Genomic DNA, 115,343 nt, shown 5'->3' with positions numbered 1-115,343 from the left:
CTTCAACGTCCCCAACGCCCATCTGACCGTCCCCGGCCTGCCCTTCGGCGGCATCGGCGAAAGCGGCTTCGGCCGCTACCACGGCGAACACTCCATCGACACCTTCAGCCACACCAAGGCCGTCCTCAGCAAACCACTCTTCCCCGACCTGCTCCGGCTCGCCTACCCACCCTTCACCACCTGGAAAGAACGACTACTGCGCCTGCTGCTGTGACACTCGCAAGACCCGCTGCACCAAGACGACGGCCGCTTCGGGAGCATCGCCCGAGTGGCATCACCGTTCCTACGGGAAAGCCAGCCAGCGGCTGACCGCGCTCTACGATGGGAACCGGTGGTTGAACGACCGTGCGGTCGCCAGGAGCGCGAGGACGAGCGCGGCGGGTATCGCGTAGGCGAGTCGGAAGTGGCCGGTGGACCCGTGGATTCTGCTGGCGGCCCCGCCGGCGAGCACACCCGTGTAGTTGAAGACGTTTATACGGGCGAGGACCGCTTCGGCCGCCCCCGGTCGCAGGCGTCCGGCGCAGGCAAGGCACAGGGGGACGAGTGCGCAGACCCCGAGCCCGGTGCCCGCGGCGGCCCGGAGGGCGCGTTTCCGGGGCGCCGACCCAAGGAGCGGCCGCATATTGTCGAGTGACCTGATCACGAGACTTAGTCGTCTAAGATGGAGTCATGGCTCACGTATCCGCGGCGGAGCGCCGCCCCCAGCTGATCAAGGCCGCCATCGACCTGATGACCAGGGAAGGCGTCGCCGCCGGCAGCACCCGCGCCATCGCCGCCGAGCTGGGGGTGGCACAGGCGACCGTGCACTACACCTTCGGCACGAAAGAAGACCTCTACCGGGCCGTCATGGAGCAGGTCACCGACAACCTGGTCGCCCAGGTGGAGCGGGCCGCACCCACGGACGCGAGCTTCGAGGAAACCATCGTCACCCTCGCCGAAGCGTTCTGGCGCACGGTGATCGAACAGCCCGAGGCCCATCAACTGCTGACCGAACTCAGCATGCTCGCCCTGCGCACACCGCACCTGAAGGAGGCACTGCACAGCCACTACAGCCAGGTCCTGGCGGTGACGGCAAAGCTGATCAGCGAAGCGGCCGAGCGCACCGGCCACCAGCTGGCCCAGCCCGCCGAGACGATCGCGAGGTTCTTCCTCGCGGGCTTCGACGGACTGACGATGCAGCACCTCTCCCTGCCCGACGAAGAGGCCGAACGAGTCTGCCTCGGGGCCTTGATCTCGGCCCTCCTGGCCATGGCCTGAGGTGACCCCCCGGCCGCCCCGGCCAGGCAGACGGAGTCCTTGGTGTCACTTTCCGCGCGTCGCGGCGCCAGTCCCCGTGAGGACTCCGTGTGGCTGCTCAGCTTGATCTGTAGCTTCCGGCGTCGAACGACTTCTCGAATTGGGGGCAAGTCCCGGTCACCGCCGTGCAGGCAGAGCCTCCCCAACCGAAGGCGCGCATGATCGCGGGTCAGGAGCAGTCACCGCGTTCGGCCGGGGGTGCCGGGTGCTGCTTTCCCGGCCGGTCTGCACCTCGCGAGATCCTCGTGGTCGAGGACGATCGTGTCCTCGGCCTGCCGGGCTCCCACCGCTCGGCCTCCGGACGCCGCTGCGAGGGCAACTGGCGTACTGGGAACCAGCCACCTCGCTGAGCTGGGGGCTGAGTTCAGAACCCGGCGCACCCGCAGACGCTTTGATCACCTCGTGCAGCGTCGCCACGACGGTACACAGCCCTCATCACCGTGGCGTACCCGGTGCGGCGCATTTGGTGCTGGCTACGGCCGTGATGCCGCTCGATCTGGAGCCCCGGGTGGCTTTGTTCACGAGCATCGACAGAAGTTGTTCACCGTCTCGGGAGACACCCGGATCGGCCCTGGGGCGATGTTCATAGGAACGGGAGGCACCGGATAGTCCGGCCTCCTTGAGCGACCGTGATTCACCCATCGCTCCCGGGTTACGGCCCTTCCGCCAGCCTCTGGACTGTCCGCCAGCGCGGGGCCTCGTCATCAGGGACGTCCGGGGAAACGAAGTGAAACGGCACGCCAAGGTGGCTGGCCAGCGCCCGGCCTGCCTTGGCGGCGGCAACGCCAGGCGGAGAGCCGTCAGGCTGGTGGTGGACGGTCGCCAGGTGGCTCTCCCCCTCTGGGGCGTCCAGGACCGCGACCAGGAGCACGAACCAGTCGTGCACGGTATCGCCGTCCCAGAACGCCTCCACCGCCGCCACACGGCCCGGTAGAGCTGCGGCGCGTACTGCGAGTGAGGGGAGGTCGAGCGGATCGGGCGGCGTGCGCTGCACTCGGTCGCCGAGGGCCTCGTATCGCGCGTGAACCACCCGCTCGACCTCGTGCAGACCCACCCCCAACGGACGCAGTGCTTCCCAGACCGTCCTGACCGCCGACAGCCGACGATCACGCAGCACGTCGGCGTCGACCTCCCGGCAGGTCCGTTCCTCCAGGTAGGCCCACCAGCCGCTCACTGGGCCACCAGCCGGGATTTCAGGACGCGCGTCATAGGCCCGAACGTACGTCAGGGCGCGGAGCCCGACCCAGCCGCCCCTTGGTGGTGCTGTCCAATCTCGGTTCTGGCACAGATCTTGGGGAGTGGTCGCGGAGGGGTACAGCGATGTTCGATTGCGAGGCTCGACCTCGCGCGAGACCGCGCACATCCCGTCGCCGCAGCGACCCGCGGGTTGGGGAACGAACGAGGACGGCGAGGACGCGTCCATCGATCCTGGCGGGCCGGTGCTGCACCGCCCGCTGGCGGATGCGTGGGCGGTGTGATTCGCGGACGCCACACCGCCTGGAAATCCGCTCGGCAGCAACAGTGATGGAGCCCTTTGAATTCGGCCACCCCTGATCGGCTTCGCCTCAGAGTTGCTCTGCTTGATTCCCCGGCTGCCCTCTCTCAGCCCCTGTGCATGCGTTCGGTCTGCTCGCTGCCGACTGCGGTGATGCGCTGCAGATACCGCTCGATCACCGTGAGTTCCTCGTCGGTGAAATCGTCGAGAGCCTGGGCGAAGGCCCGACCGGGTGCCTCCCAGGCGGCTTCGACCTCCGGGCTACGAGGGGCCGTGAGGGATACGAGCATCTTGCGCCGGTCGCCGGGGTCGGGCTGCCGCTCGACGAGCCCGGCCCGTTCCAGCCGGTCCACGAGGCGGCTGGCCGACCCTGAGGTCAGCCCTGTCAGCTCTGCGATTTCGCCGGTAGTCCGCGGCCGGGACTCCAGCCCGAGCAGGCTCACACACTGCAGATCGGTTGGGTGCAGGCCTAGCCGTTCGGCCATTGCCTGGTTGAACAGGGTGTAGGCAGCGTGGTGCCGCCGGGCGGCCACATTGACGGCGGCCACTATCTCCGCGCGGGTGTGGTTTGACATGAGCTTATCCTCTAGGGCCAAATGTATGCGTCACACAGATTATGCGTGACGCAGGGACCTTCTGTCACGACACACGGGAGACCGTCATGGCCTACCAGGCCTCGGAATACTTACGTGCCCTCTACGACCGCTGGAGCGCGATGTGGCGCGGTGACTTCAGCCACGCCGAGGACATCCTCGACCCCGGCTTCGTCGTCCATCAGGCACGCCCCGACGGCACCGACTCCGAGGCGATCACCGGCCCAGCGCGGCTGTTGCCCGAGATCGAGCAGACCATGGCCGCGTTCGGCGACATCGCCATCACCGTCGACCTCGGCCCCATCGTCGACGGCGACCTGATCGCCGCACGCTGGACCATGCACGCCACTTACACCGGCGGCATCCCCCACGCCACCGCCCCCGCCGGCACGAAGATCGCTTTCAGCGGCCACGACATCCTGCGCGTGGACAACGGCAAGTTCGTCGAGTACTGGACCTGCACCGACATCCTGGATGGGCTCGGCCAGCTCGGAGCCGTCTCCGGCCCAAACGGCCCCGCCCAGCACTGAGGCCACCGTAAACCGACAGACTTCAACTGACCCGGTCGAGAACGTCAGGCCGCCTCGCGCCGGCTTTACAGAGCCGAGGCCTCCTGCCACCGGAGCCGGTCGAGCATGCACGCACCGCGCCGGATGCAGGCGGGGCACTGCCCTCGTAGCGGCTGCCGCCCGAGCCGGAACTCCAGGACTTTGATCCGCGGTCTGCCCCCAGGGGTGTCCGGCCAACCAGGGTGCGCGCAGCCATCGCGGGAGCGACGCCGAAGGCGCCCCCTGACGTGCCTACGCGTTCAGACACGCCATGGGCGGGTGGCCTCGGTTCATCGAGGGCGTACCGCTCGCCGAAGTTCCCCAGCCCATTGAGGAGTTGATCAAACGAGGCCAGGAGTACCCATGGTCATTTTCATGGATCCCCATCAACAGCAGCACAAGGCACAGTGGCCCCATGAATGAACGAGGGCTGGACCGCAACGGGAACGATCGCACGCGAAGGCGCACTGGACCGAGTGCCGGCAGCGTTCGTTCCCGTTGTCGATGCCGCCCGCGCTCATATCACCGAGAAGTTCGGCAGAACGCGCCTGCACAGCGCCTTCCTCTACGGCAGCATCCCCCGTGGCACTGCCACCCCCGGAGTCTCCGACCTCGACCTCCAGCTCGCCCTCCACGACGAGCCCACCGAAAGCGACCGCGCCGACGCCGAAGCAATTGAGGCCGTACTCGACCGCGCATTCCCGCAGATCGATGGCGTCGGAATCGTCGCTCTACCGTGTGCCGTCGACGAGGCCGGGTGTTCCGGGGCAACGGCCGCCGGGTGGTGACGCGCGGTGTTCCTCCTGACTCCCCTGCAGCAGAGCTGAGAACCGTGAGCGGCCCGCCGTACCAGTGTTCCTGGTGCGGCGGGCCGTTCCCTGTTCGGGTGGCCGGCCCTGGGTCGGCCTCACACGGGGAGAACCCGGAAGGGGTTCAGACCCCGGGAGTGGGGGTCATCCGGTGGTGAGGGTGGTCCACTTCTGGTTGGAGCCGCCGTGGCAGTCCCACAGGTGGAGCTGTGTGCCGTCGGCGGTGGAGGCACCCGGAATGTCCAGGCAGCGGCCGGAGACGGGGTTGCGGTAGCCGCCGTTGAAGGGCTGCCAGATCTGGTTGGCGCCGCCGTGGCAGGACCAGAGCTGCACCTTGGTGCCGTTGGCCGTGCCCGCCCCGGCGACGTCGAGGCACTTGCCCATGGAGCGCAGGGTGCCGTCGGTGTAGGCGGACCAGAACTGGTTGGCGCCGTCGCTGCATCCCCACGTCTGGACGGCGGTTCCGTCAGCGGTGCCGGCGCCGTTGACGTCCATGCACTTGCCGGGGATGCCGGACTGCACGCGTGCGGGGGCGGGGGCGGGGTTCCTCAGCCACCCGGCGCTGTCCGCGGACCGGATCCCGCGGTGGAAGGCGTCGGCCATCTTCTGAAAGCCGGAGTCGTTGGGGTGCAGCGCGTCGACCAGGTCGGCCGTGGTCAGGCTGCTCATGTCCACGTAGGCGACGCGCTTGCCCGCGGACTGTGCGTCCCGCACGATCTGGGGGATCGCCTGGTTGTAGGCGGCCCGGTACTGCTCCTCGGAGCCGCTGGTGGACACGACCAGGGAGGCCACGAGGACGGTCGCGTCGGGGGCGGCGGCGGTGATCTGGTCGACCAGCGACCTCAGCCGGGCGGTGGCGGTGGAGACCTGGTAGCTCTCGTTGAGGTCGTTGGTGCCGATATGCAGCGTCACGACGTTGGGCCGGTAGCGGGTCAGCGAGGCGTCGGTGAGGGCGGCGACCTGGTGGATCTTGTACCCGGGGTGGCCTTGGTTGTCGTTGTCGGACATCGAGCCGCTCCGTTCCGTGCCCACGAAGTCCAGCGGATGCCCGTCCGTCGCGAGCCTGTTCCACAACGGCCCGCGGTAGCCGTCGCCGGTGCTGCTGCCCACGCCCCAGGTGATCGAGTCACCCAACGGCATGACCCGCAAAGGGGTGTCGGAGGCGGCGGAGGCAGGGGCCACACCCGCCGCCGTCACCCCGAGCACGGCGGCGACAAGCGTGACCAGCGGGAAAATCCAGGGCTTTCTCATACAGGCGTCCTCTTCTGCGAGTGATGGTGAATTAGCGGGTGGGGGATAGCCGTTGGTGCCAGCCACTCGGCACCCGTGTTGCTGCCGATCTGGGCCGGACAACTCCGCCCTCACTGAGCGTCCCGGCGGCTCACACCGCGAGGATCTGCCAGTCCTGGTTGGAGCCGCCGGTGGAGGGCCACTGGGTGACCTTGACACCGGGCCGTTCGCTCATGGTCCGGGGTGGGCTCGCGTAGTCGCGGCAGGAAGGCGGCCCGGAAGGGAGGAACCCCGGCCGACGTGCGGCTGGGGTTCCTCATGCGGTGGATCGGTCAGGGGTGGGTTCGCCCATGTCGTGGACAGCTCGTCCACGCGTCGGCGGGCCGCCACCCCGCGTCGCGATCACCGTGGAGCGGGCGGGGTCAGCGCTGCAGGGTGAGCAGGCCGGGCCGGTACGGCAGGGACAGGTAGTCGGTGCCAGGCGGGGTGTTGGGGTCCCGCCCCTGGTAGAGGAACTGCAGGTTGCAGGGGTCGATGGTCATGGTCTGGTCGGAGTTGACGCGGATCATGTCACCGTGGCTGATGTCGTTGGTCCAGGTCTGGTTGGTGTTGGCCTTGCCCGCGAAGGGGTTGCTCTCGGTGCCGGCCTGCTCGGTCCACTTGTCCTTCAGGCTGGGGGCGGTGAAGGAGCGGAAGTAGCGCCCGTTGGCCCCCCGCGCCTCGACGATCATGAGGTACTGGTTCTGGCCCTGGACCTTGTAGACCTCCGGGGCCTCGAACAGGCGCTCCTCGGTGTCGCTCATGACCGTCTCGTACGACGAGCCGAAGCTGCTGGGGAAGTTCGCGAGCGGCATGGTCGACTTGAAGATGCCGCCCTTGTCATTGGCGAAGAACAGGTACATGTTCTGGTCGTCGGCGATCAGGGTCGGGTCGATCGGGCCGCCGACGGGGAGGCTGCCGGTGAACAGCGGCTGCGGCGCGGACCAGCTGTTGGGGTTGGTGGGGTCGCTGGACGTGCGGTAGGTGAAGGGCCAGGCGGTGTCCCACCCGTTCGAGGCCATCACCCAGATGTTCTTGGTCGAGAGGTAGAACAGTTCGGGCGCGATCACTGACCCGCTCACCTTGCTCTGGGTGGCTGTCCCCATGTCCGACCAGTTCGTGAAGGGACTGAACATCGTCGCGCCCCACGCCTTGCCGTCGGAGGTGGTGGCGTAGACCAGGTTCTGGCCGTTGATCTTCGCGGTGGTGAAGTCCTTCACCGCGAGCGCGCCGTTCTGCGGTTGCGCCAGCGGGGCGGTCGAGGACCACCGGTACGTCGACGGAAGTGCGCACGTGGTGGGCGTCCCGGACAGGCCGGTCCACTTCTGGTTGTTGCCGCCGTTGCAGTTCCACAGCTGCACCGCCGTGCCGTTGGCCGTGGCGCCGCCGCTGACGTCCAGGCACAGCCCCGACTCCACGGCGACGATCGTGCCGTCGGCGTTCGCCCGCCACTGCTGGTTCGTGCCGCCGTTGCAGGACCAGATCACCGGCCGGGTACCGGCCGTGGTGGCGTGGTTCGGAACGTCCAGGCACTTGTTGCCGTACACGGTCAGCTGGTTGTTGTCCGTCAGCGTCCACCGCTGGTTGGTACCGCCGTTGCAGTCCCAGATCTGCACATTCGTGCCGTCGGTCTGGCTCGCGCCCGACACATCGAGGCACCGGTTGGAAGCGACGCCGCGCACGGCGCTGGTGGTGGCCGCCTCAGCCGGGCCGGCGAGGAGCGTCGCCGCCAAGGCGGCCAGGGCGGCAACGGTAGCCGCGAGCACCGCAGACGGGTGTTTGCGGCTGAAACTACGTCTGTGCATGCGAACCTCGTCATCCTTTGAACTGGCGGTACCGGTTCGCCCGTCAGAGGCTGTCCGGAATCCAGCGGGGTGCGGCCCTGGTGCGTTCGACATACCGAACTAGGGTCGAAGTGTCGATCGACTGGATCTTAAGGTTCCGGCGGACCGCGTCAATATTTTTGGCATGATTCGCGAGCCAAAATCGCAGATTGAACCAGGCGGCTTCGGATTCCGTGGATATACGGGTCTCTTGTCGCGAGGGGGAGGTAGCAGTACCTGCGGGCGCGGGCTGATGATCATTACGAAGCCCGACGGCGGGTTCGCCGACCGATCAGGCGCGCGTGTGCCTCGCTGCGCCGCTACCGGCCTCAGCCACACTTCAAGGTTTATGTCAGAGCAGCACGACGAATACCGTCGACTGCTTCATGATCACTTCCACCCAGGACCACGACCCTCGTATCACCTTCCTGCGCGAACGCAGAGTGCCGAACGTGGGCTGCTGCATGGCTACTGACTGTTGTTCGGCTACGGCTTGCGTGCATCCCGAGCTTTGGGCTGGCTGGCTGCCGCCATGCTGATCACCATCGTGCTGCTGATGGGCTGCGGGCTCCCCCAGGACGCCCCGAACCAGGAAGCGACCGGCATCGTGCCACCCGGTGGGGGCAAGGTCAGCTTTGAGATCGACAAGAACGACCCACAGAACCCCACCGGTACCAGGTTCACTGGGAAGCGCTTCGAAAAGGGCCCTGAACATCACCTTCAACTCGGTGGTGTTCCGCTCCAGCGGGCAGGACCTGACCACCACCGGCACCTACATCGAGATGGCGTCCCGCCTGACCGAGCCCATCCTTCTGGACCTGGCGGTCTTGGCCGCCCGTAAACGCGTCAAACGCTGACCCAGCCCGCCCACGACCAATGGTGAGCAGAACGCCCGCCGTTAACGCCGTTAATACCCTCGAGCGTGAGCCTGCGTCAGTCTCTAGCGCGGTGTCAACCGTTAACGGCGTAATACCCAGGAGACCGAGGAGGGGGCCCGTAGCGAGGCCGGGCAGCCTCGTCGGCGTTGTCACGTTGTCGGGTGGGGGTGTCTGACGGTGTGCCGGGGCGTGGTGGAGTCGGGTTCGGGCTGTGTGCTCACGGCGCGGTGGGTAGGCCGGCGACGCCGGTGATCTGCTCCCAGATCGCGAAGCGGACGGTCATCTCGACTCGATAGTCGGATGCGGGGATCAGATGGCGGCCGGGTCGGAAGTGGGGCGTGATGCCGCTGAATGCGGACAGGAACCGCTGGGCTCCGCTCACGGAGCGGCAGCCTTTCATCGCCCGTTCGCGCTGCCTGGCCGGCTGGTGGCTATTCTCCGCCCGGTTGTTCAGGTACTTCGACTGCCGGTGCTCGGCGCAGGGCATGACCTCGCGGTGGGCCGCGCCGTAGGATCCGCGAGCCCGACACGGAACTTCCCCTGCCAGGACACGAATTCGCCCGACGCATCAGCAAGATGCTCGCCGCGGCCGACCGGCCCCACTCTGGGACAGCCGCCCCAGCCACCCCGCCCCCGGTCCCTTCCTCTCCCGGGAAACCGGCTCAGTCGACCGCGAGCCGATGCAGACGATCACCGAGCAGATGGGCACCGCTAAACGCTGAGGACGTGCGGTCGGCGCGTCCGGGGGTGCGCTGCGGTTCCCTCGTGAGGCCGACAGACACCGGCGTACGTCACGCCAGAAACGCAACTCCTGCGCAACCGGGCGGCTATGGCGCCCGTGTAAACCAATGGCCACTCCAAGCGGCACGACATTCCGGCTGAAAACGGGAGAAAAATATGCATAAAGCTGTAATCGGGTTGTTCGTGGCACTGGCAGCTGTGCTCGCGGTAGCACCGCTCACCAGCGCCGACCAGACCGAGACCGTCCGTCGCCTGCTGCGGCCACATACCGAAGTAATGGGCGCTGGCCACTAGCGTGATCCTGCAGAGGGCCCACAGCTCGCTGGCGGCCCTCCTTTCGTCCGCAGCGGTCACCAGCCGCAGCTGACCACCCATCGTCTGGGCGCGCCTACGCTGGCGCGCTCGTCACCTGGGCGAAGAAGCACCTGACCTGACCATCAAGACCGTCTCTCGGCCGAAGGACACTTCCGGGTTCGTCGTGCTGCCTCGCCGCTCGGTCGTCGAACGGTCCCTGGCCTGGATGATGAACGCCCGTCGTCACGCGCGCGACTACGAGCGGCTCGTCCAGCACTCAGAGACCGTGATCACCTGAGCTGCGATCACCCTGATGACCAGGCACATCACCCGGCAGAAGCTCCCGAACGCGACTGATCGTCGCGGCACTGACGGTCAGGAACGCAGGAAGCCCCGTCGGGGCAGGGTGACCAAATGGGGCCCCTGCCCCGACGGGGCTCGGTCGGCCGGACGGCAGGTTACCGGCGCCCGGTAGGTGCCGGTGCCGTGTTCGTGCTTTGCGGCTCAGCCGAAGTTCACGTCGCTGCACCACATGTAGGCCTGGTCGAGGTGCGAGGCCTGCCAGATCACGAACAGGATGTGGTGTCCGGTGTAGCCGGAGGTCTGGACAGGGAACGTGATGTTCTGCGCCGGGGCGAAGCGGCCGGTCTGCGTGATGAAGTCGAGGTTGCTCCAGCCCAGGGTCTGGGTCTTGGGGTTGAAGCCCTGCTTGCTCACGTAGACCCTGAAATAGTCGGCACCGTGGGACGCCTGGTCGTACAGGTGGACCGAGAAGTTGTTGCCGATGGTGGTGGTCTTCCACGGTCCGGGCTTGTTCAGGCTGGCGTTCCTCGAGAGGTTGTTGCTGCAGAGCGTCCCGTCGGGGGTCCGTGCCTGGAACTGACCACCGAGGCCGTCGCGGAGCGCGCTCATCCAGTTCCACATGGTGTCGGGGTTGGCCTGGAAGGCCTGCCAACACATGGGGTCTTGGGTCTGCATGGCCGGGTTCGTGTGGTTGCTGCCCCACGTCTTCCAGCATTGGTACGCGCGGGTGGCGGGGCCGACGACGGTGCCGTGAGCCTGGGCGGGGGCCGACCAGGTGAGTGCGCCGACAACCATGGCGAACAGCATGACGAACGCCTGGAGAGGCCGGCGGAGGGACGCCCGCGAACGCCCGGTTAACGGACTCTTTTTGCGCATGTGGGGGGACTCCTTCCAGTTGCAAGGCTGTCATGGGAGCGCTCCCAACGGTAGGTATTCCGAGTGAGATGTCAATGAAGCAGACGGAGTTCATTACAGGGATGGACGGCCAGCGGGGAATCTGCCGTGAGCCGGGAGTCGGAACCGTTCTTGGGACCGGAAAGCGAGGTTGCGGCCTGGGCCGGTGGTGCCTGGCCGACGATGCCACCCTCTCCTGGCGCCAGCCGATATCAGGGGATCAAACACTCATTCCGGGATAAAACATCGGGAGAAAACGACTTCTTAACGTCCCAAGGCTGTCCGCCGAGAGGTCCGTCGAAGTCCAGGCCGGAACTCCAGGGGATGAGCTGGTGGGGGAACCATTCGTCTGCTGAGGCCAGATGCCGGTCGAAGCAGCGCTCGGCGTACGGTGCGAGTTAGGTCAAGACGGCACGGTCGGGCAGGCCCCGACGGTTCCGTCGCCCCAGGCTCCCGCCAGGTCGGCTGGGCCTGGTACGACGCGAGCCACAACGATCTCCTACGCGAACCGGGCAGTATTGTCGGCAACGTCGTGCGCCGATCGCTCACCTCCGCCGACATACCGGAGGCCACCTTCCGCGAACTCGCGGACAAAGCCGAGGACCTGTGGCCCTCGCCCTGGCGCGAGGCCATCCTCGATGGCATCGAGCGCCGTGCCGTCATCGGCACCCCCATCGCCGAGTACGTCCCCGACAAACTCGTCAACGGGCGTCTTGCCCTCGTGGGAGATGCCGCGCATGTGCCGACCCCGATGACCGGCTCGGGCTTCAGCGCATCGCTCCACGACGCCGAGGCCGTCGCCGAAGCCGTTTGCTGTGGGCGTGCGTGGATCGACGGTGGCACAGGCCCTCGAAGGGTACGAAACGAAGCGGCTCGGCAACGTCCGTGGCATGGTCCAGTCGGGACAGCAGTTCAGCCGCTCCTTCACCGGTCGAGCCGCCTGAGTTCATCCCGGGCGCGGACGTACCGCCCGGCACGACCCGCGCGCTTTCTGTGCATCCAGGTCAGTGATAGACCAGCCACATCAGGTCCGCAGGGCGTGGTCTACGGACCAGCTCTCTGCCCGTCTGATTGGCCGCTTATCGGCCGAGTTCGAGACCTGACTGAAGGCCGTCGGCGTCGGCAGCGTCGACATGGCCGACAACCTCCGCCGGATCGACACCAACGGCGACGGCAAGATGAGGCTAGTGCCCCGTGGCCGACGGCCCATGTGCCACGTGCCGTGCCCGAGTGGGGGCGGCCTGCTTGACGAGGCGACATGGAGATCGGCCCGCTTCGAACCGCCCGCTCGCCGGTACCGATCGAGGGCACGCTCGCTACGCAGGCCCGCACGTTGCGAGTTACCTACCTCATGGGCCTGTTCCGATACAGATCGGTCTGCTCAGATGCAGATCACGATCTTTCCTCGGGTGCGTCCGCGCTCGGCGTGCGCGTGGGCGTCGGCGATCCGCTCCAGGGGGTAGGCCTGTTCGATACGGGGTGTGTAGCGGCCTTGCCCGCCCAGTTCCGCCGCCGCGGACAGGCGAGTGGAATCGTTCTCCGCGTTGACCACATGCGTGCCCAGGCGCTGTCCGCCCGCGTGGTCGGCGACCGTCGCGACGCGCTTCGGGTCGCCCGCGATCGCGACGAGGTCGTCCAGGGAGCCGGAGGCCGCGGTGTCGAGCACGATGTCGACGCCGTGCGGAGCGAGGGTGGTGAGGCGCTGTGCAAGGCCGGGGCCGTAGGTGGTGGGAACGGCGCCGAGGCAGCCGCGCCGACGTCCAGGCCTACACCAAGCGCAGCGACGATTCTGGCGGCAACGGCTACATCGACTTCCACGGCTGACACCGCCCCGCCCAGCCCCAGGCCCGGCCCCGCTGCACAGCCCGCCTCAGCCCATGGCTGGGGGGCTGAGGCGAAGATGCCAGGAACCGCGATCCCAGAGCAACGTGCGTAGCGCACCACCGCCCGGCCCGTCGGCGAACACACCGAATGCCGCCCAGGTTCCAGTTCCCGCTCCCACGCATCGGGTCTTGAGCAATCGCTGCACCCGCCCGTCAACCGCCGTGACTTCGGCCGCTGCCCGCCAAGCGCCTCTTCGCCCCGCTCCACCCTCACGCAGACGTGTCGGCGGTCCTGGAGCGGTCGGAGACAGCGCTGGCCGACTGGCGGCCGGCGGCACCCGCGGCGCGCTGTGCGAGCGACGGGTGGTGGCTGGTGCTGGTGAGCGGCTGCCCGCTGTCCCGTCAGCGGGAGGGTGCAGCTCCACCGTGACCTGCGGGTCGAGGTGGCCCGGGAGGGCCTGGTGGTGGACGTCCGCGAGAACCGCGGCGGCCACACCTCGCAGCTCGTGGTGGAGAACCTGGCCCGCCGGATCTTCGGCTGGGACCTGCCGCGCGGCATGCGCCCGGGTCAGCTATCCGCAGGACGCGCCGCGCGGACCGGTCGTCGCCGTCGCCAACGAGTTCTCCGGCTCTGACGGCGACATCGTCAACGCGGTAATCAATGCGCTCGGGATCGGCCCGTGGCCGGCACCCGAACCTGGGGCGGAGTCAGCGGTATCGACAGCCGCTACCGCCTGGTCGACGGTACGCTCATCCCCCAACCCAAGTACGCCTTTTGGCCGGAGGTTTACGGGTGGGACGGGGACAACCGCGGCGTGGACCCGGACGTGGAGGTCATGCAGCGGCCGCAGGACTGGGCCGTCGGCCGGAACGTGCAGCTTGACGAGGCGGTGCGGCTGGCGCTGGAGGCGCTGGCGGACCACCCGGCGAAGGTGCCGCCTCCGCTGCCGTGACCGGCGGCGGCGCCCGTCCACAACACCCGGCCGCGGAACCGACCGGCGGCCGGGCCGGGAACATCGGGGGGGAACGATGAACGCAAGGCACCTGGTCGTGGTGATTCCCGGGATCGGGGGCAGCGTCTTGGAGCGCACCCGGCCCGCCGGCAGGGCGGCGAGGGCCTGGGACGCCGGCCCGAAGGGCATCGCGGGACTCCTGGTGCGTCCCGGCCGGCTCAGCCTCGACGAGGAGTCGGAGCTGCGGCCGGTCGGGCTGATCACCTCCAAGCACCTGCTTCCCGGGTGGACGGTCGTGCACGGCTACGAAGGGCTCGTCCAGGGGGTCGGCGCCGGCTTCCCGGGCGCCCGGATCGACTTCGGGCACCCCGAACGACCGGATCCGCGCGCCGACGTGCTGCTCTTCCCGTACGACTTCCGGCGCAGCATCGCCGAGGCGGCGGACCGGCTGGCCGCGCAGATCCATCTCCGGCTGGCGGGCCTGAGCGCGGCGGAACGGCGCGGCCGGGTGGTCATGGTGGCGCACTCGATGGGCGGCCTGGTGGCCCGGTATTGGCTGGGCGTCCTCGGGGGTTGGCGGGAGTGCCGTGCGCTCATCACGCTGGGTACGCCGCACCGCGGCGCGCCTAAGGCCCTCGACTGGCTCGTCAACGGCGTCCGGGTCGGGGGCGTGCCGTTACCGAGGGCGTCCCAGGTCATCCGCGGCTGGCCGTCGGTGGCCGAACTCCTCCCCCGCTACCCGATGATCCTCGACACCAGCGGCCCGGCCGGGCCACGGCGAGACGTGCCCGACGCAGCGGAGCGGGACAACAGCGGTCGGCGGATCCTGTACCCGCACCAGCTCCCCGTCGACTGGCTGCGCCCGCACGCCCGGCGCGCGTTCGACTTGCACCGTCAGATCGAGACGGCATGGGCGGAAATACCGCGGTCGGGGACGGAGATGCGCCCCCGGTTCTCCTGGTCCCACCCCACCCTGACCGCCGGGCACTGGGACGGCACCCGGTTGCGGGTCACCCGGGAGCAGCCCGACTGGCTCACCCTCGACGGCTGGGAGGACGACCTCGGGGACGGCACCGTCCCCGCAGCCAGCGCGGTGCCGATCGAGGACAGTGACCGGGACACCTCGGGCATGCGGACCCGCGAACGGCACGGTCCGCTCGCCGCTGCGGACTGGAGCGGCCCGCTCATCGGCGGCTACCTGCGACGGGACGGACTGGCCCGGCTGCGGGGCGGCGGCGAGCGGCCGGTTTCGCTGGGACTGGAACTGGCGGAGGCGTATCTCCCCGACGCGCCGATCCCGGTGCGCGCCACGATGCTCGGCCTGTCCGGTGAAGCGGCCTCACAGGCCCCCGCAGACCCGCTGTGGGTGGTGGCGCGGCCCGACGGCGACCCGGACGCGGAGCCGGTGGCGGTGCCGCTGGAGTGGGACGCCCGCACCCGGGACTTCCACGGCGAACTCCCGGCCGCCGCGCCGGGTCTGCACACCGTGACGGTCACCGCGCAGGACGTGCCCGGCGGAGGAGATCTGTCGGTCGGCGAGACGCTCGCCGTGATCGACGGGGACGAGGCATGAACCGCTGGCCGCGCTGGTCCCTGGAGGGCGAGCCCGTCGCGCTAGCCAAGTACGTGACCCCGGACGCGGTGGCCGCGCTGGTGCGGCTGCCGGGAGCATCCTCGGCGGGCAGGACCGACCGGCTGCGCGAGGTCTACCGCGCCCTGGCCGCCGTGGAGATCGGCTACGCCTTCGAGTCGCCGTCCGACGAACGCGGCCGCCAGGTGATCCTCACCCCCCGGGAGGTGCTCTGGTCCCCGCGCCACGGCACCTGCCTCGACTTGGCCGTCGTCCTGTCCGCCGCCTGCATGACGGCGGGGCTCCACCCGGTGGTGCTGCTGCTCCGGCCGGCGGACGGCGACTTCGAGGCCTCCTCGACCGGTCATGCCCTGGTCGCCGTGCGGATGACCGACAAGGCGCCCGCCGGCACCCCGGCCGGCCCGGTGTGGCCGCAGCCCCCGGCCGGTTTCGCACAGGCCGTGCAGCGGACCGTTCCGGGGCCGCCCGGCGCCTACGTCGTCATCGACCCGGTGGGTGTGGCCAAAGCGCTGCGGTCCACGCCCACCGAGGGGCTCGGGGTCGGTTTCGAGGAGGCCGCCGTCCGCGGGGCGCGGTACGTGTCCAGCAGGAACTGGGCCTGGCACACGGCGATCGACGTCGGTTCGGTGTGGCGGGAACGCGACCAGTACCCGCTCCTGGAGTCGTCGGACGCCGTGCTGCACAGGCCCCCGACCACCGCCGCGGGCTCCCCGTCCGTCCGGGCGCGCGCCGGGACGCGGGCCCTGGCCGGTCCCGACAAGGCCCTGGACGACATCGCCGCCGCGCTCGCGGAGGCGGTGCGCGGCCAGTGGGAGAGCGAGCAGCTCCGGCACCGGTCCCACGATCCGTTCCCCCTGCCGGTGCACTGGGGCAACGCGCCCGCGGACCTGATGGACCAGGGCAGCAACATCCAGAACCTGCGTCAGTCGGAGCACACTCCGATGGACCTCGGGGGCGACCTGCGGGTGATCGCCGACATCTATGACCAGGTGCCGTCCGGCCGGCTCGTCGTGCTGGGGCAGGCGGGCGCCGGGAAGACGGTCCTCGCGACCGAGTTCGTGCTGACCCTGCTCGACCCGGGACGCTGGCGGCGGAGGAGGCCCGTCCCCGTCCTGCTCTCCCTGCTGTCCTGGGACCCGTCCTCAGGGGTGTCCTTCCACCGGTGGTTCGGTGAGCAGCTCCTGAGCACCTACCCGGGCCTCCAGCACGCCGAGAAACAGAGCTCCGGCACGGTCTCCCGGCTGCTGACTACCCGTCGTGTGCTGCCGGTGCTGGACGACTTCGACGGGCTGGCTCCGGGGCTGCGTCCAGAAGCCGTCCGGAAGATCAACGCGTCCCTCAAGCAGAGCGAGGGGTACCTCCTGCTGAGCCGGCCGGACGAGTACCGTGCCGCGGTGGCCGAGTCCCGCGCGCTGAAGAAGGCGTTCGTCGTGTGCCTGGAAGACCTGACGGTGCAGGACTACGCCGACTACCTGCCGCTGTCCGCGGTCCCGGAGGCCGGCGGAACCCGCACGGCCTGGGACCCGGTGGTGGACCGGCTCGGGCGGGACACCGCCGCTCCGGAGACGGAGGTACTGCGCGAGGCCTTCACCACACCGCTGGCGGTCGCCCTGGCCCGGCGTATCTACAGCGACGGCGACGCGGGCTCGGCGAAGGACCCTGCGGAACTGCTGGAACCGGACCGTTTCGCCACCCGCGAGAGTGTGGAGGAGTACCTGCTGGGGGAGCTCATCGAGGCCGCGTACGCGCCCGAACCGGACGACTTCCCGCGGCCCGCGCCGTGGTCCCGGCGGTCCCCGCGGGGCCGCCACTCGGCCGATCAGGCCAGGAAGTGGCTGGGCTACCTGGCGCGCGACATGGAGGCACGCTCCACGCGCAGCATCGCGTGGTGGGAGCAGAACCTGGCACTGCCGCCCCTGTTCTTCGTGACGGCCGGGGCGCTGTTGGCCGCCCTGTCACTGGGCGGCAGCGCCCTGCTGGCCCCGCTGTTCGGCATCCACCCGGACTACCCCGTTCTCGCCCTGCTTCCGCTGCCCGCCGTGCTGTACGTGCTGCACTACCCGGTCGCGCGCCGGACGTCCACGATGTTCCTTCGGACGGTGACGGTGCAGCGCACGACCGCCGCGCGTCGGCTGTTGCTCCGCCGTGCGCTGTTCAGCGGGAGCATGCTGGCCCTGATCACGCCGGTCTGCTACTTCCTGCTGTTCCAGAATGCCGGGAGCGCCCGGATCGGCTGGCCGACGGCTTGCGTCCTGGGCTTCGGCACGGGCGTCTGGTCGTTCGGGAAGACGTGGGTCGACTACGGCATGGAGCCGGTGGACATCGCGCGGGCACCGAACCCGATACACCTGCTGGAGAACGCCCGCTGGGGTCTGCTGCGCACCTTGAACACCACGTGGCTGGCCCTGCTCGTGTGCGTCGGCGTCCTCTTCGCCGGTTGGCGGCCACCCGATGTGGCGGTGCCGCGCGCGGTCCTGCTGCTGATGGTCCTCTGGTTCGCGTTCATTACCGTCGCCGTCGCGTTCCTGTCCGGCCCCTGGGGGTACTTCACGCAGACCCGGGTATGGCTGGCCGTCTCCGGACGTCTCCCATTGCGCCTGATGGCATTCCTCGACGACGCGCACCGCCGCGGGATCCTGCGGCAGAACGGCGCCGTGTACGAGTTCCGCCACGTGCTGCTGCAGCGGCATCTGGCCAAGCGGCCGGCGCGTTCCGCCCCGGCGGACCGTCCGTCCGGCGAGCAGCGCAAGTCGGCGCCCTGACCACTCGGCCGGTGCCGCACCGGGACGAAAGGCGAGCGGCAGCAAACGCTGGCTCCTCCTGGGGGCGGAGTCCGGTGACACAGCGCCGGCAATGCCCAGTTCCAACAGCACCGGCCCGGGCGCATACCTGCGGGCGTCCGTGACCAGGTGGCTGACCACCAGCTGGGTCAGTGCGCTAACTGGGTGCTGACGGAGAAAGCGGCGACGCAGTCGCCACACTGGGTGCTCGTCCCGGGGCGCCCGCTGCACGGAAAGGCCGGCCGCGGGCGTCTGCGCGCCTTTCGCCTTGGGCGACTCAACGGCAGCCGGACACCGGCTGGCCCGCGTCTCGTGTGGTGCGTTCCACGGAGGTGGTGGCCCACCGGGCGGTGAGCGCCGTGTGGAAGGCGAATGCGGTCTCGTCGTCGGCGGCGGCGATGTCGACCACGACCAGGCCGGGCTCGGGCACGTGCACTTCGTTGATCCCACTGGGGGGATTCCTCATGCGCATCCGTCGCATCCTCACCGCTTCCGCGACCACAGCGGCCGTCGCCGCGCTCGGCCTGGCCGCTGCCGTTCCGGCGCAGGCCGCCGAGTACTCCTCGGCCCTGAAGATCGAGGGCGTGCAGTACGACGCTCCGGGCCGGGACTCCAACAGGTGATCGGGCGGCAACACCAAGAACGAGTACCTGACAATCAAGAACTACTCGAAGACTGTCCTGGATCGGCTCCTGGGGCAGCATCGACCGGGGTGGAAGTTCCCGGATCTCCTTGCAATTGCACGTAGAAGAGACGTCGATAGAGTGGCCGCAAATGAACGGATGACGACCGAAGGTGGATCCGAGATGCGTTCGCCCACCCGTTCTGTGACCGTTCGCCGAACGGTTCCGCCCGACGTCTCCAGGCCCTCACCTTGCACCGCGGCGAGCAGAACACCGCATCCGAGCGGCGGTCGATGCCGACCACCCAGCGGGCCCTGCACTCTGGGCATTCCACCTCGCCCGTACCGTTCCGGACAGCCGCCAGGCGGACCTGCCAGGTTCCATGGCGAAACTCCTGCCTGACGGGGCTCTACGACATCAGGTGGGTGGCGGAGCGGGCCCGCTCCCACATGCCGGGAATCTGCTCGGTCGGGCGCTGCTGTTCGCCGTGCAGAGCGTTGAGTACGACCAGGCACCCGGTCAGGGCCGGCACCGCCCACTGGGCGGTGGCCAGCTGTCGCCGCGCCTTGTCGAGGTCGATCGGGTGCTTCTCCGCCTTCTCGGCGTCATCGGGGTCGGTGGAGGAGGCCAGCTCGACCTTCTTGCCTAGGACGCGGGCGTAGGCGGTGGCGGCCAGAGCCGCAGCGGTGATGACGGTCTTGGCCGCGGTAGAGGCGCCCACGCCCTGCTGCGCGGCGACACGGTGCGCGTTCACGGCGAGCAGCCCGCCACCACCGAACAGGTGCGCTCCGATCGCGGCGGCGTTGACCGGCGCCCACTTCGCCCAGCCCGACGAAGAGATCCGGTCACGGCTCGTCTCCGTGCCGCCTTCGCCCTGAGCCGCCCCGTTGAGGCCGACCGCCCCCATCAGAGAGCCTCCGAACCAGGCAGCCAGACCAAGATCATGAAGGCTGCGGATGGCGGTGTTGCGTTCAGACATGGCCGAGCTCCTTGAGGATCTGTCGGAAGGGCCTGGCCGACGTGGACGGCGAAGCCCACCCCAGCTTCGCCGGACTGCGTTTGCCCTGCCATCACGGCAGGCCAGACGAGTGACAGAGGCAGGGTCCGTCTTCAAACGGATCTTGCCCAGAGCTGGAACGACGCGAGAGAGACCGCTGCCTCGTATGAGGTGGCGGTCTTGTCATATCTGGTCGCGATGCCACGGAAACCCTTGAGCCGGTTGAAGCAGCGCTCGACGATGTTGCGGCGGCGGTAGGCCTCCCGGTCGAATCGGGGTGGTCTGCCGCCTCGACGGCCCCGGTTCAGCCGGTGGCGCTGCTGGTCGGCCTTCTCCGGGATGGTGTGCACGATGCCGCGTTTGCGCGGGTAGGCGCGGAGGCCGCGGGAGCTGTAGGCCTTGTCGGTGATGACCTGGTCGGGTCTGCAGCGAGGCCGGCCAGGACCGGTACGTGGGACGTGGATGCGTTCAAGGAGGGGGCGTGCACAGATGCTGTCGTGGCGTTGGCCTGGGGTCAGCAGGATCGCGAGGGGGCGGCCTCTGCCGTCGCAGGCGAGGTGGATTTTGGTGGTCAGTCCGCCCCGGGATCGGCCGAGGGCGTGATCGTCCGGTTCGTCCGGCCGGTGCCGCCCCCTTTTCGGCCGGTGGCGGCGGCGTGCTGGTGGGCGCGGACGATGGTGGAGTCGATCTGGACCGTCGATGTCCCCGGCCGCGTCCGCCCGGGTCTGGGCCTCTTGCAATACCCGGGTGAACACCCCGTCGAGCGCGTAGCGGCGGAAACGGGTGTAGACCGTCTGCCACGGCCCGTAGCGTTCGGGCAGGTCACGCCAGGAGATCCCGGTCCGGATCTTGTAGACCATTCCGTTGATCACCCGGCGGTCCTCCACCCGCGGCCGGCCTGTCGCAGCCCGCGGTATCAGCGGAGCGAGCAACTCCCGCTCCTGGTGGGTGAGTTCATGACGTCGTACCACCCGACCATGATCCACCATCTAGCGATCTTTGAGGACGGACCCTAGATCGTCCTCTGGTGAGCCCGGCCGCTGGACTGCTCGTACATTGGGGTGTAGGAGTCGCGCTCGCAGGCCTGGGGAGCGCTCGACGACAGCGGACCGCGATGACAGCGGACATCGACTTCACGGCGTTTTTCGACGCCACACCAAGCCCGTACCTGGTGCTGGACGCGGACCTGGTGATCCGCTACGTCAACGCGGCATACCTAACGGCCACCGGGCGGGCCAGGAAAGACCTGGTCGGGAGGCACTTCTTCGACGCCCTGCCCGAGAATCCCGGCGCCCCCGACGACGCACATAGGAGCCCGAAGGCGTCGCTGCTCCGGGTCCTGGATACCGGGGAAGCGGACACCCTGGTACTGCAGGGTTATGACATCTCCGCCCCCGATCAGCCGGGTGCGTTCGAGGAGCGGTGGTGGTCCGAAATCCACACTCCGCTTCCTGGGCCGGACGGCGCGGTGAAGTGGATCGTCCAGCGGGCCGAGGATGTCACCGCCTTCGTCCAGGCGCGCCGAGCGCGCGAGCTGGCCAGATCGCCACCATGACCACCAAGGTCGCACTCGTCACCGGAGCTTCGTCGGGGATCGGCGAGGCCACCGCACTCAAGCTGCGCGAGGCCGGCTACACCGTCTACGGCGCGGCGCGGCGTGTGCAGCGCATGCAACACCTGACCAAGCAAGGGATCCAGCTGCTGGCCATGGACGTCACCGACGACACCTCCATGCGGGACGGCGTCGAGAAGATCATCGCCGACAACGGCCGACTCGACGTCCTCGTCAACAACGCCGGCTACGGTTCCTACGGCGCCGTCGAGGACGTACCCCTGCAGGAGGCCAGGGAACAGTTCGAGGTCAACGTGTTCGGCGCGGCGCGCCTGACCCAGCTGGTCCTGCCGCACATGCGGGCGCAGCGCTCGGGAACCATCGTCAACATCACCTCGATGGGCGGCCGCATGTACACCCCGCTGGGAGGCTGGTACCACGCCACGAAGTTCGCGCTGGAAGCGCTCAGCGACTGCCTGCGCATGGAGGTCAAGCCCTTCGGGATCGACGTCGTGGTGATCGAACCGGGCGGGGTCAAGTCCGAGTGGGGCGGCATCGCCGCGCAGAAGGTCCGCGCCGTCTCCGGCACCGGCCCGTACGCCCCGCAGGGCAACGCCGTGGCCGAATCGCTCAGTTCGGAGGCCAGTCAACGCCGCATGTCGTCGCCGGACTTGATCGCCAAGACCATCGTCAAGTCCGTCCAGGCACGCCGGCCCAAGACGCGGTACGCCGTCGGCTTCGGTGCCAAGCCCATGATCCTCCTGCACAACATGCTGCCCAACCGCACCTTCGACGCGTTCATGCGCCGCGCCACCGGCGTGCCCGCGAACTACGTGCCCGCGAACAACTGACATGACGGTCGTGAAGACCGCGCTGGTCACCGGCGCGCCGTAGGGGGCAGAGGAACCTGCGGACGGGCAGGCAGAGGACGGCCCGTCTGCCACCACTGGGCACATCAGCGGGAAACCGCAGGTAGGAGCTGTGAATCCGCCGCGACCAGCTTCCACAGTCAGGGCAATCGGACCCGGGCACCGTGCTCTGGGCCTCGATGCGTACCGCTTCGTCGGTCACGTCGACTGACAGCACAACCACGTCCGAGATCGACGGGAACAGTAACTCCTCCGGCCGGAGCACTACTTCTTCCACGGGCCGAACTGTCAGCCACACTGCCCTGGGGACGAATCATTTTCAGGCAGCTTCCCGAGGTCCCGCCCGCCCGACAAACGTCACTCCGCGTGGTGATTCACGGAAGTGAGCCAGAACCCGTTCTCGTGAACAGAGCCAGGTAGGTCCACGACGGTGTCGTCCTCACCCGCTTCGGGGTGAGGACGGCGATTTGAGGCAGGTACGGGCAGGCAGCGCGTGTTACGCGTCCTGCCCTTGGCTCGCCAGCAGCGGTTCCTGACGGATTCCGCCCGGGGTCAGGTTCCATGCCTCGACGGTGAAGTCGCTGCGGCCGGTGCCTGCCGTGCGGGCCTGCAGCCGCCACGGTCCGTCGGCGAGTGGATAGAACCTGAGGGTGAGGACCTGGCCGTCGCCGAGATGGACCTCGGCGATCGAACGGTCCACGATCACGCGTAGCTCCACGGGGGTGCCGGCCGTCGCGGCTGGGCACGGGACGGCGTACGAGCCTCCTCGTGCCCTCGCGTCCAGTGACGCGTGGCTGCGGTCCACGGTGAGCCGGCCGGTGGTGGGATCGAGGCTGATGTCGAGGTACTCGGTGTCGTCCGCGGCGGTGACCAGGCGCAGACCGCTGGTGCCGGTGGTGTCCGGGGTCAGGACGGCGGTGAGGTCGAAGGTGCGGCTGATATGGCCGAGTTCGGCCGTCCCGGACTGTGTGAGGTGCCCGGTGCGGTGCAGTACGCGTTCGCCGCGCAGCGCGAGCAGTTCGCGAGCGGGGCGTTGGACGACCGTTCCGTCGGCGGTGAGGGTCACCTCGCGAGGGAGGGTGAGGGTGCCTGCCCAGCCTGCTTCATGCGCCCAGGCGTCGTCGCGGGCCTCCCACGCCCAGCCCCACAGCAGCCAGCGGTCTTCCCCGGGTGCCTTCAGCAGGGCGGGGGCGTAGAAGTCGGGGCCGTGATCGAGCGGCACCGGGGCTGCGGTCGCCGTGAAGCGTCCGTCCTGTTCGCGGCCGGTGTGGACGGTCGTGTGGCTGGGGCCGCCCTGCGGGGTCCAGTCGCTGATGATCAGGATGCCGCGTTCGCCGAAGGCCGCGTACTGGGGGCACTCCCATCCGACCGGGTCGGAGCCGGCCGCGGCGTCGCTGGCGTGGAAGGGGCCGCGGTACTCCCAGTGCTCCAGGTCGTCGGACTCGTACAGCTGCGCCGCGGCGCGGTTGTCGGCGAGGGCCGAGCCGACCAGCATCCGCCAGCGGCCATCCTGCTGCCAGACGTAGGGGTCCCGGTACATAGTGGTGTCTGCGGGCGGCTCGGGGATGAGCAGCTCCGGGCGCTTGACCCAGGTGATTCCGCCGTCGTACGACTCGGCGGTGGTCACCGGCTGCCACCAGCGATCGGTGCGGTGGGCCGAGTAGAAGGCCACGATGCGGCCGTCGTCGGAGACGGCGTTCCCGGAGAAGCAGCCGTCGGCGTCGTAGCCGCCGGGAGTGGGGGTGAGAGCCACTGGGAGGGGTTCCCAGGTGATCAGGTCGGGGCTGCGGTAGTGGCCCCAGTGCATGTTCGAATGCCGCGGGCCGTACGGGTTGTACTGGAAGAAGACGTGGTAGTGGCCGTCGTGGAAGACCAGCCCGTTGGGGTCGTTGATCCAGTTGCGCGGGGGGCGCAGATGCACGGCCGGAAGGTGGGGGTCGGCGGGCGGCGTGGACACACGGGGCCTTTCTCGGGGTGCGCGAAGCACAGGGAAGAAGAGGGGTGGAGAAACGGGGTGTGTTGCGTGGACGCGTGGGGTCAGCCCTTCACGCCCGTCGACGCGATGCTGTTCACGAACGACCTCTGGAACGCCACGAACAGGGCGAGGATGGGCACGGTGATCATGGAGGAGTACGCCATGATCTCGCCCCAGCTCACTTTGAGCTGGAAGAAGTAGGAGATGCCCACCATCACCGGCCGCAGTTCCTCGCTCTGCACGACCATGAGCGGCCAGAGGTAGGAGTTCCAGGCGGGGAGGAAGGTGAGAATGGCGACGGTGGCGATGGCCGGGCCGGACAGCGGCATGACGATCCGGCGGTAGATGGTGAGCCAGCCCGCGCCGTCCACGATCGCCGCCTCGTCGATCTCCTTGGGGATGCTCTGGAAGTACTGGTGGAAGAAGAAGACCGAGAAGGCGTTGGCGACGAACGGCAGGATCTGCACCTGGTAGGTGTCCATCCAGCCGGTGGTGAACTCCAGGTGGAATCCGTTGACGCGGAGCAGCGGCAGTTGGTTGATCCACCACACCAACGGGACGGCGAAGGTCTCGAACGGCACGATGAGGGTCGCGATGACGGCGGTCAGCAGGGCCTTGCGGCCGGGCATCCGCATCCGGGACAGGGCGAAGGCGGCCATGCTGTTGACGAGGATGCCGAGCACCACGGTGACGGACGAGATCAGCACGGAGTTCAGCAGGAACTGCGCCGCCGGAACCCGCTCGAACACGCCGGTGTAGTTGTCGAGTGACAGGGCGCCGACCGGCAGGAAGGCGCGCAGGGAACCCATGTCGCCGAAGATCTGGTCGTCCGGCTTGAACGACGAGACCACCATGAAGAGCAGGGGAAGCACGAAGACCAGGGCCAGAACGACGCGGCCGGCGTGACCGCCGAGGTGCTTGAGGAAGGAGGGCATGATCAGTCCTTCTCCCGGGTGAGGAAACGCTGGACGAGGGACACGGTCAGTACGAGCACGAAGAAAACCAGCGAGATGGCAGCCGCGTACGCGGTCTGCTGCTGCTCGTAGCCGGTGCGCACTGCCTGGTAGACGACGGTGGTGGTGGAGTCGAGGGGGCCGCCCTTGGTCATCACGTTGATCTGGGTGAAGAGGCCGAACGCCTGGATGGTGATGGTGACCAGCACGAACGTGCGGGTGGCGCGCAGGCCGGGCCAGGTGACATGGCGGAAGCGGTGCCAGCGGGTGGCGCCGTCGAGGTCGGCGGCCTCGTACAGCTCGGCGGGGATGGTCTGCAGCCCGGCCAGCCAGATGACCATGTGGAAGCCGACGCCCTGCCACGCCGACATCAGGATGACGGCGGGCATGGCGGTGGTCGGGTCGCCGAGCCAGTCCCGGCCCTCGACATGACCGAGGGTGAGCGCCGAGATGACGTGGTTCACCAGACCGTCCCCCCGGTAGAGGAAGGTCCACAGCAGAGACACGACCACCATCGAGGTGACGACCGGCAGGAAGTAGACGGTTCGGAAGAAGTTGACGCCCCGCACCTTCGCGTTCACCAGCAGCGCCAGCACCAGGGCGAGCCCGGCCTGGAGCGGGACGATGACGGCGGTGAAGTACGCCGTGTTGCGCAGAGACTTGAAGAAGACCGGGTCGTCGAGGAGCCGGGTGAAGTTGTCGAGGCCGACGAAGCGGGCCGGGGTGGGCGAAATGAGCCGCGCGTCGGTGAAGGCTAGGGCGAAGGTGAGGGCGAGCGGTACGACGACGAAGACGATCAGCAGCACCACGGCCGGGGTGGCCATGCCGAGGGCGGTGAGGCTCTCACGGCGACGGGCGTTGGTCGTTCGGGTTCGCCGGACCGGACGCAGCCGGGCGAGGGCTGCGATCATGGTGGTCACGGTAGCTCCAGGGGGTACCGGTCCGGTTCGGGCGCGCGGGGAAGGCGCGGTCAGGGCCGAACCGGACCGGAGCGGTCAGCCGGCGTAGTCGTTGTTCGACTTCAGGTCGCTGTCGATGTCTTTCACGGCCTGGCCGAGAGCGTCCTTGGGGTCGGCGCCAGCCAGGATGTCCTGGGTCGCCTTCTCGAACTCGGTGGCGATGTACGGGTACGCCGGGGTGACCGGGCGCACCACTGCGAACTTCCGTGCGAACTGGACGAACACGTTGAACTCCCCGCCCGGCTGGTAGCCGTCGACCTGCTTCACGGCGGCTTCGGTGGCCGGGATGGTGCCGGTGACCTTGGCGTAGTCGACGAAGTACTTGGTCTGGCGGGAGAACTTCAGCCATGCCTCGGCGCCGGCCTTGTTGGAGCAGGTGGAGCTCATGCCCCACTGCCAGGAGGCCCCGCCGATCTTGGGTCCGTCGCCGAAGTCGACGGGCGGGATGATCGCCAGGTCGTCGCCGAGCTTCTCGGCGTTCTTGGCGGCGTTCCAGCTGCCGTCCCAGTGGAGGGCGCTCTTGCCGGCCAGGAAGTCCTTGTTCGGGTCGGCCCCGGACTTCTTCGACAGGTAGCCCTTGCTCACTAGCGAGCGGAACCAGGTGGCCCAGTCCACGGCGTTCTTGCCGTCGAGGGTGCCCGAGGCGGTTTTGTAGCCGTCGCGGTCGATCAGGTCGCCGCCGAAGCTTTGAAGCTGCGGTGAGTACGCGTAGGGGTACCACTCGCCGATCTGGCCGGTGCCCATCTCCAGCGGGTACTCGAACTTGCCGCTCTTCTTCAGCTTGGCGAGCGCGGAGTCGAACTCCTCCTTCGTCCAGGGCTTGTCGATGGTCGGGATGCGGATGTCGTACTTGTTCAGCACCGACTTGCGGGCGAAGAAGGTGAGGGAGACGTCGTAGTGGCCGAACGCGTAGACCTTGTCCTTATAGCGGCCGACGGTGCTGGGCAGCTGGTCGTCCAGCGGGACCTCACTGCCGGAGACGTCGATCGGGGAGAGATAGCCGCCCCAGGCCCAGTTCGGCACGTTCGGGCCGTCCACGTCGAGCAGGCAGGGCAGCTTGCGGGCGGATGCGGCGCCCACAACGGACTTGTTGTAGTCGCCCTGCGGGAACGCCTGCAGCTTGACCCTGTACTTGCTCTGGGAGCCGTTGAAGTCCTTGATGATCTTGTTGACGAGGTCGAGTTCGGCCGAGTTGCCGGCGTTGTGCGTCCACAGGGTCAGCGTGTCGCCGTCCGCTCCGGACGTGTTGCTGCCACCGCTCCCGGTCGCGCATCCGGTGACCAGCGCGGTCGCCGCCGTGACGGCTACACTCGCGACTGCGAGGCGCCTGGTTCTGAACACCACGAGGGTTCCTCCATCTCACTGAGGCGGGTCTTGCCGGACCCGTCTGGGCGACCGGTTGCGACGGTCGCTGTTCTTGGTGGTCGTCACGCCACCCGCGAGTCTTATCTGCGGGCGGCGTGACGGCTGTTTTCGGGTGCCCGGCCTCAGCCCTTGGCAGGAGCGCCGATGGAGGCACGTTCCCGCAGTGGCATGGGCACACGGTGTACGGCGGCTTCGAGCGGTCCTTCGCCGAGGATCAGCTCCACGGCGAGGCGGCCGAGTTGGTAGTGCGGCAGTTTCAGGGTGGTGAGTGCCGGGCGCAGTACGGAGGCGATGTCCTGGTCGTCGAAGGAGACCACCGACACGTCGCCGGGCACCGACAGACCTGCCTCGCCGAGCGCCTGGTAGGCGCCGAAGGACACCCGATCGGCCAGGCACACCAACGCCCGGAGGCGGTGGCCCGCAGCCAGCAGGGCGGATACCTCCCGGTAGCCGTCCGGCGTGTCCCAGTCGCACTCGATGACACCGTCCAGGCGGGCCCCGCCCTCCCGCAGGATCTCCTCAAGGCCGCGCATGCGCTCGTTGCCGGCGATGATCCCCTCGGGTGTGGCCGGCACGGCCTGATGCCCGCCGATGGCCCAGATGCCCTCGGTGTGGCCGGCCGCGAGCAGGGCGCGGGCCGCGTCCCGGCCGGCCTCGAGCTCGTCCGGGACGACGGACGGTGCGTCGAAGCCGGGGGCGAGGCAGTTCAGCAGGACCACCCGGTGCCCGAACAGTTCTTTGGGTGGTGTCACGTACCGGGTGAACATCGACGCGTAGATCACCGCGTCCACCTGGCGATCCAGCAGCGCGTGGACCAGCGAGGACTCGGCGTCGCGGTCGCCGCCCGCCTCCGTGATGAACAGCAGGTTGTCCCGTTCCCGGGCAGCCTCCATCGCGCCGCGGATCACGTCGCCCGCGAACGGTGTCGTGGTGATCCGGTCCGACACGAACCCGATGGTCTGCGTCGACTTCGTCCGCAGGCTGCGCGCGGTGACGTTCGGGCGGTAACCCAGCTCCTTCGCGGCGTCCAGCACCTTCTGGCGGGAAGCGTCGGAGATACGCATGTCGGTGCGACCGGACAGGGCGAACGACGCGGTCGTCGGCGAGACGCCCGCATGGCGGGCGACATCGGCCATGGTCACACGACGTTCAGACACGCTGCTCAGCTCCGTTGTTAAATCGGATTAGCAAGTTGCGAAGAGATTGATGCGCCCGTGGCCGGATGTCAACACCGCAGACATCTCGAATGAGAAACCGGGGAAGTATATGGCGATTTATCCGCCTCTCTTGCGTCCCCCAGGTAAAACGGTATGCATTAGCTCTTGCGTTAGCAGGGGCGGGGCGCGAACGATGCCGAGCCATCTCGCTTAAACCGATTTGGCAGAGCGTCAGACCTGCCGCGCACCACCCAGGAGCCCGCCCATGAGGAGAAGAACAGCCCTCACCGTCGTGTCCGCCGCCATCGGCGGGGCCGTCGTACCGCTCTCGTTCGCTTCCGCTTCCGCCGCTGCGGAGAGTCGACGCGGCCCCCAAAGTCCGACCGCCCGTTGGGACTTCGACGAGCGCGGCGGCACGGTCGCCCGGGAGACGGTATCGGGCTCCGCCGACCCCATCGACTACGTCTTCGCAGACGCCCGCTACAAGCCGGACACCGACCCCGTCCGGCGGCGCGGAGTGCGCGGCCGGGCGCTGTACTTCGACGGCTACTCCACCGTCGTCACCGCCAAGGGTCCAGGCAGGCTGGACCCCGCCCAGGGCCTGACCGTCGACGCGTGGATCGCCCCCTATGCCTACGAGCACGGCATCGACGGCAAACCCCAGGCCCTGGTCAACCAGCACAACCCGGAGGCGAAGACCGGCTTCCTGCTCGGCCTGCGCCGCTTCGGCCGGATCGTCTTTCAACTCGGCTTCGGCACCGACCTGATCGAGGTCAAGGGAGATGCGGACAAGCCGGCCACCAAGGGCCGATGGACCCACGTCGCGGCCAGCTACGATCCGGCCGCACACCAGCTGCGCCTCTACCGCGACGGCCGCCTCATCGGCACCGCCACCACTCCCGACAAGGCCCCCCGACTGGCCCCTGAAGAGCAGCTGTTGATCGGTCGGCACAACCGGCCCACGCTGCTGAACGGCGAGTTCCACGCCAACATGTACATGGGCCTGATGGACAGCCTCGTCATCCGCCCCGGCACGCTGGACGACACCACCGCGCAGCGAGAGCACGCCGATAAGGTCGCCGCGCTGCCGGGTGGCCGCGTGCCCCGCCCGGACCTGACGTTGAACCGGTCCCGCTTCGACGGCGACCGGCACCGCCCCCAGTTCCACATGCTGCCGCCCTGGCACTGGATGAACGAGCCGCACGCACCCGTGTACTTCAAGGGCAAGTACCACATCTTCTACCAGCACGATCCGCTCGGCCCGTTCTGGGGCCAGATCCACTGGGGACACGCCGTCAGCACCGACATGGTGCACTGGCGGGACATGCCCATAGCCCTCGCCCCGGCAGGGGACTCTGTCGGGCCGGACGGGATCTGGTCGGGCTCGGCGTACGTCGACGGCGACCGGGGGCCGGTGCTCTTCTTCACCGGCGGCGACGACCGGCTGCCCTACCGTCAGCGCACCGGGATGGCCGTGTCCTCGTACAAAACCGACCACGACACGGACCTGCCCACCTGGACCATGAAGTCCGAGCCGGTCACCGAGGCCCCGGCCGGCCTCCCCGCCGGCCCCGGCACCGCATGGGCGGAGAACTTCCGCGACCCGTTCGTCTGGGAGGAGGACGGAGTCTGGTACCAACTGGTCGGCAGCGGCATCGTCGACTACAACGGCACCCAGGTCACCAAGAAGCACGGCGGCACCGCACTCGTCTACACCGCCCGCAGGCCCGAGGGGCCCTGGACGTACCGGGGCCCGCTGCACTCAAACGACCTCACGAAGGTCCCCGAGCCCGGCGAGGTCTGGGAGCTGCCGGTGCTCCTCCCGCTCCCCGGCCCGAAGGGCAAGCGCACCGGCAAGCACATCCTGCTGGTCAGCCCCTGGTGGGAGGCGTTCAACTCCAACGCCGTCAAGCACACCTACTACTGGATCGGAACCTTCGACAAGCGCGCCTTCCGCTTCGTCCCCGACCACGAAAAGCCCCGCGAGTTCGACTTCGGCGAGCACTTCACCGGCCCGTCCGGCTTCGTCACCCCCGACGGCCGCTCGGTGCTCTTCAGCATCGCCCAGGACCGCCGCAGCGAACAGCAGCACGCCCAGTCCGGCTGGGCCCACAACACCGGCATGCCGGTCAGCGTCTCGCTGCGCCAGGACGGAACCCTCGGAGTCGAACCGATCGAAGAGGCGGCCGGACTGCGGGGCCGACGACTGGTCAAGATCCGCCAGGCTTCGGTGAAGGAGGCCGACCGCCAACTCGTCGGCGTCTCCGGCGACATGCTCGACATCGAGGCCGTCATCGAGCCCCGCGACGCCACGACCGTCACCCTGGCCGTCCGGGCGAGCGCCGACGGCAGTGAGCGGACTCTGCTCTCCTACGACACGAGCAAGCACCGCTTCTCCCTCGACCGCGGCCGCTCCAGCCTCGACCCGGACGTCCGCAAGGGCGTCCACGGCGGCACGGTCGAACTCGTCGACGGACAGCTGAGGTTGAAGGTCCTGCTCGACCGTTCGATGCTGGAGGCGTACGTCAACGGCACCAACAGCCTCACCAGCCGCGTCTATCCGACCGGGAAGGACTCCACCGGCCTGCGGCTGACCAGCATGGGCGGCTCCGCCCGGGTCGTCTCCCTGGACGTCTGGCGCATGAACGGCGCCTACGACACGTCCGTCGCACCGGCCGCCTACGACCCGCCGCGCCCGACGAACGTCGACGCCCTGCCCAACCACGACTTCGCCACCGGCGACCTCACCGGATGGACCGTCGTCTCGGGCACCACTTTCGGCGACGCCAATGTGACCACCCGTACCGACTGGGGCTGGGGCGGACCCTTCTACCAGGCCGAGACGGCGGACGACCCGGCCGGGCACCACCTGTGGGGCTTCAACCCGGACGCGGGCGGCGACGACGCCACAGGCGTGCTCCGCTCCGCCACCGTCGTCCTCGGCGGAGACGGCGTGGTCGACCTGCTCGTGTCCGGCGGCAACGACCTCGACCGGCTCTACGCCGCCGTCGTCCGCGCGGACGACGGCAAGGTACTGGCCAAGGAAACCGGGCGTGGTGCCGAACAGTACCGCCGAGTCGTCTTCGACCTGTCCGAGCACATCGGCGAACGGATCTACGTCGAGGTCGTCGACAAGGCGACCGGCGGCTGGGGCCACATCAACGTCGACGACGTCAACGTGCCTGTCCAGCGCTCCTGACCACCGACCCATCCATGTTCCACGCTCCCGGGGCCCCTGTCGTGGGCCCGCGACCAGGACAACGCACTGATCAACCTGCTCAACACACCTCACCACGTCATCGGAGGTATGCATGCGCACGCGTTCATCAGCGACATCCAGGACAGGGCCCCCGGGCAGCCTGCTACGCACACTGCTCGTCCTCGTGGCCTGTCTCGGCATGACGACGCCCTTCATGTCGGGACAGGCCGGCGCGAGCGAGAGCACCCTGTCCAACCCCGGCTTCGAGACGGGCGACCTGAGCGGCTGGAGCACCACAGGAACCGCCTTCAACGGATCCGTCACCAACCAGCCGGGCTGGGGATGGGGCTGCTGCTTCAACCAGCAGGGCACCTATCACCTCTGGGGATTCGCGGGCGGCGGTGATGGCCCCACAGGCACCATCACCTCCCAGCCGTTCACCCTCACCGGCACGGGAATGGTCAGTGTCCTGGTTTCCGGCGGCCGCAACGACAACCAGCTGTACGTGGCTCTGACGACACTGGACGGCACCATCCTGCACAAGGCCACCGGCACCGACGACGAGGCGTACCGCCGCGTCACCTGGGACGCGCGAGAGCACCTGGGCGAGCAGTTACGCATCACGGCGGTCGACCGGGCCACCGGCGGCTGGGGACACATCAACCTGGACGACGTGAGAGTCGGTCTGGACGAGGCTCCGGACCCGGGCATCGAGGGGCTCGCCGCCTACTGGGACTTCACCGAGGGCCAGGGCACCACGACCACGGAGCGGATCAGCCAGAGCGCGGATCCCATCAGCTACGTCTTCAACAACGCGGTCTACAAGCCGAACAGCGACCCACTGTGGCGTACCAAGCGGCAGGAGGACGGCGTCCTCTCCGGCGCCGTCCTCTTCGACGGCTACTCCACCTGGGTCACCCGCGCCGCATCACAGACCCAGCTCCCCGCGGACGGCATGACCGTCGAAGCCTGGGTCGCACCGCGCGCCTTCGAATGGGGCGACGAAGGCAAGCCCTCGGCCGTCGTCAACCAGCAGGACAAGGCAGCACGCCGAGGATTCTCGCTCGGCGTCGGCCGGCACGGCGTGTGGCAGTTCGGCATCGGCACCCGTGACGCCTGGTACGAGACGGCGGTCCCCCAGGCGGCAGCACTGGCCGCGGGCAAGTGGGCGCACATCGCGGCGGTCTTCGCTCCGAGCGAGGGCACCATCAGCCTCCACCTGAACGGCGAGCAGGTCGCCCGGACAGCCATCCCCACCACGGCCCGCCTGGCCAAGGCCGACGTTCCCCTGCTCATCGGCCGCCACAATCAGCCCGCCATCATCAACGGCACCTTTGCCGTAAACATGTTCAACGGCCTGGTCGACGAGGTGAAGGTCCACACGGCCGCGCTCACCGCCGAATCCGTGCGAGCCAGCCACGAGCACGACCTACAGACATTCGCCGGGGGCAGCGTCCCCGAAGCCCGTATGGCCATGGACCGCTCACGCTACGACGGCGACCGCTACCGGCCGGGCTACCACTTCTCGGCACCCAACCACTGGATGAACGAGCCCCACGCCCCCATCCAGGTCAACGGCAAGTACCACCTCTTCTACCAGCACAACTCCCACGGCCCTTACTGGCACAACATCGGCTGGGGGCACGCGGTCAGCGAGGATCTGGTGCACTGGCGCGACCTGCCCGTCGCCCTCGCCCCCACCGCGGGGAGCGTGGCACCGGACGGCGTCTGGTCCGGCGACGCGACCCTCGACGAGAACGGCGTCCCAGTCCTGCTGTTCACGGCCGGCAACGATTCCCAGCGCCCCAACCAGGCAACCGGACTCGCACGCCCCGTCGACCCCGGCGACCCGGACCTGGTCGAGTGGAAGATGCACCCGACCCTGGTGACCAGCCAAACCGCCGATCTGGACGTCGGCCCCGGACGGAAGGTCCGCTTCGGAGACTTCCGCGACCAGGACGTGTGGAAGGAAGGCGACACCTGGTTCCAATTGGTCGGCTCGGGAGTCCAGACCACCTCAGGCCAAAGCGTCGGCGGAACGGCGCTCCTCTACACCTCCAAGAACCTCACCGACTGGACCTACTCGGGGCCTCTCATGGTCGGTGACGTGGCGGCCCACCCCAAGACCGGCCAGGTCTGGGAGCTCCCCACCTTCCTCCCCATCGGCAAGGACGACACGGGACGCCAGCGACGGGCGCTGCTCGTCAACCCGTCCTTCCCCGACGGCCCGGCCGAGTACAGCAGCAAGTACGTCTACTACTGGGTCGGCACCTGGGACGCCCAGGCCCGCCGATGGACACCCGACACCACCGAGCCCAAGCTGCTCGACTACGGAGATCACTTCACCGGGCCCAGCGGCACGGTCGACGACAAGGGCCGCTCACTCGTCTTCAGCATCGCGCAGGACCGGCGCACGGAGCGCGCCCACTACGACGCCGGCTGGGCCCACAACGCCGGACTCCCCGTCCAACTGTCCATGCGACCTGACGGAGACCTGGGAGTCAGCCCTGTCGAGGAGGTCTCCCGGCTCCATGTGGGCGAACCACTCCTGCACATCCACGAACCGACCTCCGTCGCCGACGCCAACGCGCGCCTGGCAGACATCAAGGGGAACATGCTCCACATCAAGCTGACCCTGGAGCTGGGCAGCGCCGACACCCTCGGACTCGATGTGCTGCGCAGCCCCGGGGACGAAGAGCGGACCCGCCTGTTCTACGACGCCCCAGCCGGACAGCTGGGCGTCGATCGAACAAGATCTGGAAACAACTCCAGCGTCGACGCCAACCCGGGCATCCAGAAAGGTCCGCTGACGCTCTCCAACGGAGAGTTGTCACTGGATGTGTTCCTGGACCGCTCGATGATCGAGGCATACGCGAACGCGCACAAGTCCATCACCACCCGTGCCTACCCCTTCCGGCAGGACTCTCTCGGCCTGCGGCTCTTCGGCGACGGCAGTGTCGTCAAGTCCATGACCATCTGGAAGATGGGCAACCTGACCGACTGACCCGTCGGCGCCATCGACCCGGTTGGCACGTCCGGCGCGCCGACCGGGTCGATGCGTCTCTCGTTATCCGAGTGGTTCCGGCGCTGTCAGATCCCATGCCACGACCGTGTACGAGGCGGGGGCCACCCCTGTGGCTCCCATCTGCACGCGCCAAGGGCCGTCGCCGACGGGGTAGACGCGCAGGGTGAGGGTACGCCCGGAGGCAGTGAAGATCTCCGCGACCGAGTGGTCGAGCAGAATCCGCAGGGTCACGTTGTGCCCCTCGGACGGAAGGCGCCGACTGCCGCCCTTCGCACAGGGGTCGAGGAAGGCGTGATCGCGGTCGACGACCAGTTCGCCGGTGACCAGGTGAGGACCTCCAGGGCAACGCGGTGGGCGTCGGCGGACGGCTGGGCCTGCTGAGGCCGTCCCGCCACGCCCTCGTCGGCGCCGTCCACGGCTCGGGCCTCTACCTCGGCCTGGAACTCGTGCGTGACCGCGGCACGCTGGAGCCCCCCACCGAGGAGACCGCCAAGCTGTGCGACCGGATGCTTGACCTCAGCGTCGCCGTCCAGCCGACCGGCGACCACCTGAACATCCTCAAGATCAAGCCACCGTTGTGCATCGACGCCGAGGCGGTCGACTTCTTCGCCGCCATGCTCGACCTCGCACTGACGAACCTCGCTCACGAGCCATAGGTCCCGACGGGACGACAGCGCACATGCGGCTCGCCCGGGACCAGGACTCCGGTTGAGTCCCTCGTGGAACGGCGGACCGGAGGGCGGACCGGACGGGATCCTCACATGCAACACAGGGCGCCGACCGCTCGCAGGGCACGGGGCACGGCAATCGGGGTATACGGAGCAGCGACCTGGCAACGACATACGGCAGAAGGCGGTGCTTCATGCAGTTCGACGACAACGCCCGTCTGGACACCTCCGAGGTGCAGGACGAGCGTGGTAGTCGGATCCCCGGTGGCGGTGCGACCATCGGCGGCGGAATCGTTGGCATCGTCGTCCTGGTCGTAGGACTCGTGCTCGGCATCGGCCCCGACCAGTTGGGCCTTTCCTCCGGCGGCGACGAGCCGGCACCGGTCTCGTCCTCCCTCGCCAGGGTCGAGCAGGCCTGCCGCACCGGGCAGGATGCCAACACCAAGGACGACTGCCGCATCGTGGCGGTGGTCAACAGCGTCCAGGACTACTGGACCCAGGAGTCGGGCCGCAGCCAGGTCGCTTACACCAAGGCGCCGACGGTGCTCTTCAGCCGGCAGGTGAGCACGGCGTGCGGCAACGCCACGTCGGAGGTGGGGCCCTTCTACTGCCCCGGCGACCGTACGGTCTATCTCGACCTCGGCTTCTTCGACGAGTTGCGGACGAAGTTCGGAGCGAACGGCGGGCCCTTCGCGCAGGCCTATGTGGTGGCCCACGAGTACGGGCACCATGTCCAGGACCTCCAGGGGACGCTGGGCAGGTCCCACAACGGGCTGACCGGCGCCGACAGCGCCTCGGTCAAGACGGAACTGCAGGCCGACTGTTACGCGGGCGTGTGGGCGCACCACGCAACGACGGTCAAGGACGAGTCCACCGGCAGGCCGCTGATCACCAGCCTCACGGACGCGGATATCCAGGACGGACTGGACGCGGCCGCCGCTGTCGGCGACGACCGCATCCAGGAAAAGTTCCAGGGGCGGGTGACCCCCGACACCTGGACCCATGGCTCGTCCGCACAGCGGCAGCAGTGGTTCAGCCTGGGTTACCGCACCGGGGACATGGCCCGGTGCGACACCTTCCGCTGAGCGCCGCCGCGCGCCCGGGAAGCGGCGGTCGCGTCCCGATCCGGGTCGACGTGTCACCCTGTTGAGGCATCGGTCGGGTCTGCGGGCGCTTGGGTCGATTGCCTGGCCTGAATAACACAGCACGACACGGATCAGCGACCGTTGCGGGATGCGCCCCAGCGGGGAACGCTCTCGAGCTTCGAGAAGCCTGGTGAACAACTCACGTTGCTCCGGGGGGAAGACCCGCGGATCACTGCCGTGCGCGCTGGTCTTGCCTGGCATCACGTTAACCGCAGGTTTTTCGTGAGAAACGGAGACGTGATGTCCCAGCTCAACGCCAACCAGTTCCCGGTCCGCACGTTCGGCGGTCCGACCGCCCTGTTCGAGTACGGCGGCCTGCGCTTCCTGACCGACCCGACCTTCGACGGCCCCGGCGACTACGCAACGCCCGGCGGCCCGACCCTGACCAAGACCGCCCCCTCCACCACCACACCCGCCGACCTCGGCCCCATCGACGTGGTCCTGCTCTCCCACGACGAGCACCCCGACAACCTCGACACCTCCGGCCGCGCCCTGCTCGCCGACGTCCCCCTGACCCTCACCACACCCGGCGGCGGCAAGCGCCTCGGGGCGAAGGCCAAGGGCCTGGCCGACTGGGAGTCGACCGAGCTGGAGCGCCCGGGCGGCGGCACCATCACTGTGACCGGAGTCCCGGCCATCCCACGGCCCCGGAGCACGTGAAAAGATCGAGCCCTTCGCCGGCCAGGTCGTCGGCTTCGTCCTGACGGGCGAGGGCCTGCCGACGGTCTACGTCAGCGGCGACAACGCCTCGCTCGACGCGGTCAGGGAGATCGCCGACCGCTTCGCCCCGATCGACACCGCCCTCCTGTTCGCCGGCGCCCCCCGCTTCCCCATGCTCTTCGACGGCCGACCGGTCGTCCTGGACAGCGCCCAGGCCGCCGAGGCCACCCGCATTCTTGACGCCCGCCGCGTCGTCCCGGTCCACCACGACAGCTGGGCCCACTTCACCGAAACCCGCGACGAGCTGGAGGCAGCCTTCGCCGCCGCGGGCCTGACCGACCGCCTGGACCAGGACTGGGCGCAGCGCGCCTGAGCCCGGACCGCAGCTTAGGAACCGAGACCTCGTGCCAGGGTCGGGGCTCCCCACACACCGAGCCCCGTCCCTGGGGGAAAACCCTCGCGGCGTCCCCTGCGCCGTGCCAGAACGACAGAGAAGGACCCGATCACATGTTCACCGGAACCAACGTCGGTCTCGTGCACCGCTTCTACCAGGCCCTTCAGCAGGGCGACTACGACACGCTCACCGGCATGTTCCACCCGGACTTCGTCTTCTACCCTCAGATCGACAGCCCCCGGCCCGGTACCGCAGGGTTCATCGACGCGGAGAAGAAGCACGTCGACGCCTTTTCCGACGTCCGTCTGACGGGGATCACTGTCCCAAAAGACGACTTCCAGGGTGCTGGCCGTGATGCGCAGTTCCATCAGAATGGGTCCGGGAGCGTATTTGCGGGCGTTCGTGACCAGCTCGCTGACCACCAGCTGGGTGAGGTACCTCGCGTGAGCGGACACGGACAGGTGATGATCGTGGACGGCCTGGTCGAGGAAGGCGGTGGCGCGATGCCGGGCGTCTGCGATACAGCCGTCGTCGCCGCCCACGGCGCAGCCCGTGCGCACCAGGTGTTCCCCAGGCACTGTACGGCCGTCACCACGTGGTCCCACTGGCCTCTCCTTCACTCCGTGTGACGGGCGAGTACCCTGGCCTGCTGCCATGCATAAGGCAGAACGGCCCAGCCGCTCACCTGCATGGGGTGGACGCAGCGAAGCACGAGCGTCCGCGCACGCCGTGACCGAGTAAGCCGAAGCACATCGAGGAGACGGCGGCCCCTATCGAGAAGTCGGGCTGCCGAACCGGCTCAAGCACCGCTTTCGTCTCCGGTACCCGTGTCGTGGCGCTGTGGGGTGAGACGACCGCGGCGTCCAGGACGAGCACCCCTGCGGCGCCCAGCGCTGGGAACGCGCTCGCATCCGCAGCGAGAAGGGCATCCGGTGGGGCCGTCCCGCCGCGCGAGCGGCGTGATCAATCCAGGTGCAACCCGCGAGCCCTTCCTCATAGCCTCGGCCCTATGACTGACCATGCTCTCGTCCCCGACGACTTCGTCGTCCCCGCGGACCTGATCACCCCGCAGTTCCGTCTGGAGCCTCTGGGACCCCAGCACAACGCCGCCGACCACGCCGCCTGGACCAGCAGCATCGAGCACATCCGTGCGACCCCGGGCTTCCAGGACCGAGAATGGCCTCCTGCGGACGGGATGGCCCTGGAGGCGAACCTCGTCGACCTCCAGCGGCACGCGGACGACTTCGCTCAGCGCCGCGGATTCACCTACACCGTCATCGAGACCAGTAGTGGCGAGGTGGTCGGTTGCGTGTACATCTATCCCTCCCGTGGCGACGACCATGACACCGACGTCCGCTCCTGGGTCCGCGCCGACAGAGCCGAGCTGGACGCGCCCTTGCAAGCGGCTGTCACGACCTGGCTGTCCACGAACTGGCCCCTCGGAACCCTCAACTATCAGCCCCGCTGACAGCCATGTGGTCCCTCAGTAACCAGCCACACCGGCTCCTGCGGGACACCTGGCCTTTGCATGCCCGACCGCGTGATGGAACCGACACACCTTCCCGGTCACAGCACTCGCTTTACGCTCCTTACGTCAGCGGCCCCCCGCGCAGCCACTCCGGCTACCCTGCCTTCCCGTCCGGGGAGTCCTGCTCGCGTGAACGCCGCTGCACGGCCGCCTCCAGTTCCTGCCCCACCGGCTCAGGCAGCGGCTGCCCCAGTGCCCAGCCGATCACTGTCTCCGCGACTGTGTGCAGCTTGGTATTGGTGCGCTGGGACACCTCGCGCAGCGCCTCGAACCCGACGCCCGGCGGCATCCGGTGTGTCGCGATGAGGATGCCGACGGCCTGGTCGATCCTCGCGTGAGAATCGACCGCCTGCCGCAGCTGGGCGTTCTCCTGCTCAAGGCGGACGTTCGCGGCGTCGTCACGTGTGCCATCGGGCGCAGGCCGCGGCACCCGGGAAGTCGTCATCACCAATCTCCATACACAGGGGCCAGGTCTCCTCTCCCCTACGCCTGCCCCGAACACAAACAGCAAGACACACCCAAAACAGCGCGAAGATCACACCGGAGCGGAGAGGGCTCTTCGCTGCCCATGTGGGCGTGGAGAACAGGTCAGGCAGTCCTCCACTGGTGTGCGCGGTCGCCGCGCCACTCGATCCACTGATCGTCGTCCAAGACGCTGTCAGGGATGCCCGCGCGCTCGAGGAACACCACTAGGGTCCGTCTTCAAAGATCATCCGGGTAATAGATCATGGTGGGGTGGTACGCCGTCATGAACTCACGGAACAGGAGTAGGAGTTGCTCGCTCAGCTGATACCGCGGGCCGCGACGGGTCGGCCGCGGGTGGAGAACCGCCGGGTGATCAACGGACTGGTCTACAAGATCCGTACCGGGATCTCCTGGCGGGACCTGCCCGAACGCTACGGGCCGTGGCAGACGGTCTACACCCGTTTCCGCCGCTACGCCCTGGACGGGGTGTTCACCCGGGCCCTGCAGGAGGCCCAGGCCCGGGCGGACGCAGCCGGGGACATCGACTGGCTGGTCCAGATCGACTCCACCATCGTCCGCGCCCGCGATGGAGGCCGCCCACCAGCCTTCGACGCCGAGACATACAAGCAGCGCAACGCTGTCGAACGGTGTATCAACCGACTCAAGCAATGGCGCGGCCTGGCCATGCGAACGGACACAGCCGCTGGACCGCCCAACCACCTTGCCCGCGAGGATGGCCACATGGACGATCTTGTGGAGTTTCTCGTCGCACGCATCCTGGACGACAACCACGCCTACGCCTCCGTCTCGGCGGCATCGGTATCCCGGGCGGTTGCCGGCGGATGGCCGGGCCGCGCCACACGCTCCCACAGGCCATCAGGCACAAGATCAGCAGACACCCAACCGATCCTGCCGACAGAACACCCAACCGCCAAGCTCATTACGAACCTCATTCTGAAACGATCAGTAAGCCTGGGGTGGAGCCGGTCGCAGGTTCTGGCGGTTGCCGTGCCATACAAACGGGTCTCGGTCACCGTTGTCGCATCGGGAGCGTTCCAGGTGGCCGGATCGCCGAAGACGAACTCGCCGCCGTGGCGGGGCGGACGACCGGGGGTGCCCGGCTCGCGGGGCCGCCCGGCGCAGGGCCCGGTCTGGTCCAGGAACTGCGGCCTGCTTCCAGCGCGTTGATCACCGAATAGGGCCAGCCAGGGACGGGGATGTGCTGGTCCTTGCCACGTCCGTAGGTGTGACACAGGATCCGCTGCGGTGAGGTGTGCGCGTCGGGACGCAGCCAGCAGGTGATGTCGGCGGCCAGCACCAGCCGGCCGTCCGCCGCCCTCGGCAGCGGCACCGCAACCAGGGCCCGCCGCAGCCGAGCGATGTCCACCCGACCCGCGGCCAGGGCGTCATACAGCCCGCCGTGTCCGCGGCGATGCTCGCCCACCAGCGAGAGTTCCACCAGCGAGCGGACCGGGCCGTTCGCACACAGCACGGCGTCGGCCAGCTCGAACGGAGCGGCCGAACGCCTCGTCAGACAGGAGTAGAACTCGCCCCGGGAGCATGACAGTTCCGCGAACGGTTCCTGCCGGACAGCATGGCGCAACGGACACATCCCCACGGCCTTCGCGCTGTTCACGTGTATTCCTTGGTCGGAGCACATGGTCAGCCGAAGGCCGCCTGCACATAGGGCAGTTACCGACGCGAGTGATCAAGTACGACGAGCCGTTCGAGGCCCGAGGTTGAAGATCAAGCTAGGCCTGTCCATGCGCGAGCCGTAACCGGCTCGGCTCAGGTGAGCGTCGGCGCAGAGCCCTTGGCGGCATGGTCGACCGCTGCCGTGGCTAGCACCTGGATGATCGGGTGGGGCCGGGTGCCGTCTCCCGCGAGCTCCGGCTGGAACAAGGTGGCAAGGAAGAAGGGGTGGTCCGGCAGCTCGGCAATGCGCACGTCGCCCGCCTCGTCGACGCCGCTGAAGCGCAGTCCGTGCGCACGCAGCACATCCAGATAGGCCGGGCTGGTGCCATACGAGCAGTGGTACCGCTCGACGGTCCGCTCAGCTCCCAGGACGCGCTCCGCCAACGATCCCGCCTCTACCTTGACCGCGCCTTCGTGACCGACCAGGGAGCATGCCAGCGGGACGATCAACAAGTCGTCCGCCTCCGGCTGGTTCTCCGCATGGTCAACGCCGGAGAGCCCGCACACGTTGCGCGCGAACTCCAGGACCGCGTGCTGGAAGCCACCACAGGTACCCAGAAACGGGATCCCCCGCTCACGCGCGGTGCGGGCCGCCGCGATCGCCCCGGCTTCGCTGCGATAGGGGCTGCCGGGCACCAACCAGATGGCATCGAATCCGGCTAGGGCGTCGGCGGATTCTGCGTCCTCTGTCGGGATCCAGTACGCATCCAGGACCAGCTGGTCGCGCTGGGCCAGTGCGTCCAGAAGACCGGGAATACGGGCGTGGGCTCGCACGCTGGGCGAGCGGTCGCCCACCAGCGCGACACGGGCTGTCGAAATACTCAAAGGCTCAGGCATGCGGACATCCTGCCCCGGCAACCGAGTTCAGCACCAACGATGATCTGCGGCTCTTGCATTAGCGATACTTATGGACATGGATCCGCACCTTCTCCGCACGTTCGTGGCCGTGGCACGCTGCGGTTCCTTCTCCGAGGCAGCCCGCGAACTGGGCTACACCCAGTCGGCGGTGTCCCAGCACATCGCCGCGCTCGAAAGCGACCTTGGAGCAGTCCTGCTGCAGCGGCGCCCGGTCTCTCCTACAGGCGTCGGCGTCCGGCTGCTGGAGCACGCCGGACCGCTGCTGCTGCGGCTGGACGCCGCCCGCGCGGACATTGCGCGCCTGACCGCAGCACCCGCCGCCCGCATCGTCATCGGGGTCTCACCGCTGGCCATGACGCCACGACTCACCGGAACACTTGCCGACATGCGGCAAAAGCAGCCCCGTTGGGATGTGACGGTGCGTGTCCTTGGCCGTGCGGCCATCACTCGCGAAGTCGCGAGCGCAGCCCTGGACCTCGGCCTGGTCGATGGCGTGGCCGCTCCCAACGACCCACTCCACCTCCCCGACGTCGGCCCACTCACGGCGATAGCCATCACTGAGCAACCGCTGGCTCTCGCGCTGCCCGCTCAGCACCCGCTGGCCAGCCGGGCCAGCCTCCGCTTGGTTGATCTCGCCGACGCCCGATGGATCGACGCACCCGACACGGCCATCCCGCTGGCGCAGTTGCGCACCGCGACCGGAACCGGCGGCTACCGGTCATCCTTGCGCTACGAAGGAACCGACGTGCGCGGACTCCTCGCCCTCACCGCTGCCGGACAGGGCCTCGCACTACTGCCCCAGTCAACGATCGCCAACACGCCCGGCATCAACGCGGTCCCCGTCTCCGCACCGCGACTGGTGCACCGCACCGAGGCCCTGCACAGCAGCACGCTGGACGGTCCCCCTGCGCTCCTCGCCGCAGCCCTCACGGCGGCCACGGAATGACCGAGACGAAGTCCCTTACCACCGCGCCGGACCGCCTCTAGCGGCCAGGCATTCGGACAGTTCCAATGCCCGACTCCGCCATTAGCCCGCGGCCGCGATGGCATCCACCAGCTGCTGGAGGGACAGCGAGGTCTACCCGGGAACCTCCCGGAACGCGATCTTGCAGGTGTGGGCACCGGCAGGGCGCGCGTGCTGCGGCCGGCCCGGCTGCCGCCTCCGCCTCACCGCCCCTTCCGGCGGGCGGTCCGATTCGGAGTCCCGAACTCCCGTGTGGGGAGAGAGTTCCGGACGAAAGATCTCAGACGGCCTGACGCCGTCTGACCCGTTCCAGCGCCTTCGTGTAGTGCTGCACTGCGTCTCCTGACGTTTCCCACGGCCACGATGTCACCACACCATCGAGGGCGTCGAAGACAGCTGCCGCATCCGAAAGCTGTTCCGCCTCGACCAACGCGTAGGCGAGTGTGTTCAGGTCGGCGAGCGCGGACGCGTGCCGCAGGAATCCAGGTCTGAGCCATAGTTGTGAGGCGCGTTCCAGTGCTGCGGATTCCCATGGTTGTGACCATGACGAGCGGGCCGCCATCAAGCCCTGCACGCCGCCGCGCATGACTACCTTCACATGACGCTGCACCACCGCAGTGAGTTCGAGCCCCGCTGTGGGCGCATCGGCCGGTGTACGGTCCCTGACGCTATCGATGAATTCCATCCACTGGAGATGCGAGCCGCATTCCTCGGGCGAGAGGTAGTCAAGCATCTCCCAGTACGCGCAGCGATTCCAGGGGTCTCGATCGACTACCTCGCTCCAGACGCTCACGATTTCCGGTATTGGCCGCCGGAGCAGGCGCAGCAAGGCCAGCAACACCGTCCACGGCGTGGGGTCGACGGGGTTTTCCGCCGCCGCTCGGTGACAAGAGTCCGCAATCTCCGCGCCTGCCACGGAACCGGTTAGACGTCCTCGTATCACGTCCACCCAGGCCTTGAACAGACGCGCGTCTCCGTCATCCGGCTGACGTCTCAGCCACCGCTCGGGCAGTTGGCCTTCGGCCACAGCCTCTCCCAGAATCACGAGACGGTGAGCCTTTCGGTCCCAGTCTTTTCGTGCGTCGGCCTCCCGAAGAGTTGCTGCGATGGTGTCGACTTGAATATCGACCATGTTCGGCGTCGGCAGCCGGTGCAGCAGCTTCAGGGTCTGGCCCAGGCCTTTGTCATCAAGCTCGGGGACGAGGCGCGGCTTTGATCGGCGGGAGCGAATAGACACGCACGCATCTTATTGTCCTTCGCCCCAAAGAAAATGGCGGTCTGCCAACTGTTATCACTTGATGCTCTACTGGTCCGTAGCGTGAGACGCCGTTACCGGTGGCTCCACGAAGCAGGAAGCCGTCGGTTTCCGCGGTGGTCCAGGGGCGAAGATCCCGTGCGCTGGCGGTCCGTCGGCCCGTTCGCGCCGTGCCGTCCTTCAGCAGGTCCAGGGCGACCTGAGTTGCCGCGAGATCCTGCACTCCCAGGCCGATGCATCCCCCTCGCGACCGGCAGGGGCGAAGACCGCGACAGGTGAACCCGAGCCCGCGGTTGTAGTCGGTGAGGGCTGACGCCACAGGTCCGACCACGTCTTCGTGCCCCACCGTGGCGCTGATGAGGTCGGGGCCGAAGTTCTCCAGCCACCTGGTGGTCATACGGGCAACTCCTCCAGACGCCCGGTCGCGACGAATGCGACTTCCCCGCCGACCCGTACGGAGCGGATGTCCTCGCTTCGGCCGCGGGCACTGATCGTCATCCGGCTGGGACGGCCGGTGAACCGACCCTGTCGCAGCACTGCGTCTTCCCCGTCGCGGATGCGTCCGTGGCGGCGCAGATAGGCGGCTGCACACCCGGCGCCGCTTCCGGTCGCCACGTCCTCGACAACGCCGTCGTTGTTCCAGTGCCGCGCTTCCAAGGCACTCGCGTCGAGGAGGTAGGCGAACTGCGCGCCCAGCCCGGCGAGCGACGCATCGAGATCCAGAGCGATCCGCGCCCGTTCGAGCGCACCGCTGCGTACCGGCAGCACCAGGTAGCGCAATCCGGTGGAGACCACTTCCGGTGGAAGATCAGCATCGAGATCTTCTTCACTCAGTGAGAACCAGGACGCCAGGTCCTTGATGTCGGGCCGACCGAGGAAGGAGGGGGCTTTCTGATCCAGCGCACTCGTGTACCGCCCGCGACCACGACGGTGCGTAGTGATCTCTACCGTGCCGGCTTTCAGCTGCATGCTCCATGTCTCGCTGGCCGCCCGGCCGTGCAACGCGTGCAGGACACAAGCAGCCCCGATCACAGGGTGGCCGGCGAAGTCGAGTTCTTCGATGAGGTCGAAGACCCGGGCCCGCCAGGGACCGTCGCCCGCGACGTCCCTGGACAGAAAAATCGACTCGAAGTGGCGCATCTCCCTGGTGATGGCTGCCATCTGAGCGCTGCTGAGCCGGGCAGCGTCGGGAAATACGGTGAGACTGTTTCCGCTGAAGGGCCGAGGGCTGAACACATCGACGTGGAAGTAGTGCATGGGACTGACGCTGATGATCTTTCTCCTGCAAAAAGAACGGTGGCGGAACGTTGCGGGACTGATCGAGGACTGCGCAGCTCCGCTTCCCGAGACCTTGGCCGACTTCGCCCGGCTGAGTCCCGAAGTGACCCTGGAGCCCGGCCCCCGGTGCCGGGCCTCCCCGAACTGTCGGGCGTCGAGATTAGTTTCGTACGGCGATCGGGCACCGAGGGTGGCCCACTCATCGACGCGGTCGAGGAGGCACTCATGCCTGGTCGCCAGGAGCAGGGAGTTCACGGCGGTCGGAACTCGTCTGAGTCGCACGCGCGGTAGCCGCCGCGGAATCGCCTGCAGGCGAGGTTAGGGCCGGGGCGGCCGAGGGCCCTGCGAGGTCATGGTGATGGGACGAACGTCATCGAAGACCCTGCCTCCCGGATCAGTCCCCGGCCCCGCTCCGGCGTACCAGTGCAGTCACGGCACCAGTTGATCGACTGCCTGGAGCAACGCCTGGCGGGCTGCCTTGATGGTGGGGTGGCGGCCACTGCCTCGGCGTACGGCGGTGAGCAGCCTGCGCCGGTGGTGGACACCCAGCAGCGGCTGTACCGGGACCGTCAACCGGCGGCCGTGCCACGCCAGGCCCGGAAGCAGCGCGGCCGCATGGCCCTGTTCGGCCAGCCGCAGATGCAGAAAGTGATCGGTGGACTCGTAACGCACGTCGGGTTCGAAGCCGGCTTCACGGCACAGGGCCATCGACCAGCGGCGCGCGATAGTCCCCTCCGGCTCCATGATCCAGGGCTGGCCTGCCAGTTTGCGCAGCGTCTCGGTGGGATCGGCCGTGTCCACGATGTCCGGATGCGCTACATGCAGAGTGTCGTCGCACAAGTCCTCCTGCTCCACCTCAGCGGGCCGCGGGCTTGGAATACCGGGGTACTCCACGTCGATGACCAGGTCGAAGTCGCGCGCGAGCAGTGCCGGCACGGCGCTTTCCCGCTCCATTTGTGTGAACTGGACACGCAGCAGCGGATGAGCACGGTGCAAGAGGTTCAGCGCGTTGGGGACGAGGGCGAGCGCGGCACTTTGGAAGGAGGCGATACGCAGCGTTCCGGTAAGGTCGGTCAGGGACGTCGCAATGTCGGCCTCCGCCTGTTCCAGCCGCTCCAGTACCGCTTCTGTGTGCGCGACGAGGATCTCGGCCTGTGCCGTGAGGCGTACGCGTCGGCCGACATGCTCGAGCAGGGGGATGCCTGCCTCCGATTCCAGCAAGGACAGCTGCTGGGAGATGGTCGACGGACTGTAGGACAGGGCAGCGGCGACAGCGGCCAGCGTGCCGCGGTGCTTGAGCTCCCTGAGGAGTCTGAGCCGGTGAAGATCGAACATGTCAGCGCCTGAAACGGTGGCTTTCTCGTGGGCGGAGTTGTTCGCAGGCCAGGGGGGTGCCCCCTGGGCCTGGTCGAGTCGTACCGGCGGCGATGGATGCAACGGGATCGCCGCAGGTCTGTGCGGGTCGACGTGCTGAGGGTCGGAGTGTGCTTCGCAACGGACGGACCACTGCTTGGAAGCACACTCTCTGGACGGCCTGGACGTCCGGTGCCGATTCCCTTCAGGGGAGCCGGTTGGTGCCGTTGAAATGGGCACCCACCGTTACCTGGAGGCGGTCGGATCGTACGGCGACTGGTCCACTGTTGAACAGTGGTTCGACGTACACGTTCCCACTTGCCCGCGGCTGTTCAGAGAGCATGATCCGCAGCAGGCAGTGATCTCGCGGACTACCGGATCCCGGTGAGCCGGACCTGGCGTGTCAGTCGGGGTCAGGACGTCACCTCGGCGTCCTCGGCGGCCCTGCGGATACCTCTCACCCGGCCACGTACGCCGAACCACCCGGCGACGAGTGCTCCGACGATCAGCGGCAGGCACATCACGGTGGTGCGGCCGGGACCGCCGTCGGCGTACATCAGGACCAGGACGGAGGCGAGGAAGCCGAGCGTGACGATCTCGGTCCACGGGGAGCCGGGCAGCCGGTAGCCGGGGCGGGTCAGCTCGCCCTTCTGGGTCTTTCGCCAGAACAGCAGGTGGCAGAGCATGATCATCCCCCAGGTGGCGAGGATGCCGATCGCGGCGAAGTTCAGCACGATCTCGAAGGCCTCGGCCGGCACGACGAAGTTGAGTCCGACGCCGAGCACACAGATGCCAGTGGTGAGCAGGATGCCGCCGTAGGGGACCTGGGTGCGGCTCATCACGCCCGTGAACCTGGGGGCGGAACCGGACATCGCCATGGAGCGCAGAATGCGGCCGGTGGAGTACAGGCCGGAGTTGAGCGAGGACATCGCGGCGGTGAGGACGACCAGGTTCATCACCCCGCCCGCCGCCGGGACACCGATGTTCGACAGCACGGTCACGAACGGGCTCTCACCGGCGGTGTATTCGTTCCACGGCAGCAGCATCGACAGCAGGATGACCGAACCGACGTAGAACAGGCCCACACGCCACATGATCGAATTGATCGCCTTCGGCATGATCTCCTCGGGGCTCTCCGTCTCACCGGCCGTGACGCCGACCAGCTCCACCGCTGCGTAGGCGAAGACGACACCCTGGATGATCAGCAGCATGGGCAGCAGGCCGTTGGGGAACACACCGCCGTGGTCTGTGATCAGAGCCAGGCCGGGGTTGCGGCCGCCGACGGGGTGCTCGGTGACCAGAAGGAAGATGCCGATGCACATGAAGACCACGAGCGCGCCGACCTTGATGATCGCGAACCAGAACTCCAGTTCGCCGAAGAGCCGCACCGAGATCAGATTGACCGCGAGGACGACCGCCAGGGCTATCAGGGCGATCACCCACTGCGGGATGTCGGAGAACATGCCCCAGTAGTGGGTGTACGTGGCCACGGCGGTGATGTCGGCGATACCGGTGGTGGCCCAGTTCAGGAAGTACATCCAGCCCGCCGTGTACGCGCCCTTCTCTCCGAGGAACTCCCGGGCGTACGACACGAAGGCGCCGGAGGACGGCCGGTACAGGACGAGTTCGCCGAGCGCCCGCACGACCAGGAAGGCGAACACCCCACACACCGCGTACGCGACGAACAGAGAGGGGCCGGCCTCGGCGAGGCGGCCGCCGGCGCCGAGGAAGAGGCCGGTGCCGATGGCGCCGCCGATGGCGATCATGTTGACGTGCCGGGACTTGAGGGACTTGTTGTAGCCCGCGTCTCCGGCGTCGATGCTGCGCCGGGCCGACACGGGCGGCGCTGCGGGCTTCAAGAGAGGCTGCTCACTCACTGGCCTGTCTCTCACTTTCCATGTGATTCGGCACGGTCCGCTCGTTTCGGTCCGCGCGGAAGTCGGGTCAGGTGGCCTCGACTCAGTCGAGGGGGTGGGGGCATGTCATCGACCGGTCTCGTCCGGTCCGCTGCGATCGCTCGGCTATGGCCCCCGGATGGCGCCGGCTCGCCCCGCCTTCAGGCTGGGCGCGGGAACTTCCGAATCCGCCGATGACGACGTGAGGTCCGCCGCGTCGGCATCAGACGGTGCCCGGGCAAGGACCTGTCTGGCTGACTGACAGGTTTCATAACGACAGTCCTCCAGGACGCTGGACGTTGTTGGCGGCGGGGTCCGGACCCACGGGCCCCATCCGCGGAGGGGGGACCCGGAGTCACGCCGACCGATCGAACATGGTTCGTTCGGGGCGGTGGTCAACCGGGGCTACTGTGCCGAGCGGCTCATCCATTTACCAGCAAAATTTTCCGATCGTTCATCGTCGAGAAAACCGAATGCTCACCCAGTCCCCGTCGGCCCTTGCTCTCGTCGGCCGGGATGTCCTCCGCACCGGGGAGGGGCGACGTCCGGCACTGCCCTCGCCCCTCCCCCGGAGATCCCCTCGGCGGAGCCCGGACAGACTCATTGAGGAGCGGTCCGGCAAGGTCCGGGGTGCTCACTGCTCCCCGTAAGTCATCCATTTCTCCGGCTTCTTCAGCGATGCGAATCCCACCTTCGCATAGACGGTGTGTGCGTCTGCCGTGGCCAGCAGAATACGCCTCAGCCCGTATGGAGAAAGGTGATCCCGAACCGCAGCGGCCAAAGCGGTTCCGAGACCCTTACCACGAGCCTCCGGGGCAATGTAAACATCACAGAGCCATGCGAAGGTGGCCCGGTCGGTAACCACTCGGGCATAGCCCAGTTGAGCACCCGAGGCGCTGTTGTACAGACCGAAGTTGAGGGAACAGGAAATGGCTATATCCTGCTTCTCCCTGGGCCGGCCGACCGCCCAGTAGGCATCTTGTGACAGCCACTGATGGATAAGCGGGAGATCGAGGCGCGCGATGTCAGTGGATATCTCATAACCAGCAGGAAGGTCAGTATTCATAGCCGAATAAAAGCCGTTCATGTCATCGTCGTCAGCCATCGCATTATTCTTTTCCATGAGAGCGTTTCCTACCAGTGCACCCTCTGTGGATACCTCGCATCGGCTTCGTCGGCCAGGAATTCGGGCACACTTTTGCCTTGCTGTGATCTGATCCGGTTCGCGTTCGTCGGGCCGGCCGGGCCCCGGCACATCGCAGACCTCCACGACAAGCGCCGTAGTGCCGCCGGTAATGCCGCCGACAGTGCCCCGGGGCCGCTCGTTCCCTGCACTCCGCGTGCGGCATCGACACGGCAGGCCGGTGCGGCTGCTCGAGCGGCTCTCGCGACAGTATGTGGTCAGCCGACGGCCGCTCGGCCGGAGCCCCAAGTGGTGTCGCCGGGCCGGGGGAAGTCGTAGAACGCACGGGCGCTCAGCAGGTCGCAGGTGTGACACAGCGCCGCGAGCGGGAGCATGACACGGTCGTTGGGCGAGTACTCGCTGTCGCGCAGACCTTCGACGTACTGCCAGGCATTCTGCTGCTGAGGCGAGAAGACGACGCCGTACTCCGCCAGTTTGTGCTCCGCGAACGCCTTGCGGGCGGATGCGCCGGCGGGTCCGGGACGGGCATGACCCTCCGCGTCGAGTGCCGGCTTGCCGTCCTCCCACAGGCGGCGCCACGGCTTCTCGATGTCGTGCAGGAACAGCACCGGCAGACCATCGGCGAGAGTGAACCGCTCCTCGGGTGCGAGCTCGGCCAGCCGACCGGTGGCCTCGAAAGCGCGGTACAGCAGTACCCACAGATTCATGACTTCGACGATGTGGTCCCAGTAGCCGCCCCGCCACGCCTGATGATTGTGGGAGGAGCCGGGTACTTGCTGCAGTAGCTCGCGGTGATCGTCGATGACACGTCGGCAAATCGAGCGGTGCGGCTCGTTCATCATGCCCATGAGCTCTTCCATGGAAAAGTACGGCGGCGGGTCGTTCGTCAATGCACTCACTTTCTTCCCTGATAGGCTCGGCGATCTTTCGCGGGCTTTCGCCCCGGCGGCGAGGGTGAGGTGTCAGGAGTGGCATCAGCGCGGCCAGGCCGAGCAGGGAAATGTGCCATGTCCGGCGTCATCGCTCGGTCCGGCGCAAGCTCGCGATGTCCGTTCCGAACGCGACCAGGAGCTGCCCGCCTGGAGCGGTCGTCAGTGCGCAGGCCGGCTGCGGAAGGACGTATACGGTCTCGATCCGCCGCCCGGACGCCGGATTCCACATCCGTATCCGGTCCGCTTCAGCGGTGACCGCGAGCGGTCGTCCGTCCCGCACGGTCGCTGAGACCGTCTGGCAGCCGGTGGCGGTGTCCAAGGTCGTGGAGGCTGTCTGCTGTCCGGTCGTCAGGTCCCACAGGCGCAGAGTCCCGTCCCGGCTGCGGCTGACCGCGACGGGGCCCTCCTTCGTCTGGACGGCGGATACCGAGGTCACCCAGTCGGTGTGTCCGGTCAGGGGATCGCCGATCTGCCGACTCGTGCTCAGGTCCCACAGCCGGACGGTGTTGTCCCAGCCGGCGGTGACGGCGACGGGGCGCCCGTCCAACTGGGTCGTGCTGACGGCGGTGACCCTGCTGGAGTGCCCCGTCAGGGCTGTGCCCACGGGTTCTGCGGTGGCGAGGTCCCACAGACGGGGAGCCGGGTCGGTGCCTGACGTGACGAGGACGGTCCGGCGGTTCACTTCGGCACAGGTCATGGCCGTGACCCTGGCATGACCGCTCAGAATCGGCTCCCCGATCAATCGGCCCGTGGCCAGGTCATGCATGTGGATCCGCGTGTCCGGCCCGGCGGTGATCACCACGGTGCGACCGCTGACTACCGCACTCGTCAGGGCGCACACCTTGCCAACCGAACCAGTCAGGGGATCGGCGGCTTCCCGACCGGTCGCCAGGTCCCAGATCCGCACGGTGGCGTCTGCGCCCGCGGTGATGGCGACGGGCTGTCCGCGAAGGACGGCGGTCCCCACTGCCGTGATCGTCCTGGTGTGCCCTGCACGCGGGTGGGCGGCTGAAACACCGGCATGCCCGAGGTCCCAGGTATGTACGCTGTGGTCCGCACCGGCCGTCACAGCGACAGGGCGGCCGCCGACGACAGTGGTCGCCACGTCCCACACCTGGCCGATGTGTCCCGTCAGCGGCGGGCCCTCCTGCTGCCGAGAGTCCAGGTCCCACAGCCTCACCGTTCCGTCCAGAGCCGTCGTGACGGCGAGGTTTCGCCCCTCTGCCGCTACTGCGGCGAGGGACAGAACACGGTCGGTGTGCCCCGTGAGTACCTGGTCCAGGCACCGTCCGGTTTCGCTGTCCCTCACCTGGACGGTGTGGTCCTTCTCCACGGTGAGGACGACCTCTCGGCCGTCCAGCACGGCGCGCGCCGCAGGAGTGCCGGGACTGACCCCGGGCAGGCGGCCCGCGTGGGGGTGGCCGATCGTGCGGTCCGTGACCAGGTCCCACAGGCGGACGTCACTGTCGGCGGGGACGACCGGTCGGCCGGTCGGCTCGACCGTCGCCAACACGCGCATCCCCTCCCGGTACAGGGGACCGGCCGTGAGGTCCCACATGCGGAGCGACCGCTCCGCCTCGAGGGTGACAGCGACATGCCTGCCCTCCAGCAGCGCGGTGTCGGTTCCCAGCGCCGGAGTGCTGCTCGGATGATCGCCCAGAAGATGCGTCTCGTGAGAAGCGAGCGTGACCGTGATGACGCGCCCGTCCACCACCGTCACGGTGGTGATGTCCAGCGTGTCGTCATCTGCCTGCGCCAGCATGAGATGGGCTTGAGGATCACCAACCGGGCGGCCGGTCGCCAGGTCCCACAGGAACATGGACCGATCGTTCTGTGCCACCTGTGCCACCTGTGCCACGGGACGGCCGTCGATCATCACAGCCTTGGTCACCGGAAGACATGCTCCGATCCGCCGGCCGTCGACCAGGTCCCACACATGCGTCACGCCGTCAGGTTCCGCAGTCACAAGGACGCGCCGACCGCTGAGCGTTGCCAGGTGGGCCATGGACGGCAACGCGTGCATCAGACGACCCGTGGACAGACTCCACACGTAGACGGTTCGGTCTGCGGACATGGTCACCAGAACCTGGGGTGGGCCGTCCAGTACCCGCATGAACTCGCCCACGTTCTGCCCGGTTTCGAGATCCCACACCAGCACCGATCCCCCGGCGTCCCTGGTGATGACTGCCGGCCGCCCGTCGCATGTCGCCGAGACCACATCCACGACCTCTGCCCTCTGCGAGGAAATCGGGTCGGTGTGGCGCGTTCCGGACTCAAACATCTGCTCGCCCGTCGTCAGGTCCCACACGCGGAGCGTCTTGTCACGGCTACCCGTGACTGCGACGGGCTTGCCGTGGACGGCCGCCGTCGCCACGGCTATCACCGGGCCGCCGTGTCCGGTCAGACAACGCAGGTGCCGGTAATCCGTCAGTGAACCACTGGCCCAGTTCACGATCCACGCGGCAGGAGCGACGTCGGGAAGCCGCGCGGTCGCCAAGCGCGCCGCAAGAGCGCGGTCGCCGAGCCGTGCCGCATCCATCGACAAGACCTGGCGGCGCTGGGGGAGGCTCATCCGCTCGTGGACGCCCACCGACGCCCGGTACACCGCGGCCACGAAAAGTGCTCGCGGATCCCGTCTGTCGTTTAGCAGTTCCAGTACCTGAGCCGGTTCCGAGGAAATCAGCAGTTCCGGCTTCGCAAGCAGTTCGTCTATGTCTGACACAAAAGTCCTCAAGACGGAGTCAATCGTCGTGGCCGGAGACCGGGCCTCGCGGCCGGAACCGGACCCCTTGCATTCCGTGACCGTCCACGGCGCAGAACGTCACACAACGCCATGAACCCGGTGATCATCTCTTATGGGAATTGTGCGATCCGGTGCCCGCTCGGCATCCGTGAAACCATTCAGTTCCCGGGCTCTCCGTGGGCCACAACGAACCCGGCTCCTGCGGCGGGCGGCAGCCGCCCTCTCGTGACAGCCGAGGGGTGGGTGCCTGCTTCTTCGGGGGAATACGCTGCGTTCTGCGGGCGGCCGAGAGCCGTGGCACCACTGGGAGATTCGCCGCCGGCGGTACTCCCCGCCGCGCGTGTCCGGTAGGTCGCCAGTCCCCACTGCTGGTCCACGACGAGTTCAAGGCCTTGCGCCTGGAAGGCGGGCAACAGCCGTCGGATTCGTGCTCTGAGAGCCCGGAGGGTCATGGGAAGCCCAGGTGCACCGAGCAGCAGCCTCAACTGGTGACAGCACACAACGGTTGGCGCCGTGGCAAGCACATGGAACAGCAGTCGCTGGCTCGCGGTTGCTCCGGGGCAGCCGGTAGGGGGTGGTAGGGGGGAACGCCGCCTCAGGTTGGCATGGATGCGCCAGGTCAGCTCGGCGATCGGGGCCTGAGCGTCCAGGACGTCGCAGGCCCCGGCGCCGAACGCTGCCACCACGTCATCTTTCTGGTCCCGCAGGACGGCCACGGGGGCTACCAGGGACGCGGCTCTGACAAGCCGCGTCATCAAGTCGGTGTCCTCGGTCGGTGCGTTGAGCAGGAGCATGACGGGTCTTCGTTCCAGCATCGCTGCATACGCGGATTCAGTCCCCCATCGGACGACGCCGCCCCCGACCAGGCCAGCTCGCTCCAGCCGTGATATCGGATGTGCGCGGATACCCTCGGTCGACACCATTAGGAACGCGGGCTTGCCCGGGACGTGCAGGGAACGCAAAATTTCGGCGCGCTCAGAGAGTGATGTCATAAACAGGAATCCATCGTGAAAGATACTGCGAACCTGTCAGTGGCCCTTGCGGAATTGCAGAGGTCCCCCGGTCTGCGGAAGGGCAGCCGGGCAACGTTTGGGAGGCACTGGGAGCAGCCGGCTGCGACTGTGTCGGAGCGCCACCTCTCGTCTCGGTCGTGAGTGGGCGGGCGTATGCGCAGTCCGGCACGGTTCTCGGGCGGTCGGCTGACAGCGGGATGCCGTCCTCGCCCGTGCCACGGCGATCGGCCCGCGACTACTGTGCCCTCACCAGGCGTTCTGCTCCAGCGGATGTTTTCGACCAAAACAGTTGGACGAAACCGACCGTTCGTCACCGGCCATCTCCACCCGGGGCCGACGGCAGGCGCGGGTTCGACCGAGCCCCTGCCTAGAGGGCGGGGGCTCCCCGTCCGCGGAGGTAGTCGGCTTCTCCGGCGAGTATCTGCTCGAGAGCCACTATGGCGTGCGGCGTGTGACGCGTCTCGAGGCGCACCGTGTAGAGAAAACGCGTGAGTGTCGGCTTGGTGAGCGGTCTGGCGACGACGTCGGTGAGTCCGCGGGGTAGGGCCAGACGCGGCAGTACCGCGACGCAGAGGCCGGCGGCTACGAAGCCGAGCACTGTGTTGAAGTCGTCACCCTCGTACCGCAGCCGGGCTGAGAACCCTGTCGTTTTGGCCATCTGTGAAAGCAGTTCCAGGCGCAAGGCCGCTTCGGGGGCTGCGATCCATGCCTCAGAGGCCAGGCTTGCCAGCTCGATGGTGTCAGAAGCTGCCAAGGGATGATCTTTCGGCAGCACGGCGACGACGGGTTCGCGGGCCATGAGGGTTCGGCGGAGCGTGCGAGGCGGCGGAAGCGGGATGAAGTCGTAGTCGTAGACCACAGAAAGGTGCAGGTCACCGCGTCTGACACGGGTGTAGCTGGCTTCGGGCTCGAGTTGGGACAGGGTGACCTGGACGTCGGGATACGTGGCGTGGAGTTGCGCCAGAGCCTTGGGGACGATGCTGCCGGCCGCGGAGGCGAAAGCCCCGAGCCGAATCTGCCCGGCCGTGCCGGCGCGGACGGCGTGGAGTTCCGATGCGGCGGTGGCCAGAGCTGTGCGAACGCCCTGTTCTGCATCGAGCAGGATGTGGCCGGCCTGAGTGGGGCGAACCGGCCGGCGCTCCAGAACACGCAGGCCGACCCGGCGTTCGAGCTCGGCGATCTGCTGTGAGACCGCCGGAGAACTGTAGCCCAGCTCACTGGCGGCCGCGGCGAAGGAGCCGGTTCGCACCACGGCTTCCAAGGTGGCGAGGAGGCGGGGATCCACGGTCTGCACACGGTAAGCATGGCTTATCCGGTGCGAAGAGGTCATTACTTGTGCTTACTTCGATATCGCTGCAGTATTTTGCCGCCGGCGGGGCGGGAGCCGCACGTCCCCTGCCCGCTCCTCCCTCCTACTCGGATCTCGTGCGCCACCTGCCGTCTGGCGCCTGCCGCCTGAATCTGCCTGGCTCCGCGCGGAGTGGCGCATCGGCTCCCGATGCCGGAGAGGATTCACCACGCTTGTTGAGGGGCGCCGTATGCCCCGGAAGGGAAGAAGAGTGCACCTACCGCTGATCGGACTCTCGACATACCTCGCCGACGCCCGGTGGGGCGAGTGGGCCCTGCCCGCCGCACTGCTGCCGGCCGCGTACGGGCGGTGTCTGCAAGCTGTCGGCGCCGTTGCCGTCATGCTGCCCCCGGACACTCCGGCTGCAGCGGCCACCGCCATCGCTCGTGTGGACGGACTCATCCTCACGGGCGGCGAGGATCTCGACCCGGCTCTGTACGGAGAACAGCCGCACCCGCTCACCGAGGTGTCGGTGCCTGTCCGAGACAGGTGGGAGCATGCTCTGCTCACCGCCGCGCTGGAGCGTGGCATACCCGTGCTCGGGATCTGTCGCGGCATGCAACTGATGAACGTCCATGCGGGCGGCACCCTGATCCAGCACCTGCCGGACAGCGTCGGACACGATGTCCACACCGGGCGGCCAGGGCTCTTCACCCAACACGTGATCAAGCCGGTGCCCGGTTCCCGATTCGCGGGAGTGTCACCGGAGGCAATTGTGGTGGCCTCTCACCATCATCAGGCGGTGGAGCGCCTCGGCGATGGCGTCGTGGCAGCGGCATATGCGGAAGACGGAACCATCGAAGCCCTTGAACTCCCCCGCGAGCGCTTCGCGTTGGGTGTGCAGTGGCACCCTGAGATGGGTGTGGACCCGCGAGTGATGGAGGCCATGGTGTCGGCGGCCAGGCATTCGGCGGCATCAGCTGCGTCTGCCGGCATCGCGGCTGGGCTGCCGCAGCCCATGTGAGCTGCACGGAACGACAGTGTTCCGTTGCCTGTAGAGCTCGACGCCATGGCTGACGGCCCTGCCGCCCCCTCCTGCCCTTCTTCTTCTGGTTGGCGGCCTGGTCCTTCTTCTTCGGAATGACCGCCTCGGCGCGTTGTTTGCGCAGGTAGGCGCGGTTGCCGCGAGACGGGTACGCCTTGTCGCCGCTGACCGCGTCGGGCCGGGTGCGAGGGCGGCCCGATAGGCCCGCGCACCCGCACCGTCTTGAGGAGCGGGGGTGCATCGCGGGCTGTCCGCCGCCTGTCCCGCGGTCAGCAGCAATGCCAATGGGCGGCACTTCCGATCGGCGGCGAGGTGGACCTTGCTGGTCTGCCCACCCCTCGACCGGCCGTGCGGGGCGGCCTTCAGCCGGAGCTTGCGCCGGCGCCGGACGCGTCGCTGTTCCTCCTGCTCGGGGTCGTTGTCCTGTATAAGATGTCCAGCACGTCGCCGTCCTGGTCGACGGCCCGCAACGTGACAGTGTCCCGCGGCGGGCTTGCAGCACTTCCAGCGGGATCTTCCTGACGATAAGTCAGATACTGTCCTTTGCCGGAGCCGCGCCACCGTAGTTCAGCGAGACCACTTCCCGGCCGGCGCAGGCGACCAAGGTGTCCCCCGGACCGACGGCCAGCCTCACGGAACGGCCCGGCCGCCGTTGTGCGAAGGCGCCCTGACCGAGGGGGAGTCGAAGCGTCGCTCCGACCTGTTCGCCGGTCGGCACGTCCCAGATCCGCACGGTTCCGTCATCGTGGCCGGCCAGTACGACGGGCCGACCACGCAGCACCGTGCCCTGCAGCGCGCGGACGCCGCTGGACCCGTGGATCATGAAGCCCAGGCTTTCGGCCCGGCACGTCCTCAGAGCATGTCCCGTCATCATGTCCCGCATCTCCAGCCGCCCGTCCCAGAAGCCGGTCGTCACGACGGGACGGCCGCCGACTACCGTCACCGCCGCCGCGGAGACCGGGCTGCCTGCGGCGGGGAATGACGTGAGTTGCTTGCCGTCGCCCAGGTCCCAGACCCGCACGTCCCCGTCCCAGAAGCAGTCGAGGTCCATACGACCGCCGGTGATCGCGACCGCGCGCCCGTCAACCAGCGCAGTGGTCACGTGACCTACGCACGTCTCGTGACCGGCGAGTGGGCGACCGACCTGACGACGGGTCGTCAGGTCCCACAGGTGCACCATGCCGTCCTCGTGGCCGGTGACGACCACCGGACAAGCACCGATCGTGACCGCGGCCACGGCGGTGATCTCCTCGGCGGGCAGGTCCGACATATGGTCTCCGTGTGCCACGTCCCACAGTGCCACCCGGCCCGAACGGTGGCCGAGGACGGCGACCACCGGACGTCCTGCGAGCGGGGCGATCGCGATGTCCTCGCCCGCGCCGACGGATATCTCACCGACACGGCTGCCGTCGGCCAGGTCCCACACGCACGCGGTGTCCGCACCTGCCGTGACGGCGACGGGGTGTCCGTCGAGCACCGTGATCGCCACAGCGGTGATCACGGGCAGCGGATCGTCACCCCGCTCCGATCGGATCCACTGGGGAACCCAGGTGTCGGACAGCGCACCGCCCGTCAGATCGCGCATTTTCCCACCCCGCTCACTGAAATGAGCGCGCAACCGTCTCCGGCTGCGGACGCTCCGGTCGGCTCGGCCGAGCAGCTTAACTCATGCGAGGAGGCCGGTCGTTTGCGGTCACGCCCCGGGACGCCGAGCAGCGACTCCCGAGCTCCGCCGCGGCCGGCAGCGCAGCGGCACAGGTGTTGTGTGCCTCTCCTGACCACTGGGTGACACCCCTCCATAGGCACCCCCACCCCGCTCCACCGGACGGCAACGCCCTTTCGGCCTTGCGTCCGACCGTGGTGACGGCCGGCACGAGGAGACCTGCCGGCCCCGCCCGCCCCACGGCCGCAGTCACCCGCCTTCCGCCGCCGGTGGAGCCGGGTCACCCTGGAGATCACGATATGTAGAATCGTCCGCCGCGCAGAGGGGTGCCGTCCTGGTCGCCCCTGTGACAGGGGGTATGTCGTGGACCACAACGATGTCGTGTCCGGTATGCCGTGGGTACCGCCCGGGGGATGGTCGCAGGCTCGGCGTACCGAGCTGGCGACGGCGACAGCGCAGGCGCTGGCCCATGGATCCGTGGACTCCATGCTCGTTGATCCTGAGTTCCTCGTCCACGCCGATCCGGCGTTCGTGGTGCCGTTGCTCGATGTCGCCTCAGGCCGCCAGGCGCGGGAGGCGGCGGCGGTGTACCGCGAGTCCCTGCACTACAGCGGCGGTGATGCGGGTGTCCGGCGCTGGCTGCTGGGAATGCACGCCGTCCGCGCCGACCACCCCGAACTGGCCGCCGAGGTGCGTGCTGTGAACCTCGCCGACCTGGAGGGTCCGACTGGAGCATGGTGGCCGTCCTGGTCGAACGGCGCGCACCCGGAGAACTTCTTGTCGCGAATCCACCCGGAGGAGCACCCGCGGCGCGCAGCGGCCCCAGAGCGGCCTGCGGCGACGCCTGTTCGGGCGGCCCTGCCGCCCGGTGGGGACGTGCGGGAGGTCGTCCTGACGTGTCCGGACGGCTGCCAGGTCACGGCCACCGCCGGCTTCGCCTCGTGGGTGTGGTCCTTGATCACGGACGAGGACCGGGGCAGGCCTTCCGACGGTTTCAGGCCTTTCACGCTGACGGTCCTCGGGACCCGCCTGGTCGTCGTCCATCACACGCGCGAGGGGACCGTGCGCGTGTGGGATGCCGAAACCGATCGTCCGCTGGGGCCGGCCTTCACGGCGCACATCGCCTCGGTCGCGGTGGGCATGCTGGACGGACGTTCCGTGGCAGTCACCGGTGGCTACGACAAGACGGTGCGGGTGTGGGACGTGGCGGAGGGCCGCCCCCTCGGTCAACCCCTCACCGGGCACACCGGTTGGGTGCGGACCGTGGCGGTGGCCTCGCTGAAGGAACGGCTCGTCGCCGTCACCGGCGGTGATGACGGCACGGTGCGGGTGTGGGACGTCGCGGACGGCCGCCCCCTCGGTCAACCCCTCACCGGGCACACCGGTTGCGTGCGGACCGTGGCGGTGGCCTCGCTGAAGGAACGGCTCGTCGCCGTCACCGGCGGTGATGACGGCACGGTGCGGGTGTGGGACATCGCGGACGGCCGCCCCCTCGGTCAACCCCTCACCGGGCACACCGGTTGCGTGCGGACCGTGGCGGTGGCCTCGCTGAAGGAACGGCCCGTCGCCGTCACCGGCGGTGATGACGGCACGGTGCGGGTGTGGGACATCGCGGACGGCCGCCCCCTCGGTCAACCCCTCACCGGACATTCGGGCGCGGTGAGCGGCGTCCTCACGGCCTGCGTGGACGGCCGCCCCGTAGCCGTCAGCCACGGCGGCGAAAAGGAGAAGGTCCGAATCTGGGACCTCCTGACCGATCCACACCGCGCCGGTCACACCGCTGCCCTGAGCGCCGTGGCAGTCACCAGCCTCGACGAAAACCCCGTCGCCGTGACGAGTGGCAGTGACGGGACCGTACGGGTATGGCACCTGGCCGACGGCCGGCCCGTCGGCCAGGCATGGACCGGTGCTTGCGGTGCACTGGCCCCCGCCATAGTCGACGGCCGGCAGGCCGTCGTGACGGGCGATCTCCACGTGCGCCTGTGGGACCTGACGACCGGCCGGTCGCCCGGCAGCCTCGGAAAGCACCGCCACGGCCGTGTGAACACGGTCGCCGTCGCCACCGTCGAAGGCAGCGTGTACGCCATCACCGGCGGCAACGACCGAATGGATCTGGACGCGGACGACGACGACGGCACCGTACGGTTCTGGTGCCTGTCCGAAGGGCCGCCGAACGGTGCGAGCATGGACGCCATGCTGTGGGCGGGACTGCGGCTGGGCACCGGTGAAAGTCAAGAACACCTGTGGCCGAAGAAGCCGTCCGAGGAACTCCCGCCGCGCGGGTCCTACCGACGGGATGAGCACTGGGTCAGGGCGTTGGCCGTGGCGACCGTCGAGGACCGCCCCGTCGCCGTCATCACACAGGGTGACTACGGCTGTGTATCGGCGGTGGACCTCACAACCTGGCAGCGGCTACCACTCGGGTACCACGAGAGCTGGGTCAACGCGGTGGCGACGGCGACAGTCGAAGGCCGCCCCCTGGCCGCCATCGGCGGCGAGGACGGGACAGGCCGCGTCTGGGACCTGACTACCGGTGAGCCTGTCGGCCAACACCTGGTCGGGCACACGGCGCCGATACGAACCGTGTCGATCACCACTCTCACCAACCGACCAGTCGTCGTCACCGGTGGAGACGATCGCACCGTCCGTGCCTGGGACCTGAGTACCAGTCGGCAGATCGGGCCGGAAATGCCCTTCCCTCACCCCGTCACGGCGGTGGCGACCACAAGCGGGCATGACCTGGTCGTCTGTCACGGCACCGAAGTCACATTCTTCGCCAAGGGCAGCGGTGCGCGGACCACCAGGACCTGCCCGGCCGATCATGCTGCTGGTTAGGGTGCGAGCAGCCCGCGTCGAACACCTCTACGCGATCGCCGACGGCGAGGTCATACCCGAGGACGGCGAACCCGGTGCGGTGTTCTGCCTGGACGAGTTCGGCCCACTCAACCTCCAGCCCCACCCGGGGCGGCAGTGGGCCGAACTCGGCGGCACGCACAAGGACCCCGACCGGGAGCCCCGCCGCCGGCGCCGGACGACCCACAACCGCTACGGCGGGGTGCGGCACCTGTTTGCCGCCCTGGACCTGGGCAAGGATCGGTGATCCTCCAAGCCTGTCCCCCACCGGCCAGGATGAGTTCGCCGGGCATGGGCGGACGCGGCCCTCCGGGGAGTGGCAGAACCCGGGCCACTTCGGCTGCGGCGAGTGCCGCCTTGTCCGGATCCAGTGCTGGCAGCACGCGGTGGATGGCGGAGAGCCGCAGTGGATACTTCGCGGTGTCGACCAGCAAGGCGAGGCTGCTCCCCCACGGGCCAGCCGCGTCTCCGCTCAGCTGGAGGCAGGCGGCATGGCGGTGGTGGCCGTCGGCGATGAGAGCCTGCCCGACGGACAGACCACTGGTGAAGAGCGCGAGTTCCCTCGCGTCGTCGCAGGCCCACAAGGTGTGGGTGATCTCTCCGATCCAGACGACGGTGACCGGCATACGGCGGGTGACATGGTCCACGAGCTGCACAGTCGTCGACTCCGTGGCTCGGCGGGCCGGCAGCAGCGGCTCCAGTTGGGCGCGCAAACCCTGACATGTGGGCGGCGCGCTGCCGGACCACGCGGGCCGAGACGGCTTCGTGGGGCAGCAACCGTCCTGCCTGGCGTGGCAGCAACAGGTCACCGATCAGGCCGCGTTGGAGGATCCGGGCGCCACGCTGTTGCTGGTAGACGTACAGGGCGGGCCGGTCGTCCCGGCAGAGTACGCCGCGTCGCAGCCAGCGCCCCAGTTCGCGGGCGGCGCCCTGGGGTGTGTCCGTGTACAGCAGTCGGGCCACGTGGTGAGGGTGGCGCCGGAGCTCACGGGTCCAGGCGGGGTCAAGGTCGTCGTAGGGCGGGGCGAGGAGGCCGGACGGGTCACCGACACGGTCCGCGTCGTAGCGCACGGCCCGGAAGCTCGATGCGCTCGTCGAGCGTCAGCCGGGAGATCAGGTCGTCGACTCGCCGGGCGAGGGGTAGTGCCCGGGGTCACGGAACGGCAGGTCGGTGCTGGGCGGCTCGGGGGATGTGGCGGCGGTACTCACCTGAGAAGTCCCTTGCACGAGGTCGACGGAGAAGGCGTGGGAAGCGTGGGCGACTACGGAACCGGGCGGCGTACGGCTTCTGTCAAGCGCACTGTCATGGAGTCGAAGCGCTTCGACGCTGACATGACGCTGAGTCGCGTGTCAATCACAAGTCGCCCAGCCGCGGGGAGCCGTTCTTCCGGCGTCGGCGTCCCTCTCTGAGAGTACGCCTAGAGGGCCAGCTCACAGGGGATAGAGCCGCATGGAGGACGGTGCGTGCCCTCCCGCCCGACCGCGCCTGTTATCGAAATTGACCTTGCCGGTCCATTGTCACCCCCGACAGCACGGCCGTAGTCTCACCAAAACGTCGAAGCGCATCGACTCGGTTGGCTGTCGCCCTCCGGACCTGAGAGCGTCCGCCTGGGCGCCCGCACCTGGGACATCTACGAGTACACCTGGAGCAATGCCGGCCACACTCTCACCCTCCTGGACAGGAGCAAGTCCGGCTGTGGTCCGGCAGCTTCACCCCGTTCTTCAACTACGGCCTGAAAAGGGGCTTCTACACCAACGACCACTACCTCAGCAGCGTCATGGCCGGCTGGGAATTCGGGCCGGGCGACTATACGGCTCACTCCTGGGGCGCCGTGGGCTTCTGACGCCGCGCTGCCCTTGTGCGTCACCGCGCCGCACACCACCCCGTCGAGTGCGCCGGCGAGTACGGCCTGAACCCGAGACACCGGCCCCACAGCCCACGAACTGCCGCCCGGGGGCTGCGCGTCCCGTGCAGCTACTGACCTGGAAAGGACATCATGGAGAACGAACAGCGGAACTTCTGCTGGGGTCACGAGGCACTGCATCTCGAGTTCGTCCTCGGCGACGACGGCAGCGCCCGCCTGACGCATCTCGGACTGCCCAACGAAGCGGGCAGCGACCCCGGTGCTTCCCTGCCGCTGGTTGAGGTGACGGCCGCGGGTCACGGCCGTGACTGGTCGGCCAGCCGTCTGATCGGGACCGCTCTCGGCGGGCGGCTGCGCCACCGGACTCACCACGCGGCCCGCGACGGCGACTGGCACACGCTGACCGTGCATCTCCACGACCCGGAAACAGGGTTGGCGGCGGAGGTGACCTACCGGTCGCCGGACGGCATCCCCGTGCTGCGCAGCGAGGTGGTCCTGCGCAACGAGGGGCAGACCACACTGCACCTGGAGTCGGTCAGCTCACTCACGGTGGGCTGCCTCACCCCGCAGGACCCGGCGGCCCTCGGCGCCGCCGACCTGTTGTGGGCGGACAACGACTGGCTCGCCGAGTGCCGCTGGCAGCGGCAGCCGATGCGCCGGACCACACCCGGCCTCAGCGGACGCGTGAAATACGGGCACGGCAAGGCCGGCTTCGCCCTGAACGGCCAGGGCACCTGGTCCAGTTGCGGACACCTGCCCATGGGCGGCCTGACGGACCGGCACACCGGCCGCACCTGGGTGTGGCAGATCGAGCACAACGGAGGGGGCTGGCGCTGGGAGTGCCAAGAACACGACCGGGCAGCCTACGCTGCACTGTTCGGGCCCACCGACGCCCACCACGGCTGGCGCCACCCCCTGGAACCCGGCGCCGCTTTCCGCACCGTACCCGCCGCCCTGTCCTTCAGCGCCGACGGCGGCCCCGACGCCGCGTTCGCCGCGCTGACCCGCTACCGCCGCGCCCAGCGCCGCCCGCACGCCGACCACCGGCATCTGCCCGTCATCTTCAACGACTACATGAACTGCCTGATGGGCGACCCCACCACCGACAAACTGCTGCCGCTGATCGACGCGGCGGCCGAGGCCGGCGCCGAGTACTTCGTCATCGACGCGGGCTGGTACGACGGTGACAACGGCGGCTGGTGGACCACCGTCGGCGCCTGGGAACCGGCCGCCTCCCGCTTCCCCGGCGAGAAGGGGATCCACGAGGTGCTGGACCGCATCCGGGAGCGCGGCATGGTCCCCGGCCTGTGGCTGGAGCCTGAAGTCGTCGGCGTCGACAGCCCCATGGCCAAGTCCCTGCCCGACGAGGCGTTCTTCCGCCGCGACGGCGTCCGCCTCACGGAGACCGGCCGGCACCACCTGGACCTGCGCCACCCGGTCGCCCGCGCCCACCTGGACCGGGTCGTGGACCGCCTGGTCGGCGAATGGGGCGTCGGCTATCTCAAGCTCGACCACAACATCGACCCCGGCTCCGGCACCAGCGCCCACCCCGGCGAGACCCCGGGCGCCGGTCTGCTCGGCCACAACCGGGCGCACCTCGACTGGCTGGACGGCATCCTGGACCGTCATCCGCACCTGGTGGTGGAGAACTGCGCCTCGGGCGGCATGCGATGGGACCACGCCCTGCTGTCGCGGCTGCAACTGCAGTCCACCAGCGACCAACAGAACCTGCAGCTCTACGCGCCCATCGCGGCCTCCGCACCCACCGCCGTCACCCCCGAGCAAGGCGCCGTGTGGGCCTACCCACAGCCGGAGGACTCCCTCGACGAGGTCGCCTTCACCATGGCCGGCGCCCTCCTCGGCCGCATCCACCTCTCCGGCCACCTGCCGGAACTGGGGCCCGAGGCCCAAGCCCTGGTCCACGAGGCGGTTACCGTGTACAAAGCCGTACGCGCCGATCTGCCGGGGGCCGTGCCGTCCTGGCCGCTCGGCCTTCCCGGCTGGGACGACCCCTGGATTGCCCTGGCCCTGCACACCCCCGCCACCACTTACCTCACTGTCTGGCGCCGACCGGGCGGTCCGGCCACCATCACCCTCCGGCTGCCCGAACAGGCGGGCGGCTCGGCCCGTGCCGAGGTCCTGTACCCCGCCGCAGGTCAGGCCGTTGCCGCCTGGAACCCGGACACCGCCGGCCTCACCGTGACCCTGCCCACCGCGCCCTCCGCGGCGCTACTGCGCATCACCCGCACGGAGCCGGACGCTCCCTGAGGTCGTCCCTGCTGCCCACCCGACGGATGGGCGACCAGGGTGCCCGCCCGGAACCAGTCCGCCCTGGCCACCAACCCGTGCTCCCCGGGTTCCACCCCGACCCGAGCATCTGCCGGGTCGGCGACTACTGCCTCGCCTGCTCCAGCTTCAGATCGCCGATCCGCAGGACCAGGATGTCCCGGTGCCCCTCGGCAGTGACCGCCACCGCCATGCGACAGGACGGTTGGCGACCTGCCCAATCCCTACCGTCACGTTCACACAGTCGATGAAGACTACCGGGTAGACGCTGTCCAGCGGACGGTTCTGCCATTCCGTCATGCCGGCCATCACGCTGTCGGTGATCGTGAGAATTTGGGACTTGGAGATCTCCGCGCCGTACACCTCGGCGAGATGCGCGGAGATCTCGTCATGCGTCAGCTCCTTGGCCGACAACGACAGGACCATCTCGTCCACCCCGCCCGGTCCCGCGGCACAGCGATCTCGACCGGCCGCGACTCGGTGATCACCGTCTTGGAGCGGTGCCCGTTGCGGTAGTTCTCCCGGCCGCCCTCGGCTCGCTCACCGGGCTCGTGCCCCAGGTGATCGATGAGCTCGCCCTCCAGGGCGGACTCCAGTACCCGTCTGGTCAGCTGCTGCAGCAGGCCGCCCTCCCGGGTGAGCTTCACCCCACCGGCCTGGGCCCGGGCCACCAGCTCGACGACCGGCCCGTCATCCACGGCGCTCGTCACACCCACAGCGGCCCCCCGGTATCGGTGTCACTCGTCACGTCAGTCGTCAACAATCGTTTCTGGCACGGGAGTTACACCGCGATCACCGTACAGACCCCCAGCTGGGCGGAGGCGTCGAGATGCTCTGTGGATCAAGGCTCCGGGCGAGTCCGACGGCAACTGCGGCGTGGGAGCCGGCTCCTGGGTCGGCCAGTTCCTTCCAGAGGTCGCCTACAAGGTGATCTACGGGTTACTGATCCGGGGCCGCTCGGGCGCGGTTCCGGCACCGGATCAGGGGCGAGAGGAGCACAACGCCAACTCCCGGAACAGCGCCAGCAGGTGATCTGAAAAAAGTTTCCGGCTCGCGGCAACCTGTACGGAACCTGTGACGACAAGGAAGCAGATCCGGCCAGTTCCGGGTTGGGATCCCGTCTTCCCCTATTGAACAGCTTGCAAGGAGAACGCCTCCCCATGAACAACCCCACGAACGGCGGGCGCCGCGGGCGTCACCGCCGCGGCTGGACCGCGACCGGTCTGCTGCTCGGTGTGCCCGCCGTTCTCGTGCCGTATCTCCTGTTCGCGCAGGAGGACTCGCAGGCCGCTACGGTCGACGGCGATGCCTACTACCGGCTGGTCTCCGTGCGCAGCGGCAAGGTGCTGGATGTCAACAGCTTCTCCACCGCCGACGGCACCCGTATCCAGCAGTGGACCGACCAGAACTCCGCCAACCAGCAGTGGAGGCTGAAGCCCACGGGGGACGGCTACTACGAGCTGGTGAACCGCAACAGCGGCAAAGTGCTGGGCATAGCGGGCGGTTCGACTGTCGAAAAGGCCGCTGCCGAGCAGCAGACCGACAGCTCCTCCGCCTCCCAGGAGTGGCGGATCGACGAGGTGAGCGGTTCCGACGCCGTCACCTTCACCTCCCGCAGGAGCGGCCTGGTCCTGGACGTCTCCGGGGGCTCCTCGGCCCAGGGGGCGACGGTCGTGCAGTATCCGAGCCGGGGCACCACCAACCAGCAGTGGAAGCTGGTGAAGGTGGGCGAGACCCGGGCGGCCGGGGCCGGCAGCGGGCAGACCACGGCCGCGGCCGGACCGTATGTGTGGAAGAACGCCCAGGTGGTGGGCGGTGGTTACGTCACCGGACTGGTGTTCAACCCGCGCGAGAAGGGTTTGCTGTACGCGCGCACCGACATGGGCGGCGCCTACCGCTGGGACACCGGGGCCGAGCAGTGGATCCCGCTGACCGACTGGATCGGCGAGAAGGACTGGAACCTGCTGGGCATCGACTCGGTGGCCACCGACCCCGTCGACCCCAAGCGGCTCTACCTCGGGGCGGGCACCTACACCAACGAGTGGGCGGGCAACGGCGCGATCCTGCGCTCCACCGACCGGGGCCGCACCTTCAAGCGCACCGATCTGCCCTTCAAGCTGGGCGGCAACGAGGACGGCCGCGGCGCGGGCGAACGGCTCGTGATCGACCCCGCGAACAACCGCACCCTGCTGCTGGGCACCCGCAAGAACGGTCTGTGGCGCAGCACCGACTACGGCGTGACATGGAGTCAGGTGTCCTCGTTCCCCGTCAAGGACGGGGCGAGCAGCGGCGCGGGCATCTCCTTCGTGACGTACGGGCCGGCCGGAAGCAAGACGATCTACGTCGGTGTCGCCGACAAGTCCACCTCCCTGTACCGCTCCACCGACGGCGGCGGCAGCTGGCAGGCCGTCTCCGGGCAGCCCACCGGCCAGATGCCGCAGCACGGCGTGCTCTCCGGTGACGGCTCGCTGTACCTGACGTACACCAACAACCTCGGGCCCAACGGCGTGACGGCGGGCTCGGTGTGGAAGTACACGCCGGCCGGCGGGGCGTGGAAGGACGTCACCCCGTCCAAGGGCGACTACGGCTTCTCCGGTCTGGCCGTCGACCCGCGCAAGCCCTCCACGGTGATGGTCACCACCCTCGGCCGCTGGTGGCCCGAGGACGAGATCTACCGCAGCACCGACGGCGGCACCACCTGGAAGGCCCTGGCCGACAAGTCCGTGCGCAGCGCCTCCGCCGCCCCTTACGTCGGCACCCACACCGGGCACTGGATGACCGCCCTGGCCATCGATCCCTTCGACTCCGGGCACGTGCTCTACGGCACCGGCAACGGCATCCTGCGCAGCAAGGACGCAGGCGCCTCCGACAGCGGCGGCACCAGCCACTGGAGCATGGGCGCCCGAGGGCTGGAGGAGACCGCGCTGCTGGACGCGATCGCCCCGCCCGGCGGCGCCACCGTCATCACCGCCATGGGCGACCAGGGCGGCTTCCGCCATGACTCCCTGACCAAGGTGCCTTCCGGGCGGCTGAACAACCCGCTGATGACCAACAGCACCGACATCGACTTCGCCCAGTCCAAGCCCTCGATGATGGTCCGCGTCGGCCGTGGTGGCAAGCAGGACGGCGCCTACTCCACCGACGGCGGCCTCAGCTGGAACGGCTTCAAGGCGGAGCCGGTGGCCAGTGCCCAGGACGGGCATGTCGCGCTCGCGGCGGACGGCTCCACCATTGTCTGGACGCAGGCCGGTCAGGCCCCCTACCGCTCGACCGACAAGGGGGCGAGCTGGTCGAGGGTCAGCGGTTTGGGCACCGACGCCGTGGTCGTCGCCGACCGCTCCTCGGCCAGGACCTTCTACTCGCTGTCGGGCGGCACGCTCTACGCCAGCACCGACGGCGGCGCGACCTTCACCGCCCGCGCCGGCAACCTGCCCGACGGCCGGCTCAAGGCCGTCCCCGGCATCACCGGAGACCTGTGGATCTCCGGCAGCACCAAGGGACTGCTGCACTCCACCGACGGCGGCCGCACCTTCACCACGCTCAAAACGGTGCGGTCCGCCTCCGCCCTCGGCTTCGGCAAGGCCAAGCCGGGCACCAACTACCAGGCCCTGTACCTGATCGGCACCGTCAACGACGTCACCGGCGTCTTCCGCTCCACCGACAAGGGCGCCACCTGGCTCCGCGTCAACGACAACGCCCACCAATGGGGCGCCATCGGCGGCGTCGGCGTCATCACCGGCGACCCCGACACCTACGGCCGCGTCTACGTCGGCACCAACGGACGCGGCCTGCAGTACGGCGACCCGTCCTGACCCACACACCCGAGCGGGGCCGCAGCCACGACGGCCGGCGGCCCCGCCACGGCGGAGGGACCTGGTCCGAGACGTAGGCCGCGTCACCTCACCCTGGCAGGGCGTCCAACACGGCCTGCTCGAACACGCGCGGGCTGGAGCGAGGGGGGCTGCTGCTGGGCTGGAGGGCGAAGGACATTACCGGCCGCCCCGTGACCGGCCTGCTGGTCGATCCCCCGGCACCCGGTTTCCCCGAGGGCTACGGCGCCGGCCCCGCGGGGTTCTTCCCCCCTGCGCCACCGGGACGGTTCCACGGTGGACGCCGTGGTGACGGCTCATCCGCTGCTCCACCGCGGGGGTGGCCGCCGCACTGTGCGCCGGTGAGGGCGGTGGCCGCTTACCGGGTACCGACGGGCGGGCGCTGGGCCATGTGATGACCGTCCAGCGCAGGGACGCCACCCGGTGGATCACCGACCGGGCCTTCGAGCGGAGCCCCTTCGCTCAGGGTGTCTCCGACCCTGAGCTGCGGTTCTTGTGGATCAACGCCTCCTCTGCCTGGGTGATCACGCACTCCCAGGAGCAAGTGCTCGGCAAGAAGTATCGCGAGGTGCTTCCCGAATTCGACCGCAGACTGTTTCCCGAAGGGGACGACAAGCCCTACACCGACGCGCCAGCCGACATGGGGAGGACGGGCGAGCCCACGCGTCTGATCACTGTCTTCCGCCCGCGAGGCAGCGACTACACCAACGCCTGGGCCACCAGCATCTGGTCCGTCCGGGATTCCGGGGGCAGGGTCCGAGCGATCGCCGGCTACCGCACAGCCCCGTCGCTGGAGACCCTGTGCGACACGGTGATCGACGCCATGCTCCCGACCGCCGAACCGACGAACGCCGCCTTGCTGTTCGCCCGCATGCACGCTGGATCCCCACCGTCGCCGACTGGGATGTCGAGCCCGACCACGCGCAGGTGCCGCGCCCCAGGAAGTTCGCCGTCGACAAGCCTGAGAAGCGATCAAGGTCGGCCGGAAGCCTTCAGCGAGTATCGAAGCGCTTCACTCGACAGTTCGAGTTTCTGAGCATTCCCTGCTGAAACAGAGGGATGGAGGCGACGTGACCTTACTTACCACCAGGGATTGACACCACGCCTAGGACGATGGAACCGTCGAAGCGCTTCACCATCTGGTCATCCCCGGCCGCGCCGGATTTCAGAAAGGACACCGTCATGTCCCGGAAGTCCAAAAAGAGAAGCGTCACAGATGTACTGGCAGCCCTGCTGATGGCGATCTCGCCGCTGATCGCGGCGCTCGTACTGACCGGCGCCTCGGCCACCACCGCATCGGCCGCGTCACTGACCGAGGTGACCAACTTCGGCAGCAATCCCGGAAACCTGCGGATGTACGTCTACAGGCCCGACAACGCTCCGGCACGCCCGGCCGTGGTGGTGGCAGTGCACTACTGCACCGGCACGGGGCCCGCCTTCTACTCCAACACGGAGTTCGCCCGCCTGGCCGACCAGCACGGGTTCATCGTCGTCTACCCGGACGCGAACGTCAGCGGGCAGTGCTTCGACGTCTCCTCGCCCCAGGCGCTCAAGCATGACGGGGGCAGTGACCCCACGAGCATCGCCCAGATGGTCCGGTACACCCTGCAGAACATGAACGCCGACCCCAGCCGGGTCTACGTCACCGGCGCCTCGTCCGGCGCGATGACGACCAATGTCATGCTCGGCGCGTACCCCGACCTGTTCAAGGCCGGTGCGGCGTTCATGGGTGTGCCGTTCGGCTGCTTCGCCACCACCGACGGCTCCGGCTGGAACACTGACTGCGCCACCGGCCAGATCAGCAAGACCCCGCAGGAGTGGGGCGACCTCGTCCGGGGTGCCTACCCGGGGTACACCGGCCCCCGGCCGCGGATGCAGCTGTGGCACGGCACCGAGGACGAAGCGCTGTACTACGCGAACTTCGGTGAAGAGATCAAGCAGTGGACCAATGTGCTCGGGGTGAGCCAGACCCCGGTCTTCACCGACTCCCCGCAGTCCAACTGGACCCGCACCCGCTACGGCTCCACCGGCGCGCAGGCACCGGTCGAGGCGAACAGCTTCCAGGGTGTCGGGCACTCCCTGCCCGAAAGCGGCATGGCGGCCCGGGCCATCACATTCTTCGGACTCGACGGCTCCGGCGGGACCACCACAGGTCCGGTCCGCGCCACCGGTGCCGGCAAGTGTCTGGACGTACCCGGCTCTTCGCAGACCAACGGTACCCAGACGCAGATCTGGGACTGCCATGCCGGCACCAACCAGACCTGGACCAGCACGTCGACCAAGCAGCTCACCGTCTACGGCGGTGCGAAGTGCCTCGACGCGACCGGCACCACGGCCGGCGCCAAAGTCGCGATATGGGACTGCAACGGCGGCACCAACCAGCAATGGAACCTCAACCCCAACGGCACCATCACCAGCGTCCGGTCAGGCCTGTGCCTGGATGTGACCGGTGCCTCCACCGCCAGTGGCGCATTGGTCGCACTGTGGGACTGCAACGGGGGCAGCCTCCAGCAGTGGCGCCTCGGCTGACCACCGCCCAGGGCTGAGAGGGCTTCTCGAAACCACCCTCGGTTTCGAAAAGCCCTCCAAGCTGACACCCCCGATACCGCCCAGCTTCCCCGCCCGCGCACCGCGGACAGACGAGCGGCCCGTACCAGACCGTGACAGCCCGCCCCGGCACACCATCTGCCCCTGCGCCACTTCGCGAACCGAATCCGCCCCTCGGCCAGGCGTCATCCCCTCCCGCAAACCCCCGTGCCGACCCGGACCCGTCGACTACGCGCACGTCCCCGCCGTTCCCTCCCCGATGGTTTCTGAAGGCTGGAGATGTCATGCAATTGTCACGCCGTGGCGTTCTGATCCTGGGCGCAGCCGGCGCGGCCCTCGCCGGAGGCCTTCCCACGGGCTCGGCCCGGGCCGCCGAGGCCGGGACGGCCGACGGAACGGACGCTTCCACGCGCACCGAGCGCCTGTATCTGTCCGGCGAGGACGCCGACCACCCGGTCGACTGGGACTTCCTGTGCACCAGCGGACGGCGCAGCGGCAGTTGGGGCAGCATCCCGGTTCCGTCCAACTGGGAGTTCCACGGATACGGCACCTACAACTACGGGTGGAATCTGCGCCCGGAGGAGAAAGGCCGCTACCGGCACACCTTCACGCCCCCGGACCACTGGCGTGACAGACGCGTCTTCCTCGTCTTCGAAGGGGCGATGACCGAGACCGAGGCGTGGATCAACGGCGAGCCGGCCGGGCCCGTCCACCGCGGCGGCTTCTACCGGTTCCGGCACGAGGTGACCGGCAAGCTGCATCCGGGCCAGGACAACCTCCTGGAGGTGACCGTCAGCAAGGAGTCCACCGACGACTCCGTCAACCGGGCCGAACGCCTGGGCGACTACTGGAACTTCGGCGGCATCTACCGCCCCGTCCACCTGGAGGCCTTCCCGCTCCAGCACATCGAGCGCATCGCTGTCGACGCCCGCGCCGACGGCACGCTGCGGATCGACGCCCATCTGTCGGGTACCGGCTCCGCAGACCGTCTCGTCGCCCAGGTCACCGACCTCTCCGGGCGCCCAATCGGCGTCCCGTTCACCGCGGCCGTCGCTCCCGGCGCCACGACGGTGACCCTCAGGACCGCTGTCGACTCCCCCCGCCAGTGGACGGCGGAGACCCCGCACCTCTACCGCGTCGAGGTCGCGCTCCGCGCCGACGACCGCACCGTCCACCGCGTCGACGAGAGATTCGGCTTCCGCACCGTCGAGGTGCGCCCCGGCGACGGCGTGTACGTCAACGGCGTCAAAGTCATCCTCAAGGGAGCCAACCGGCACACCATCTGGCCCACGTCCGGCCGGGCGACCAGCGCGCGCATCAGCCGCAAGGACATCCTCCTGATGCAGGAGATGAACATGAACGCGGTCCGGATGTCCCACTACCCGCCGGACACGCACTTCCTCGACCTCGCCGACGAACTCGGGCTGTACGTGCTCGACGAACTGGCCGGCTGGCAGAAGTCCTACGACGAAGCGGCGGGCAGACCCCTCGTCGCCGAGATGGTCACCCGTGACGTCAACCACCCGTCGATCCTGTTCTGGTGCAACGGCAACGAAGGCGGCTGGAACGCCGCCCTCGACGACGACTACGCCCGCCACGACCCCCAGCGGCGCACCGTTCTCCACCCCTGGGCGAACTTCGGCGGCATCAACACCGACCACTACGAGAACTACGACAGCACCCGCCGCATCCTGCAGGAACAGGGCGACGTCTTCATGCCCACCGAGTTCCTCCACGGCCTCTACGACGGCGGCGCCGGCGCGGGCCTCGACGACTACTGGAAGCTGATGGGCCGTGAACGGCTCTCCGCCGGAGGCTTCCTCTGGTCACTGATCGACGAGGGCGTCGTGCGGGACGACCTCGGCGGCGCCATCGACGTGGCGGGCAACGCCGCACCCGACGGCATCCTCGGCCCCTTCCGCGAGAAGGAGGCCAGCTTCTACACGATCAGGGACATCTGGTCGCCCGTACAACTCGCCGAGCCGGAGCGGTTCGCCTCCGGCCTGCCGGATGACTTCGACGGACGAATCAGCCTCACCAACCACTACGCCTTCACCAACACCCGTACCTGCCGGTTCACTTGGCGGCTCCTGGACTTCCGCACCCCGGCGCAGCGGCGGCACGGCCACACGGTGCGGGCGCAGGGCACTCTCTCAGCTCCCGACATCGAGCCCGGCGCGCAAGGACTGCTGCGCCTACCCCTGCCGTCCGGCTGGCGACGCGCCGACGCCATGGCGCTCATCGTCACCGGTGCCGACGGCCGCGAGATCCGCCGCTGGACATGGACCATCGCCTCCGCCGCCGACCAGGCCCGGCGACTGGTACGGACGGGCCCGGGACCGGCCGTACGCGGCCGGCTCGCGGACGACAGGCTCACCCTCGCGTCCCGCCACACCACGGTCACGCTCGACGCCACGACCGGCATGCTGGCAGGCGTCACCCACCGAGGGGCGGACTTCGTGCTGTCCCGCGGCCCGCTGCCCACCACCGGAACGGCGGACCTCACCCGCCTGACACACGGGCTCGACGGCGACGCCTACACGGTGGAGGCCGAGTACTCCGGCGTCCTGCGCCACGTCCGGTGGCGTCTGCACCCCAGCGGCTGGCTGCAGTTGGACTACCGCTACCACCTCACCGGCGAGTACGACCTCTTCGGCGTCGGCTTCGACCATCCCGAATCGCAGGTGACCGGCGTGACATGGCTCGGCCACGGACCGCACAGGGTGTGGAAGAACCGGCTGCGCGGCGTCGCGACGGACGTCTGGACGAAGCAGTACAACGACACCGCGACCGGTGCCGACGGCTGGGTGTACCCGGAGTTCAAGGGCTATCACGCGGACGTCCGCTGGGCGTCCCTGCACACCACCGCCGGACGCATCACCATGGTCTCCGAGGACGAGAACCTCTACCTGCGTCTCTTCACCCCCCGGTTCGGACCCGACCCCCGCCATACCGCGCCGCCCTTCCCGAAGGGAGACCTGTCGTTCCTCGACGCCATCCCGGCCATCGGTACCAAGTTCGACGCGCCGGCCGCGCTCGGCCCCAGCGGCGCCCCCACCACGGCGACGGGCGACTACGGCCGAACCCTGTACTTCTCGTTCTCCCGGTAGCGCGTCCACCCACTCGCCGACGCCGCACCATGCGGCCGGCCCCCTGCCGACCGGTGCTGCACACAGGTGCTCGACCTCATTTCCGGCCAGTGCGCCGCCCAAGACATCGCCGTCGACGGGGGCCTGGTGACCGCCATCCACGCCTCCTGACAATGGGCGGTAGCTGCCTGGCCCCGGCAGGGCCAGGCAGCCACCCATCACGACCGGGAACAATCGTCGTATGAGCACAGCCATCAACCTGGGCGAGTTCCTCCGCACCCGCCGCTCCCTCCTGCACCTCGAAGACGTTGCCCTGCCGGACTTCGGAGGCCGGCGCCAGGTCACAGGCCTGCCCGCGAGGAGATCGCGCAGCTCGCCGGGGTGAGCGTCGACCACTACACCCGGATGGAACAGGGTCGCGTGCCCAACCCCTCGGGCGCGGTACTCGACGCCCTCGCCCGCGCACTGCGGCTGGACGAGGATGCCATCCGGCACCTGCACCGCCTCGCCGGAGCGCAGTCCGCCGCCCGGCACGTTCCCCGGCACCAGCCCCGGCCGCAACGTGTGCGCCCCATGCTCCAGCGGCTGCTGGACGGTCTGGTGGACATGCCGGCGGTGGTGCTGGGCCGGCGCATGGACATCCTTGCCTGGAATACGGCGGCGGTCGCCCTCTTCGGCGACTGCGCCGCCCTGGACCGAGCTGAGCGCAACATCGCCCGGATCACCTTCCTCGACGAGACGTCCCGGGAACTGTATGCGGCTACATTCGGCACGGGGGCACTGCAACGCGCGTATCGCCCACGAGACGAGCCTGCACCTGGACACGCTTCGTACCTGGCGAGGCCGGTTCGCCCACGGCGGGCCGACGGCCCTGGCCGACCGCAAGCGCTCAGGGTGCCCCACCCGCTTCGCCCCCGTGCAGGTCGCCGAAGCCAAGGCGCTGGCCTGTCAGTTAACCGCCGAGACCGGCATGCCACTGTCGCGCTGGTCCTGCCCGGAGCTGGCCGCCGAGCTGACCGCGCGCGGGATCACCGACAGCGTCTCCTCGTCCACGGTGTGCCGCTGGCTGCGCGAGGACGCGCTCAAGCCCTGGCACTACCGGTCCTGGATCTTCGTTCGAGACCCCGACTTCCGCGCCAAGGCACAACGTGTCCTGCACCCCTACGGCCGCACGTTCGAGGGCATCCCGCTGGGCGAGAACGAGTACGTCCTCTCCAGCGACGAAAAGACTTCTGTTTATGCCCGCTGCCGTGCCATCCTGGCAGCCTGATCAACCCCCGAAGGACTTCCGGAGCCGACCACTAAGCCCGGAGAGGGATCAGATCCCGGGCTCGGGGCTCATCCGGTCGTCAGAGTGGTCCACTTCTGGTTCGAGCCGCCGTTGCAGTCCCACAGCACGAGCTGTGTGCCGTCGGCCGTGGAGGAGCCCGGAACATCGAGGCAGCGGCCGGAGGCGGGGTTGCGGTAGCCGCCGTTGTAAGGCTGCCAGACCTGGTTGGCACCACCGTGGCAGGCCCAGAGCTGCAGCTTGGTGCCGTTGGCGGTGGCCCCGCCGGCGGCGTCGAGGCACTTGCCCAGGGAGCGCAGGGTCCCGTCGGTGTAGGCGGACCAGTACTGGTTGGCACCGTCGCCGCAGCTCCACGTCTGGACGGCGGCCCCGTCGGCGGTGCTGGCACCGTTGACATCCATGCACTTGCCGGCCACGCCGGACTGCACGCGGGCGGGCGCGGGGGCGGGGTTCTTCAGCCACCCGGCGCTGTCCGCGGACTGGACACCGCGGTGAAAGGCGTCAGCCATCTTCTGATAGCCCGAGTCGTTGGGATGCAGGGGATCGGCCAGGTCGGCCGTGGTCAGACTGCTCATGTCGACGAACGCGACGCGTTTGCCCGCGGCCTGCGCGTCGCTGACGATGTGCCGGGTGGCCTGGTTGTACGTGCCCCGGAACCGCTCCTCCGAGCTGCTGGTGGACACGACCAGGGAGGCGACGAGAACGGTTGCGTCGGGGACATCGGCGGTGATCTGGTTGACCAGCGACCTCAGCCGGGCGATGGCGCTGTCGACCTCGGAGGCTCCTTGGAGGTCGTTGGTACCGATGTGCAGCGTCACGACGTTGGGCCGGTAGCGGGTCAGCGAGGCGTCGGCGAGCGCGGCGATCTGGTCGATGCGGTACCCGGAGTGGCCTTCGTTGTCCGGATCGGACATCGAACCGTTCCGCACCGTGCCCACGAAGTCCAGCGGATGGCCGTCCGACGCGAGCCGGTTCCACAACGGCGCGCGGTAGCCGTTGCCCGTACTGCTTCCCACGCCCCAGGTTATCGAGTCGCCCAACGGCATGACCCGCAAAGGCGTGTTGGAGGCAGCGGAGGCAGGGGCCACACCTGTCGCCGTCACCCCGAGCGCGACAGCGACAAGCATGATCAGGGGTAGAATCGAAGACTTTTTCATGCAGTTTCCTCTGTTCTGCGAGTGATTGCTCAGTCAGCGGATCTGATCGCCGTCCGGCTGTACCACGGTGTGATGCGTGACGACGTCCCGCTCGGCATCCGGTTCTCCGAACACGTGCAGCCGGCCCATCCAGGGCGGGGCGATTGAGGTGCGGTGGCGAGGACCGCGCCGATGCCGCCTGCCTGCATCAGCTCCGGGAGCCTGCCCAAGCAGCCGAACTGCCGTGCGCCTGGGTAAGGTTCCAGCTTCTGCCGGTTCGGCTATCAGGCGGGCTCCCCGTACTGCACGCCGCGTCCGTTGGTGGCGACGTAGACCCGACCGTACACGCGCGGATCGCCGGTGACGGCGGCTCCGGTCCAGCCCCACTGGTGCCGGTCGTCGTTGATCCGCACCCAGGTCTTCACCTCGTCGTCGGAGCGGTAGACGGCGTTGAAGCTCTCGACTGCGCCGACCATGTAGACCGCCGGGTAGGAAGCGCCCCTGGCGGCCTTGCCGAAGCCCAGGGTGTGGGAGGCGTGGCAGCTGCTGACCTTGGCCAGGGTCGCGCCCCCGTCGGTCGAGCGGTACAGCCCGTTGCCCTTGAGGCTGAGCCACAGGTCGCCGGTGCGCCCCGGAGCGGCCGTCATCTGAAACTCGCTGTCGCCCGTGCTCAGGCCGGTGGCCCGCGCGGTGAAGGTCAGGCCGCTGTCGGTGCTGGCGAACAGCGTCCCGGTGGTGGTGTCGTAGGCGTAGAAGCGGGTCGGGTCGACGGGATCCGCGATCGGAGCGGCACCCTTCGGGAAGGAGGCGACCTCGGACCAGGTGGCGCCGTTGTCGACCGAGCGGTATCCGGGGTTGGCCGTACCGAAGGACCACAGCAGCACGCTGCCGTCGGCGTTGGTGGCGATCGGGCCCGGCGCGGACTTGGCCATGGACGGCTGGGCCTTGAAGGGCGTCCAGGTCTTGCCGCCGTCGTTCGAGTAGGCGCCGTTGCCGTGGTCGCCCCAGCCCGCCCGGACCACGTACGACGGCTTGGCCGGGGCCAGCGACAGGCCGGTGGAGGTGCCGAACACCGGGTTCGACGCCATGCCGCGCGACGGCGACGCCGTGAGCCGTTCGTGGTACATCACACCGATGTCCCCGTTGCCGCTGATCAGGTGCGCCTCGCCGGTCGGCGGCGAGATCAACTGGCGGACGGCCGCCTCCTCCACGCCGCGGATCTGCGGGGCCCAGTGCTTGAGGTCGCGCGTGCCGTAGAGGGTCGCTCCGGTGCCGTACACGACGTGCCCGGAGTCGAACGGGTCGAGAGCGAGGGCCTGGATCCACCAGCCGAACTTGGGCTTGTCCCCGCCCCACTTGAGGTAGGGGGTGTCGGAGACGTCGAGGACGGCTGTGTCCTTCAGGGACGTCCAGGTGCGGCCGCCGTTCGTGGAGCGGAAGACGGTGTCGATGTCGGCCCAGCGGTTGTTGGTGGAGACGACGAGCGTGCCGGGGCGACGGGCGTCGACGGCGACACCGCCGTAGCCGAAGGAGTCGGCGGAGCCGTCGGCCGTCGTGCCGCCCGGCTTCACCGGGGTGACCTCACTCCACTTCCCGCTGCTGGTGCGCAGCTTGTGCACGCTGCCGTCGGACTGCCCGTTGGGGCCGGGGGCGTTGGCGTACGTCACGTACAGCTCGCGCGTGTGGCGGTCGTACGCGGCGCGGATCGGCACCTTGGCGGCGGTGCCGGTGGGCTGCCCCGGGACGGCCGTCCAGGTGGTGCCGTCGGTGGCTCTGTAAAGGTTCGCGGAGGTGCCGTCGGAGTCGCCCCAGCCGGCGTAGACCGTACGGCCCGCGGCGACCAGGAAGGTGATGCCCTGGCCGGTGGCACTGGGCGTGGCCGGGAAGCTCACGGCCTTCCAGGTGGCGCCCCGGTCGGTCGACTTGAGCAGCCCGTCGTGCCGGGTTCCCAGCCACAGCGTGTCGCTGTCCCGCGGATCGACGAGCAGCCGCTCCCCCGCACCCCGCCCGTCCTCGTTGGCCCCGAGCTTGACGGTGAGGTCGGTGCGTTTCCAGGTGGCCCCGCGGTTCTCGGACCGCAGGACGGCCCCGTTGCCGGCCCAGGACTGGGTGTACGCGCCGAGGGTCAGGTACACCCGGTTCGGGTGGGCCGGGTCGACAGCCATGGCCTCGACGCCGAGCAGGTTCCAGTCGTCCCAGCCGAGGTGGTCGGTGAGCGGGATCCACCGGTCGGTCCGGTCGTCCCACCGGTAGGCGCCGCCGATGTCGGTGCGCAGGTAGGCGAGCCCGCGTACGGAGGGGTGGAACAGCACTCCGCTGATGAATCCGGTGCCGCCCTGGACGGCGTTGCGCCAGCGGTATCCGCTCTTCGCGGGGGTGGCGGCGGCTTGCGCCCGCCCCTGGGTCAGCGGCAGGGAGACGGCCGCGGCGGCGGCAGCGGTCCCGGCGAGAACGGCACGTCTGCTGAGGCTGGACGCATACATGACACACACCTCGTCGTTCTGAAAGGAGGGGGAAGCGTCCCGTGAGGGGCGCGGGGACTGCGCGACAAGCCACGACACGGCCACGAGCGACAACTGCGGTCAGCCCTTGACGGCGGTGGCGACCGCCGTGGAGGCGAGGAAGCTCCTCCTGCTGGGTCCGGAGAGGGCGGAGGCGGCATCCGGCGTCATTGCGTCAACCCTTCGTGGCGCACCCGGACACCCGGTGGTGGGCCGTCGGCTGCGGTCGCGTGACTTGAACCAGCTGAGCTGAAAGCGGACATCCCATCACTGGCGAGACCTACGGAGTCGAAGCGCTTCGATGTTGCTGTGAGGTTAAGTGAACACCCATGGGCACACAAGGGTCCCTTCAAAGATTCCTCCGAGGCACTGGAGGAGGTTCTCCGTATTCTCTGCTTGATGAACGGTGTCGATCTCTTGACGCTCCCCCAGTGCCCCTGGCAGCCGTCGAAGCGCTTCGAGAGAACTTTCCACTCCATCTCAAGAGGATCCCATGTGTCTGCACACACGGCGCAAACACCACCGCCGCTCCGCGCTCACAGCTGGCTTTCGCGAAGCGCATCGACGACCTTCTGTCGCGGCTCACCCTCGACGAAAAGATGGGATGCCTGCATCAGTTCACGCCCGCCCTCGAGCGCCTGCTCATCGCGGCCTTCCACTCCGGCCAGGAGGCCCTGCACCGCGTCGCCTGGATGGGCCAGGCCACCGTTCTCGCCCAGGCGGTCGGCCTCGGTGCGACCTGGAACACCGGTCTCGTACGGTGGGCCGGCGAGGCCGCCTCCACGGAGATCCGCGCGATGCGCGCCCCCGACGACCCGGGTGGGCCTGAACCTCAGGTCCCCGACGACACGCTCGGTCGATCTCTTCGTGGGTGACGGTCCGGTACTGGTAGTGCTCACGCTCTTGCCGGGTACGGCCGAGCCCCACGGCTTCGCCCATTGAGCGCTCCCGTTGTCGGGGACCAGTGTGCAGGACGTCCGCCTCGGACTGCGTGGTCCGGTGTGGGGTAGGTGGCGCAGCCCGGCGTACTGGCCGGCCGTCGGCGAGTCCGGCCATTTCGAGGCGGATCGTCACCGTCCGCCGTCCGCCGTACGCAGGTTGATCCTTGGGGACGCTGGTGCGCGAAGCCACCGCCTCGACAGTCTCTTGGTTCCCGATGAGGAGAACACCGGAGGCCTGGAGGTCGAACCGACCGTCTCTCGTGACCGTCCAGCAGGGGAGTTCAAGGAAGGGTTCAGTGCGGTTGAGGTCCGCCACGAGACCTTGTCGGTGCCATTCTGCCGGACCGATCATCCTCAAGCCGGTATCGCTGGTGTAGACGGCCTCGGCGAACGGGAGGCGGACCAGGTTGGAGAAGGCAGCCTTGGAAGCATCGGTCCACGCCTTGGTTCCGCTGAGTGCCAGCGCTGCCGTCACGCTCGCTGCATTTCCAGCCGCGGCTCGCGGTACGGAACCACTCGGCTGCTGCCCGCAACGCGCGGCGCAGTACGGGATCCAGTGAGACATGGCGGCACGAGCCATCGGGAGGTACGCGTCTGAATGCGGGAGAAGTCGGCGATCAGGAGCCCGTCGAGGGCCCCTACTGGGTCGGTCATCAAGCGACACCCACAGGCTTGTCCGGCATACGGACGTTCGTCCGTCAATCTTGATGCTCGCTTGACGGACAGGTGTCCGGAACTGCGTGCCGGTGAGCGGGGCGCAGGTGTCCGACACGGAGCGCAGGCGTACGGCACACGCCGACCTCAAGGCCTGGCTCGTGGGTGACCACGTCAGCAGCAACACCTACCGCTGAGCACCGGTGACCACCGCCCGCACATACCGCATTTCCCGGTGTCCCGCGTAAGTGGGTACGGGCGGTCTCAGCAGCACGTCCCGAGCACCCAGGGGCACCACGACGGGACGATGACGGCCCCGGCGGCCACCTCGCGGCCTGGCCGAACGTGGCTGGAACCAGAACACCGCGGGTCGTCGGCGCGACGGCGGGTGATCACATCGCAGGCTTCTTCCTCTGGTCCGCCCGATGATCCAAACGAAAGCCCCTAGATGCGGTGGACTTGGAATCGCTGGTTGGTGCTGCCAGTGGCTGCCCACTGGCAGATGCGGGCTCCGTCGGCGGTGGAGGCCTCCCACACGTCCAGAGCGAGGCCGCTCTGTCGGTTGACCAGACTGATCACGCCACCTCCGTGGTCGACTATCCGCCACTGCTGGCCGGCGGCGTTGGTATCCGGCTGCTGGGTGATGTCGGCGCCGCTGCTGCTACTGGCGACGTGCAGGACCAGACCACTGTGCCCAACCCGTATCTTGCAGTGCCCGCCGTCGGAGGGCAGGAACTCGAAGTGCTGGTTGAGTCCGGCGGTGATCTGCCACTGGATCAGCCGCGCACCTGCGTCCGTGGATGCACCGTTGATGTCGGCGGCCTTGCCGCTGTGCTGGGCCACCAGCCGATAGGCCACGCCGGTCTCCACCGGCCCCGACCTGAGTGCGGTCGCGCGGTAGGTGTTTCCGGCCTGGCCGGCGAACTCGATGAGATCGGCCTCGAGGCGCTTCGGCTGGACCGGCTCGCCGCTCGAATCGTCCTTCAGCGTGAAGTCGCCGGCGAAGATTCGACTGCGCACCCGGACGGCGCCGGTCCGGTCGGGTGTGACGACCAAGTCGATCCGGCCGCTGCTCCACTCGGCGCCGACGGTGTATCCGCCGCGGCCGCGCAGTCCGCGCACGCGTCCGGTGGGCCAGGCGGCCGGCAGCGCCGGCAGCACGTGCAGTTCGCCGTTGTGGCTCTGCAACAGCATCTCCGCGATGCCCGAGGTGGCGCCGAAGTTACCGTCGATCTGGAATGGTGGGTGCAGGTCGAACATGTTGGGCGCGAGCCGGTCCGTCCGCACCAGGTCCCGGATCAGCTTGTGGGCCCGGGCGCCGTCCTCCATCCGTGCCCAGAAGTTGATCTTCCACGCGAGCGACCATCCCGTCCCGTCGTCGCCGCGCAGCTCCAGCGTCCGCCGCGCGGCCTCGTACAACTGGGGTGTCCCGCGCTTGGTGATCTGGTTGCTCGGATGCAGCCCGTACAGGTGGGAGACGTGCCGGTGAGTCCGCTCGGTCTCCACCCAGTCGGCCAGCCACTCCTGGATATTGCCCCTGGAACCGACCCGCGTCGGCGCCAGCCGGTCCCGGGCCGCCACTGCCTGAGCGCGGAAGGCGGCGTCCACGCCGAGGATTTCGCCGGCACGGGCGACGCCATGGAAAAGGTCGCGCAGGATCTGGTTGTCCATGGTGGGTCCCGCGCAGACGGTGGCGTTCGCGTGGTGAGCGAGCTCCGGAGAGTTCGACGGGTTCGTGACCAGGTGTCCAAGCGTCGGGTGGGTGACCAGGGTGTCGAGGAAGAACTGGGCGGCGCCCTTCAGGGCCGGATAGTTCGAGCGGAGGAAGTCGATGTCCCCGGTGAACAGGTAGTGGTCCCAGATCAGGGTGGCCAGCCATGCGCCACCGGTCTGCCACATCCCCCACCGCGCTTCGTCGACGACCGAGGCGCCCCGCCACGCGTCGGTGTTGTGATGCGTCACCCAGCCGCCGGCACCGTACTGCGCCTGGGCCACCCGGGCGCCGGTCATGGTCAGGTCGTTGATCATGTCGAAGACCGGGAGGAAGCATTCGGACAGGTTCGTCGTGTCGGCGGGCCAGTAGTTCATCGGCAGGTTGGCGTTGATAGTGAACTTCGAGTCCCAGGACGGAGCCATCTGGTCGTTCCAGATGCCCTGCAGGTTCGCCGGCTGGGTGCCCGGCCGCGAGGATGAGATGAGCAGATACCGGCCGAACTGGAACAACAGGGCGGAAAACTGTGGGTCGTTCACTTGCGCGTGCTGTGCGATCCGTACGTCGGTCGGCTGGTCGGCCGCCGTCGTACGTCCCAGATCGACCGACACCCGGTTGAACAGCGCCTGATAGTCGGCGAGATGCCGCCTGCGTAGTTCGTCGAGGCCGACGTTGCGGGCAGCGTTGAGGCGGCTGCGCGCGATGCCCTGGTAGTCGCCGCCGACGTTCCGGAAGTTGACGTAGCTGGAGCCGATCGACACCAGCAGCGTCACGCTGGTGGCGCCGGAGACCCGCAGCGTGCCGCCCGAGCTGCTGACCGTGCCGCCCGTCACTACGGCGTTGGCCAGGGCGAGGAACCGGACCCGTCCGGCGATGCCCTCCATGGCGGCGGAGATGCCGTCGAGGGCGATCGTGGCCGCGTCCGGGCTGGACACCGTGGTCCGTTGCGGACTGTCGAAGGTGGCGCTGAAGGCGATGGAGTTGGCCCGGTCGGCCGTCAGCCGGACCACGATCGCCTGGTCCGGTGCACTGGCGAACACCTCACGCTGGTACCGCACGCCGTTCAGTACGTAGGTCGTGGTGGCCGTGGCGGTGGTGAGGTCGAGCGTCCGGTTGTACTGCGACGCACCGGTAGCGCTGCCGAAGGAGAGCAGGAGGTTTCCGACCGGCTGGTAGGCCAGCTGTCCGGCCGGGCTGCCCAGCATCGTCTGATTGATCAGGTCCTGCGCCGGCCCCCACTGATCCGCGAAGACCCGCCGTCGGATCTCCGCGAGGTTGGCCGCCCCGCGGGGGTTGGCGGAGTCGTACGGACCGCCGGCCCAGACGGTGTCCTCGTTGAGCTGCAGCCGTTCGGTGTCGACGTTGCCGAACACCATCGCGCCGAGGCGCCCGTTGCCGATCGGCAGCGCCCGCAGCCAGTCCGCGCCGGCCGGCTTGTCGTACCACAGGGCGAGGTCGTTCGCGGCCCGAACCTCCGGCGGCGCGGCCGAGCCGCTGCCCCTGGCAGTGGCCGTCCACCCACCCGGCACGATCCCTGCTCCAGCCGCCGCCCCGGCGGCGAGAAACCGTCTGCGTGTCACCTCGGACATGTCGTTCTCCCTTCACGGACTGGAACAGGTTGAAGCGCGGTCCGTCACTGCGGCCCTGCCCCCGTGGGCGCGAGGCGGGCCGCGGCGCGCAGGAAATCCAGTGAGCGGCGGGCCACCGCGGGGGCGGCGAGCGAGTGCCGGGGCAGCTCGACCGCGACCGGGCCCCGGCAGCCGACCGCTGCCGGCACCGGGGGGAGGTCGATCGCGCCGTCGCCGAAGTCCAGGTGCTCGTGCGTCCCTCGACGCATGCCGTCGATCCGCACATGGACCAGGGGCCGCGCCACGTCCCGACGCGGTCGGGTACCGGCAACGGCTCAAGGCATCGGAAGTGTCCGATGACGAGCGTGTTCCCGAAACCCTCCGGCTCGCCCCGCGCCGTACGGATGGTCCGGCTCGGTGATCCGGCCGCGGCCGGCGGTCACCGTCCACCGTGTCCGCCGCGTCGGGCGTCGCGTCGCGCGTCAGTGTTCTGGATCTGCCATCTCTGGTTGTCGCCGCCCCAGCACGCCCACAGCTGCGTCTTGAGGGTGGCGGTGTTCACGTCGAGGCAGAGGCCGGAGTGAACGCTGCGGATGGTGCCGTCGGTGCCCACCGTCCAACGCTGGTTGTCGCCGCCGTTGCACGCCCACGTACCGACCACGGTGCCGTTCGTCGTCCCGCTGCTGTACGCGTCCAGGCACTTCTGGCCCCCAAGTGCGGTGATCTGTCCTCCGGCCGTCAGGGTCCACTGTTGGCCGGCCGCGTTGGCGCAGGTGTACACCTGGACCTGGATGTTCGCCGTGGTCCCGCCGGGGATGTCCAGACAGCGCCCGGTGCCGGCGTTGCGCAGCAGGCCGGCCGGGGCCGGGACGTCGCCGTCCAAGCCCCAGCCGTACCGGAGGCGCTCGCGGCCGCTGGCACTGGGGGTGCTGAGCGTGAGGTCGGTGCCGGTGCCGTGCAGTTTCTGCATGGCATACCAGTCGTCGCCCTGGCCGGCGCGTATCTTGCCGCCCAGCCCGGGCCAGTAGACGGAGCCGATCCGCAGTTCCCGGAGCACCGTGGTGGTGGCCCGGAAGTAGCGGATGAAGTTGTCGGTGCTGCCGGCGTCGTGGTAGTTGAGCCCGGTGTCCATCGGCGCGCCGAACTCGTCGACGACAGTGCGGTCGGCGCAGGAGCCGATCGCGTTCCGCAGGTACGCCACCCACTGGTCGTAGGTCTTCGCGCCGCTGAAGAACGTGTAGTGGTGCAGCGACAGGAACGTCCCGTCAAGGCGGCGGTCGGCGCACATTGATTTGATGTCGGTGTTCAGGCCGGCACCGCTGACGAAGATGCGGTTCCGCGGAATCGACGGGCGGCTGCTGATCCAGTTGCTCACCACGTTCGCCCACTCGGCGGCGCTGTGCCCCGCCGGTTCGTTCATCGGCTCGAAGTGGACGAGGTTGTTGGTGCCGTACCGGGCAAGCACGGTGTTCCACATGGCGTCGAAGGCGCTGGGGTTGACGATGCGACCGTCGCGGGCGGCCACCCCGTCGTCCCAGTAGGAGAGGACGACCTTGAATCCCTTCGCGGTGGCCGCGTCTATCGCGCCCGTGTACGCGTTCCACCAGCTCGTCCCGACTGTGTAGGTGTTGATCGGGAGCCGGACGGTGTTGGCGCCGAGGTTGTTCTCGAAACCGGTGTAGACGGCGTTGGCTTTCGCCACGACCGACTGGTAGCTGTCGGAGCCGCTCAACCCGTGCAGGACCAGCGGTCCACCGTGGAAGTTGTCACCGAGTCGGGCCCAGTTGACGCCGCGGAACTGGGCCGTGTCGGCGGCGGCCGTCGAGGCGCTCTGCTGCTCGACGACCGCGAGCGTGCTGAGAGCGGTAAGGATGCAGGCGAGCGTCCGGGCGAGGTAGCGCCTGCGATGGGTGTGGGGCATGGTCGTGCCTTCCCTGTGGCGGTTGGTCACGTCTGCGCTGTGCAGGAGCTGTTGATGTCGGCCGCCCGGCGGCAGGCGGCCGAGCCGGCGCGGAGCTTGCCCTCACCGCGCCGGCCCCCTCCCAGATCGCTCGCAGCGAGCATGTCAGCGTCATGCCGCTGCTGTGGCGCCTGGAAAGCCACGCTCCCCTGCCTCGCCCGAATCTCCGGTCAGCAGGTGGAGTTGATCTGGGTGAGTAGCCCCATCCGCCGCGGCGGGGAGATGTAGTCGCCGCCGGACAGGCCACGCGCCCAGCCGGGCTGCTGGGCGTGCCGGAGCGGTGTGTGGCCGCGCACGCTCATGCCGTTGGCCCGGGCTATGACTGACGATCGCTTTTGACTTCCGCTTTCACAGGTCATGAATGGGGAACGTTACGCGTCGACGACTAAAAGATTGACAGATTGCCATGGTCCATTCAAGAGGGAGCCGTCGATATATGTGGACCTGAGCTGACGTGCGACTAACCGGAGAAGCGGGACTATTGACGGCCACCCCTCATAACCTTTTCATGCGGCGAATTGAAGTGACGGACGCGTGTAAATCGCGGCAGTTTTCGTTATCGGCGGCCGGCTTGAAGAGTCGCGGTCGCCGTAGTGCCGAAAGCCCCGAGCCGCCCTCGGCCGACTCGGCTCCCATCACGACGGAATTCCCGGTCGCCCCGGCGACCGCGGGTTTGTCGAGCACCGTGTCCGACCGCGCCAGCGGGACGGGGAGCAGCGTCAGGGCGACGATCAGCCGCTCAACGGGCACCAGATCGCCGGTGGCCAGGCCGCAGTCCGCACAGGATCGGGTGTGCCGGGTGATGCGCTTACGCCACAGCGTGCTCGGTACGCCGTCCCAGCCCCCCAGCGCGGCGGTCAGCTGGGGGCACCGGGGGCTGGCGTCCAGCGCGGCGACGAGTGACCGGCTCAGCTCCAGCTGGTTGCGCATCCTCTGGACGCGCACGCCCGCGTGAGCCACGCTCGTTCCCAGCGCCGCCGCGAGCTCCGCCCTCGTCAGCCGGCCCGCGGTCTCCAGCCACCACAGCGACAGCAGGGCCCGGGCGTCCGGGCCGAGCCATCGACTGGCGCGTACGATCTTTCGGCGATGACCGGACAGCTCGACGTGGATCAGGGCCAGGTTCTCGGCGTCGGCGTCCGGCGGGTCGGTCATCTCGTCGAGGGAGGCCGTCCGTTCGGCGTCCGCCTGCCGCCGGTTCAGATGGGTGCTGATCTGTCGTGTCGCGATCGTGGCCAGCCAGGGCCGGAAGCACTCCGGGGCGCGCAGCGTGCGCAGCTCAGGAAGTGCCCGGAGCATCGTCTCCTGCACCACGTCGTCGACGTCCGCAAGCTCACCCAGTGCCCTGCGCACGATCGCGTACACCAGCGGCAGGTACGTCGCGGCCAGGTCGTCGAGCGCTCGTGCATCGCCGGCCTGTGCGGCGACGACCAGGCTCGTCTCGTCGGCTCGGTCGGCTCGCATCACGAGTCCATACACGTTGTCTCGAGCAAGGCGGCGCCAGGTGCCGCGCTCGTCGGCGCCCTCGGGTTCGCAGGCACGATCGACTCGGGCGCGGTCGGCTGGTAACGCTGGGCGGTCCATCATCGCCCCGGCCATCCGCCATCAAAGGAAGGAGCGATGCCGTCGACATGATCCGGCGCCGGGGAGGCAAGCAACACCGTGGCCCCGGCGGGATCGTCGGCGCGTCTCCGGCCACCGGCCGGGATCCGGCCGAGGATCGCCTGATTGCGCTGGGGGTCCGCGCGGAATACCTCGGTATTGTCGGCGGCGACGCAGCCCGATGCGATGGCGTTGCCAGCGACGCCGCGCCCGCCCCGCCCCTTCGCCGGGGCCGGCGCCTCGGCGACCCGGCTCTCGATCTCGAGGGTGCGGGCCCCGCGGTGGACAACCGCCTTCATCGATCCTCCATCTCCATGGTGTCGAACGTCCCTTCCGCGGTGGATCGGCATGGTTCGGGGGTGACCGCGAGCAGCCGCCGGCCGGCCTGCTCCGGCCGTATGTGCGGTCCGTCGGGTGCGTGTGCCGTTCGCTGCCGGGCCGCGGTCATCACCGTTTCGTCGATCCGGATGCCCAGGCCCGGCGTGTCGCCGAGCACGAAGGCGCCGTCCTCGACGTGCAGGTCCATCGCGACGCCGATCGGCGGCCGCAGGTCCTGCAGTTCGCTGACGAGGTGGTTGGGCACCGAGGTCGCGGCGTGCAGCAGCGCGACAGGCGTGTTGCCGATCGGGCTGACCGGCAGGTCGTAGGCGTGCGCCAGCGCGGCGACACGCAGGAAGTGGGTGACTCCCCAGACGGCGGCCGTCTGGACGATGTCGACGCCTCCCGCCGCGATCAGCGGGCGGAACTGCTCGAGGCCGGTGAGGTTCTCCCCACTGGCGACCGCCGTCCGTACACCACGGCTGACAGCGGCCAGGCCGTCGGCGTCCCAGCGCCGGACCGGCTCCTCGATCCAGGTCAGGTCGACGGTGCGCTCCAGCTCACCGACGTGGCGTACCGCCTGCTTGCGGCTCCAGGACTCGTTCGCGTCCAGCATGAGCCCCGGCCGGGCCCCGTGCGCAGCCTCGGTCAATACCTCGCGTACGAGCGACAGCCGGTGCCGGTCACGCTCGATGTCCAGGCCGCCCTTGAGCTTCGCCGCCCTCAGCCCGCGTTCGGCGTAGTTCTGGTAGGCGGCGACGAGTTCGTCGTCGGTGAGGCCGATGTCCAGACCGGAGGCGTAGGCGTGGACCACGCGGTCGTTGCCGCCGAGCAACCGCCACAGCGGCTCACCCGCGGCCTGTGCCTTGATGTCCCACAACGCCGTGTCGAACGCCCCGATCGTGCCGAACACCACGCCGGCATGCCCGGCTTTGAAGGTGTGCCGCAGCATGCGGTCGTACAGGGCGGTCACCGCGCGCGGGTCCTGCCCGTCGATGGCGGCGAAAATCACCTCGGCTTCCACGTGCGGTCCCAGGCCGACTCCGGTGATCCCCTCATCGGTCTCGACGATGACGACCGGCACCGGCACGACGCCGTCGACGTACACGCCGTTGGCGTCACCGACAGGCCTGCCCCATCGCTGAACCGTCGTCAGGGTTCTGTACCCGGTGATGCGCATGCGTCAGCCCTTCGTCGCGCCGGCCGTCACGCCGTCAGCGATCTGGCGCTGCAGGAACAGGTAGGTCACCAACACGGGTAGCCCGGCGATCAGGACACCGGCTGCGAAGGTGGGGATGTCGGCGGAGTACTGGCCGCGCAGTGAGGTGATGCCCACCATCAGGGTGCGATGGTCGGCCGACGGCATCATCAGCAGCGAGATGAGCACGTCGTTCCAGCAGAACAGCGCGTCGAGGATGCCCACCGACAGCAGGGCCGGAGCGCCCATCGGCAGCATGATGCGCCGGTAGACGCCGTACAGGGTGTTGCCGTCGATCCGTGCGGCGTCGACGAGCTCGGTGGGCACCGCTCGGTAGTAGCTCGTCATCAAGAAGACGGTGAACGGCAGGAACTGCGCCACGTAGGCGAGGATCAGCCCCGGATAGGTGTCGATGAGTCCGCCGCCGGCCATGATCCTGGCCAGCGGCACCATGATCACCTGGAACGGGATGAACAGTGCCGCGAGGCAGACCAGATACAGCGCGGACGAGCCACGGAACCGCACCTGGGCCAGCGCGAACCCGGCCATGGACCCGATGAGCAGTAACAGCGCTACCGCGCAGGCCACCACGATCACGGAGTTGAGGAAGTACCGCCCCATGCCGACGCTGTTCCACGCGGCGCTGAGGTTGTCCCACCGGAGAGTGCTTGCCAGGGAGAACCGGTCGAGGATGTACTCCCGGCGGGTCTTCATCGCGACGTTGGCGGTGAACAGCAGCGGGTAGATCGTCGCCAGGGCGAGGAGCGCCATCGGCAGGGTGACCAGCCATCTGCTCGGTCCCGGGCGAGACATCAGTCCTCCCTCCCCGCCCGGCGCAGCAGGCCGACCTGCAGCAGGCCCACGACCAGCATGATGAGGAAGAGGACGGTGGACGCGGCCGACGCGAGCGCCGGGCGGCTCATCTGCCCCTGCTGGACCCAGATGTAGTACTCGGGCAGGTAGGTCGATCCTTCCGGGCCGCCACTGGTCATGACGTAGAGCAGCCCGAACATCGAGGTCAGCATCCCGATCATCGTGGTGACGACGACGAACTGGATCGTGCGGGAGAGACCCGGGAGGATGACGTGCCAGATCATTCGCGCGAGCGAGGCGCCGTCGACCCGGGCGGCGTCCAGAAGTGCGGGGTCCAGGGTCGCGAACCCGGCCAGGAACACCACCAGTGCCATCCCTGACGTCGCCCAGATGTGCACACCGACGACGGCGAAGATGGCTACGTCGGGGTCACCGAGCCAGTCCACCGGGCCGACCCCTGAGCCGCCGAGCACGGCGTTCAGCGGACCGTCGAAGGCCAGTAGCAGGTTGAAGATCGCGCCGACGATCACCGGTGAGAGCACAGCCGGGAAGAAGTAGACGCTCCGGAAGAACGAGTGTCCTGGCACCCGCAGGTAGATGAAGGTGGCGAGCAGTCCCGGGATCGCGACCGCGACCGGCAGCAGCAGCACCAGCAGTCCGACGTTGCGCAGCGCGGTGTGGAACAGCGGGTCGTCGAAGAGCTCCGCGTAGTTGTCGAGCCCCACCATGGCGCCGTTGCGTTCGCCGTCACCGGTGAAGGAGAAGTTGACGCCCAGTCCGAGGGGCCAGAGGCGGAGCACCACGATGATCAGGACAGCGGGGGCGACCAGGACGTAGGGGGCGAGGCGTTCGGCGCGTCGGCCGCTGCGGACTGGCGGAGATTTCGACGTAGGGCCGCGGCCACCTGCCGCCTCACCTGCTCGCGCCCCGTCGGTCCGCCCTGTTCGAGCAGCGCGGACCGACGAATCCATCGGTGACATGGCCTCAGCCCGCCTGGTCCGAGGCCGCCAGCTGCTTCACGGCCGCGTCGACCGTGACCGATCCGCTGAGCAGTTGCTGGGACAGCCGCCCCATCAGGTCCACGGTCTTGGACGGCAGGGCGACGTGCAGGGCGGGCTTGCCGTCGTCGATCTCGGACACGATGGTGGCGACGGCCGGGCCGGCGCTCGAGACGTCCACGGTGCGGTCGGCCGCGATGGCGCCCGCGTCGGCGTAGAACGACTTCAGGGCGTCGGTCGAGGTCAGGGAGCGCACCAGGTCTGCGGCGGCCTGGGGGTCCTTGGTCCGCTTCGCGACGGCGTAGCCGATGCCGCCGTCGTAGGGAAGGCTCGGCATGGCGCCGGGTGTGACGACAGGCGACTTCATGACGCCGACATCGTCGGCGTCGAGGAATTCCGCGAAGTCCTTCCAGTGCCCGACGTCCGACATCAATCCGATGACGTGGGCGGCCTTGTTGGACTGGAAGACCGCGAACGCGTCGTTGAACATCGCCGTCGAGTTCGCCCCGTTGTTGTTCAGGCCTTTGTCGTTGACCTCTTTCCAGAGCGAGAAGATCCGCTTGACCGCCGGCGAGGACCAGTCTCGCTTGCCGGCAATCCAGTCGTCGTACTCCGTGGGCGACAGGACGCCCGAGCCGAGCCCGGACAGGAAGAACTGGATACCGATGCCTTCCTTGTTGCCCTGCGCGAAGCATCTGGCGCCGGTCGCCTTGGTGATGGTCCGGCAGTTGGTGACGAACTCGTCCCAACTGGTGGCCGGCTGATCCGGGTTCAGCCCTGCCTTCCGGTAGAGCGCCTTGTTGTAGTAGATGGGGTGACCTTGCAGTGTCACCGGAGCGGCATAGGTCTTGTTGTCCTTGGTGAAGGCCTCCCACCCGGCCAGCCGCTTCTTGTCGTCACGGACGTACTTGTCCAACGCCAGAAGGGAGTTCGCGCGGTCACGGATCTGTCCGCCGCCGTTGAAGAGCATGACGTCCGGCCCCTTGCCGGCTTGGATGGCGGCCCCGAGCAGGGTGTAGTACTGCTCGAACGGCTGGGCGACGAACTCGACCGTCACGCCGGGATGCTGCTCGGCGAAGTCGGCCTTGGCCTTCTTCACGTAGGAAGACGCTGCGGCGTCGCCGGACTTCCAGTCCCAGACGACGAGCTTGCCCTTCGAACCACCGGACGCCACATCCGGGTCGGAGGCGCTTCCGCAGCCGGCTAAGACAACGAGCCCGGCAACCAGGGTCACCGACCACAGTGTTCGCTGCTTCATTGCTGCCCCACTCTCCTGAGGTGGCCGGCTGTCCGGCAGTTGAGGTTGAGAAGGAACGCAACTCGTATGACCTATGTAACTCGTATGACGTATGACGTCAACCGGATGCCCTATAGTTGGCGCACATCCGTGGTACGGCACTGGCCCCGGGGGGTGTCATGACGGCAGTACCGCAGTCATCCGCAGAGGCCTCCGAGGCCCCCGCCTGGAGCCGGCGCCCGGCGAACCTCGCCGCCGCGGTCACGGCTGAGCTGGTGGAGCGGATCGTCCGTGGAGTCCATCCGTCCGGTTCGCCGCTGCCCTCCGAGCCCGTGCTCTGCGAGACCTTCTCGGTCAGCCGCACCGTGGTGCGCGAGGCGGTGAAGATACTTCAGGAGAAGGGGCTGGTGCAGGTCCGCCAGGGCGCCGGCACGATGGTCACCCCGCCGACGATGTGGAACATGCTCGACGAGCTGGTCCTCGGCGCGACCATCGCCGAAGACGAGAGCCTGGCCATCCTCGATCACCTCGTCGCGACACGCCGCGTGCTGGAGTCCGATATGGCCAACGTCGCCGCCCGCCTGGCGAACGCCGAGGTGATCGACCAGCTACGCAGTCTGGTGGAGCGGATGGATGAGCTCGTCGACGACCCCGCTTCGTACCAAGAAGTGGACCGGGCGTTCCACGACACCGTCATGCAGACGTCGGGGAACCGCATCGGCCGTGCCGTGGTCCGTTCGCTGGAGCGCCAGGTCATCAACTCCGCCCGTTACATGGGCCGAACCGGCCGCGTCTTCTGCGTCACGTCCAACCAAGGCCATCGGCGCATCTACGAGCGGATCGCCGCTCACGACCCCAAGGGTGCGGCCGAGGCGATGTTCACCCACATCACCGAGGCGTGGGTGGTGCGCCGCAGCGGGCCTGGCGAGCCGACCCGGCTGCGGCGTTAGGGCCTGTCGTTTGGATCAGGTCGGCCGAGAGGCACTGCACCTCTCGGCCGACCCGCGCGGGGCGTGGTGCGTGCAGATGCAAGGCGGAGGAGGGCGTCAACGCGGAGCGTTGACAACCGACGACAACGCGGCAGATGTGCGTGCCACGCCCCGCGACGCCGGCATGATCCAAACGACAGGCCCTAGAGGCGACTGACGGGTCATGCCGCGAGCGAGGCCAATGCCATCGCGGCACACGTGGTCACCTCTTGGTGGCAGTTGACGGCCACCTCGTTCGTCGACCACGAGACGATGCGACCGAGAGGGCAGAACAGGGGCTTGCAGCCGGCCGGCATTCCGCAGCGGACGGGTCCGGCAGCTCGACGGTCCGGCCGCCGGCGTTCCGCTATCGCAGTGCCCACTGCTGGTTGGTGCCGCCGTGGCAGGTCCAGAGGGTGATCCTGGTGCCGTTGGCGGTGCCTGCGGCGTTGGCGTCGAGGCACAGTCCGGAGTGGACGCCGGTGATGGTGCCGTTGGGGTTGACGTTCCATTGCTGGTTGTTCTGGCCGTTGCAGTCCCAGATGACGACCGGGGTGCCGTTGGTGGTGCCGCGTCCGCTGGCATCCAGGCACTTGCCGCCGGAGAGGGTCAGTTGTTTGCCTGTGGTGTAGGTCCAGGTCTGGCCGGCCGCGCCGGTGCAGTCCGAGAGTTGGGTCTGGGTGCCGTTGGTGGTGCCGGAGCCGGGGACGGTCAGACAGCGGCCGGACTGCGTACCCACGATCTGCTGAGGCGTTGTCGGCGGTGGGGTGTCCTTCGGTCCGGCGGACGCCATCACGTCCTGGGCACCGGAAGGCCAGTTGCCGTTGGTGACCGTGACGTTGCCGGAGACCACGTTGCCGCGGTCCCCGTTGGTGATGTTCGTGCTGCCGTTGGTCGACCAGTTGTTGGTGACGGTCCAGTTCCCCATGTTCTCGCCACCCCAGTAGTTGGCCGTCGCCCACGTACCGGTGTTCGAGAAGACGTTGTTGGTGGCCGTGTAGTACTTCGAGCCCTCGTCGAAGTACACCCCGAAGTACCCGTTGGTCCGCAGACAGTGGTTCCGGCTGATCTGCGCGCTCGGGTTCCATCCGAGGGTGTAGATGCAGCCGCCGTCGTTCATCTGCTGCATGACATCGTGGATGTAGTTGCCGATGAGCCGGTTGTTGGACGCGGTGGTCGGCGTCGTGTAACGCGGCTGGTAGTCGTACAGGCCGCGGTTGGCGTAGTGGTTGCTGCCGCCCGCGTCGTTGGCGCCCCAGCCGTACCCGATCGACATGCCGGAGTACGGCATGTTGTAGACCTCGTTCTGGGCGACGAGGCTGTTGGTGACGTACGTGGTCAGGACGGAGACGATGCCCCGGTAGTCCGCTCCGAGGTCGTGGATGCGGTTGTTGCTGATCGTGATGTCCCTGTTGACCATGCGCTGGTCGCTGGGGTGGTGGGCGTCGGCGCGCACGCCGCCCACGAGGATGCCACCGGCTGAGCTCCGGGCGATCTCCGACCGGGTCACCGTGATGTCGCGGGCGCCCAGGCCGACGCCGCTGGCGTGCGCGTTGGCGTCGTTGCCGATACCGATGGCCGTCTGGCCCAGGTTGACGAACCGGGAGTCGCTGAAGGTGATGGTGTCGGCGGCGGAGATCTGCACGGCGGCCGGCATCTGCCGCCAGTGCGGCCGGGCGGCCTCGAACTGCGTGCAGCCGTTGTGGCAGGAGTCGAAGCCCGGCCAGCTCCAGTTGCCGGCGATGTACGCGCCGGTCTGCTGGTCTGCGTAACCCTGGTTGCTGCTGGGGCCCAGCCAGCTCGTACCGGTGAAGGTGATCCCGCTGAACGTGATGTGGTGCGCCGGCTCGCCGTACGTGCCCCCGAGGTTCACCAGCGACTGCAGCGTCGGCAGTTCCACGCTGACGGTGCTCATGTTCTGCCCGGCCTGGGGGATGTAGTACAGGGCTCCGGCCTTGGGGTTGAGGTACCACTCGCCGGGCGAGTCCAGGAACTCGTACGCGTTGGACAGGTAGAACGGACCGGCCCGGTGCGGCCGCATGAGGGTGTCGTAGCCGAAGTTGTTGTTGTTCCACGCCGGCTGCTGCATCGTGATGAAGTTCGCACTGATGCTCTGCACCGGCGAGTACCGGTCGGTGAAGGAGTTGACGCTCTCCACCTCGATCCGGCTCTGGTCGGCCAGGTTGTTCAGATAGCTCAGCGCACCGCCCGAAAACCTCATTCCGGCGCTGGTGGCCGTAAAATCGGCCCTGTTCACCTGCGTGCGTGCCCGGGTGGCGACGGCGCCGTCGACAAAGAGCTGCCGGGTATCGAGACCGGTTGGCACGTCGGCCTTCCAGATGTTCTTGGCTGCGTCGGCCACCGACCAGCCGGTGACCGCCCGGGCACCGGTGATCACCGGATGCGCCGACGGGGCGGCCCGCCACACGACCGTGTGGCCGCCCGAGCCGGAGTCCTCCGCCGTCAGCCGCAAGGGTTGGGCCAGCCGGTACACACCGTCGGCCAACTGCACCACGATGTCGTCCGACATGGTGTCGTTGAGCGACCGCACCGCCGCCTGCGCGGCTGTCAGTGAGCACGGCTGGGCGCTGGAACAGTCGGTACCGGTGCCGGACGGCGAGACGTGCAACGTGAGGGGAACTGCGGATGCGGGCGCGGGGAAGGCCGTCACGGCGGTCGCGGTCAAACCGGCCGTTGCGGCTACGGCGAGAAGCCGCCTTCGTATCGTGGGGGTTGTGAACACGTTTTCTCCTTGTGGGTTCCGGGACGGAAGGGGAGGACGGCGCGTCCGGGCTGCTCGGCGTGCGGGGACGAGGGCTCGCAGAGGGGGCACGATGTTCGGGCGTGGGCGTCGCGCCTGACTCGGCGCCGATCGTCGTACTGTCGACGAGTCGTACGGCGGTCGGTGCACGGACCGGTCGGACCGTGGTGCGGTTTCCCGTGGGCCGATGCGTATGACGTATGACGTCGTTCGGAAACCAAAGCCACCCCTGTCAACCGGTCGAGGGAGCGTTTTCCAGTCCTTGGAGGACGGTCCGGAGGTAGGACAGCCCGTCACGGGCGAGGGCGTTCTGCGACGGGGCGAGCGGCCGCCAGATCGAGGCCGCGGTAGCGATGGCCTCGTTCTGCGCGGTGAACGACTCGATGCACACCGCGCCGCCGTAGCCGGTCGTGGCCAGGCCGGCGAGGAAGCGTGGCCAGTCGAAGTGGTCGGCGCCCGGAGTGCCGCGGTCGGTGCCGCTGACCTGGACGTGCTTGAGGTGGGGACCAGCCGTGACGAGCGCCTCGTAGGGGTCGGCCTCCTCGATGTTCATGTGATAGGTGTCGATCATGAGACCGACGTTCGCGGGCAGGCCGTTGATCAGCTCCACCGCCTGGTCGACCGTGTTGACGACACTCGTCTCATAGCGGTTGAGGGCCTCCACGCCGATGCTCACGCCCCGCTCCCCCGCGTAGTCGGCCACCGGCCGCAGGGCGCGGCGGACGTCCGCGTAGCAGGCCGCGCGCTCCCCCGGTGACATGCGCCAGGTCCGCCCCACCGCGGCGTAGACCGGGCCGCCGACGCAGGGCGCGCCGACGGCCACCGCACTGTCCACACACGTTTTCAGGTACACCGCGGTGGAGGCGACGACCTCCGGCGGGGCGTTCACGAGGTCACGTCCGGGCGAGGTGACCGCGCAGACGCCGACCGCGCGCAGGCCGTACGCCGCCAGCAGGTCCCGGGTGCGGGCCGGGTCCCAGTCGCCGGGTTGCTCGATCGGCAGCTCGACCGCGTCGAAACCGAACGCGGCGATCCGCGGCACCAGCTCGGCCATGGCCTCGTCGTCGACCGGCGAGGCCCAGACCCACGGGTTGACACCGATGGTGTACACCGGACTACTTCCAGCGCCGCGGATAACCGGGCAGGTCCGTGCAGCCGCACATCGCGTAGTGCAGCGGCGGCATGTCGGGGTCGACGTACTCGTCCAGGTTGTCCTGGGTGATGGTCGGCTGTGGCAGCTTCCACGGGTTCGGCACCCGCTCGCCGCCGAGGATCTTCAGCGCGGCGATGATCGGGGTGCGCCACTGGTAGGTCGGGTACGTCGGGGCGATCGCCGTGAGCTTCTTGTCCTTCCACAGCTTCAGGAAGTCGAGCTGGTCCTCGCCGTTGATCGGCGGCACGGGTTTGCCGGCGTCTTCGAACGCCTCGACCGCCGCGCCCGCGACCGCCCCGGCGTCCATCCAGACGCCGTCGATCGTGCCGTACCGCTGGATGTAGTCGTTGACGATCTTCTTCGTCCTGGCCGGGTCGCCGTCGGTGAACTCGACGCCGACGACGTCGACACCCGCCTTGTCGAAGGCGACCTTCGCCGCGGACCAACGGGTCTCCAGCACGTCGACGCCGGGCAGGATGCGCAGTGCGAGCACCTTGCCGCCCCGCTTCGTCTTCTGGGTGACGAACTCAGCCGCGACGTGGCCGAATCCGTAGCCGCCGATCGGGTTGATGAACGTCACCGGGCAGGTCGTGTCGACGCCGCGGTCGAAGACGATGACCGGCAGGCCCTTCCGGCAGGCGGCCTCCACGGCCGGGGTGAGCGTCGCGGTGGTGTTCGGCGAGACGATGAGCGCGTGGCAGCCCTTGCCGAGCAGGTCGTTGATGTCGGCGATCTGCTTCTGGTCCTTGCCTTCGGCATCGACGTGGACGAAATCGGAGATCCGGCCACGGTGCGTGTCGACCTCGGCCTGCATGGTCTTGAAACCGACCTGGCGCCAGGGGTTGTTCAGCCCCGCGTTGGAGAAGCAGATCTTGTACGGTCCGGGCTTCTTGAACTTCGCGGTCTCCACCATCGCCGGGTCGAGCGCCTGTTCCCAGGGCTTGCCGGCCGGCCCGGTGGGCGCGGTATCCAGCAGCGCGAGCTGCTTGTCGTAGTCGGCCTTCACGAAGAACTTCGACTGCTTGCCGGTGCCCGACCCGGTGCCCGCGGAGGGCGAACCCGATGTGCCGGTGGTGGGCTCGTCGGTGGCGCAGCCGGCCAGCACCAGTAAGGTGCTCACGGCCAGCACCGTCATGGAGTGCCTCACTGAATCCCCTTCATCTGGACGGGAGACGGAAGGAAGCCGCCGCCACGGCGAGCAGAATGATCGCGCCCTGGACGGTCGGTTTGAGGGCGCCGGAAACGCCGTAGAAGTTCATGAGCGTGAAGAGCGTCTCGAGGGTCAGCGCGCCCAGCATCGCGCCGACGACCGAACCGCGGCCCCCGCCCAGAGCGACACCGCCGAGGACCGCCGCGGTGATCGCGCCGAACTCCAGGCCGGCACCGGCCTGGAACGACACTCCGCTGTACCCGCCGATCAGGACCGCCGCGAGCGTGGCGGCGAGTCCGCTGAGGACGAACGCCATGGTCTTGGCGCGCCACACGCGCACGCCGCTCAGCCCGGCGGTGCGCGGGTTGCCGCCGACGGCGACCAGGGTGCGGCCGAAGTCCGACCGCGTCAGCACCAGCGACAGAGCGGCCGCCGCCAGCAGGACGACCAGGGCGTACGGTATCCGGCCCAGCGCGGGCACGTCCTCGAACGCCGACCGGCCGAGCCTGCGGAACTCCTCGGAGAGGCCGCCCTTCGGGGCACCGTTGGTCCACAGGTACACGGCGCCGACGAGGATCAGGAACATCCCGAGGGTCGTGATGAACGACGGCACCCGCAGCCGCGTGGTGACGAGGCCGTTGACGAGGCCGACGGCGATGCCGAACGCGAGCAGGAGCACGGCGACAGGCCAGCCGGCCGACGGATCGCCGTCGATCAGCCGGGCCGCGACGACCACCTGCGCGGTGACCAGGGAGCCGACGGACAGGTCCAACTCGCCGGAGACGATCACGAAGTACTGGCCGGCGGCGAGCAGGACGACCGGCGCGGAGCGGCCGAGGAACGACATCAGCGACGGCGGCGAGAGGAAGTCCGGTTGGCGGGCGGTCAGCAGAACCAGCAACACCGCCAGGATCACGACGATCGGTGCGAGACCGCCGGAGCGGAACGTGAGGAGCCGCAGTGGGCGCGCGATCTGCATGCTATGACGCCTTTCGCATCGCCCGGCGGGCGTAGACGGCGACCGCCGCGATGATGATCACGCCACGGATCACCTGCTTGAAGAACGCGTCGACCTCGAGCTGGTTGAAGACGGCGTCGATGCTCGCGAGCAGCAGCACGCCGCCGACCGTGCCGACGACGCCGCCGCGCCCGCCGGCCAGGGCGGTGCCGCCGAGCACCACCGCGGCGATCGACTCCAGGTCGTACAGTCCCTCGGTGCCCACCCTCGGTGCGCCGGCGCCGAGCCGACTGGCGAGGTAGACCCCGGCGAGGCCGGCGCAGAGGGCGCACAGCACATGGGCGGTGACGAGGACCCGGCTGCCCCGCACGCCGGAGAGCCGGGCGACCTCCGGGTCACCGCCCACGGCGATCAGGTGGTGGCCGAAGCGGGTGCGCGCCAGCACGAACCAGGCCGCGGCGGCGACGGCGAGCAGCAGCAGGAACGACAGCGGCACCGGGCCGACGCGCTGGTACCCCAGGCCCTGCACCAGGGCGGGCGCGGTCTTGCCGGCCGGGCCGTCGTATCCGTTGTCGAGGTATCCCTTCAGCAGCAGTCCGACGCCGACGGTCGCGATGAAGGGGTTGATCCGCGCTCTGGTGACGAGCAGACCGTTGACGAGGCCGATCGTGGCGCTGACGGCGAGCGTCAGGCCGATCGCCGGCAGCAGCGCACCGTCGTCACCGGCCATGGTCTCGGCGGCGACGAGGGTGCTCAGGCTGACCACGTACGCCACGGACAGGTCCAGCGAGCCCCCGACGATGACCAGCGTCTGGCCGACCGCGACGAGGCCCAGACCGGCGGCGACGTGCAGCAGGCTCACCGTCGTCGGCAGGCTGAACAGCCGGCCGCCGTCGACCCTGACGATGAGCCAACCGATCGTCAGGGTGAGGACCAGGGCGACGAAAACGCCGGGCGGCGTCCGCCGGGCAGACAAGGACAGCGCGCCGCTCATCCGGCCGCCTCCCCCACGGTGCCGACCGCCAGGGCGACGACATCCTCCTCTGTCGCGCCGGCGGGCAGCTCACCGGCGATCCGGCCGTCGCGCATGACGATGATCCGGTCGCTCATGCCGAGCAGCTCGGGCAGCTCGGACGAGACCATCAGCACGGCGGCGCCGTCGCGGGCCAGCCGGCGGACGAGATCGTGGATCGCCGACTTGGCGCCCACGTCGATGCCCCGGGTCGGCTCGTCGAAGAGCAGGATGCCCGGGGCGAGCGCGAGCCACCTGGCCAGCACGACCTTCTGCTGGTTGCCCCCGGACAGGAATCGGATCTCCTGGTCCTCCCCTGCGGAGCGAAGCTCGACGGCCGCGAGCAGTTCCCGGACCCGCGCGGTCCGGGCACCGCGGCCGAGCCGGCCCGGGCGGACGGCGCGGCCGGCCAGCAGCGCGTTGTCGAGCACCGACTGCCCGGCGACGATCCCTTCATCCTTGCGGTCCTCGGAGACGTAGGCGATACCGGCCCGTATCGCGGCGCGGGGCGAGCGCAGCCGGACCGGCGCTCCGTCGACGGTCACCTGGCCGGTGCTGAACGGTGCGGCGCCGAACAGTGCGCGGGCCAACGCCGACCGGCCGGAACCCTGCAGGCCGCCGACGCCGAGCACCTCGCCGGCGCGCAGCCGCAGGTCGATGCCGCGCAGCTTCCGGTTGCCTCCGCCCCGGACAGTCAGCCGCACCGGGCCCAGCTCCTGTGGCTTCGCCGGGCCGGGGTAGTAGCTCGACAGCTCGCGGCCGACCATGTGGCGCACCAGCTGATCGGCGCTGGTGTCCGCGGTGTCCAGGGTCGCCACCGCCCGGCCGTCCTTGAGCACCGTGATCCGGCTGGACAGGTCGAAGACCTCCTTGAGGCGGTGCGAGACGTACAGCACGCCTATCCCGTGCTCCTGCAGCCGTCGCACGAGCGCGTAGAGCTGGTCGACTTCGTGGTCGGCGAGAGCCGCGGTGGGCTCGTCCATGATGAGCAGCCGCGCGTCGAGGGAGAGCGCCTTGACGATCTCGACCACCTGTTGCTGCGCCACGCCGAGTCGTCCCACGCGCGTGTCGGGCGGTAACGAGCCCTCCCCGATCGAGGCGAGGAGCCCCGCGGTATGGCTGAGCATCGCCCTGCGGTCGACGAGCCCGCGGCGCAGGGGCTCGCGGCCCAGACAGACGTTCTCCGCGACCGTGCGCTCGGGCAGCAGCGTCAGCTCCTGGTAGACGATGCCGATACCGGCCTGTCGGGCCTCACGCGGGCTGCGGAACGTCCGCGGTGCGCCGGCGAACTCGACCGTTCCCTCGTCGGGCTGGTGGACGCCGGACACCACCTTCATGAGCGTGGACTTGCCGGCGCCGTTCTCGCCGACGACCGCGTGCACCTCACCCGGCCGGACCTGGAGGTCGACGCCATCGAGCACCCGCACGCCGAGGAACGACTTGCCGATGCCTCGCAGAGCGAGCAGCGGTGACGGCAGCAGGCCAGACATGGTGGGACCCTCTACATTCGCGTCGTCAGCAGGATTGAGCCACCGATAGCTGAGCTATCGTCGAATAGCCGCGAACTTTCTCCGGACGCGATGGCGACATCGCGGCCCCGAGGGTAAATGCCTCGATGAGCGCCTGGCAATAGCACCGGACATCTCGGTGGCCATTAGCCGTGAGAACTGCTCAATGCGGACCGGCGATTGGTCGGCAGCGGTTGATACGCAAAAATCTGTTATCGAATCGGTCCGGCCACGGTCGCGCGCCCAGCCGCGACGACTGATGCACAAAATGCGTTATGGCATCGATCCGACGACAGTCGCTGCCGAACCGGCGATGATTGATGCGCAAAATGTGTTATGGAATCGGCCGCACCCGAAGCATATTGACTGTTGTGATAGGCCGCTGCATGCTGGCCGGCAGATCACGGGAGACGGTCGCATCTGGTGTGACGCCCCCCTCTCTTCCGTAGGGACTTGACTGCCCGTCACGGCGGACGGGATGACGAGCTGACGGCACACGCGTGCCTACGACGCGCTCAGGCACTCCGGCGCATCGGAGGTGCGGCCGGCGCATGCCCGTGGTCATGCCATCGTTGCTCCGCCGAAATAGGAGACGGCATGCGTCGCATCATATTTGTCCTGGGGGCGATCGCGAGCGTGCTCCTGTCGCTCGTCATCGCCCCACCGGCGTCAGCGGCGCCGGCCTTCCGAGCGCTGGTCTTCACGAAGACAACCGGCTACCGGCACGATTCGATCCCTGCCGGCCTCGCGATGTTCCGGGAGCAAGCGGCGGCCAACAACTTCGAGTTGGTCCACAGCGAGGACGCGAGCGTTTTCACCCCGGCGAACCTCGCCACCTTCGACGTGCTCATCATGTTCCAGACCTCGGGAATGGTGTGGACCACGGCGGCCCAACGTCAGGCGGTCGAGGGCTACCTCGCCAGCGGCAAGGGCATCGTCGCGATCCACAACGCCACGGACATGGGCGTCGAGAACGAGTACCCGTGGTGGGACCAGACCATCAACGGCGGCGCTCACATGCCGGAGCACTCCCCCGGCGTGCTGCCCGGCACCGCCGTCGTCGCGGACAAGAAGCACCCGTCGACGGCCGGCCTGCCGGACCGTTGGAACCGCAGCGAGGAGTGGTACAACTTCGACCGCAACCCCCGCGGTAACGTCCACGTCCTGGTCACCGCGGACGAGCGCACGTACAACCCGGGCTCCCGCGCCATGGGGCCGGACCACCCCATCTCCTGGTGCCGCTCCACCGGCGGCGGCCGCGTGTGGGCCACCGCCATGGGGCACACCAGCGCGGCGTACAGCGAGACCCATTTCCGCAACCACGTCCTCGGGGGCGTCAAGTGGGCGGCCGGCAACGAGCCCGGCGACTGCGGCGGCACCGTGTGGAGCAACTTCGAGAAGCGCACCCTCGACGACAACACCGCAGACCCGATGGCACTCGCGGTCGCCCCGGACGGGCGGGTGCTCTACGTCCAGCGGGGCGGGCAGCTGAAGATCTTCAAACCGACCACGAACAAGACCGTGACAGCAGGCACGCTCAGCGTCTACACCGGCGGCGAGGACGGCCTCACCGGACTGGCGCTCGACCCCGACTTCGCCAGCAACGGCTACGTGTACCTGTATCACTCCCCGGCCGGAGTCCCGAACGACATCAACCGGGTCTCCCGGTTCACGCTCACCGGCGACACCCTGAACATGTCGAGCCAGGTGACGATCATCGACATCCCCGCGACCCGTGACCGCACGTTCGCCGAACCCGGGCACACGGGCGGCTACATCGAGTTCGGCCCCGACAAGAACCTCTACATCGGCACCGGGGACGACGTCCCACCGAACCTCGACTCCAACTGGCAGGGCTACGCCCCGCTGGACTGGCGGCAGGGCAAGGCCAACCTCGACGCCGCCCGCACCGCCGGCAACACCAACGACCTGCGGGGCAAGCTCCTGCGCATCCGGCCGTCGGCCGGTGGCGGCTACACCGTCCCGGCCGGCAACCTCTACCCGCAGGGCACGGCGCAGACCCGGCCGGAGGTCTATGCGATGGGCTTCCGCAACCCGTTCCGCTTCTCGATCGACCCGGACAACGGGTGGGTCTACCTCGCCGACTACGGCCCGGACCGGGGCGGCCCCGCGACGAACCGCGGCCCCGAAGGGCTCGTCGAGCTCAATGTCATCAAGGCCCCGGGCAACTACGGCTGGCCGTTCTGCCACGGCAACAACCAGGCCTACGCGCCCTACAACCCGAGCACCGGCGTCGTCGGCGCCAAGTTCAACTGCACCGCGCCGGTCAACAACTCGCCGAACAACACCGGCCTGACCAACCTCAAGCCGATCGTCGCGCCGAACATGTGGTACGGCTACGACGTCTCCCCGGACTTCCCCGAGCTCGGCTCCGGCGGCTCGGCGCCGATGGGCGGACCGGTCTACCGCTACAACGCCGCGAACCCGTCCGAGACGAAGTTCCCGCCCTACTACGACGGGGTCCACTTCTTCTACGAGTGGTCGCGCCACACCGTCAAGGAGGTCCACTTCGACTCCGCGACCGCGGTCACCCGGACCAACCCCTTCATGCCCGCCGCCAAGTTCATCAAGCCGATGGATATGGAGTTCGGGCCCGACGGCTCGCTGTACCTGCTCGAATGGGGCAACAACTTCTCCGGCGGCAACAACGACTCGGGTCTCTACCGCATCGACTACAACCACGGCGGACGATCGCCGATCGCCAAAGCCACCGGAACGCCCACCAACGGGGACGCGCCACTGAACGTGCAGTTCAGCAGCGCGGGGTCCACAGACCCGGATCCCGGCAGCACGCTCGGCTACCACTGGACGTTCGGCGACGGCACCACGTCCACGGCGGCCAACCCGTCACACACCTACACCGCCAACGGCAACTACACCGCCCAGCTCAAAGTCACCGACAACACCGGCAGGACGGCCTTCGCCAACGTGCCGATCACCGTGGGCAACACCGCACCGAAGGTCACCATCACGATTCCGTCCGACGGCGGCATGCTGGACTTCGGCGACCGCGTCCCGTACAAGGTGTCCGTCTCGGACCCCGGCGGCGCGCCCGTCGACTGCGCCAAGGTGTTCGTCAACCCCGCCCTCGGTCACGACGACCACCAGCACGAGACCACGGACTACCCGGGGTGCTCGGGCACCATCGACACGTCGCTGCTGGGCGGGCACCCCGACGGCGCCAACCTGTACTACGTCCTCAACGCCCGCTACACCGACGACGGAGGTCCCGGCGGTGCGAACCCGCTCACCGGCTACGCCCAGGCGATCCTCCAGCCCAAGCACAAGCAGGCCGAGTTCTACACGGACCAGTCGGGTGTGCAGATCGTCGAGCAGGCCGGCGCGGAGAGCGGCAAAAGGGTCGGCAACATCTCCGACGGTGACTGGATCGCGTTCAAACCGATGAGCCTGTCGGGCGTCACGAGCGTGCGTTACCGCCTGTCGTCGCCGGGCGGGGGCGGATCGATCGAGCTGCGCGCCGACTCCCCGACCGGCACGCTCCTGGCCACGACACCGGTGCCCAGCACCGGCGGCTGGAACACCTACCAGTCCACGCCGGCGGTGAACACAGCCGATCTCGCCGGCTCGCACTCGCTCTACCTGGTGTTCAAGGGCACCGCGAACAACTGGTTCGACCTCGACTCGCTCACCTTCGGCGGCAACGGGGTCGGCGAACCGGGCGGCGGCGGTGGCGGCGTGGCCGGCCGAACCTGGACGGTCGCGGCGCAGCACAGCGGCAAATTCATGGACGTCAGCGACGCCTCGACCGCTGACGGCGCCCAGATCGTCCAGTGGCCGGCCACCGGCGGCAACAACCAGAAGTGGCAGGCCGTCGACGCCGGTGGCGGCGCCATCTACCTGAAGGCGGCGCACAGCGACAAGTGCCTCGCCGTCACGGGCGGGTCCACCGCCCAGGGCGCGTTCCTGCAGCAGTCCACCTGCGACAACAGCAACCCGCAGAAGTTCCTCGTCACCCCGTCGACCACGGGGGGTGTGTACACGATGAAGAGCCTCCCCAGTGGACTGTGCGTCGACGTCAACGGCGGCTCGACGGCCGACGGCGCACGACTCCTGCAATGGAGCTGCCACAGCGGCACCAACCAACAGTGGCGGTTCACCGCCGTGTAGCCCGTCCGGACGGGATGCCCGGCGCCGTTGCGCGCCGGGCATCCCACCCTACGAACAGGTGAGGAACCGCCATGGTGTTTCGGATACCTCGGCCCCGCCGGTACGGACGGCTGTCCGCGCTGGGCACCGCCCTGGCGCTGGTCGCCGTCGGAGCCACCGCGGTGGCGGCCCCGATCGAGCCCGGGCAGAGCGCCCCCATCGTGGGCACGCAGTCCGGCCGCTGTCTGACCGTCCCCGGCGCCGGCACCACCAACGGCACCCAGACCCAGCTCTCGGACTGCACCGGCGCGGCCGGCCAGACCTGGACCTACACCACAGGCAAACAACTGACCCTCTCCGGAGGCAAGTGCCTGGACGCCAGCGGACGCGGCACCACCAACGGCACCCCGGTCGTCATCTGGGACTGCAACGGCCAGAACAACCAGCAATGGAACGTCAACCCCAACGGCACCATCACCGGCGTCCACTCCGGACTGTGCCTCGACGCCAACGCCGGCGGCACCGCCAACGGCACCAGAATCACCCTCTGGACCTGCCACGGCGGCACCAACCAGCAGTGGAGCTCGCCGACCCCGCCGCCGAACCCGCCGGTGCCGGGCGGCGCGGGCACGTGCGACATCTACGCCTCGGGCGGCACCCCCTGCATCGCCGCCCACAGCACCGTACGAGCGCTCTACGGCACCTACGACGGCAACCTCTACCAGGTCCGGCGCGCGTCCGACAGCACGACCCGGAACATCGGCGTCCGGAGCGCGGGTGGCGCCGCCGACGCGACGACGCAGGACTCGTTCTGCGCGGGGACCACCTGTGTCATCACCGTCGTCTACGACCAGTCCGGCCGCGGGAACGACCTGTGGTACCAGGGATCGAGTGTGGTTCCCGGATCCAGCCAGAGCCGCCCGGCCACCGCGACGTCGGAGTCGCTGGCGGTCGGCGGCAGCAAGGCCTACTCGCTCTACATCAACCCCGGCAACAGCTACTGGCGGGACGGTCACCTGACCGGTGTGCCGACCGGCAGCGCCCCCGAAGGCATGTACATGGTGACCAGCGGCACCCATGTCAACGGCGGCTGCTGCTTCGACTACGGCAACAGTGAGACGACCCGGGCGGCCGACGCGGCCGGGGCGATGGACGCGATCAATTTCAGCACCCAGTGCTGGTTCGGCGGCTGCGCCGGCTCCGGCCCATGGGTCCAGGCCGACCTCGAATGGGGGCTCTACTCCGGTGGCAGTCAGACCTGGAACGCGAACCAGCGGGCCTTCACCAGCAAGTTCGTGACGGCGATGTTGAAGAACAACGGGACGAGCCGTTTCGCACTCAAGGGCGGCAACGGCCAGACCGGAAGCCTGACAACGCTCTGGGACGGCGCGCTTCCGCCCGGCTACAGCCCCATGAAGAAGCAGGGCGCCATCATCCTCGGCAGCGGTGGTGACTGCTGCAAGCCCGGCGGCGGCGCGAACCTCAGCGCCGGCACCTTCTACGAGGGCGCGATGGTGTCCGGATACCCGTCCGACGCAACCGAGAACGCGGTACAAGCCAACATCGTCGCCGCCGGCTACCGCTGAGTCACTGCATCCCTGAACGGAGAAACGTGATGCGACAAGGCAACAATCGTCACCGATGGCGCACGCTGATCGCCTCGGCCGTCACCCTCTTACTCGCCGCGGCCGGCATCAACGGCATCGCGCAGACGTCCGCCGCCGCCGAGGCCCCCTCCCTCACCGCGAGCGCCGGATGTGGCAAGCCCCCCACGCTGTCGAGTGGTCCGCGCTCGATCCAGAGCAGCGGCAAGACGCGGAACTACATCCTGCGGTTGCCGGCCAACTACGACAACAACCGCCCGTACCGACTGGTCTTCGGTTTCCACTGGAACGGCGGCACCGCAGGCGACGTCGACTCGGGCGGTACCAGCGGATACTCCTGGTCGTACTACGGCCTGCGGGCGATCTCGAACGACAGCGCGATCTTCGTCGCACCACAGGGCCTCGGGAACGGCTGGGCCAACTCCAATGGCGAGGATCTGACCTTCGTGGACGACATGATCAGGCAGATCGACGCGGGCCTGTGTGTCGACACCAACCAGCGCTTCGCCGGGGGCTTCAGCTACGGAGGCGGCATGAGTTTCGCCCTCGCGTGCGCCCGGCCGACAGTGTTCCGCGCCGTCGCCGTCTACGCGGGCGGACAGTTGAGCGGGTGCAACGGCGGTACCCAGCCGGTCGCGTACATCGGACTGCACGGCTTGCGGGACCCGGTGCTCCCGATCTCCACAGGACGTTCGCTGCGGGACAGGTTCGTGCGGAACAACGGTTGCACTCCCCAGAACCCGCCGGAGCCGGCACGGGGCAGCCTCACGCACGTCGTCACGACCTACTCGGGCTGCCGCGCCGGCTACCCCGTGGCATGGGCCGCGTTCGACGCGGGTCATACGCCGGGTCCAGTCGATGGATCGGCCGGCGACTACGAACCGGGTGAGAGGTCGTGGACCCGAGCGGTGGTGTGGAACTTCTTCACTCAGTTCGACGACACGACGCCCAACCCGCCGAACCCGACCACGTTCCGGCTGACCAACCAGGGTTCGGGCCGGTGCCTGGACGTCAACGGCGAGAACGCGGCCAACGGCACACCGATGATCATCTGGGACTGCCACAGCAACGCCAACCAGCGGTTCACCCAGAACGGTGCGGCGCTGCAGGTGCTGGGCAAGTGCGTGCACGTCCCGGCCGACGCCGCCGCCGGCACGCGGGTGCAGATCCAGGACTGCAACGGTGGCGCGAACCAGCAGTGGGTCTTCAACGGCAACGGCACGATCCGCAACGGTCAGAACGGGTTGTGCCTGGACGTCAACGGCGCGAGCACCGCCAACGGCTCCGCGGTCATCGTGTGGAACTGCCACGACGGCGCCAACCAGCGCTGGACGCGAGCATAGGCGCACAAGTGAAGGCGGCACGTGACATCACGTGCCGCCTTCACTTGCTCCGTGGCGAGCCTGGGCGCACCACTCCATCACCGTGGTCTTACCGATGACCGAGGAGCCCGGAAATGAGAAGGATCTTCATGGCGGTCGCCGCGGTGCTCGCCATCGCTGTGGCGTCGCTCGTCCGGCCGGCGGTCGCGGCGCCGGCGGCCGCGGCCACGCTCGTCGAGGTCACCGGCTTCGGCGCCAACCCGACGAACCTGCGCATGTACCTGTACGTGCCGGACCGCCTGGCGGCGCGGCCGGCCGTCGTGGTCGCCTCGCACTACTGCGGGGGAAGTGGCCCGGCCTTCCACGCCGGAAGGCCGTACGCCTCGCTGGCGGACCGGTACGGCTACATCGTGATCTACCCGTCGGTGACGCGCAGCAGCAAGTGCTGGGACGTCGCGTCGCCACAGGCGCTGCGGCGCGGCGGAGGCAGTGACCCGGTCGGGATCATGTCGATGGTCGACTACGTGAAGCAGCGGTTCCCCGTGGATCCCGCCAGGATCTTCGCCGTCGGTGAGTCGTCCGGGGCGATGATGACCAACGTCCTGCTCGGCCTCTATCCGGACGTGATCGCCGCGGGTGCCTCGATCGCCGGCGTGCCGTTCGCTTGCTTCGCCACGGCCAACGGCTCGGAGTGGAACGCCGACTGCGCTCAGGGGCGGATCACGAAGACCCCGCAGCAGTGGGGTGACCTGGTGCGGGGCGCCTACCCGGGGTACACCGGGCCGCGGCCCCGGATGCAGATCTGGCACGGCACCGACGACGACGTCCTGCGGTACCCCAACTTCGGGGAGCAGGTCAAGCAGTGGACGAACGTGCACGGCCTCGGCCAGACGCCCGTGCTCACCGACTCGCCGAAGGCCGGCTACACCCGCACCCGCTACGGCAGTTCGAGCGGCGCCGCGCCGGTCGAGGCGATCAGCCTGCAAGGCCGGGGGCACGGTCTGCCGGACGAGACCGCGGAGATCATCCGCTTCTTCGGCCTTGACACGACGCCGCCCACCACCCCGCCGTCCCCCATGGCTCAGCAGATCGTGGGTACGCAGTCCGGCCGCTGTCTGACCGTCCCCGGCTCCAGTACCACCAACGGCACCCAGACCCAACTCTCGGACTGCACCGGCGCGGCCGGCCAGACCTGGACCTACACCGCAGGCAAACAACTGACCCTCTCCGGCGGCAAGTGCCTGGACGCCAGCGGACGCGGCACCACCAACGGCACCCCGGTCGTCATCTGGGACTGCAACGGCCAGAACAACCAGCAGTGGAACGTCAACCCCAACGGCACCATCACCGGCGTCCACTCCGGACTGTGCCTCGACGCCAACGCCGCAGGCACCGCCAACGGCACCAGAATCACCCTCTGGACCTGCCACGGCGGCACCAATCAGCAGTGGAGCCGCCGTTGAGCGGCGGCGCCGTGCCTCTCCTCGCCTGAGAACCCGGAAGGGCCACCGCCCAGTGGCAGGTGGCCCTTCCGGCGTGCCGCGTCAGCTCAGGGCAGGGTCCATTTCTGGTTGGCTCCGCCGTTGCAGGACCACAGGTGCACGAGGGTGCCGTCCGAGGAGTTGGCGCCCGACACGTCCAGGCACTTGCCCGACTGCGGGCTGCGCAGCGACCCGTCAGCAGACGCCTGCCAGTTCTGGTTGGCACCACCGTGGCAGGACCACAACTGGACTTTCGCCCCGTCGGCCGTGCTGTTACCGCTGACATCCAGGCACTTGCCCAGCGCCTTGACCGTGGACCCCGGCGTCACCGTCCACTGCTGCCTCGCCGAGCCCGTGCACGACGAGATCTGCACCGCCGCCCCGTCCGCCGAGCTGCCGTCACGGACATCCAGACACTTGCCCGCGAGCCCCACGACCGAACCCGCGCCGGGGGTGGGTGGCGGGCTGCCGCCCAGCTCCTTGATCCGGACGTTGCGGAACGATACGTCGTCCCCCGTGCCGTGATTCTGGATGCCGACGTGGCCGGCGAGCGAGCGGGCGGGGTCGGTGTTGGTGAAGTCATTGATCTTCACGCCGTTGAGCCAGACCTGGAGCCGCTCGCCCTCCACGAGCAACTCGAAGGTGTTCCACTCGCCCGGTGGGTTGAGCGCCGCGTCCCGGGCAGCCGTGTCCGGGGCCTTCACGGCGTAGATCGACCCGGTCGTGCGGTCAGGCGCGTCGGTGGCGTCGATCTGGACCTCGTAGCCGTTGTCCAGTGCCGACGACGGGTCGCTCGACGGTGGGAAGCCCACGATCACGCCGGAGTTGTCGTCGCCGGGCATCTTCCAGTCCAGCTTCAGCGAATAGTTGGTGAACTGCCGGGTGCTGTACCAGAGCATGCCCATGCCGCCGGACGAGGTGAGGGTGGCGTCCGAGTTGGTGAAGCCGCCCGGGCCGGCCTGCGACCAGCCGGTGGTCGAGCCGTTGTAGAGGGTCGTATAGCCGGTCTCGGGCCGGCAGTCGGCCTTGGTCCGGCCTGCCGCGTACCGGATGCCGCCGAGCAGGTGCGCCCGGAACGCCGGCTCCGCGTACGACGCCTGGCTGTGCCCGCCGCCGGTGTAGAAGGCCCGGCCCCCCGAGTGGGTCTTGCACCATGTGTGCGGGTGGTCGGCGCCCATCGAGCCACCCGAGTACGACGACTCGTCCAGCGTGGTGAGAACGCGCGCGGTGGCGCGGGGGTTGGTCCGGAAGTTGTACCACTCATCGGTGCGGGTCCATGTCTGCGGCAGGTGGGCGGTCGCCGCGTGCGCCCGCCCCTCCACCTTGACGTTGGCCCGCTGGACAGCGGGGTGCGAGGCGAAGTAGGCGCCGACCAGTTCGCCGTAGAACGGCCAGTTGTACTCCGTGTCCGCGGCCGAGTGGACGCCGACGAAGCCGCCGCCCGATCCGATGTACGACTGGAAAGCCGACTGCTGGGCGTCGTTCAGAACGTCGCCGGTGGTGTTGAGGAAGATCACCGCCTCGTAACGGCTCAGGTTGCCGGTGGTGAAGTGGTTGCCGTCCTCCGTGGCCGTCACCGTGAAACTGTTCGCGGCGCCGAGGTCGCGGACGGCCTGGATCCCTGCCGGGATCGAGTCGTGCCGGAATCCGGCCGTCTTGGAGAACACGAGGACGTCGTAGGACGTGTCCGCGGCACTGACGGGGCTGGGCTGCCCGAGGAGGGCCAGGGCGGCGAGTGTCGCGATCGCCCCACCAAGCAGGGTTCGGGGTTGTCTGCGCATGTCCGTCGCTCTCTTCCTGGTGACAGATATCAGGGCAGGGTCCATTTCTGGTTGGCTCCGCCGTTGCAGGACCACAGGTGCACGAGGGTGCCGTCCGAGGAGTTGGCGCCCGACACGTCCAGGCACTTGCCCGACTGCGGGCTGCGCAGCGACCCGTCCGCGTTCGCCTGCCAGTTCTGGTTGGCGCCACCGTTGCAGGACCACAGCTGGACTTTCGCCCCGTCGGCCGTGCTGCTAGCGCTGACATCCAGGCACTTGCCCAGCGCCTTGACCGTCGACCCCGGCGTCACCGTCCACTGCTGCCTCGCCGAGCCCGTGCACGACGAGATCTGCACCGCCGCCCCGTCCGCCGAGCTGCCGTCACGGACATCCAGACACTTGCCCGCGAGCCCCACGACCGGACCCGCGCCGGGTGTCGGTCCACCGCCGGAATTGAAGGTGAACGCGTCGACGTCGAAGAGGAATCCGGAGCCGCCGCTGAAGGTCAGGTAGAGCGTGGTGGTGCCGGCCGGCGCGCCGGAGATCGATCCGTTGACGGTGGTGAAGTTCGTCCACGAGCCGGTGACCGGGACGGTGGCGGAGCCGAGGACGGTGCCGGTCGGCGAGCCGGCCCGGACCTGCAACGTGCCGCCCGCGCCGGCTGACGACACCCGGGCGCTGAACGACGTGGCGTTGCTCAGCTTGTACGGCTCGAAGGCGATCCAGTCGCCGTTCTCGATGTCACCGACGGACTTGCCGCCCTCGGCGGTCGACTTGTCGTAGGTGGTGATGCCGGACGATGTCTTGTAGTGCTCGGCCTGCCGGTGCTTCGGCTGAAGGATGTGCTGGGTGTGCGTGGTGAGCCCGGCTTTGTCGGTGTACTCGGCGTCGAAGACCCCGAAGATGTTCGCCGCGTCGTCGTGCTCACCGTCGACCGGGATGGTGATCGTGCCGGAGCAACCGGTCTTCGAGGTGATCGGGTGGCCGTGGCTGTCGTGACCGACGATGTACGTCAGCTTGACCTTGGCGCAGTCGACCGTGCCGTCCTCCGGATCCGTCACGGTGATGGTGAACGGCACGGTGTCGCCGAAGGCGAAGATCTCCCCCGCGTCGGGGCTGTTGATGGTCACGGTCGGCGCGGTGTTGCCGACGGTGATCCGCACGTCGGCGGTGCCGGTGGCACCCTGTTGGTCGCGCACGGTCAGCGTGGCCGTGTAGTCGCCGTTGGTGTTGTACGTCTTCGTCGGGTTGGCGGCGGTGGAGCTGGTGCCGTCACCGAAGTTCCACGCGTAGGTCAGTGCCCCACCGTCGGGGTCGGATGAGCCGGCCGAGGAGAACGTCACGGTCAGCGGCGCCGCGCCGGAGGTCCGGTTGGCGCCGGCCATCGCCGTGGGCGCCCGGTTGCCGCTGCCGACGTAGTCGAAGCGGTAGAGGGCGGAGTACTGGTCGCCCTGGTACAGCCCGGCGCCGTAGTCCAGCACGTAGTAGGAGCCGTCCGGGCCGAACGCCGAGTCGATCACCTGCTTGCCGTTCCAGGGGAAGCTGTCGATGGTCCCCGGGGAGCCGTCGGCATTGAGGTGGATCGGCTTGATCCAGCCGCGGCCGAACTCCGTGGCGAAGAACTGCCCGTCGAACGACTGCGGGAACTTCGTGGGCGAGCTGACGTCGGGGTCGTACCGGTACACCGGGCCCGCCATCGGCGACTCCGAGCCGCTGCCGAACGCCGGCGGGCTGCCGGCCTCGCCGCCGTAACGGATCCAGGCAGCCTTGGCGGGGGGCAGCGTGCTCAAGCCGGTATTGCGGAACGAGTTGTTCGTCGGTCCGCCCGAGCAGTTGTACTTCGCGCCTGCCGTGTTGCTGGCGAAGTCCCACTCGGCGTACGTCTCGGAGCTCGTGTTCGTGCCGCTGCAGTAGGGCCAGCCGTAGAAACCCGGGCCCGTGATGCGGTTGAACTCGACCTGGCCCTGCGGCCCGCGTGCCGAGGTGGCGCCGGCATCGGGGCCGTAGTCGCCGACGTAGACGATGCCGGTGGCCTTGTCCACGCTCATCCGGAACGGGTTGCGCAGGCCCATCGCGTAGACCTCCGGCCGGGTCCTTGCCGTGCCGGGCGGGAACAGGTTGCCTGCCGGGATCGAGTACGACCCGTTCTCGTTCACCTTGATTCGTAAGATCTTGCCGCGCAGGTCGTTGGTGTTGGCGGCGGAGCGCTGCGCGTCGAACGCCGGGTTGCGGTTGGTCCGCTCGTCGAGTGGGGAATATCCGGCGGACTCGAACGGGTTGGTGTCGTCGCCGGTGGACAGGTACAGGTTGCCTGCCCCGTCGAAGTCGATGTCTCCGCCGGCGTGGCAGCAGATGCCTCGGTCGGCCGCCACGTCGAGGATGTCCACTTTGCTGGC

At 68.7% G+C, this 115,343-nt stretch carries 78 protein-coding genes and 18 pseudogenes (2 of these 96 only partly in view); 40 read left to right on the top strand and 56 right to left on the bottom strand.

What is annotated here, in order from left to right:
* Positions 1–214, top strand: partial view of an aldehyde dehydrogenase family protein gene (locus ACFY9E_RS18685; protein WP_390984936.1) — the end only. Its footprint begins 1,190 nt before the window's first position; only the last 214 of its 1,404 coding nucleotides appear in the window; the start codon falls outside the window, past its left edge; the stop codon is at positions 212–214.
* Positions 215–316: 102 nt separating this feature from the next.
* Here ACFY9E_RS18685 and ACFY9E_RS18680 read toward each other — a convergent pair whose 3' ends face one another.
* Complete coding sequence (locus ACFY9E_RS18680) at positions 317–622, bottom strand: hypothetical protein (protein ID WP_390984933.1); 306 nt, start codon at positions 620–622, stop codon at positions 317–319.
* A 47-nt stretch (positions 623–669) separates the two neighbouring features.
* Here ACFY9E_RS18680 and ACFY9E_RS18675 point away from each other — a divergent pair, with 47 nt between their 5' ends.
* On the top strand, positions 670–1,257 hold the full coding sequence (locus tag ACFY9E_RS18675; protein WP_390984931.1) for a TetR family transcriptional regulator: 588 nt from the start codon (positions 670–672) through the stop codon (positions 1,255–1,257).
* A 691-nt stretch (positions 1,258–1,948) separates the two neighbouring features.
* Here ACFY9E_RS18675 and ACFY9E_RS18670 read toward each other — a convergent pair.
* Together ACFY9E_RS18670 and ACFY9E_RS18665 are read right to left on the bottom strand one after the other, a co-directional pair.
* On the bottom strand, positions 1,949–2,470 hold the full coding sequence (locus ACFY9E_RS18670; protein WP_390984928.1) for a hypothetical protein: 522 nt from the start codon (positions 2,468–2,470) through the stop codon (positions 1,949–1,951).
* 428 nt (positions 2,471–2,898) lie between these two features.
* On the bottom strand, positions 2,899–3,366 hold the full coding sequence (locus tag ACFY9E_RS18665) for a MarR family transcriptional regulator (RefSeq protein WP_390984925.1): 468 nt from the start codon (positions 3,364–3,366) through the stop codon (positions 2,899–2,901).
* Positions 3,367–3,452: 86 nt separating this feature from the next.
* Between ACFY9E_RS18665 and ACFY9E_RS18660 the strand changes: the two genes are divergently transcribed.
* Together ACFY9E_RS18660 and ACFY9E_RS18655 are read left to right on the top strand one after the other, a co-directional pair.
* A complete protein-coding gene (locus tag ACFY9E_RS18660; RefSeq protein ID WP_390984923.1) occupies positions 3,453–3,914 on the top strand; it encodes an ester cyclase in 462 nt (153 codons plus the stop codon).
* Positions 3,915–4,351: 437 nt separating this feature from the next.
* Positions 4,352–4,720 carry a nucleotidyltransferase domain-containing protein gene (locus ACFY9E_RS18655; protein ID WP_390984921.1) on the top strand — a complete coding sequence of 123 codons (369 nt, stop codon included), beginning with the start codon at positions 4,352–4,354 and terminating at the stop codon, positions 4,718–4,720.
* Between the two features lie 165 nt (positions 4,721–4,885).
* Here ACFY9E_RS18655 and ACFY9E_RS18650 read toward each other — a convergent pair whose 3' ends face one another.
* Together ACFY9E_RS18650 and ACFY9E_RS18645 are read right to left on the bottom strand one after the other, a co-directional pair.
* Entirely contained in the window at positions 4,886–5,992 is a 1,107-nt protein-coding gene (locus ACFY9E_RS18650) for a ricin-type beta-trefoil lectin domain protein (RefSeq protein ID WP_390984918.1), read from the bottom strand.
* 401 nt (positions 5,993–6,393) lie between these two features.
* Positions 6,394–7,815 (bottom strand): non-reducing end alpha-L-arabinofuranosidase family hydrolase, encoded by a 1,422-nt coding sequence (locus ACFY9E_RS18645; protein ID WP_390984915.1) that lies wholly within the window; start codon positions 7,813–7,815, stop codon positions 6,394–6,396.
* Between the two features lie 457 nt (positions 7,816–8,272).
* Here ACFY9E_RS18645 and ACFY9E_RS18640 point away from each other — a divergent pair.
* Positions 8,273–8,690 (top strand): annotated as a pseudogene (locus ACFY9E_RS18640) (hypothetical protein); the annotation flags it as partial.
* Positions 8,691–8,928: 238 nt separating this feature from the next.
* Here the strand turns inward: ACFY9E_RS18640 and ACFY9E_RS18635 are convergent.
* Positions 8,929–9,225 (bottom strand): annotated as a pseudogene (locus ACFY9E_RS18635) (DDE-type integrase/transposase/recombinase); the annotation flags it as partial.
* Positions 9,226–9,915: 690 nt separating this feature from the next.
* Here ACFY9E_RS18635 and ACFY9E_RS18630 point away from each other — a divergent pair.
* Positions 9,916–10,044 (top strand): annotated as a pseudogene (locus ACFY9E_RS18630) (IS5/IS1182 family transposase); the annotation flags it as partial.
* A gap of 206 nt (positions 10,045–10,250) precedes the next feature.
* On the opposite strand, the gene ACFY9E_RS18625 reads toward ACFY9E_RS18630, so the two are convergent.
* Both ACFY9E_RS18625 and ACFY9E_RS18620 read right to left on the bottom strand, forming a co-directional pair.
* Positions 10,251–10,856, bottom strand: a complete 606-nt coding sequence (locus tag ACFY9E_RS18625; protein WP_390985136.1) for a lytic polysaccharide monooxygenase — start codon at positions 10,854–10,856, stop codon at positions 10,251–10,253.
* A 586-nt stretch (positions 10,857–11,442) separates the two neighbouring features.
* The gene (locus ACFY9E_RS18620; protein WP_390985154.1) at positions 11,443–11,682 is read right to left on the bottom strand and encodes a hypothetical protein; all 240 of its coding nucleotides are present in this window, start codon (positions 11,680–11,682) and stop codon (positions 11,443–11,445) included.
* Between ACFY9E_RS18620 and ACFY9E_RS18615 the strand changes: the two genes are divergently transcribed.
* Positions 11,665–12,192 carry a hypothetical protein gene (locus ACFY9E_RS18615; RefSeq protein ID WP_390985134.1) on the top strand — a complete coding sequence of 176 codons (528 nt, stop codon included), beginning with the start codon at positions 11,665–11,667 and terminating at the stop codon, positions 12,190–12,192. The two genes, ACFY9E_RS18620 and ACFY9E_RS18615, sit on opposite strands and share 18 nt — an antisense overlap.
* Positions 12,193–12,324: 132 nt before the next feature.
* On the opposite strand, the pseudogene ACFY9E_RS18610 reads toward ACFY9E_RS18615, so the two are convergent.
* A pseudogene (locus tag ACFY9E_RS18610) lies at positions 12,325–12,690 on the bottom strand (zinc-binding dehydrogenase); the annotation flags it as partial.
* Positions 12,691–13,173: 483 nt separating this feature from the next.
* On the opposite strand from ACFY9E_RS18610, the pseudogene ACFY9E_RS18605 reads away from it, so the two are divergent.
* The 3 genes and pseudogenes from ACFY9E_RS18605 to ACFY9E_RS18595 form a co-directional block, all read left to right on the top strand.
* A pseudogene (locus ACFY9E_RS18605) lies at positions 13,174–13,719 on the top strand (S41 family peptidase); the annotation flags it as partial.
* A 76-nt stretch (positions 13,720–13,795) separates the two neighbouring features.
* Entirely contained in the window at positions 13,796–15,292 is a 1,497-nt protein-coding gene (locus tag ACFY9E_RS18600) for a hypothetical protein (protein ID WP_390984912.1), read from the top strand.
* Entirely contained in the window at positions 15,289–18,072 is a 2,784-nt protein-coding gene (locus ACFY9E_RS18595) for an NACHT domain-containing protein (RefSeq protein ID WP_390984909.1), read from the top strand. The genes ACFY9E_RS18600 and ACFY9E_RS18595 overlap by 4 nt, the downstream gene beginning before the upstream one ends.
* A gap of 84 nt (positions 18,073–18,156) precedes the next feature.
* Here the strand turns inward: ACFY9E_RS18595 and ACFY9E_RS18590 are convergent.
* Together ACFY9E_RS18590 and ACFY9E_RS18585 are read right to left on the bottom strand one after the other, a co-directional pair.
* Positions 18,157–18,291, bottom strand: a pseudogene (locus ACFY9E_RS18590) (ATP-binding protein); the annotation flags it as partial.
* A 76-nt stretch (positions 18,292–18,367) separates the two neighbouring features.
* Positions 18,368–18,556: a DUF6207 family protein gene (locus tag ACFY9E_RS18585; protein ID WP_390984906.1), complete on the bottom strand. Its 189-nt coding sequence runs from the start codon at positions 18,554–18,556 to the stop codon at positions 18,368–18,370.
* Between ACFY9E_RS18585 and ACFY9E_RS18580 the strand changes: the two are divergent.
* A pseudogene (locus tag ACFY9E_RS18580) lies at positions 18,555–18,788 on the top strand (lamin tail domain-containing protein); the annotation flags it as partial. The gene ACFY9E_RS18585 and the pseudogene ACFY9E_RS18580 overlap by 2 nt on opposite strands.
* A 334-nt stretch (positions 18,789–19,122) precedes the next feature.
* Here the strand turns inward: ACFY9E_RS18580 and ACFY9E_RS18575 are convergent.
* Entirely contained in the window at positions 19,123–19,692 is a 570-nt protein-coding gene (locus ACFY9E_RS18575) for a hypothetical protein (protein ID WP_390984903.1), read from the bottom strand.
* A 131-nt stretch (positions 19,693–19,823) separates the two neighbouring features.
* On the bottom strand, positions 19,824–20,699 hold the full coding sequence (locus ACFY9E_RS18570; RefSeq protein ID WP_390984901.1) for an IS5 family transposase: 876 nt from the start codon (positions 20,697–20,699) through the stop codon (positions 19,824–19,826).
* Positions 20,700–20,824: 125 nt separating this feature from the next.
* Between ACFY9E_RS18570 and ACFY9E_RS18565 the strand changes: the two genes are divergently transcribed.
* Together ACFY9E_RS18565 and ACFY9E_RS18560 are read left to right on the top strand one after the other, a co-directional pair.
* A complete protein-coding gene (locus ACFY9E_RS18565; RefSeq protein ID WP_390984898.1) occupies positions 20,825–21,265 on the top strand; it encodes a PAS domain-containing protein in 441 nt (146 codons plus the stop codon).
* Positions 21,262–22,113 carry an oxidoreductase gene (locus ACFY9E_RS18560; RefSeq protein ID WP_390984895.1) on the top strand — a complete coding sequence of 284 codons (852 nt, stop codon included), beginning with the start codon at positions 21,262–21,264 and terminating at the stop codon, positions 22,111–22,113. Before ACFY9E_RS18565 ends, ACFY9E_RS18560 begins: the two co-directional genes overlap by 4 nt.
* Here the strand turns inward: ACFY9E_RS18560 and ACFY9E_RS18555 are convergent.
* The 6 genes from ACFY9E_RS18555 to ACFY9E_RS18530 all read right to left on the bottom strand — a co-directional run bounded on the left by ACFY9E_RS18555 (position 22,061) and on the right by ACFY9E_RS18530 (position 28,540).
* Positions 22,061–22,294 (bottom strand): transposase family protein, encoded by a 234-nt coding sequence (locus ACFY9E_RS18555; protein ID WP_390985131.1) that lies wholly within the window; start codon positions 22,292–22,294, stop codon positions 22,061–22,063. The genes ACFY9E_RS18560 and ACFY9E_RS18555 overlap by 53 nt on opposite strands.
* A gap of 333 nt (positions 22,295–22,627) precedes the next feature.
* The gene (locus ACFY9E_RS18550) at positions 22,628–24,088 is read right to left on the bottom strand and encodes a GH32 C-terminal domain-containing protein (protein ID WP_390984892.1); all 1,461 of its coding nucleotides are present in this window, start codon (positions 24,086–24,088) and stop codon (positions 22,628–22,630) included.
* 80 nt (positions 24,089–24,168) lie between these two features.
* Entirely contained in the window at positions 24,169–25,041 is an 873-nt protein-coding gene (locus ACFY9E_RS18545) for an ABC transporter permease subunit (RefSeq protein ID WP_390984890.1), read from the bottom strand.
* Positions 25,042–25,043: 2 nt separating this feature from the next.
* Positions 25,044–25,970, bottom strand: a complete 927-nt coding sequence (locus ACFY9E_RS18540) for an ABC transporter permease subunit (protein ID WP_390984887.1) — start codon at positions 25,968–25,970, stop codon at positions 25,044–25,046.
* A gap of 84 nt (positions 25,971–26,054) precedes the next feature.
* Positions 26,055–27,362 carry an extracellular solute-binding protein gene (locus ACFY9E_RS18535; protein ID WP_390984885.1) on the bottom strand — a complete coding sequence of 436 codons (1,308 nt, stop codon included), beginning with the start codon at positions 27,360–27,362 and terminating at the stop codon, positions 26,055–26,057.
* 143 nt (positions 27,363–27,505) lie between these two features.
* On the bottom strand, positions 27,506–28,540 hold the full coding sequence (locus ACFY9E_RS18530; RefSeq protein ID WP_390984883.1) for a substrate-binding domain-containing protein: 1,035 nt from the start codon (positions 28,538–28,540) through the stop codon (positions 27,506–27,508).
* 265 nt (positions 28,541–28,805) lie between these two features.
* Here ACFY9E_RS18530 and ACFY9E_RS18525 point away from each other — a divergent pair, with 265 nt between their 5' ends.
* Entirely contained in the window at positions 28,806–31,739 is a 2,934-nt protein-coding gene (locus tag ACFY9E_RS18525) for a GH32 C-terminal domain-containing protein (protein WP_390984880.1), read from the top strand.
* 199 nt (positions 31,740–31,938) lie between these two features.
* Positions 31,939–34,743 carry a GH32 C-terminal domain-containing protein gene (locus ACFY9E_RS18520; protein WP_390984877.1) on the top strand — a complete coding sequence of 935 codons (2,805 nt, stop codon included), beginning with the start codon at positions 31,939–31,941 and terminating at the stop codon, positions 34,741–34,743.
* Positions 34,744–34,806: 63 nt separating this feature from the next.
* On the opposite strand, the gene ACFY9E_RS18515 is transcribed toward ACFY9E_RS18520, so the two are convergent.
* Complete coding sequence (locus ACFY9E_RS18515) at positions 34,807–35,076, bottom strand: GH32 C-terminal domain-containing protein (protein WP_390985128.1); 270 nt, start codon at positions 35,074–35,076, stop codon at positions 34,807–34,809.
* 38 nt (positions 35,077–35,114) lie between these two features.
* Here ACFY9E_RS18515 and ACFY9E_RS18510 point away from each other — a divergent pair, with 38 nt between their 5' ends.
* From ACFY9E_RS18510 to ACFY9E_RS18490, 5 genes and pseudogenes are all read left to right on the top strand, one after another.
* A complete protein-coding gene (locus ACFY9E_RS18510; RefSeq protein ID WP_390984874.1) occupies positions 35,115–35,420 on the top strand; it encodes a hypothetical protein in 306 nt (101 codons plus the stop codon).
* A 206-nt stretch (positions 35,421–35,626) separates the two neighbouring features.
* Positions 35,627–36,517 (top strand): neutral zinc metallopeptidase, encoded by an 891-nt coding sequence (locus ACFY9E_RS18505; RefSeq protein ID WP_390984872.1) that lies wholly within the window; start codon positions 35,627–35,629, stop codon positions 36,515–36,517.
* 300 nt (positions 36,518–36,817) lie between these two features.
* Positions 36,818–37,610, top strand: a pseudogene (locus ACFY9E_RS18500) (MBL fold metallo-hydrolase).
* Positions 37,611–37,744: 134 nt separating this feature from the next.
* On the top strand, positions 37,745–38,260 hold the full coding sequence (locus ACFY9E_RS18495) for a nuclear transport factor 2 family protein (RefSeq protein ID WP_390984871.1): 516 nt from the start codon (positions 37,745–37,747) through the stop codon (positions 38,258–38,260).
* A 380-nt stretch (positions 38,261–38,640) separates the two neighbouring features.
* On the top strand, positions 38,641–39,099 hold the full coding sequence (locus ACFY9E_RS18490) for a GNAT family N-acetyltransferase (RefSeq protein WP_390984870.1): 459 nt from the start codon (positions 38,641–38,643) through the stop codon (positions 39,097–39,099).
* Positions 39,100–39,253: 154 nt separating this feature from the next.
* On the opposite strand, the gene ACFY9E_RS18485 is transcribed toward ACFY9E_RS18490, so the two are convergent.
* Entirely contained in the window at positions 39,254–39,604 is a 351-nt protein-coding gene (locus ACFY9E_RS18485; protein WP_390984867.1) for an ANTAR domain-containing protein, read from the bottom strand.
* A 374-nt stretch (positions 39,605–39,978) separates the two neighbouring features.
* Here ACFY9E_RS18485 and ACFY9E_RS18480 point away from each other — a divergent pair.
* Positions 39,979–40,062, top strand: a pseudogene (locus ACFY9E_RS18480) (transposase); the annotation flags it as partial.
* A 521-nt stretch (positions 40,063–40,583) separates the two neighbouring features.
* On the opposite strand, the pseudogene ACFY9E_RS18475 reads toward ACFY9E_RS18480, so the two are convergent.
* Positions 40,584–41,236, bottom strand: a pseudogene (locus ACFY9E_RS18475) (transposase); the annotation flags it as partial.
* A 176-nt stretch (positions 41,237–41,412) separates the two neighbouring features.
* Positions 41,413–42,156: a hypothetical protein gene (locus ACFY9E_RS18470; RefSeq protein WP_390984865.1), complete on the bottom strand. Its 744-nt coding sequence runs from the start codon at positions 42,154–42,156 to the stop codon at positions 41,413–41,415.
* Between the two features lie 76 nt (positions 42,157–42,232).
* Between ACFY9E_RS18470 and ACFY9E_RS18465 the strand changes: the two genes are divergently transcribed.
* A complete protein-coding gene (locus ACFY9E_RS18465) occupies positions 42,233–43,123 on the top strand; it encodes a LysR substrate-binding domain-containing protein (protein ID WP_390984862.1) in 891 nt (296 codons plus the stop codon).
* A 298-nt stretch (positions 43,124–43,421) separates the two neighbouring features.
* Here the strand turns inward: ACFY9E_RS18465 and ACFY9E_RS18460 are convergent, their stop codons facing one another.
* From ACFY9E_RS18460 to ACFY9E_RS18425, 8 genes are all read right to left on the bottom strand, one after another.
* Complete coding sequence (locus ACFY9E_RS18460) at positions 43,422–44,378, bottom strand: hypothetical protein (RefSeq protein WP_390984859.1); 957 nt, start codon at positions 44,376–44,378, stop codon at positions 43,422–43,424.
* 411 nt (positions 44,379–44,789) lie between these two features.
* Positions 44,790–45,653 (bottom strand): PhzF family phenazine biosynthesis isomerase, encoded by an 864-nt coding sequence (locus ACFY9E_RS18455; RefSeq protein ID WP_390984856.1) that lies wholly within the window; start codon positions 45,651–45,653, stop codon positions 44,790–44,792.
* A gap of 450 nt (positions 45,654–46,103) precedes the next feature.
* Positions 46,104–47,009: a LysR substrate-binding domain-containing protein gene (locus ACFY9E_RS18450; protein ID WP_390984855.1), complete on the bottom strand. Its 906-nt coding sequence runs from the start codon at positions 47,007–47,009 to the stop codon at positions 46,104–46,106.
* Between the two features lie 431 nt (positions 47,010–47,440).
* Positions 47,441–48,886, bottom strand: a complete 1,446-nt coding sequence (locus ACFY9E_RS18445; protein WP_390984853.1) for an amino acid permease — start codon at positions 48,884–48,886, stop codon at positions 47,441–47,443.
* Positions 48,887–49,556: 670 nt separating this feature from the next.
* The gene (locus ACFY9E_RS18440) at positions 49,557–49,988 is read right to left on the bottom strand and encodes a GNAT family N-acetyltransferase (protein WP_390985125.1); all 432 of its coding nucleotides are present in this window, start codon (positions 49,986–49,988) and stop codon (positions 49,557–49,559) included.
* Positions 49,989–50,323: 335 nt separating this feature from the next.
* Entirely contained in the window at positions 50,324–50,956 is a 633-nt protein-coding gene (locus ACFY9E_RS18435) for a hypothetical protein (RefSeq protein ID WP_390984850.1), read from the bottom strand.
* A 127-nt stretch (positions 50,957–51,083) separates the two neighbouring features.
* A complete protein-coding gene (locus tag ACFY9E_RS18430) occupies positions 51,084–53,732 on the bottom strand; it encodes a WD40 repeat domain-containing protein (RefSeq protein ID WP_390984847.1) in 2,649 nt (882 codons plus the stop codon).
* A 1,389-nt stretch (positions 53,733–55,121) separates the two neighbouring features.
* Positions 55,122–56,048 carry a LysR substrate-binding domain-containing protein gene (locus tag ACFY9E_RS18425; protein WP_390984846.1) on the bottom strand — a complete coding sequence of 309 codons (927 nt, stop codon included), beginning with the start codon at positions 56,046–56,048 and terminating at the stop codon, positions 55,122–55,124.
* A gap of 244 nt (positions 56,049–56,292) precedes the next feature.
* Here ACFY9E_RS18425 and ACFY9E_RS18420 point away from each other — a divergent pair, with 244 nt between their 5' ends.
* Positions 56,293–57,066: a gamma-glutamyl-gamma-aminobutyrate hydrolase family protein gene (locus tag ACFY9E_RS18420; RefSeq protein ID WP_390984844.1), complete on the top strand. Its 774-nt coding sequence runs from the start codon at positions 56,293–56,295 to the stop codon at positions 57,064–57,066.
* Between the two features lie 12 nt (positions 57,067–57,078).
* Here the strand turns inward: ACFY9E_RS18420 and ACFY9E_RS18415 are convergent.
* Together ACFY9E_RS18415 and ACFY9E_RS18410 are read right to left on the bottom strand one after the other, a co-directional pair.
* Positions 57,079–57,495, bottom strand: a pseudogene (locus ACFY9E_RS18415) (transposase); the annotation flags it as partial.
* A gap of 121 nt (positions 57,496–57,616) precedes the next feature.
* Positions 57,617–58,672 (bottom strand): WD40 repeat domain-containing protein, encoded by a 1,056-nt coding sequence (locus ACFY9E_RS18410; RefSeq protein WP_390984843.1) that lies wholly within the window; start codon positions 58,670–58,672, stop codon positions 57,617–57,619.
* Positions 58,673–59,236: 564 nt separating this feature from the next.
* Between ACFY9E_RS18410 and ACFY9E_RS18405 the strand changes: the two genes are divergently transcribed.
* Positions 59,237–61,585: a WD40 repeat domain-containing protein gene (locus ACFY9E_RS18405; protein WP_390984841.1), complete on the top strand. Its 2,349-nt coding sequence runs from the start codon at positions 59,237–59,239 to the stop codon at positions 61,583–61,585.
* A gap of 1 nt (position 61,586) precedes the next feature.
* Positions 61,587–61,847, top strand: a pseudogene (locus tag ACFY9E_RS18400) (IS630 family transposase); the annotation flags it as partial.
* Between the two features lie 82 nt (positions 61,848–61,929).
* Here the strand turns inward: ACFY9E_RS18400 and ACFY9E_RS18395 are convergent.
* Positions 61,930–62,259: pseudogene (locus ACFY9E_RS18395) on the bottom strand (DUF1015 family protein); the annotation flags it as partial.
* 121 nt (positions 62,260–62,380) lie between these two features.
* A pseudogene (locus tag ACFY9E_RS18390) lies at positions 62,381–62,674 on the bottom strand (DUF1015 family protein); the annotation flags it as partial.
* 926 nt (positions 62,675–63,600) lie between these two features.
* Here ACFY9E_RS18390 and ACFY9E_RS18385 point away from each other — a divergent pair.
* Positions 63,601–65,736, top strand: coding sequence for an alpha-galactosidase (locus tag ACFY9E_RS18385; RefSeq protein WP_390984839.1), 2,136 nt, complete (start codon positions 63,601–63,603; stop codon positions 65,734–65,736).
* A 151-nt stretch (positions 65,737–65,887) separates the two neighbouring features.
* Here ACFY9E_RS18385 and ACFY9E_RS18380 read toward each other — a convergent pair.
* Positions 65,888–66,470: pseudogene (locus ACFY9E_RS18380) on the bottom strand (transposase); the annotation flags it as partial.
* A gap of 83 nt (positions 66,471–66,553) precedes the next feature.
* Here ACFY9E_RS18380 and ACFY9E_RS18375 point away from each other — a divergent pair.
* The 8 genes and pseudogenes from ACFY9E_RS18375 to ACFY9E_RS18340 form a co-directional block, all read left to right on the top strand.
* A pseudogene (locus ACFY9E_RS18375) lies at positions 66,554–66,693 on the top strand (endoglucanase); the annotation flags it as partial.
* 221 nt (positions 66,694–66,914) lie between these two features.
* Entirely contained in the window at positions 66,915–69,566 is a 2,652-nt protein-coding gene (locus ACFY9E_RS18370; RefSeq protein ID WP_390984837.1) for an RICIN domain-containing protein, read from the top strand.
* Positions 69,567–69,903: 337 nt separating this feature from the next.
* A complete protein-coding gene (locus ACFY9E_RS18365) occupies positions 69,904–70,620 on the top strand; it encodes a PAS domain-containing protein (protein ID WP_390984834.1) in 717 nt (238 codons plus the stop codon).
* Between the two features lie 146 nt (positions 70,621–70,766).
* Positions 70,767–72,113 (top strand): PHB depolymerase family esterase, encoded by a 1,347-nt coding sequence (locus ACFY9E_RS18360; RefSeq protein ID WP_390984832.1) that lies wholly within the window; start codon positions 70,767–70,769, stop codon positions 72,111–72,113.
* Between the two features lie 302 nt (positions 72,114–72,415).
* Entirely contained in the window at positions 72,416–75,241 is a 2,826-nt protein-coding gene (locus ACFY9E_RS18355; RefSeq protein ID WP_390984829.1) for a glycoside hydrolase family 2 TIM barrel-domain containing protein, read from the top strand.
* A 220-nt stretch (positions 75,242–75,461) separates the two neighbouring features.
* Positions 75,462–75,605 (top strand): hypothetical protein, encoded by a 144-nt coding sequence (locus ACFY9E_RS18350; protein ID WP_390984826.1) that lies wholly within the window; start codon positions 75,462–75,464, stop codon positions 75,603–75,605.
* Between the two features lie 20 nt (positions 75,606–75,625).
* Positions 75,626–75,919 (top strand): annotated as a pseudogene (locus ACFY9E_RS18345) (transcriptional regulator); the annotation flags it as partial.
* A gap of 55 nt (positions 75,920–75,974) precedes the next feature.
* A complete protein-coding gene (locus tag ACFY9E_RS18340; RefSeq protein WP_390984825.1) occupies positions 75,975–76,490 on the top strand; it encodes a helix-turn-helix domain-containing protein in 516 nt (171 codons plus the stop codon).
* Positions 76,491–76,558: 68 nt separating this feature from the next.
* On the opposite strand, the gene ACFY9E_RS18335 is transcribed toward ACFY9E_RS18340, so the two are convergent.
* Both ACFY9E_RS18335 and ACFY9E_RS18330 read right to left on the bottom strand, forming a co-directional pair.
* Positions 76,559–77,665, bottom strand: a complete 1,107-nt coding sequence (locus tag ACFY9E_RS18335) for a ricin-type beta-trefoil lectin domain protein (RefSeq protein ID WP_390984822.1) — start codon at positions 77,663–77,665, stop codon at positions 76,559–76,561.
* Between the two features lie 263 nt (positions 77,666–77,928).
* Positions 77,929–80,127: a 1,4-beta-glucanase gene (locus tag ACFY9E_RS18330; RefSeq protein WP_390984820.1), complete on the bottom strand. Its 2,199-nt coding sequence runs from the start codon at positions 80,125–80,127 to the stop codon at positions 77,929–77,931.
* Between the two features lie 513 nt (positions 80,128–80,640).
* Here ACFY9E_RS18330 and ACFY9E_RS18325 point away from each other — a divergent pair.
* Positions 80,641–80,991, top strand: a pseudogene (locus ACFY9E_RS18325) (sugar hydrolase); the annotation flags it as partial.
* Between the two features lie 1,193 nt (positions 80,992–82,184).
* On the opposite strand, the gene ACFY9E_RS18320 reads toward ACFY9E_RS18325, so the two are convergent.
* The 10 genes from ACFY9E_RS18320 to ACFY9E_RS18275 all read right to left on the bottom strand — a co-directional run bounded on the left by ACFY9E_RS18320 (position 82,185) and on the right by ACFY9E_RS18275 (position 93,163).
* Positions 82,185–85,040 (bottom strand): glycoside hydrolase N-terminal domain-containing protein, encoded by a 2,856-nt coding sequence (locus ACFY9E_RS18320; protein ID WP_390984817.1) that lies wholly within the window; start codon positions 85,038–85,040, stop codon positions 82,185–82,187.
* A gap of 44 nt (positions 85,041–85,084) precedes the next feature.
* Positions 85,085–85,324: a hypothetical protein gene (locus ACFY9E_RS18315; protein ID WP_390984816.1), complete on the bottom strand. Its 240-nt coding sequence runs from the start codon at positions 85,322–85,324 to the stop codon at positions 85,085–85,087.
* Between the two features lie 134 nt (positions 85,325–85,458).
* On the bottom strand, positions 85,459–86,940 hold the full coding sequence (locus ACFY9E_RS18310) for an RICIN domain-containing protein (RefSeq protein WP_390984814.1): 1,482 nt from the start codon (positions 86,938–86,940) through the stop codon (positions 85,459–85,461).
* Positions 86,941–87,149: 209 nt separating this feature from the next.
* Complete coding sequence (locus tag ACFY9E_RS18305) at positions 87,150–87,281, bottom strand: hypothetical protein (RefSeq protein ID WP_390984812.1); 132 nt, start codon at positions 87,279–87,281, stop codon at positions 87,150–87,152.
* 193 nt (positions 87,282–87,474) lie between these two features.
* Positions 87,475–88,440, bottom strand: a complete 966-nt coding sequence (locus ACFY9E_RS18300) for a sigma-70 family RNA polymerase sigma factor (protein WP_390984810.1) — start codon at positions 88,438–88,440, stop codon at positions 87,475–87,477.
* A 119-nt stretch (positions 88,441–88,559) separates the two neighbouring features.
* Positions 88,560–88,877, bottom strand: a complete 318-nt coding sequence (locus ACFY9E_RS18295; protein WP_390984807.1) for a hypothetical protein — start codon at positions 88,875–88,877, stop codon at positions 88,560–88,562.
* Positions 88,874–90,076: an enolase C-terminal domain-like protein gene (locus ACFY9E_RS18290; RefSeq protein ID WP_390984805.1), complete on the bottom strand. Its 1,203-nt coding sequence runs from the start codon at positions 90,074–90,076 to the stop codon at positions 88,874–88,876. Before ACFY9E_RS18290 ends, ACFY9E_RS18295 begins: the two co-directional genes overlap by 4 nt.
* A gap of 3 nt (positions 90,077–90,079) precedes the next feature.
* Positions 90,080–90,907, bottom strand: coding sequence for an ABC transporter permease subunit (locus ACFY9E_RS18285; protein ID WP_390984803.1), 828 nt, complete (start codon positions 90,905–90,907; stop codon positions 90,080–90,082).
* Positions 90,907–91,707: an ABC transporter permease subunit gene (locus ACFY9E_RS18280; RefSeq protein ID WP_390985123.1), complete on the bottom strand. Its 801-nt coding sequence runs from the start codon at positions 91,705–91,707 to the stop codon at positions 90,907–90,909. The genes ACFY9E_RS18285 and ACFY9E_RS18280 overlap by 1 nt, the downstream gene beginning before the upstream one ends.
* A gap of 184 nt (positions 91,708–91,891) precedes the next feature.
* Positions 91,892–93,163: an extracellular solute-binding protein gene (locus tag ACFY9E_RS18275; RefSeq protein WP_390984800.1), complete on the bottom strand. Its 1,272-nt coding sequence runs from the start codon at positions 93,161–93,163 to the stop codon at positions 91,892–91,894.
* A 158-nt stretch (positions 93,164–93,321) separates the two neighbouring features.
* Between ACFY9E_RS18275 and ACFY9E_RS18270 the strand changes: the two genes are divergently transcribed.
* Positions 93,322–94,092 carry an FCD domain-containing protein gene (locus ACFY9E_RS18270; protein ID WP_390984797.1) on the top strand — a complete coding sequence of 257 codons (771 nt, stop codon included), beginning with the start codon at positions 93,322–93,324 and terminating at the stop codon, positions 94,090–94,092.
* Positions 94,093–94,477: 385 nt separating this feature from the next.
* Here the strand turns inward: ACFY9E_RS18270 and ACFY9E_RS18265 are convergent, their stop codons facing one another.
* The 6 genes from ACFY9E_RS18265 to ACFY9E_RS18240 all read right to left on the bottom strand — a co-directional run bounded on the left by ACFY9E_RS18265 (position 94,478) and on the right by ACFY9E_RS18240 (position 102,634).
* Positions 94,478–96,640 carry a ricin-type beta-trefoil lectin domain protein gene (locus tag ACFY9E_RS18265; RefSeq protein WP_390984795.1) on the bottom strand — a complete coding sequence of 721 codons (2,163 nt, stop codon included), beginning with the start codon at positions 96,638–96,640 and terminating at the stop codon, positions 94,478–94,480.
* Positions 96,641–97,103: 463 nt separating this feature from the next.
* Positions 97,104–97,982, bottom strand: a complete 879-nt coding sequence (locus ACFY9E_RS18260) for a TIM barrel protein (protein WP_390984792.1) — start codon at positions 97,980–97,982, stop codon at positions 97,104–97,106.
* A 4-nt stretch (positions 97,983–97,986) separates the two neighbouring features.
* Entirely contained in the window at positions 97,987–99,159 is a 1,173-nt protein-coding gene (locus ACFY9E_RS18255; RefSeq protein ID WP_390984790.1) for a substrate-binding domain-containing protein, read from the bottom strand.
* Positions 99,160–99,181: 22 nt separating this feature from the next.
* Entirely contained in the window at positions 99,182–100,153 is a 972-nt protein-coding gene (locus ACFY9E_RS18250; RefSeq protein ID WP_390984788.1) for an ABC transporter permease, read from the bottom strand.
* A gap of 1 nt (position 100,154) precedes the next feature.
* Complete coding sequence (locus ACFY9E_RS18245; protein ID WP_390984786.1) at positions 100,155–101,126, bottom strand: ABC transporter permease; 972 nt, start codon at positions 101,124–101,126, stop codon at positions 100,155–100,157.
* The gene (locus ACFY9E_RS18240) at positions 101,123–102,634 is read right to left on the bottom strand and encodes an ATP-binding cassette domain-containing protein (protein WP_390984784.1); all 1,512 of its coding nucleotides are present in this window, start codon (positions 102,632–102,634) and stop codon (positions 101,123–101,125) included. Before ACFY9E_RS18240 ends, ACFY9E_RS18245 begins: the two co-directional genes overlap by 4 nt.
* A gap of 615 nt (positions 102,635–103,249) precedes the next feature.
* Between ACFY9E_RS18240 and ACFY9E_RS18235 the strand changes: the two genes are divergently transcribed.
* The 4 genes from ACFY9E_RS18235 to ACFY9E_RS18220 all read left to right on the top strand — a co-directional run bounded on the left by ACFY9E_RS18235 (position 103,250) and on the right by ACFY9E_RS18220 (position 111,169).
* The gene (locus ACFY9E_RS18235) at positions 103,250–106,801 is read left to right on the top strand and encodes a ThuA domain-containing protein (protein ID WP_390984781.1); all 3,552 of its coding nucleotides are present in this window, start codon (positions 103,250–103,252) and stop codon (positions 106,799–106,801) included.
* Between the two features lie 71 nt (positions 106,802–106,872).
* Positions 106,873–108,366: an arabinofuranosidase catalytic domain-containing protein gene (locus ACFY9E_RS18230; RefSeq protein ID WP_390984778.1), complete on the top strand. Its 1,494-nt coding sequence runs from the start codon at positions 106,873–106,875 to the stop codon at positions 108,364–108,366.
* 29 nt (positions 108,367–108,395) lie between these two features.
* On the top strand, positions 108,396–109,727 hold the full coding sequence (locus tag ACFY9E_RS18225; RefSeq protein WP_390984776.1) for a ricin-type beta-trefoil lectin domain protein: 1,332 nt from the start codon (positions 108,396–108,398) through the stop codon (positions 109,725–109,727).
* Between the two features lie 113 nt (positions 109,728–109,840).
* The gene (locus ACFY9E_RS18220) at positions 109,841–111,169 is read left to right on the top strand and encodes a PHB depolymerase family esterase (RefSeq protein WP_390984774.1); all 1,329 of its coding nucleotides are present in this window, start codon (positions 109,841–109,843) and stop codon (positions 111,167–111,169) included.
* Between the two features lie 86 nt (positions 111,170–111,255).
* On the opposite strand, the gene ACFY9E_RS18215 is transcribed toward ACFY9E_RS18220, so the two are convergent.
* Positions 111,256–112,968, bottom strand: a complete 1,713-nt coding sequence (locus tag ACFY9E_RS18215; protein ID WP_390984772.1) for a ThuA domain-containing protein — start codon at positions 112,966–112,968, stop codon at positions 111,256–111,258.
* Positions 112,969–112,997: 29 nt separating this feature from the next.
* A protein-coding gene (locus ACFY9E_RS18210; protein WP_390984770.1) for a carbohydrate-binding protein crosses the window boundary here: on the bottom strand, positions 112,998–115,343 show its 3' portion. It continues 492 nt past the right edge of the window; the window shows 2,346 of its 2,838 coding nt (coding positions 493–2,838); the start codon falls outside the window, past its right edge; the stop codon is at positions 112,998–113,000.

The organism is Streptomyces sp. NPDC012466, assembly GCF_042955215.1.
Classification (GTDB): domain Bacteria; phylum Actinomycetota; class Actinomycetes; order Streptomycetales; family Streptomycetaceae; genus Streptomyces.
Note: the sequence above shows the minus strand (reverse complement) of the source record. Positions and strands in the feature narration are given on the sequence as shown.

Coding starts and splice junctions, on each gene's coding strand:
- ACFY9E_RS18330 (WP_390984820.1), bottom strand. CDS start 80,127: ATGTATGCGTCCAGCCTCAGCAGACGTGCCGTTCTCGCCGGGACCGCT.
- ACFY9E_RS18305 (WP_390984812.1), bottom strand. CDS start 87,281: ATGAGCGTGCGCGGCCACACACCGCTCCGGCACGCCCAGCAGCCCGGC.
- ACFY9E_RS18340 (WP_390984825.1), top strand. CDS start 75,975: ATGCGGCTACATTCGGCACGGGGGCACTGCAACGCGCGTATCGCCCAC.
- ACFY9E_RS18465 (WP_390984862.1), top strand. CDS start 42,233: ATGGATCCGCACCTTCTCCGCACGTTCGTGGCCGTGGCACGCTGCGGT.
- ACFY9E_RS18240 (WP_390984784.1), bottom strand. CDS start 102,634: ATGTCTGGCCTGCTGCCGTCACCGCTGCTCGCTCTGCGAGGCATCGGC.
- ACFY9E_RS18255 (WP_390984790.1), bottom strand. CDS start 99,159: ATGACGGTGCTGGCCGTGAGCACCTTACTGGTGCTGGCCGGCTGCGCC.
- ACFY9E_RS18405 (WP_390984841.1), top strand. CDS start 59,237: ATGCTCGTTGATCCTGAGTTCCTCGTCCACGCCGATCCGGCGTTCGTG.
- ACFY9E_RS18245 (WP_390984786.1), bottom strand. CDS start 101,126: ATGAGCGGCGCGCTGTCCTTGTCTGCCCGGCGGACGCCGCCCGGCGTT.
- ACFY9E_RS18485 (WP_390984867.1), bottom strand. CDS start 39,604: ATGACGACTTCCCGGGTGCCGCGGCCTGCGCCCGATGGCACACGTGAC.
- ACFY9E_RS18570 (WP_390984901.1), bottom strand. CDS start 20,699: ATGGTGGATCATGGTCGGGTGGTACGACGTCATGAACTCACCCACCAG.
- ACFY9E_RS18215 (WP_390984772.1), bottom strand. CDS start 112,968: ATGCGCAGACAACCCCGAACCCTGCTTGGTGGGGCGATCGCGACACTC.
- ACFY9E_RS18290 (WP_390984805.1), bottom strand. CDS start 90,076: ATGCGCATCACCGGGTACAGAACCCTGACGACGGTTCAGCGATGGGGC.
- ACFY9E_RS18505 (WP_390984872.1), top strand. CDS start 35,627: ATGCAGTTCGACGACAACGCCCGTCTGGACACCTCCGAGGTGCAGGAC.
- ACFY9E_RS18565 (WP_390984898.1), top strand. CDS start 20,825: ATGACAGCGGACATCGACTTCACGGCGTTTTTCGACGCCACACCAAGC.
- ACFY9E_RS18440 (WP_390985125.1), bottom strand. CDS start 49,988: ATGAATACTGACCTTCCTGCTGGTTATGAGATATCCACTGACATCGCG.
- ACFY9E_RS18385 (WP_390984839.1), top strand. CDS start 63,601: ATGGAGAACGAACAGCGGAACTTCTGCTGGGGTCACGAGGCACTGCAT.
- ACFY9E_RS18275 (WP_390984800.1), bottom strand. CDS start 93,163: ATGAAGCAGCGAACACTGTGGTCGGTGACCCTGGTTGCCGGGCTCGTT.
- ACFY9E_RS18310 (WP_390984814.1), bottom strand. CDS start 86,940: ATGCCCCACACCCATCGCAGGCGCTACCTCGCCCGGACGCTCGCCTGC.
- ACFY9E_RS18620 (WP_390985154.1), bottom strand. CDS start 11,682: ATGCGCGGCATCTCCCACGAGGGCAAGACGCCCGTTGACGAGTTTGTC.
- ACFY9E_RS18220 (WP_390984774.1), top strand. CDS start 109,841: ATGAGAAGGATCTTCATGGCGGTCGCCGCGGTGCTCGCCATCGCTGTG.
- ACFY9E_RS18410 (WP_390984843.1), bottom strand. CDS start 58,672: ATGCGCGATCTGACGGGCGGTGCGCTGTCCGACACCTGGGTTCCCCAG.
- ACFY9E_RS18250 (WP_390984788.1), bottom strand. CDS start 100,153: ATGCAGATCGCGCGCCCACTGCGGCTCCTCACGTTCCGCTCCGGCGGT.
- ACFY9E_RS18545 (WP_390984890.1), bottom strand. CDS start 25,041: ATGCCCTCCTTCCTCAAGCACCTCGGCGGTCACGCCGGCCGCGTCGTT.
- ACFY9E_RS18680 (WP_390984933.1), bottom strand. CDS start 622: ATGCGGCCGCTCCTTGGGTCGGCGCCCCGGAAACGCGCCCTCCGGGCC.
- ACFY9E_RS18655 (WP_390984921.1), top strand. CDS start 4,352: ATGAACGAGGGCTGGACCGCAACGGGAACGATCGCACGCGAAGGCGCA.
- ACFY9E_RS18560 (WP_390984895.1), top strand. CDS start 21,262: ATGACCACCAAGGTCGCACTCGTCACCGGAGCTTCGTCGGGGATCGGC.
- ACFY9E_RS18540 (WP_390984887.1), bottom strand. CDS start 25,970: ATGATCGCAGCCCTCGCCCGGCTGCGTCCGGTCCGGCGAACCCGAACG.
- ACFY9E_RS18235 (WP_390984781.1), top strand. CDS start 103,250: ATGCGTCGCATCATATTTGTCCTGGGGGCGATCGCGAGCGTGCTCCTG.
- ACFY9E_RS18675 (WP_390984931.1), top strand. CDS start 670: ATGGCTCACGTATCCGCGGCGGAGCGCCGCCCCCAGCTGATCAAGGCC.
- ACFY9E_RS18575 (WP_390984903.1), bottom strand. CDS start 19,692: ATGTCTGAACGCAACACCGCCATCCGCAGCCTTCATGATCTTGGTCTG.
- ACFY9E_RS18230 (WP_390984778.1), top strand. CDS start 106,873: ATGGTGTTTCGGATACCTCGGCCCCGCCGGTACGGACGGCTGTCCGCG.
- ACFY9E_RS18265 (WP_390984795.1), bottom strand. CDS start 96,640: ATGTCGGACGACATCGTGGTGCAGTTGGCCGACGGTGTGTACCGGCTG.
- ACFY9E_RS18650 (WP_390984918.1), bottom strand. CDS start 5,992: ATGAGAAAGCCCTGGATTTTCCCGCTGGTCACGCTTGTCGCCGCCGTG.
- ACFY9E_RS18600 (WP_390984912.1), top strand. CDS start 13,796: ATGAACGCAAGGCACCTGGTCGTGGTGATTCCCGGGATCGGGGGCAGC.
- ACFY9E_RS18295 (WP_390984807.1), bottom strand. CDS start 88,877: ATGAAGGCGGTTGTCCACCGCGGGGCCCGCACCCTCGAGATCGAGAGC.
- ACFY9E_RS18450 (WP_390984855.1), bottom strand. CDS start 47,009: ATGTTCGATCTTCACCGGCTCAGACTCCTCAGGGAGCTCAAGCACCGC.
- ACFY9E_RS18370 (WP_390984837.1), top strand. CDS start 66,915: ATGAACAACCCCACGAACGGCGGGCGCCGCGGGCGTCACCGCCGCGGC.
- ACFY9E_RS18320 (WP_390984817.1), bottom strand. CDS start 85,040: ATGTCCGAGGTGACACGCAGACGGTTTCTCGCCGCCGGGGCGGCGGCT.
- ACFY9E_RS18665 (WP_390984925.1), bottom strand. CDS start 3,366: ATGTCAAACCACACCCGCGCGGAGATAGTGGCCGCCGTCAATGTGGCC.
- ACFY9E_RS18625 (WP_390985136.1), bottom strand. CDS start 10,856: ATGCTGTTCGCCATGGTTGTCGGCGCACTCACCTGGTCGGCCCCCGCC.
- ACFY9E_RS18300 (WP_390984810.1), bottom strand. CDS start 88,440: ATGCGAGCCGACCGAGCCGACGAGACGAGCCTGGTCGTCGCCGCACAG.
- ACFY9E_RS18495 (WP_390984871.1), top strand. CDS start 37,745: ATGTTCACCGGAACCAACGTCGGTCTCGTGCACCGCTTCTACCAGGCC.
- ACFY9E_RS18335 (WP_390984822.1), bottom strand. CDS start 77,665: ATGAAAAAGTCTTCGATTCTACCCCTGATCATGCTTGTCGCTGTCGCG.
- ACFY9E_RS18525 (WP_390984880.1), top strand. CDS start 28,806: ATGAGGAGAAGAACAGCCCTCACCGTCGTGTCCGCCGCCATCGGCGGG.
- ACFY9E_RS18520 (WP_390984877.1), top strand. CDS start 31,939: ATGACGACGCCCTTCATGTCGGGACAGGCCGGCGCGAGCGAGAGCACC.
- ACFY9E_RS18470 (WP_390984865.1), bottom strand. CDS start 42,156: ATGCCTGAGCCTTTGAGTATTTCGACAGCCCGTGTCGCGCTGGTGGGC.
- ACFY9E_RS18350 (WP_390984826.1), top strand. CDS start 75,462: ATGAGCACAGCCATCAACCTGGGCGAGTTCCTCCGCACCCGCCGCTCC.
- ACFY9E_RS18595 (WP_390984909.1), top strand. CDS start 15,289: ATGAACCGCTGGCCGCGCTGGTCCCTGGAGGGCGAGCCCGTCGCGCTA.
- ACFY9E_RS18355 (WP_390984829.1), top strand. CDS start 72,416: ATGCAATTGTCACGCCGTGGCGTTCTGATCCTGGGCGCAGCCGGCGCG.
- ACFY9E_RS18225 (WP_390984776.1), top strand. CDS start 108,396: ATGCGACAAGGCAACAATCGTCACCGATGGCGCACGCTGATCGCCTCG.
- ACFY9E_RS18360 (WP_390984832.1), top strand. CDS start 70,767: ATGTCCCGGAAGTCCAAAAAGAGAAGCGTCACAGATGTACTGGCAGCC.
- ACFY9E_RS18455 (WP_390984856.1), bottom strand. CDS start 45,653: ATGCACTACTTCCACGTCGATGTGTTCAGCCCTCGGCCCTTCAGCGGA.
- ACFY9E_RS18585 (WP_390984906.1), bottom strand. CDS start 18,556: ATGAGGAATCCCCCCAGTGGGATCAACGAAGTGCACGTGCCCGAGCCC.
- ACFY9E_RS18420 (WP_390984844.1), top strand. CDS start 56,293: ATGCCCCGGAAGGGAAGAAGAGTGCACCTACCGCTGATCGGACTCTCG.
- ACFY9E_RS18285 (WP_390984803.1), bottom strand. CDS start 90,907: ATGTCTCGCCCGGGACCGAGCAGATGGCTGGTCACCCTGCCGATGGCG.
- ACFY9E_RS18270 (WP_390984797.1), top strand. CDS start 93,322: ATGACGGCAGTACCGCAGTCATCCGCAGAGGCCTCCGAGGCCCCCGCC.
- ACFY9E_RS18490 (WP_390984870.1), top strand. CDS start 38,641: ATGACTGACCATGCTCTCGTCCCCGACGACTTCGTCGTCCCCGCGGAC.
- ACFY9E_RS18645 (WP_390984915.1), bottom strand. CDS start 7,815: ATGCACAGACGTAGTTTCAGCCGCAAACACCCGTCTGCGGTGCTCGCG.
- ACFY9E_RS18660 (WP_390984923.1), top strand. CDS start 3,453: ATGGCCTACCAGGCCTCGGAATACTTACGTGCCCTCTACGACCGCTGG.